Here is a 111544-nt window from a genome sequence, read left to right as displayed (position 1 = left end):
ACAGCAGGTTGGCGATGTACAGCAGCCAGGCCGCAGCCGGCAGGCTGCCGGTCTCGGCCGTAAAGGCCATCGGTATGCCCCACGAGAACGCTGCGCCCAGCACCACTTGCGGGTAGTAGGTGTAGCGCTTCATGAACGGGTAAGTGGCCGCCAGTGCCAGCGCGCCAAATGAAAGCCAGATGGTCGGAGCATTGGTGCACAGCACCAGCAGGAAGCTGACCCCCATCAACAGCGCAAAGAACACCAGGGCTTCTTTGCTGCTGATTTTGCCACTGGCCATAGGCCGTTGTTCTGTTCGTTTGACATGACCATCCACCTTGCGGTCGGCAAAGTCATTGATCACGCAGCCGGCAGCACGGGTCAACACCACGCCTAAGACAAAAATCAGCAGGTTACCCAGCGAGGGTACGCCTTTGGCGGCCACCCACAATGCCCACAAGGTCGGCCACAGCAGCAGGTAGATGCCGATGGGCTTGTCCATGCGGGTCAGCTGGATAAAGTCCCAGGCACGGGGGTTGAAACGGTTGAGTGATTTGAGCAGGCGCGTGTACATCAATTGTTCTCCGACCGGGCACCGAGGGCGGCCCACAGTTTGGGTAAAAACACTTCGGCCACCAGCACGCTCAGTTTGCCACGCACAAAGCGCGAGCGGCGTGCCCACAGGTGATCGACCTGATCAGCCTGCGGCAAGCAGTTACGCGGGTAGTGGCACACCTGCAGGGCTCCGCGCTCAAAGGCCTGGTCGCTGAACAGCAACTCCCCCAGCGACCGGTTGCCCAGTTCGTCCATGTTCAGGCCACCCTCTTGCAGTGAGCTTTTACCCGCGACACTGCGTGCAAACACCCAAGGCTCACCGTGCCCGCGCAAATACACTTCGCGCACCCAGCCCTGAACGCCTTCAGGCAGGTCCAGCGCAGCGCATTCATCCGGGCGCAGTACTTGCCAACCTTCATAAAGTGGAAGCACGCTGAAGGCATTATCTGAAATTGCAGTGAGACGCCGAGTCAGAGAGCCCTCGTCAAATAGCCAGTCCAGGGTCTGTGTGTCAGGCAGCGCAGGAAGTTGGCCTTGTTCAAGCCAGACAGGGGGGATAAGCGGAGAAGTTATGTGCGGCACGGTGGGTCATAATTGGCAGCCATTGAGGTCGGCGAGCTTATCACGCGGATCCTCGAATGAGCGTCCAAGGGACTTTTGCCCGTATTGGTGCTTGCATCTGCGGGTGGTCATCAGTACAAAACGCCCTGAATTTGACGAGTAACACGGCGCCTGTTGATAAGTCCGTGGCCTTGTCCAAGCCTGAACCTTTAGGAAATACCCAGATGAAGAAGTGGCAATGCATTGTATGTGGACTGATTTATAACGAAGCCGACGGCTGGCCGGATGATGGCATCGCCCCCGGTACCCTGTGGCAGGACGTACCTGAAGACTGGCTGTGCCCGGATTGTGGCGTCGGTAAAATGGATTTCGAGATGATTGAAATCAACTGATCAACCCTTTTAAAACCTGATTCAACTTCTGGAGATTGGCATGAACGCACCTGTCGTGATCGTTGGCACCGGGCTGGCCGGCTATAACCTGGCCCGTGAGTTTCGCAAGCTGGACAGCGAAACCCCGCTGCTGTTGATCACCTCCGATGACGGGCGCTCTTACTCCAAGCCAATGCTGTCTACCGGCTTTGGCAAAAACAAAGAGGCTGACGGCCTGAGCATGGCCACGCCCGAGGCGATGGCCGAGCAGCTCAAGGCCCAGGTGCGTATCCATACCCGCATCAGCGGTATCGACCCGGGCCACAAGCAATTGTGGATCGGTGAAGAGGCGGTGCCCTATCGTGACCTGGTGCTGGCCTGGGGTGCGCAAACGGTGCAGGTCCCGGTGGAGGGCGACGCCCAGGATGCGATCTTCCCGATCAATGACCTGGAAGACTACGCGCGTTTTCGCGCAGCTGCCGCAGGTAAACGCCGCGTCCTGATCCTGGGCGCGGGGCTGATCGGCTGCGAATTTGCCAACGATCTGATCGCAGGCGGTTATGAGGTCGATCTGGTCGCGCCCTGCGAGCAAGTGATGCCAACCCTTTTACACCCCGCTGCTGCAGCGGCGGTGCAGGCTGGCCTCGAAAGCCTGGGCGCACGCTTTCATCTGGGCCCGGTGTTGACCCGCCTGCAACGTACCGACAGCGGCCTCGAGGCGCATTTGTCGGATGGCAGTGTCGTTCCGTGCGATGTGGTGGTGTCCGCCATCGGTTTGCGCCCTCGCATTGATATGGCCGCCGCTGCGGGGATCAAGGTCAATCGCGGGGTTGAGGTGGATCGTCAGCTTAAAACCTCTCACTCCCATATCTACGCGCTGGGCGATTGTGCCGAGGTCGACGGCCTTAACCTGCTGTATGTGATGCCGTTGATGAGTTGCGCCCGGGCGCTGGCGCAAACCCTGGCAGGCAACCCGACCGCGGTCAGTTACGGAGCCATGCCCATTACGGTGAAAACCCCGGTTTGCCCGCTGGTGGTGTCACCTGTGCCGCGTGGCTACGAGGGTGTGTGGACCGTGGAAGGTCAGGGCGCCGATATCAAGGCGCTGTGCCGCGACGCAGACGGCAAGTTGCTCGGTTATGCGCTGACGGGTGAGGCTGTTCGAGAAAAACTCGCGCTAAACAAAGAGCTGCCTGCACTTTTGGCGTAAAAGCTGCTCATTCTGTCGCATATGCCATTGCCTTGACTCAACAAAGCCTGTGCAGAGGCTGGCGCCGACCTTGGTCGCGTGCCATTCTCACACGGGTCTGCCGCAGTTTAGAGCCTGCGGCGCCTTGGGCGCTGTTCCGTAGAGAGCAGCACGGACATAACAACAAAAAACCGTCAATGAGGCTTCATCATGCGTAAACCCGATCTCGCCGCAGCTATCGCTGAAAAGGCTGACCTAACCAAAGAACAAGCCAACCGCGTTCTCAATGCGGTGCTGGAAGAAATCACCCAGGCCCTGCATCGCAAGGACAGCGTCACGCTGGTCGGCTTTGGCACCTTTATCCAGCGCCACCGCGGTGCCCGTACGGGGCAAAACCCGCAAACCGGCCAGCCGGTCACCATCAAGGCCAGCAACACGGTGGCGTTCAAACCGGGCAAATTCCTCAAGGACAGCGTGAATCCTTAAGGCACGGGCTACATGAAGAATGGGCAAGCTGGCCTTGCCAGCGGCCCGTTCTTGAGAAAACACGGGCCGATTGTGCGGCCATAAGTGGCAAAACCTAGCCCATCTACGCCTAACTCTGCAGAAATATGGCGTTCTTCGCTCAAATCGTTACACTGCGCCGGCCATTTTTTATTTCCCCGAGGCCGCGTACATGAAATTTCGTTTTCTGCTCTGGATGCTGGGCTTTTTGATGGGCAAAGCCAGCCGCAACAATCCTGCTTTCCAGCAACAATTGGTGGACAAGGATCTGGTGTTCCAGCTGCAAACCCTCGACGGCAAAGTGGCCCGTCATTTCAAGGTCAAAGACCAGCGCATCACCAGCCACGGCGGCCTGTACCCCGAGCCGGCGTTTGCCATCGCCTTTAAAGATGCCGCCTACGGCTTCGCTACGCTGCAGGCGAAGAACAAGCAACTGGCGTTCATGACAGGGATTCAGGACAAGTCGATTCAGATCAAGGGCAACCCGGCGCTGGTGATCTGGTTCCAGGGCCTGACCAAGTACCTCAAGCCGCGTAAAAAGGCCAAGGCTTAAGATCAAGAGCCCCTCACCCTAGCCCTCTCCGAGAGGGAGAGGGATGGGGCTTGTGCTTTTAGCTATTCAAGCCTGACCGAACTGCGCTGCCATCTCGCGCAGCAACACTTCAGCCTCCAATACTTTGCCCACCACCGCCTCAGCCTTTTCTCGTGGCACGCCAAGACGCTCGAACAACGCATCCGGCAACGGCGCACACGCACCGTGACCGACTCCGCGGCTGCGCAGCAAGCCCAGCGCCACACACACCAGGTTGGGATACTGCGCATCCACCCCCACATAAGCCGGGTCGTGTTGATAGCGTACGGCAATCGCCAACTCATCCGGCATCCCCCAAAAGCGCATCAGCCAGGCGCCCATCTGTTCACGGCTGATACCCAACAGGTGCTGCTCGATCAGGCTGTGGCTGACATGGGGGTTTACCTCAAGATGCCGGCAGATCAGCGAAAAATGCGGCGGAAACACATGGGCCAGCAGCAGGTAACCAAAATTGTGCAGCAACCCGCCCAGGTAAGTCATGCCGACTTCGGGGCGCTGCTCCCGGGGCATGGCCCGGGTCAGCCCTTCAATCACCGCCGCGGTGTAGATCGACTGCTGCCAGTAAGGAGTGCTCGATTGCGGATGGTCCTTGGGCAGGCTCAGGGTTTTGCCCAGCGACAGGCTGAGTGCCAGGTTGATCACCAGATCAACCCCCAGCACGCGCACAATGGCGTCTTCGACCGAGCGAATCTTGCTCTGCGAGGCGTAAAACGATGACGAGGCCCAGCTCATGACCTGCGCCGCCAGCGCCGGGTCAGTTTCCACCACGCTGGTGATTTCATCGATGGTTACGTCAGGGTCGGAGCGCAGCCGCATGATTCTGCGCACGCTCTCGGACAGCGGTGGCAGTTCGATGGTGGCCTCCAGCCGCTGCTGGATGCGCCGCGCCGTGAAGGCCTGCACTGCCCGGGTGATGGCCTCGCCATCGTCCCCGCCGAGATCAGGTGTGATGGCGCCCAAAGGCTCGCCAAAACGGCCGGCGCTGGCGTTTTTGAGCAGGGGTTTGAAGTCTTGCTGGGCAATCTCCAGCCACAGGCCCGGTTCACCCGTGCTGATTAGCAGCGAGGGTTGTTGCAGCAAGTGTTCTTCGTACAGGCAGGGCGAGTTGACCAGCGCCGGCAAGCCCGGCAGCTGGCTCAGGCCATGCTTGTCCAGCAAGACCTGCAGGCGCTCCGGCGCAACGGCGGTCATGCGCCGCCCGGTCAAGTCGGCCAGACGGTTCAGATCAAGTAAATGATTCTGGGTGAACAGCACCAGCAGGGGACCGATCGAATCGTCGAGCAGTACGGCGTGCACCTTGCGCGCAGGGTCGAGCTCCGGGTGATCCGGGACTTTGCGATAGGCAACAGCCAGGTCACCGAGCAAGCGCCCGATAACGGACGGCGTGCTCGCAGCAACAAGGGCACTGGCAACTTCAGTCATGGTCTGCATCCGTTCTGTACAACTTGATTTTGATTAGCTCTTGATCGGCCGCCGGGCCATTTACTGAATGGTCTTTTACACCTGACCATATTGCTGACCGTGGCGCAGCCAGCGATCAAGCAGGGGGCTGACATGGCTCGGCCAGCGTTCGATCAACGCCTGGGCGGCCTCGCGCACGGCGGGCAGCAGGTCGGCATCGCGCATCAGGTCGGCGACCTTGAATTGCAGAAGACCGGTCTGGCGAGTGCCGAGCATTTCGCCGGGGCCGCGCAGTTCGAGGTCTTTTTCGGCGATCACAAAGCCATCGTTGGTCTCGCGCATGATGCCCAGGCGCTGACGGCCGATTTGTGACAGCGGCGGGTGATACAGCAGCACGCAATGGCTGACGGCACTGCCCCGGCCCACGCGACCGCGCAACTGGTGCAGCTGGGACAGGCCGAGGCGCTCGGGGTTTTCGATGATCATCAAGCTTGAGTTGGGCACGTCGACGCCCACCTCAATCACCGTGGTGGCCACGAGCAATTGCAGCTCGCCAGCCTTGAAGCGCGCCATGACTTCGGCTTTTTCAGCGGGCTTCATTCGCCCGTGAATCAACCCGACGCGCAGCTCACCCAAGGCGCTGGAGAGGTCTTCAAAGGTGGTTTCGGCAGCCTGGCAGGTCATTTCTTCAGACTCTTCGATCAGGGTGCACACCCAATACGCCTGGCGCCCTTCAGCGCAGGCGGCGCGCACCCGCTCGATCACTTCAAGACGCCGCGTATCGACCACCAGCACCGTATTGACCGGAGTACGGCCCGGCGGCAGCTCGTCGAGGATCGAGGTGTCGAGGTCGGCATAGGCGCTCATGGCCAGGGTGCGCGGGATCGGCGTGGCAGTCATGATCAGCTGGTGCGGGCACATCACCCCGCCCACGCCCTTGTTGCGCAGGGCCAGACGTTGCTGCACGCCAAAGCGGTGCTGTTCGTCGATGATCACCAGCGCCAGGTTTTTGAACTGCACGTTGTCCTGGAACAGAGCATGGGTACCGACCACCATCGGTACGCCGCTGGCGATTTGCTCCAGCGCGCTGACCCGGGCCTTGCCCTTGAGCTTGCCGGCCAGCCACGCCACTTCAAGGCCCAAAGGCTCGAGCCAGCGCTTGAAGTTGATGAAGTGCTGCTCGGCGAGGATTTCCGTGGGGGCCATCAGGGCAACCTGATAACCCGCCTCAAGTGCTTGTAACGCTGCCATGGCCGCAACCACGGTCTTGCCTGAGCCCACGTCGCCCTGAATCAGGCGCAACATGGGTTCGGGCTGACTGAGGTCGTAGGCAATCTCGTTGCCAACCCGGGTCTGCGCGCCCGTCGGCGCGAAACCCAGATTGGCGAGGAACTGCACTGGCAGTTTTTTCGCCTTGGGCAACGCCGGGGCTTGTTGTGAACGCAGGCTCTCGCGCAGTCGCTGTTGCGACAGCTGGTGAGTCAGCAGCTCCTCAAAGGCCAGGCGGTGCTGGGCCCAGTGATGGCCCAGGGCGAGTTCTTCAACATCAGCATTGGCAGGCGGCTGATGCAGATAGCGAATGGCTTCATCCAGCGGGGCCAGTTGATAGTCCTTGGCCAGCTCCGGCGGCAACCAGTCGGGCAGGCTGCGCGGGCCGAGCATGGCCAGGCTTTGCTGGCTGAGCTGACGCAGGCGCTGTTGGGTCAGGCCTTCGGTGGTGGGGTAGATGGGCGTCAGCGTGGTGTCGACAGGTGGCGGTTCGTCGCCGGTAATGGCGCGGTATTCGGGATGGTAGATCTCCAGTCCCGAAGCGCCGGGGCGGGCTTCGCCATAGCAGCGCACTTCGGTGCCACGTTTGAGGCTTTCCTTCTGCGCATTGCTGAAGTGGTAGAAGCGCAGACTCAGGCCGCCGGTGCCATCGTTGATGCGCACCAGCAAGCTGCGGCGCTTGCCCATGACCACGTCGGCGCCAATGACCCGGCCCTCGACAACGGCATCCTGACCGGGGCGCAAAGCGCCAATCGGGACAACGCGGGTGCGGTCCTGATAGCGCAACGGCAAATGGAACAGCACGTCCTGGACGTTTTCCAGTCCGACCTTGGCCAATTTTTCGGCCATGGCCTCACCGACGCCCTTGAGCGCGGTGACCGACACTTTCGACAACTCGGTCATTGCAGTGGCACTTAGGTCGCGGCAGGCGGCTTGGCCACCGAGCACAGGCGGATCGAGTCTGCGAGGATTTCAATCGCCTTTGGCCGCGGGAAGCTGGCGCGCCAGGCGATGGCAACGGTGCGGAACGGTACCGGCGGGGTCAGCGGACGCACAGCCAGGATGCCCGGGGCATAGTGATGACTGTCGACAGCCGACAACGGCAGGATCGAGATACCCAGGCCGGAAGCGACCATGTGGCGGATGGTTTCCAGCGAGCTGGATTCGACCGTGGTGTGCATGGCGCCATCATTGCCTTTGGCCACAGTCGGGCAGGCTTCCAGCACCTGATCGCGGAAGCAGTGACCTTCGCCCAGCAACAGCAGGCTCTTGTCGTTGAGCAGGCTGGCGTCGATGGTGTCTTTTTTGGTCCACGGGTGCTCGCTGGGCATGAGCACGTAAAACGGCTCGTCATACAGCGGCATGGTCAGCACGTCGGCTTCCTGGAACGGCAGGGCGATGATGATTGCATCCAGCTCGCCGTTGCGCAGTTTGTCGCGCAGCACATGGGTGAAGTTTTCTTCGATATACAACGGCATCTGCGGGGCAACCCGGTGCAGTTGCGGGATCAGATGCGGGAACAGATACGGACCCACGGTATAGATCGCGCCTACTTTAAGCGGAGCGGTCAGCTGGTTCTTGCCGGCCTGAGCCAGTTCGCGAATGCCCTGGGCCTGCTCCAGCACCTTTTGCGCCTGGGCCACGATGGCTTCGCCCACGGGGGTTACACGCACGGCACTTTTGCTGCGCTCGAAAATCAGCACACCGAGTTCGTCTTCCAGTTTTTTCACACCCACCGACAGGGTCGGCTGGCTGACATGGCAGCGCTCGGCGGCGTGGCCGAAGTGCTGCTCTTGGGCGAGGGTAACGATGTAGCGTAATTCTGTAAGCGTCATAGCGTGCGTCCCTGTGGTTGCGGGCCAAGCATAGCGGCTGCAATCGATAGACGCACGTTATCAGACATTACCCTCAGAGCTACAGTAGCCAATCAAGGTATGACTGGTTTTTTATCCAGACCGCAGATGCACAAAGGGCACCCTGAGGTGCCCTTTGTGGTGTTAGCGCCGACGTTTATCGATGGAATAAACGAAGGGTGCCACGATCTCGATGCTGCCATTGGTCAGCATTTCAGGCGGCGGCTTGGGCAAGGGTTGTGCCCGGCGAATCATTTCCAGGGTGGCCCGGTCCAGATCGGCGTTGCCAGAGCGCCCTACCAGTTCGTAGGACAGTACCTTGCCTTCGGCGTCTACCACGAAGCGCAGACGGTTCAAGCCTTCCTTGCCACGGGATTGCGCAGCAGGCGGGTACTTTTTGTACTTGCCCAGGTGACTGAGCAAAGTGCCTTCCCAACTGGCCTTGGCCGCCAGTTGTTGCGCCGACGGCCCCGGTGCCGGTGCAGCGGATTTCTCGCTGGTATTTTTGGTCGGCGTTGCGTCGCTCGGTTTCTCTTCTGAAGGTTTCTCTTTGACCGGGTCCGGTTTTTCCACAGGCTTGGGCGGTTGAGGCTTTTGCTTGGGCTTGACCGGTTTGGGTACAGAAATCTTCGGCTTGGGCGCTTCGGCCAGCTTGGGTATCGGCAACTCTTCCACTGGCGCCGGGGGTTGTGGCGGTGTCACCACTTTGGGCGGCGCAGGCGGCGGTGGTGCTGGCAACGGCGCCAGGTCAACCATCATCGCTTGCGGCGGAAGTTCGATAGCGCGCGGGTTGGACCATTGCAGGGCCAGAATCACGGCCACTGCATGGATGGCCAACACCGCGGCCAGGCTGATTGCGTAACGCGTCATCTTTTGGCGCGCTATGGTCATTTCTTGGCTGCCGTCTCAAGTCCGACCAGACCCACCTTCAAATAACCCGCTGCGCGCAAAGCATCCATCACGCTCATCAGGTCACCGTAGTCCACGCCCTTGTCGGCCTGGAAGAAGATCGTCGTGTCTTTGTTGTTGTGGGTCCTGGCATCCAGGGTCGGGCCCAGGGCTTCAACCGTGACCGGCTCTTCGCCCAGGTACAGGCGCTGATCAGCCTTGACGCTGAGGAACACCGGTTTCTCAGGGCGAGGCGCCGGTTTGGCGCTGGAAGCAGGCAAGTCAACCTTGATATCCACAGTGGCCAGCGGTGCTGCCACCATAAAGATGATCAGCAGTACCAGCATCACGTCAATAAAGGGGGTGACGTTGATTTCATGGTTTTCGGCGAGATCGTCATCGCCTTCTTTTAAATGCAGGCCCATGGCCGATTACCCCACTTTCACCATGTGCGGTTGCGAGCTGCGCTCGGGCGGCAGGTGATCGAGGTCACGGCTAACCAACAGCAACACTTCAGCAGACGCATCCGCCACCTGGGCCTTGTAGCCGGTGATGGAGCGGGCGAAGACGTTGTAAATCACTACCGCAGGGATCGCTGCGACCAGACCCAGTGCCGTGGCCAGCAGGGCTTCGGCAATACCCGGCGCAACAACTGCCAGGTTGGTGGTCTGGGTTTTGGCGATGCCGATAAAGCTGTTCATGATGCCCCATACGGTACCGAACAGACCGACGAACGGTGCTGTGGAACCGATGGTGGCGAGTACGCCAGTGCCGCTGCTCATGTTGCGACCGCACGCTGCAACCAGACGCTCAAGACGGAAGCTTACACGCTCCTTGATGCCTTCTTTTTCACGGCTGTTGGCCGACAGGCGCATTTCTTCAAGGGCGTCCTGCACCAGCAAGTGGGCCAGGGTGCCTTCTTTGCCAGCCGTCTCGCTGGCTTCTTTCAAGGTGCGAGCTTTTTTCAGTTGGGCAATTTCACTGCGCAGACGACGCTTGGCACCCAGGACTTCAAAGCCTTTGGCAATCCAGATCGTCCAGGTGATGATCGAAGCAATAGCCAGGCCGATCATTACGATTTTGACGATGATGTCTGCGTTTTTGTACATGCCCCAAGGCGACAGGTCATGGGCCATGCCCAGGCTGTTGTCTTCTTCTGCGACTATTTGCGGCGCGTTATCGGCTGGCGCAGCAGCGCCTTCAACCAGTGTAGGATCAGTCGTACCCGGTGCAGCAACAGGTGCCGGGGCAGCTGCTTCAGTGGCCGCGTGCACGGCCGGGGCAGCAGGCTCGTCGGCAAATGCCGCAACAGGTGCCAACATCAAGCTGAACATCAGCGCCGCAACCCCACGCCAGACGCGTGCAGGGCTCGAAGGCTGGGTTGGCGAAGCGGTGGGATGATTGCGTGTCATGCTAGCCGGACCTGAGAAAAGTAATGAGGTAATGCCCTACAACGCGTTGTAAGACCAAGGGCAAAATGATGGGTTATTATTGCAAGTAATTCTTGTTAACAAAAGCAATAGCATCTGTTTTTTTCGGAAGTCACGACTTTGGTCGTGCCAAATTACGTCTTTTTGTAACTTTTCATTAGGATTTTTGCGATGCCCAAAGCCTCTGTATTGATCGTCGGATGCGGTGATGTCGGCAGCCGTCTGGCGACTCAACTGCTCGACCAGGATTGGCAGGTCTACGGCCTGCGCCGCTCCATTGACCGTTTACCCACGGGCGTTATCGGTGTGGAGGGCGATTTGTTCAGCGAGCAATGCCCGACGCAATGGCCAACCGGGCAAATTGACTACGTGGTGTACAGCGCGGCGGCGACCGAGCATGACGAAGCGGGCTATCAGGCGGCATATGTAGACGGCCTGAAAAACACCCTGAGTTGGCTGGAGCAGCATGGTCAGCGACCCAAGCGTCTGCTGTTTGTATCCAGCAGTGGCGTTTACGCCCAGAAAGACGGGGAATGGATCGACGAAACATCGCCCGCCCTGAGCACCAACTACTCTGGCCGGATCATCCTGGATGCCGAGCGAGTGGCGCTGGAGAGTGGCATCGCTGCCAGCGCGGTACGCCTGACCGGGATCTACGGGCCGGGTCGTGAATGGCTGCTGGGGCAAGTGCGCAAAGGTTATCGCGTGGCGGTTGAGCCGCCGCTGTATGGCAACCGTATCCATGCCGATGATGCTGCGGGGCTGCTGGCCTTTCTGCTGGAGGCTGATCGTCAGGGCAAGGCGCTGGATGACTGCTATATAGGTGTGGATAACGCACCGGCGCCACTGGCAGAAGTGGTGGACTGGTTGCGCGAGCGGTTGGGCATTACCGAATGGGCCGCCGAAGCGAGCGTGCGCCGAGCAGGCAGCAAGCGCTGCAGCAATGCCCGCGCCAAGGCGCTGGGCTGGGAGCCGCGCTATTCGAATTATCGCGAGGGCTATGCTGCGATTTTGGGGGAGCAGGCCTGAGAGTTATCTTGTGGGAGCGGGCGTTTGGTTGGCTTACAGCTTCTCCAGCGCCCACTCACGCTTGCCCGGGTAGAACTGGGGCATTTCGTCGGGCGCTGAGACGTCCACCGCCTCGAAGATTTCAAGTGTGCGGCCTTTGCGCACAAAAATATGCGCTGCGCCCATTTCCCCCTGCTGAAGCCAGAGGCTGTCCAAACCGCCGCTCATAGTGGCGCAGTCACCTCCCAGGCACAGCTCATAGCCATTGATGCCAGGCAATCCACTGACTTGCCCCTTGGGCGAGAATGTCACCTTGGCACCCTGACCTGCACCACTCAGTACGCGCCATTCGCCCCCAAGATAGGCTGACTTGAGTGCCTGCTCAAAATGCACCGATTTGAACAAATCTGCATTTGTGCCCCGGGAAACTTCACCGACATCACTTTGAGCTGGACGTACGAACGCCTGCCGCGGAAAGGATTCAGTCGCTGCCTGTATTAATTCAGAGCCTTCGAGCTTCAGGTCAGTATTTTCACCGCCATAGAAATTGACCTTCCACGACGCGCTGCCATCAGGCACCAGCGTACCCTCGTCCCGCTCAAAGCTGCTTCGCCAGGTGGCCTTGGCGTTTTTGGCGTCGATGCTCCATTCCAGGGTTGGCCCTGACGACGACAAGGCGTCAAGCAGGCCGCCACCCTTGGCCGCTTCATCTATTGCTGCCTGATTGATCCAGATGCCACTGATATCACGGGGGGCGGGTTCGCTGGCACAACCACCCAAAACAATGGAGAGCAGTGACAACACTAGCGCTTTGCGCATGGTGGAATCCTTTTGAAGCCGGGAAGAGCGGGGGGTGGCGCAGCATGAAGACGCTGCGCCGAGGGCGTTACTCAATAACCAGAATAGCGTCCATTTCTACCTGCGAGCCCTTTGGCAGTGCAGCAACGCCAATGGCGGCGCGAGCCGGATAGGGTTGTTCGAAGTAGGTGCCCATGATCTCGTTGACCTTGGCGAAGTGGCTCAGGTCAGTCAGGAAGATGTTCAGCTTGACGATGTCCTTGAACGAACCGCCTGCGGCTTCAGCGACCGACTTCAGGTTTTCGAAAACCTGGATGGTCTGGGCTTCAAAGCCTTCAACCAGTTCCATGGTTTTTGGGTCCAGCGGGATTTGACCGGACATGTAGACAGTATTGCCAGCTTTGATCGCCTGAGAATAAGTACCGATTGCAGCAGGTGCCTTGTCGCTGGTGATAACAGTCTTGGACATGGGTGACTCCTTGTAATTAGATGGCTACGCACGCATGCGAGTGATGCGGATAACCCCGGTAAGGGCGCGCAGTTTTTTGATCACGCGGGCCAGGTGTACACGGTCGTGTACGCTGACCACCAGTTGGACCACGCTGATGCGACCATCGCGTTCGTCCATGCTGATCTTTTCGATATTGCCGTCGGCAGCGTTGACGCTGCTGGCCAGCAGCGCAATCAGGCCGCGCTGGTGTTCCAGTTCGACGCGCAATTCAACGTTGAACTCGCCGGTAACGTCCTTGGCCCACGACAGCTGAATGCACTTTTCGGGGTTGTGGCGGATTTCACTGATATTGCGGCAGTTGTCCAGGTGCACGACCATGCCTTTGCCTGCGGACAAATGGCCAACGATCGGATCCCCCGGGATCGGCGTACAGCATTTGGCGTAGCTGAGCACCAGGCCTTCGGTGCCGCGAATCGCCAGTGGGCCTTCCGGGCTCGGCAATGCTTCGCCTTCGCCCAACAGGCGTCGGGCCACCACGTAGGCCATGCGATTGCCGAGGCCGATATCTTCGAGCAGGTCTTCGATCTGCTCCAGGCGGTACTCCTGGAGCATGGCCTGAACGCGTTCGGCCGGGATCTTGTCCAGCGCGCTGTTGAAGCCGTTAAGCACCTTGTTGAGCAGGCGTTCGCCCAGGTTGACCGACTCGGAACGGCGTTGCAGCTTGAGGGCATGGCGAATATGGGTACGCGCCTTGCCGGTGACCACAAAGTTAAGCCAGGCCGGGTTGGGTCGGGCGCCGGGAGCGCTGACGATCTCGACCGTGGAGCCGCTTTGCAGCGGCTCGGACAGCGGTGCGAGACGCCGGTTGATGCGACAGGCGATGCAGCTGTTGCCCACATCGGTGTGCACCGCGTAGGCAAAGTCGACGGCCGTGGAGCCTTTGGGCAGCTCCATGATCCGTCCTTTGGGCGTAAACACGTAGACCTCGTCCGGGAACAGGTCGATCTTCACGCTTTCGATGAATTCGAGGGAGTTGCCGGCGCGTTGCTGCATTTCCAGCACGCCCTTGACCCATTGCCGCGCCCGGGCGTGGGTGCCCGTGTGCTGCTCGTCGCCACTGGACTTGTAAAGCCAGTGGGCGGCGATGCCGTTGTTGGCCATTTCTTCCATTTCACGGGTACGGATCTGGATCTCGATCGGTACGCCATGCATGCCAAACAGCGTGGTATGCAACGACTGGTAGCCGTTGGCCTTGGGAATGGCGATGTAGTCCTTGAACCGGCCCGGCAGGGGCTTGTACAAATTATGTACAGCGCCCAGCACGCGGTAGCAGGTGTCGACCTTGTCGACGATGATCCGGAATGCGTAAACATCCATGATCTCGTTAAAAGCCCGGCGTTTGCCGCGCATCTTCTTGTAGATGCCGTAGATATGCTTTTGACGACCGCTGACTTCGCCCTGAATGCCATCGATGGCCAGGCAGTGGCTGAGCGATTCTTCAATTTTGTTGACGATTTCCTTGCGATTGCCCCGGGCGCGTTTGACCGCCTGATAAATGCGCGCGGAGCGCATCGGGTACATCGCCTTGAAACCGAGGTCTTCGAATTCGATACGAATGCTGTGCATGCCCAGCCGATTGGCGATGGGTGCGTAGATTTCCAGGGTTTCCTTGGCAATCCGTCGGCGTTTTTCGCCGGACAGCACTTCGAGGGTGCGCATGTTGTGCAGACGGTCAGCCAGCTTCACCAGGATCACGCGGATATCGCGTGCCATGGCCATGGCCATCTTCTGGAAGTTTTCAGCCTGGGCTTCGGCCTTGGTTTCGAAGTTCATCTGAGTCAGCTTGCTGACTCCATCGACCAGGTCGGCCACGGTTTCGCCGAACTGCGCTACCAGCGCTTCCTTGGCAATACCGGTGTCTTCAATCACGTCATGCAGCATGGCCGCCATCAGGCTCTGATGGTCCATATGCATGTCGGCAAGGATATTTGCCACTGCCAGCGGGTGCGTGACATAAGGCTCGCCGCTGCGTCGGCGTTGGCCGTCGTGGGCTTGTTCTGCGTAGAAGTACGCCCGGCGGACCAGATTGACCTGGTCCGGGCCGAGGTACGCCGACAAGCGATCGGCGAGGGCGTCTATGCTCGGCATGAGGAAACCTCCTGCCAAAACTTTTTACCCTTCGCCGTGCTACGTCGACCGGGCATAGGCTTAGTTCGCCTCGTTGGACTCGTCCTCGAACGCTGCGAACAGCGGTTCGTCTTCGACGATTTCAGCGTTGGCGATAAACTCGTAGCTCATCAGGCCTTCTGCGATTTCGCGCAGGGCAACAACGGTAGGCTTGTCGTTTTCCCACTGCACCAGAGGCTCTTTACCGCCGGTGGCCAGTTGACGGGCACGCTTGGTAGAGAGCATGACCAGCTCAAAGCGGTTATCCACGTGTTCTAGACAGTCTTCAACGGTTACGCGGGCCATGGTCTTCCTCGTAGCAAATGCAATATGCGCGCTGCCCGGATGGGCGAGCGGACTGAACAGTTTAAAAAATCACCAGCCATTAGGGAAGCGCTGATTTTTCCGTCACTGCTCTTAAAACCTCTGTAAGCGCCAATGTAAAGCCCTTACAGGGGTTTTGGGAAGTGTTCATTAACCGAGCAGTTCGGCCAGTAATTTGCCAAAACGCTGTTGCTGGCGTTTTTGCTGAAGGCGATTGGCACGGAAAATGGCCTTCAAGTCTTCAAGTGCCAGGGCAAAATCGTCGTTGATGATCAGGTAGTCATAGTCCACATAGTGGCTCATTTCACTCACGGCTTCGCGCATGCGTGCGTCAATGATTTCGTCGCTGTCCTGGCCGCGGTTGTCCAGACGCTGACGCAAGGCTTCCTGGCTTGGCGGCAGGATAAAGATCGAGCGCGCCTGCGGCATCAGCTTGCGCACTTGCTCTGCACCTTGCCAGTCGATTTCCAGAATCAGGTCGTGGCCTTCATCCAGGGTCTGCTGCAGGTGGCTTTGCGAAGTGCCGTAAAGGTTGCCGAACACTTCGGCACGTTCCAGGAAGTCACCGTGCTCGATCATTTTCACGAACTCTTCGCGCTCGACAAAATGATAGTTCACGCCATTCACTTCACCTGGGCGCATGGCACGGGTGGTGTGCGAGACCGATACCCGGATCTGCGGCTCAACGTCGATCAATGCCTTGACCAGGCTGGTCTTGCCTGCGCCCGAAGGAGCAGAAACGATATAAAGGGTGCCAGTGCTGTGGGTCATGTCAGGGTGTGCCTTACTCAATATTCTGTACTTGTTCACGCATCTGCTCGATCAACACCTTGAGGTTGACCGCCGCTTGGGTGCTGCGTGGATCGAATGCCTTGGAGCCCAAGGTATTGGCCTCGCGATTCAGTTCTTGCATCAGGAAGTCCAGGCGTCGCCCGGCAGCACCCCCCGACTTGAGTACGCGGCGTACTTCAAGAATATGGGTGCTCAGGCGGTCCAGCTCTTCGGCCACGTCGCTTTTTTGCGCGAGCAGAACCATTTCCTGTTCAAGGCGCTGGGGGTCAAGCTCGGCCTTCATGTCGGCAAAGCGATCGAGGACCTTTTGACGCTGGGTGGCGAGCATTTGCGGTACCAGCTCGCGCAGCGTTTCGACATCGCTTTCGATGGCGGTCAAGCGATCGCTGATCAGTCGGGCCAGTTCCGCGCCTTCGCGCTCACGGCCGTTTTTCAGTTCTTGCAGGCCTTGCTTGAACAGCGCCAGGGCCTGGGTGTTCAAGGCTTGCGGGTCGCTGGCATCGGCTACCAGAACACCGGGCCAGGCCAGGACTTCCAGCGGGTTGAGCGCGGCAGGCTGCTTGATCAGGCTGGCGATGGTCTCGGCGGCGGCCACCAGCTGGGCGGCACGCTCGCGGTCAACCTGCAGCGGCTTGCCGGTGGTTTCTTCAGTGAAACGCAAAGTGCATTCCAGCTTGCCCCGGGAGATGCCCTGGCGCAGCGCTTCACGCACCGCGCCCTCGAGGTCACGGAAAGATTCAGGCAGACGCAGGTGCGGCTCCAGGTAGCGGCTGTTGACCGAACGCAGCTCCCAACTCAGGGTGCCCTGAGTGCCGGCGCTTTCGACGCGGGCAAAGGCGGTCATGCTGTGCACCATGGACGGTACCTCGCGATTGGATGAGTTAAGCCTGGCGGCAGGTTAGACGACAGATTGTAACGCAGTGCGGGCAACTGCCCCAAATGGCGTCGGTCGTAAATACATCCAATCTTCGTTCCCCGCCAGGGTTCACAGACGCGCCCTGCGCAGCCATGGCCTTTCCTTTATAATGCTCGGCAGTTTTCCGTCCCGTACAGGTATCCCACATGAAACGTCCAAGTGGTCGCGTTGCCGATCAGCTCCGCCCGATCCGCATCACCCGCAACTACACCAAACACGCAGAGGGTTCTGTACTGGTCGAGTTCGGTGACACCAAAGTCATCTGCACCGTCAGCGTCGAGAATGGCGTACCGCGGTTCCTCAAAGGCCAGGGCCAGGGCTGGCTGACTGCCGAATACGGCATGCTGCCACGCGCCACCGGCGACCGTAACCAGCGCGAAGCCAGCCGCGGCAAGCAAGGCGGGCGCACCCTGGAAATCCAGCGCCTGATCGGCCGCTCCCTGCGTGCTGCACTGGATATGTCCAAACTGGGCGATATCACTTTGTACGTCGACTGCGACGTAATCCAGGCTGACGGCGGCACCCGCACTGCCTCGATCACCGGCGCCATGGTTGCTCTGGTCGACGCCCTGAAGATCATCAAGAAGCGTGGCGGCCTCAAAGGCGGTGACCCGATCAAGCAGATGATCGCGGCGGTATCGGTGGGCATGTACCAGGGCGTACCGGTACTTGACCTGGACTATCCTGAAGATTCGGCAGCCGAAACCGACCTCAACGTGGTGATGACCAGCAGCGGCGGTTTCATCGAAGTTCAGGGCACCGCCGAAGGCGCACCGTTCCAGCCTGAAGAGCTGAACGCCATGCTGGCACTGGCACAAAAAGGCATGAACGAAATTTTTGCCCTGCAACAAGCGGCATTGGCCGACTAAATTGCCGGATTGACTGTCAAAGCCTTCAAACGACCAACCGGAGAACGTGATGAGTGAGCTGGAACTTTCAACACCCAAACCGGGCCGCGACGCCCGGAAATGGGCGATGTTCTGTCATTTTTCGGCGTTCCTCGGGATGTGGTTTCCGTTTGGCAGCCTGATCGGCCCGCTGATCCTGTGGCAGGTAAAGCGCGAGAGCGACCCGTTTATTGACGACCAGGGCAAGGAAGCACTGAACTTCCAGATCACCGTGGCGATTGCTTCGGCCATTTGCTATGTGCTGATGTTCGTGCTGATCGGCTTTGCGCTGCTGGGCCTGGTACTGATTGGCGCGGTAGTGCTGGTGGTGATTGCAGGGGTCAAGGCCAATGACGGGGTGGTGTACCGTTATCCCTTCACCTGGCGGCCGATCAAGTAACGTTTCAGTCAGCAACTCAGGCGCCTTGTAGAAAAGCCCACCTCGGTGGGCTTTTCTACGCTTGCTGATTGCGGGAGCCAAAACAACAGGTGAGTGGACGTCAGTACGATGCTTTGTTTATCCAGGCATTCGTTTAACGACAACTACTTACTTATGCGCGCTAAATAAACCATGCCTTTAAGAGAGCCTCATTTTAAAGCGCACCGTTATTTATCGCGCCATGTTAGTGCAATGGCCATCTGTGAATACCGAATTTAAAAAAAGACCAAGTGGCACTTGAAAATATTCTATTGACTATTTGTTTTTGCTCGTCTAGTTTTTATGTCGACTGCTTGATCAGTCTTCGCCACTATCTTTAAGGATAAAGATATTATGAAAACTGCCGTGATGAACTCTCAAAAAGGTGCTGCACCCCATTGCTCTGGCGGCAGTGGACACCGATAGAAGCAGAGATAGCGATCCAGTATTATAAAAACTTTTGTTTCTCAATAAAAATACCAAACAATGTATCCCGTCCTGCCACCCGCGCTGGAAGTGGATGAAATCTGGCATCATCTTATCTTGGATATGCGAACTTATAGGGATGCCTGTTAGCCTATATTTGGGCATTACATGATAACCCTATGGGAACGTCGAACGTGAAGTTGACCTATGAGCAAAATCTGAAGGAAAACTTATGGAATTTTATTGTCAGTCGACTCTTTCCATTTTTTGGCATTTCCATCGCTGCGGCGCTGCTCGCGCACAAGAATATTGCCGATCTTCCTGTGTTCGCCTATGTCCTGGCGATCTTTTCAGTTATATCTACCCTTTTCTACATGCCGCTGGCGGCCATTGGCAATATCGTTCATCATCAAAAAAATGCGCTCACTCCCCAGGCAATCTTTGAGAGCGGACTGTCGATAGCGGTTTTATTCGCTGCCATTGCGTTTGCCGCAGCCCTTGCCGTATTCGCTTACCTCCCCTCCATCCGTTTTCTGGACAGCCTTGACAGGGATAAACTTTTTTACCTGTCTCTTATTTATATTCCGGCCATCCCTTTGCTGGTAATCAATACCTTCACCCATCTTTTCCACGAAGCCTCTGGACACTCCTTGCCGTGTGCAACCGTAAAGAAGTGGTGCACGTGTGCAGGCTGCGCATTCCTGATGTTTTGTTTTGTTTTTTGCAGCAAGCACGACTTTGTTTTCTTGGCTGTTGGCTACTTCTTGATTGTCGAAACAGCCCTCTTCATTTCCCTGGCCTGCCTCTCTATGCGGCTCGGATACCGGCACATCCTCGTCAAGCCAAAAATACTGGCAGACGTCGTTTCAATGGGCTTTCCTATTGCCGCCGGGGTAGCGGGGCAAAAATTGTACTTTTACCTGCTTAACGGAAAACTGCTGTCGCTGAATGAAAGCCTGGTTGCCGATCTTTCGATCTGTATGTCTATTATCGGATTTCTCAGCATTCCGGTCATAGCGTTCGCTCAGCTTCATAGCGTCTATACCAGCCAGCATATCGTGGATGCGGACAAGATCTACCCGCGCGGACAACTAGCCGCCGCCGTGCTCATGGCCGTGATTGCAGGGGGTTTTTATGCGCTGGGAAGCGGTTTGTTTTTTATCTTTGGCGACCGCTCGCTGACGTTTACCAGTGAAGGATTTGTGGCGATATGCATGTCGGTATTGAGCTCGCTTTACTTCTCGCTCACGGCAAGCCACTTGCGGGCAATGCGAGACACCCTGATCCCTCAAGTACTGATCAATACCTTTATGCTTGCAGGGTTTATCCCGGTCATTTACCTGTATGACTTTAATAGCCCTTCAATCTATCTATTCATCGTACTGCAGGCTGTTGTCACTTTTATTGCCGCTATGCTTTTGCAGTACCGGATACGCACCTTGCATAAACGAACGCCCAGTTTCGCCTGAAAGTGCCTCGGATACAAAAAAGGCCCCCGCCCTTGATAACAGAGCGGGAGCCTTTTTCTGGATCTGCGATCAACACTTAGATAGTCAGTGTCCAGTCGTAGTCCACGATCAATGGCGCGTGCTGCGAGAAGCGTGGCTGACGCGGCATGCGAGCGCTTCGTACAAAGCGGCGCAAGCCCGGTGTCAGCAGCTGGTAGTCAAAACGCCAGCCCAGATTCAGCATCTCGGCCTGTTCGTTATCCGGCCACCAGCTGTACTGGTCACCTTCCCGACTGACTTCACGCAGGGCATCGACATATCCCATGTTGCCGACAATCTCATCCATCCAGGCCCGTTCAGGCGCCAGGAAGCCGGGCGATTGCTGGCTGTCGCGCCAGTTTTTAATGTCGAGTTTCTGCTGCGCCACATACAGCGAGCCGCAGTAGATGTACTCACGACGCTTGCGACGCTGCTTATCCAGGTAGCGGGCAAAGTCGTCCATTAGCTTGAATTTTTGATTCAAGTCTTCATCGCCGTTCTGCCCCGAAGGGAGCAGCAAGGTCGCGATGCTGACCTTATCGAAATCGGCTTGCAGGTAGCGCCCGTAGCGATCGGCCGTCTCGAAGCCAAGCCCGGTGATGACTGCTTTCGGCTGTAACCGCGAGTACAAAGCCACGCCACCTTGGGCGGGGACTTCGGCGTCACAGGCATAAAGAAAGTAGCCATCGAGCTGGTAGGCTGGATCGTCCAGTTCAAAGGCGGAGGCACGGGTGTCCTGCAGGCAGATAACGTCGGCATTCTGAGCTTGCAGCCAACTGAGCAAACCGCGCTCGACTGCCGTCTGAATACCATTGACGTTCACACTGATGATCCGCATAAATGGCCCCAAAAATCACGTGCGTGTATGATACACGCCGTCTTACTAATTAGCTAAATCCGTGGTATCTGGGGACTTTTTTCATGCAAGCGTATCAGCGCGATTTCATCCGCTTTGCCATCGATCGTGGCGTTTTGCGCTTCGGTGAGTTCACCCTGAAGTCGGGCCGTACCAGCCCTTACTTCTTCAATGCCGGGCTGTTCAACACCGGCTCTGCACTGGCCCAGCTGGGGCGCTTCTATGCTGCCGCCATCGTTGACAGCGGTATTTCCTTCGACGTGCTGTTTGGTCCGGCCTATAAGGGCATCCCCCTGGCGGCGACCACTGCCGTAGCGCTTGCCGAGCACCACGACCGTGATCTGCCGTGGTGCTTCAACCGCAAGGAAGCCAAGGCTCATGGCGAAGGCGGTAGCCTGGTTGGCTCGCCGCTTGAAGGCGATATCCTGATCATCGACGACGTGATCACGGCCGGTACCGCTATCCGTGAAGTGATGCAAATCATCCAGGCCCAGGGCGCCAAGGCGGCCGGCGTGATGATTGCCCTCAACCGTCAGGAGCGCGGCAATGGCGAGCTGTCGGCGATCCAGGAAGTCGAGCGCGACTTCGGTATTCCGGTGATCAGCATCGTTTCGTTGAACCAGGTTTTGCAGTTCCTGGCCGAAGACGAAACCCTCAAGCAATACCTGCCAGCCGTTGAAGCGTACCGGGCGCAGTACGGGATTTAATCCCCTCGCCCATCAAAAAGCCCCGCCCGGATCACTCCGGGCGGGGCTTTTTTTGGTTCTGCTTAAGCCGGTTTGCTGTTGGTAATCAGCGTACCCACACCGGTATCGGTGAAGATTTCCAGCAGTACGGCATTCGGAACGCGACCGTCGACGATATGCGCCGTGGTCACGCCACCTTGCACGGCTTCCAGCGCGCAGCGGATTTTTGGCAGCATGCCACCATAAATGGTGCCGTCGGCGATCAGGTCATCCACCTGAGCGGTAGTCAGGCCGGTCAGCACCTTGCCTTCCTTGTCCATCAAGCCGGCGATGTTGGTCAGCAGCATCAGTTTCTCGGCCTTGAGGGCTTCGGCAACCTTGCCCGCCACCAGGTCGGCGTTGATGTTGTAGGACTCGCCATTGGCGCCCACACCGATTGGCGCGATAACCGGGATGAAGTCACCCTTGGTCAGCATGTGCAGCAGGTCGGTATTGATGTCGATGACCTCGCCCACATGACCGAAGTCGATGATTTCCGGCTTGGTCATTTCCGGCGTCTGACGGGTCACGACCATCTTTTTGGCGCGAATCAGCGTCGCGTCCTTACCGGTCAGGCCGATGGCACTGCCGCCGTGGCGGTTGATCAGGTTGACGATTTCCTTGTTCACATGGCCGCCCAGCACCATTTCCACCACATCCATGGTTTGCGAGTCGGTCACGCGCATGCCGTCGATAAAATGGCTCTCGATGGATAAACGCTTGAGCAGATCACCGATTTGCGGGCCGCCACCGTGGACCACGACCGGGTTGATACCCACGGCCTTCATCAGCACGATGTCACGGGCAAAGCCGGTTTTCAGGTCATCGTTCTCCATAGCGTTGCCGCCGTACTTGATCACCAGCGTCTTGCCGACGTAACGGCGAATGTAGGGCAGCGCTTCGGACAAAACCTTGGCGACGTTGGAGGCGGCATCACGTTCGAGGGTCATTCAGGGCTCCGGTAGAACAAGTCGATCAAAACGGTAGTTGGAGATCAGGTGCCACACGCTTCAATTGAGCGTGAAAGACATCCTTGATGCGTTGCAGTTCGGCCTCTGTTTCGGCCTCGAATCGCAGCACCAGCACCGGCGTGGTGTTGGAGGCGCGAACCAGGCCCCAGCCATGAGGGTAGTCAACCCGCACACCATCAATGGACGTCAACTCGGCGGCCTCGCCCCATTGAGCATCGTGCAGAGCCTCAATGATGCTGAATTTGCTCTCGTCCGTCACATCGATATTGATTTCAGGCGTAGAAATATCGTTCGGGAAGGTCTCAAACAGCTCTTCAGCGGTTGCCTGACGCTTGCTGAGGATCTCCAGCAGGCGCGCAGCGCTGTAGATACCGTCGTCAAAACCGAACCAGCGCTCTTTGAAAAAGATATGCCCGCTCATTTCGCCAGCCAGCAGGGCGCCGGTTTCTTTCATTTTCTTTTTGATCAGGGAGTGACCGGTTTTCCACATCAGCGGGCGGCCGCCACAGGCTTCAATCCAGGGTGCCAGTCGACGTGTGCACTTCACGTCGAAAATGACCTCGGCTGCCGGGTTACGCTCCAGGACATCCTGGGCAAACAACATCAGCAAACGGTCCGGGAACACCATGGTGCCGGTGTTGGTCACCACGCCCACGCGATCGCCATCACCATCGAAGGCCAGGCCTACATCGGCATTGCTTTCCTTGACCTTGGCAATCAGGTCCACGAGGTTTTCCGGCTTGCCCGGGTCAGGGTGATGGTTGGGGAAGTTGCCATCCACCTCACAGAACAACGGGATTACTTCACAACCCAACGCTTCAATCAGTTGCGGTGCAATCACGCCAGCAGCGCCGTTGCCGCAATCGACCACTACCTTCAAGGGCTTGGCCAGCTTGATGTCACGGGTAATCACTTCGGCGTAGCGCGACAAGATGTCAACGCGTTCAATGCTGCCTTCGCCCCAGGTCAAATCGTTGGTTTTCAGGCGTGTATGCAATGCCTGAATTTGCTCGTTGGCCAGCGTATCGCCCGCGATCACGATTTTAAAACCGTTGTAGTTCGACGGGTTGTGGCTGCCTGTGAGCATGACCCCCGACTTGCCTGCCAATACGTTAGCCGCGTAATACAGGGCGGGTGTCGGCACCAGCCCCACATCACTGACCTGGCAGCCACTGTCCGCCACACCCTGGATCAGGCGTTCGACCAGCTCAGGGCCCGACAAGCGCCCATCCCGACCTACCGACACATGGGGCTCACCCTTGGCCAGGCTCTCGGCGCCAATGGCGCGGCCTATCCAGTACGCGGTTTCAGCCGTCAAGGTTTCCGGCACCACGCCACGAATATCGTAGGCGCGAAAAATGCTGTCAGGGAATTTCGGTGCGACCGAAGCTGAGCTACTCATTGTAGGGGGAGACTCCATGTTCAGAGGGGTTCGGGAATGCGTGAAAGGCCAGGCAGGACGCCTGGCCTTGAAATACAAATCAGAGCTTGCCGGAGTGGCCAAAACCGCCAGCGCCACGCTGGCTTTCGTCGAACTCTTCGACCAGCTCAAAGTGCGCCTGCACTACCGGCACCAGCACCAGTTGAGCGATACGCTCGCCGATGGTGATGTTGAAGGCGGTCTGGCCACGGTTCCAGCACGACACCATCAGTTCGCCTTGATAGTCAGAGTCGATAAGGCCGACCAGGTTCCCCAGTACGATACCGTGCTTATGGCCCAGGCCCGAGCGCGGCAGGATCAGGGCGGCAAGGCCCGGGTCGCCGATGTACACCGACAGGCCGGTGGGGATCAGCAGGGTCTGGCCCGGCTCCAGAACGGTGTCTTCTTTAAGCATGGCGCGCAGGTCCAGGCCGGCAGAGCCAGGAGTGGCGTACTGCGGCAGCGGGAATTCGTTACCAATGCGAGGGTCGAGGATTTTGGCTTGCAAAGCGTGCATACGAGTTAAACCTGGTTCAGACGTTCGGCGATAAAAGTGACCAGTTGGCGGGCAATCTTGCCCTTGCTGGTCTGGGCAAATACGGTGGCGTGCAGTTCGCGATCGATCACGCTGCAGGCGTTCTCTTCGCTGTTGAAACCGATGCTGGGGTTGGCCACATCATTGGCGACAATCAGGTCGAGGTTTTTGTCTTTGAGCTTGCGCGCAGCGTAATCGAGCAAGTTCTCGGTTTCTGCGGCAAAGCCGACACTGAAAGGGCGATCAGGGCGTGAAGCGATAGTGGCCAGAATGTCTGGATTGCGCACCATTTGCAGCAACAGGCCGTCACCCTTGGTAGGGTCTTTCTTTAGTTTTTGCGGGGCAATGACTTCTGGGCGGTAGTCTGCAACAGCAGCAGACGCTATAAACACGTCACAGGGGATCGCCGCCTCACAGGCTGCGAGCATGTCACGGGCACTGACCACGTCGATACGGGTCACGCGATCCGGGGTCGGCAGGTGTACCGGGCCGGTAATCAGGGTCACACGGGCGCCGGCTTCCACTGCTGCTTCAGCCAGGGCGAAGCCCATTTTTCCGGAGCTGTGGTTGGTGATGTAGCGCACCGGGTCGATGTTTTCCTGGGTAGGGCCTGCGGTGATCAGCACGTGCTTGCCGGTTAGCACCTGACGCTGAAAACACTCGGCGGCGCAGCTCACCAGATCATCCGCCTCGAGCATGCGGCCAAAGCCCACGTCGCCACAGGCCTGGCTTCCGGAGGCCGGGCCAAACACGCGCAGGCCGCGGCTTTCGAGCAACCGGGTATTGGCCTGGGTGGCTGGGTCGCGCCACATGGCCTGGTTCATCGCCGGAGCGATGGCAACCGTGGCATCCGTGGCGAGCACCAGGGTGGTCAGCAGGTCATTGGCCAGGCCTTGGGCAAGGCGGGCAATCAGGTCAGCGGTTGCAGGTGCAATAAGTACCAGGTCGGCCCACTTGGCCAGCTCGATATGCCCCATGGCCGCTTCAGCCGCAGGGTCGAGCAAATCCAGATGAACGGGGTGCCCGGACAGCGCCTGCATGGTCAGAGGCGTGATGAATTCGCTGCCGCCACGGGTCATGACAACCCTTACTTCCGCGCCTTGGTCCAGTAGACGGCGAACCAGCTCTGCACTCTTGTAAGCCGCGATGCCGCCGCCGACGCCCAAAACAATGCGTTTTCGATACAGCCGCTGCATAGGCCTGCCTTTTAGTTCGATGATGACTGCGCAGAAAATGGCCAAATGCCGCGCAAAAATGATGGGCTAAGATAACACAGCGCCTGCCAGGGAACAGCGGCGCCCATTTACAAGGAGGTGTTATGAGCATTCGAGATTGGCCTGCGGCGGAGCGCCCGCGGGAGAAGCTTTTGCAACACGGATCAGGCAGTCTTTCAGACGCCGAACTGCTGGCAATCTTCTTGCGCACCGGGGTTTCGGGCAAAAGTGCAGTCGATCTGGCGCGCCATCTGCTCAGCGAGTTTGGCAGCCTGCGGGCCTTGCTCGAAGCCGATCTGCGCGCATTCTGTCTCCCGCTCGGGCTGGGCCCGGCCAAGTTCAGCCAGTTGCAGGCCGTACTCGAAATGAGCCGCCGCCACCTGGCCGAACGCTTGCGCCGCGACAGCGCGCTGGAGAGCCCGCAAGTCGTTCGGGATTATCTCAAGTCATTGCTGCGTCATGAGCCACACGAAGCCTTCGGCTGCCTGTTTCTGGACTCCAGGCACCGCATGCTGGCCTTCGAGGTGCTGTTCAGGGGCTCGATAGACAGCGCCAGTGTCTACCCGCGCCAGGTGGTCAAGCGTGCCCTGGCGCACAATGCGGCAGCGGTGATTTTCTGCCACAACCATCCCTCGGGCATCAGCGACCCCAGCCAGGCTGACCGCACGTTGACCAAGCGCCTGATCCAGGCACTTGATCTGATCGAAGTGCGGGTGCTGGATCATTTTATAGTCGGTGACGGCCAGCCGCTTTCAATGGTCGAGCGCGGCTGGATGTAAGGCTCAGGGCTTAACGCTGACTGTTGAAAAGTCTTGGCGCCCAAACGGACTCACCTGATATCCCTGTACGTCTTTACGGGTCAGTGCGTAGGCCGTTGGATGGGCCAGCGGTAGCCACAGCGCCTGTTGCTGGATCTGCGCTTGCGCCTTTTGATACAAAGCACTGCGTTTGTCCTGATCGGTCAGGGTTTTGCCCTGGCTGATCAAACCGTCCAGCGCCTTGTCGCAATAACGCGCAAAGTTGGTTCCGGATTTCACTGCCGCACAGGAAAACTGCGGCGTGAGGAAGTTGTCCGGGTCACCGTTATCGCCTGCCCAGCCCATAAACAGCAGGTCATGCTCGCCAGCCTTGGCGCGACGGATCAGCTCGCCCCATTCGATCACCCGGATATCGGCCTGGACACCCACCTTGGCCAGGTCGGCTTGCAGCAACTGCGCGCCAAGGCTCGGGTTGGGATTGAGCACGCTGCCTGTCGGGCGCGTCCAGATCGTGGTTTTGAAGCCGTCTTTCAGACCCGCCCTGGCCAGTAATTCACGGGCTTTTTGCGGATTGTGGGCATAGCCCGGCAAGTCTTTGGCATAACTCCAGGTGGTCGCCGGGTAAATACCGTTGGCCGCTTGGGCGCTGTTTTCAAACACGGCCTTGAGATAAGTGTCCTTGTCGAAAGCCAGATTGATGGCCTGACGTACCTCGGGTTTATCCAGCGGTGGATGCTGGCTATTGATGGCCACAAACGCGGTCATGAAGGCCGGGGTCTGCGCTACAGCCAGCGCTGGATCCTTGGCGGCAGCTGCGACGTCCAGCGGCTTGGGCGAGAGAGCAATCTGGCATTCATTGCGACGCAATTTTTGCAGCCGCACGTTGGCGTCCGGGGTGATGGCAAAAATCAGCCCGTCAACGGCTGGCTTGCCGGCAAAGTAGTCCGGGTTGGCCTTGTAGCGCACCACCGCGTCTTTCTGGAAACGGTTGAATACAAAAGGCCCGGTACCTATCGGCTGGCTGTTCATCAGCTCCGGTGTGCCTGCTTTCATCAGCTTGTCGGCATATTCAGCCGAGTAGATCGAGGCAAAGCCCATGCTCAGCGCTGGCAAGAAGGTCGAATCAGGGCGACTCAGGGTGAAGCGCACGGTCAGCGGATCCGGAGTTTCAATTTTTTTGATCAGCTCAGGCAACTGCAAGGATTGCGCGTGGGGAAAACCGCTTTGCGCCACCTTGTGCCATGGGTTGGCAGGGTCAAGCATGCGTTCGAAGCTGAAACGTACGTCATCGGCATTCAACTCACGGCTTGGGGAAAAATAAGGCGTGCTGTGGAACTTGATCCCGGGGCGCAGCTTGAAATCGTACACAAGACCATCAGGGGACACTGACCAGCTTTGCGCCAGTGAAGGCACCAGCTTCGCGGCTTTAGCGTCAAAGTCCAGCAGGCGGTTCATCAGCACGTCTGCCGAGGCATTGGTGGTACTGAGCGAGTTGTACTGCACAACGTCGAACCCTTCAGGGCTGGCCTCGGTGCAAACGCTCAAGGTGGCCGCGTGTACGAGCGGGCTCAGGCAAAAGGTGAGCAAAAAGGGGACGGCAGCGAGGCGCATGATCTGTTTCCTGTACAAGTCGATAAGGCCCATCTGCAAGTGCAGTCTGGAAAAGTCTTACCCTAGTGTTCTGGTACTCAAATGACCACTTTTTAATGGCATTCGACATCCTGTAGTCGCTGTCGCAGGCCGGGAAAGGGCTTCCAGGGCCTTGAGCAAGCGTGAAAAGGTGACCACTACGTGCTGGATCGCAGCCTTCGGCAGCGGCTACGAGCGGGCACCAGCCCCCGAAACCTTTCACCCAGCGACGAGCGGTAAAACGCCACAAGGCATAGACGCCGCGCGGATTGGCGTTAAAATGGCGGCTTCATTAATTACACCAAATCACACTGCTTGTTGTTGCTCTTTAGTCTTTCTGGTATAAAGCAGCGCTCTTTTCTAGGGGCCCGGTTCCTGCGTTTGTAGGTGTAGCCGGTAAGACCCTTAAAGAAACGCGGCGCCTGGCGCCATGACTGAGAGATTAAGCGGCCAACCCATGCCGGGTTGGGCATGTGGTTTTAGAGGGCTGAGGCATGTCGAGAGTCTGTCAAGTTACCGGTAAGGGTCCGGTGACTGGGAATAACATTTCCCACGCAAATAACAAAACCCGTCGTCGTTTCCTGCCGAACCTGCAGCATCACCGCTTCTGGGTTGAAGAAGAGAAACGTTTCGTACGTCTGCGCGTATCTGCTAAAGGCATGCGTATCATCGACAAGCGTGGCATCACTGTCGTGCTGGCCGAAATCCGCCGTGCTGGCAAGATCTAAGGGAGCTAATCATGCGTGAATTGATCCGTTTGGTGTCGAGCGCTGGTACAGGCCATTTCTACACCACTGATAAGAACAAGCGCACCACTCCGGACAAAATCGAAATCAAAAAATTCGATCCGCGGGTTCGCAAGCACGTGATCTACAAAGAAGCCAAAATCAAGTAATTGGTTTTTCTTCTTACGAAAAAGGCCCATATCTCACGATACGGGCCTTTTTTGTGCGCGTTTTTCAGCCCTAGCCGCACATATAGCTCTGCATAAGGTTGTTTTCGTCGACGACCACGCGAAGGCGGTCTGCGTTGTGCTCTCGGGTGTAGCCTATGCCCGGCCTCTCGACACGCAACTCGGTTGCCCCGGACTCCCGGCGCAGCATCTCCAGCAAAGCAGGCGTCGCCTCAGGCGCAACCAGAAAATTGATCGCAACCGTTTTGCACTTGCCGTCCTCCTCAGCCATCGCGGGCATGGAGCAAAACCCCAGCAGGACGCTGGTGGTCAACAACAGGCGTTTCAAAGTATTCAGACTGGACATGGGTCTTCCCTGTTTTCAGATAAATGAAATAACGCTGCGGGCCTGCTCATTCCTTAAGTGCCCGGCGTTCTCTCAAGACTGGCTCACATTGACGCGAAGGGCGCTGGCGACGTATTTCTGAATTTGTAGCCTGTAGCCCTGGAGGGCAGGCATAAAAAAGCCCCGCCATCAAAGCGTGGCAGGGCTTGTTGAAGGCTCTGGATCAGCTGTCTCAGGCCTTGCTCTCAAAGACTACGTAAATTTTCCGACAGGGCTCCAGCACTTCCCATGTCCCTTTGAATCCCGCGGGGATGACAAAGCGATCGCCGGCGCGCAGGGTCTTGGCGTTACCTTCATGGTCACGCAAAACGGAAACGCCCTGCACGATCTCGCAGTATTCGTGCTCGGTGTAATTGACGGTCCACTGGCCCACAGCTCCTTCCCACACCCCGGCGTTCATTTGCCCACAGGGGCTGTCGTAGTGGTTGTGGATAACTTGCTCAGGGTTGCCTTTAAGCACCTTTTCCGGGGCCGGGCTAAAACGTTCAGCCTGGGTATTGGCAGTGCTGAAGTCGACTACGCTTGCGATGCTCATCTTTGTTATCCCCCCGAAATTGCGGCATGTGTGGTCAGCAAAATTAAAGTCTATGTTTATTAAAACGAACAAGCCATGGTGTTTACGCCACCTGTGTCAAATATATTGAAAGTTCCAGGGCCACTGGTTTAGGGTGGCGCTTCCATTTCAACAAGAGGAGGACACTCGAATGACCACCCTGACGCGTGCTGACTGGGAACAACGGGCCCAACAGCTGAAAATCGAAGGTCGCGCCTTCATCAACGGTGAATACACCGATGCGGTCTCCAATGAAACGTTCGAGTGTCTGAGCCCGGTCGATGGCCGTTTGCTGGGTAAGGTTGCCAGCTGCGACAGCGCTGACGCCCAGCGCGCCGTGGAAGTGGCCCGCAAGACGTTCGAGTCCGGCGTCTGGTCCCGCCTGGCTCCGGCCAAGCGCAAAGCCGCAATGATCCGCTTTGCCGGCCTGCTCAAGCAAAACGCCGAAGAACTGGCCCTGCTTGAAACCCTGGACATGGGCAAGCCGATCAGTGACTCCCTGCACATCGATGTGCCCGGTGCTGCCGGCGCGCTGAGCTGGAGCGGCGAGGCCATCGACAAGATCTACGACGAAGTCGCCGCCACCCCGCACGACCAACTGGGCTTGGTAACCCGCGAGCCGGTGGGCGTTGTCGCTGCCATTGTGCCGTGGAACTTCCCCCTGATGATGGCCTGCTGGAAACTGGGCCCGGCCCTGTCGACTGGTAACTCGGTCATCCTCAAGCCGTCCGAAAAGTCCCCTCTGACGGCTATCCGTATCGCTGCGCTGGCCGTTGAAGCCGGCATTCCAGCGGGCGTCTTCAACGTGCTGCCAGGCTACGGCCACACGGTCGGCAAGGCGCTGGCCCTGCATATGGACGTCGATACGCTGGTGTTTACCGGTTCGACCAAAATCGCCAAGCAGCTGATGATCTACGCTGGCGAGTCCAACATGAAGCGCATCTGGCTTGAAGCCGGTGGCAAGAGCCCGAACATCGTTTTCGCTGATGCGCCGGATCTGCAAGCGGCTGCCGAAGCCGCTGCCAGCGCCATTGCCTTTAACCAGGGTGAAGTTTGCACCGCGGGTTCGCGCCTGCTGGTGGAGCGCTCGATCAAGGACAAGTTCCTGCCGCTGGTGATCGACGCCCTCAAGGGCTGGAAGCCCGGCAACCCGCTGGACCCGGAAACCACCGTGGGCGCGCTGGTGGATACCCAGCAAATGAACACCGTGCTGTCGTACATCAAGTCCGGCCATAGCGAAGGCGCAAAACTGGTAGCAGGCGGTAATCAAATTCTGCAAGAAACCGGCGGCACCTACGTTGAACCGACCATTTTCGACGGCGTCAGCAATGCGATGAAAATCGCTCAGGAAGAAATCTTCGGCCCGGTATTGTCGGTTATCACCTTCGACAGTGCCGAAGAGGCCATCAAGATTGCCAACGACACGCCATACGGCCTGGCGGCAGCCGTCTGGACGGCCGATATCTCCAAGGCTCACCTGACCGCCAAGGCCCTGCGCGCCGGTAGCGTATGGGTCAACCAATACGATGGCGGCGACATGACCGCGCCGTTTGGTGGCTTCAAACAGTCGGGCAACGGCCGTGACAAGTCTCTGCACGCGTTTGATAAATACACCGAGCTGAAGTCCACCTGGATCAAGCTGTAATCCTCTAAACGCAACACCCTGTGGGAGCGGGCTTGCCCGCGATGACAGCACCGGGTCTGATTGACAGACCGCGGTGCCTTCATCGCGAGCAAGCCCGCTCCCACAATGGTTTTTACACCACATAATTGGAGCACAGACATGCGTTGGGCGACTTGTTTCGCCGTGCTGGTCGCATACGTCTATAGAATCGCCGTCGATCAGCTCCCTCTCCCTCCGGGAGAGGGTTGGGGAGAGGGCAGCCGCCAATCAGAGCATTTTTTCCAGCCCCACACTTTTGCTGAACCAGGCATTGAGCCGGCGCCACCAGTTGCCCGGTTCATGATGCAAAGTGTGCAACTGGCCATTGTCTTCGGTCACCCAGACCATCTTGCCCTGCTCCAGTTTCGGCTCATAACTCAAGGCCGGGGCCATGCCCTGCAACGCCAGTTTGCGGGCCTCGGCGGCCAGCTCGGGGCTGTCCACCAGCACGCCGACTTCGGTGTTCCACAAGCCTGAGCGCGGATCGAAATTGAACGAACCGATAAAGGATTTTTGTTGGTCGAAAATCATCGCCTTGCTGTGCAGGCTTGAATCCGAACTCATCCCCGGCTTGAACCAGTGCGGGCCGCTGCCGCCGCTGGTGCCCGGCTGGCGCCGCAGTTCAAAGAGCTTGACCCCATGCTCCAGCAGTGCCTTGCGATACGGGGCATAACCGCCATGCACCACGGGTACGTCCGTGGCCTCCAGCGAGTTGGTCAATAAACGTACATCAACCCCGGCATCGGCGCGGCCCGTGAGGTACAGCAGCCCGGTTTCACCCGGTACAAAGTAGGCTGAAACCAGAATCAGCTCCTGATTCACTCCCGCCAGTTCCGGCGCCAGTTGTGTGGTCAGCAGTAGATGCGGGTCAGGCTCATCCCGGGCCAGCACCTTGCTCGGAGCATCCCACAGCGCCTGATTCCAGGCCCAGATCAGCTCCTTGCGCCACACGTCGAGCTGCGGGCGGGTTTCGTATGAGGCCAGCTCCTGATAGAGCGCCGGGTTGCGTTGCTGCGCACGCTTGAGCGAGGTCTCCAGTTGTTTGCGCGCCTTGCCCAGCTCCTGCTCAGAGAGTTGCGAGGAGACAAAATCACCAATCGGCTGGCTCAGAGCACTGTTCCAGTACTGATCGAAGCTGTGCCCCAACTGCTCGGCCACCGGGCCGACGCCAAGCAGGTCGATATCGGTAAAATTCAGCTCCGGCTTGGCATCGAAGTACTCATCGCCCAGATTGCGCCCGCCCACGATCGCCGCACTGTTATCGGCTAGCCAGAGTTTGTTGTGCATGCGCCGGTGCTGGCGCGAGAGGTTGAACAGCCGTCCCATCGCCCGGGTTACACCCGTTCCACGGCCCAGTTGCAGGGGGTTGAACAGGCGAATCTGGATATTGGGATGAGCGGCGAGGGTGGCCAGGATATCGTCCAGGCCATCACTGGCGGTGTCATCGAGCAGGATGCGCACACGCACGCCGCGATCTGCGGCCTTGAGCAATTCGTCAATCAGCATGCGCGTACTCAAGCCGTCGTGGACGATGTAGTACTGCAGGTCGAGGCTGGTTTGCGCGTTGCGAATCAACTCGGCCCGGGCCCTGAAGGCTTCGCCGCTGTTGGGCAGCAGCCTGAACCCCGAGCGACCTTGATACGGCGCGGCCTGGGCCTGGATCGAGCGGCCAAAGGCCGAGTCTGCGGCGGGTAACGCCTGGGTGGGTTCACGGGGTACGTCCAACGTGGCACAGCCTCCCAGCAAGACGACTAAAAACAATGCGCAAAGTGATTTCAACGGGTAAAGCCTCGGGCCAGACGTCACTGGAGTTAAACGGTATCTGCCAGCAGTTTACTGGCTGCCATACCCACTTTGCGCACCGCTTCTTCGATCTGCGGCGTAGGCTTTGCAGCGTAGTTCATGCGCAAGCAATTACGGTACTTGCCCGAAGCCGAAAAAATACTGCCCACCGCGATCTGCACGCCCTGGTCCAGCAACATGCGGTTGAGGCGCAGGCTGTCGAAGCCGTCAGGCAGCTCAAGCCACAGCATAAAGCTGCCCTGGGGCCTGCTGGCACGGGTGCCGGGCGGAAAGTAGCGGCTGATCCAGCCCAGCATCAGGTCGCGATTGCGCTGGTATTGGCTGCGCATTTTGCGCAGGTGCGGCTCGAAATGACCGTTTTTCAGGAAGTCGGCAACCGCCAGTTGCGGCTGCGGTGCGCAAGAGCCGGTGCTGATGTATTTCATGTGCAGCACCCGCTCCAGATAACGCCCCGGCGCCACCCAGCCAACGCGCAAGCCGGGGGCCAGGGTTTTGGAGAATGAACTGCACAGCAGGACACGACCGTCATCGTCGAAGGACTTGATGGTTCGCGGGCGAGGGTAGGTGTAGGCCAGTTCGCCGTACACATCGTCTTCAATGATCGCCACATCAAAACGTTGGGCCAGGGTCACCAGCGCCCGCTTGCGGGCTTCGGGCATGATGTAGCCCAGTGGGTTGTTGCAACTGGGGGTGAGCTGGATAGCCTTGATCGGCCACTGTTCCAGGGCCAGTTCCAGGGCTTCGAGGCTGATGCCGGTCAGCGGATCGGTAGGGATCTCCAGGGCCTTCATCCCCAGGCCCTTGAGGGTTTGCATGGCGCCATGAAAGCTTGGCGAGTCGACCGCGACGATATCACCCGGTTCGCACACGGCTCGAATACTGCACGACAAGGCCTCATGGCAGCCCGTGGTGATTACCAGATCTTCTGCGCCCAACTGGCAGCCCGAATCGAGCAACAACCGCGCCACCTGCTCGCGCAGGCCGAGTACCCCGTAGACGTTGTCGTAATACAGACCGGGCAAGTCCAGGCGCCGGCTGATTTGCGCCAGGCTGCGCAACAGCGGCTTGATGGTTGGCGTGGTGACGTCCGGCATGCCGCGCCCCAACTGGATCACGTCCTTTTGCGGCACTGAGCGAACCAGTTCCAGCACTTGCTCCCACTGTGAAATTTCCACGGGTCGCTGGGCAGGTTTACCCATGCCCGGCAGGGCGGGCAGCTCACGCTCCATCGGCACGAAGTACCCGGACTTGGGCCGCGGCGACGCCAGGCCATTGTCCTCCAGCAAGCGATACGCCTGCTGCACCGTACTCAGGCTCACACCATGCTCGGCGCTTAGCGCCCGCACCGACGGCAAACGGTCGCCAGGGCGATAAAAGCCCTGCTCGATGCGCGTACCGAGCAGGTCGGCGAGGTTGACATAAAGGGTCATGGCAGAACTCCCGAAGGGTGGACCAGTACAGATGGGGCGTAAACCAAGGATTCAGCGCCTGAAATGGCAGATCTGTATGTATTTAAAAAGACTTTGCTGAATCTGTCATGGTTTCCAGCGCACGGCCATCATGCTGACTCATGGCAATCGAGTCAAAAGGAGCTGTCTGATGAATGGTTTGAGCGATGTGCGCCTGACGCTGCACAGCCAACAATTACTGGCTGAGCATGAAGCCCGTCAAGTCACCAGCACCCCGGCCGGTCTTGGGGTGTGGGGGCTGTTCTGCCACCGTGCTCGCAGTCGCCGGATGCTGCTGAACCTGGACGAACAGCAGCTGCGCGATGTGGGGTTGACCCGCGAAATGGCCCGGCAGGAAGGCTGCAAGCCATTTTGGCGTTCGTAACCAAACCTGCGGCAGCGGCTACAGGTTTGAATCAGCGCAGCTCTTTTAACCGGTGCCACAGCATCCCCAGCGCCAGCAATGGCGAACGCAGGTATTTGCCACCCGGGAAGGTGATATGCGGGACCTTGGCAAACAGATCAAAACCGTCACTGTGCTGGCCACTGATAGCTTCGGCCAGCAACTTGCCCGCCAGGTGGGTGGCGTTAACCCCGTGCCCTGAATACGCCTGGGCGTAATACACATTGGGATGCTCTTGCAGGCGGCCGATCTGCGGCAGGCGGTTGGCACCAATGCCGATCATGCCGCCCCACTGGTAGTCGATTTTCACGTCTTTAAGATGCGGGAACACCTCGAGCATTTTAGGACGCATGTACGCGGCAATATCCTGCGGATCCCGCCCAGAATAATGACAGGCCCCACCGAATAACAGACGCCGATCTGCCGAAAGACGGTAGTAGTCCAGCGCCACGCGCTGGTCGCACACGGCCATGTTCTGTGGCAGCAAGGCGTGAGCCCGGGCTTCGCTCAACGGCTCGGTGGCAATGATGTAGCTGCCCGCAGGCAGCACTTTGCCGCTTAGTTGCGGGTTGAGGTCCTTGAGATAGGCGTTGCAGCCCAGTACCAGACTTTTGGCCCGCACTGAGCCCTGGGCCGTGTGCACCCGTACTTCAGGGCCATAATCGATGCGGGTTACTGCGGAGTTTTCAAACAGCTTTACACCCAGTTGCGCAGCGGCCGCCGCTTCGCCCAGCGCCAGATTCAGCGGGTGCAAATGACCCGAGCCCATATCGACAAAGCCGCCGACATACCGGTCCGAACCCACCACGCTGTGCACTTCGTTGGCCTGCAACAGACGGGTTTCATGGCGATAACCCAGATCGCGCAGCTCCTGGGCCTCTTCAGCAAAACCTTCAAGGTCACGGGGTTTGTTGGCCAGGTCGCAATAGCCCCAGGTCAGGTCACAGGCAATATTGAAACGCTCGACGCGCTGGCGCACGATTTCCACCGCCTCCAGCCCCATCAGCTTCATTTGCCGCACACCGTCCTTGCCGATGACGCCTTCAAACTGCTCAACACCATGGCCGACCCCGCGAATCAGTTGCCCGCCATTGCGCCCGCTGGCGCCCCAACCGATCTTGTGCGCTTCCAGCAAGACCACGCTCATGCCGCGCTCGGCCAGCTCCAGCGCCGTATTCAGGCCGGAAAAGCCACCGCCCACCACACACACATCCGCCACCAGCTCGCCCTGCAACACCGGATGATCGGGTTGTGGCAGGCTGCTGGCGGCGTAATAAGAAGCGGTGTGCTGGCTGCGCTGAACAGGGGCGTTCATGTGCGTAATCCTGATTATTGATGTTTGGAAAATTTGACGGAGCATAAGCCGTGCCATTCCCGTGGGGCAAGAACAGCCGAATGGCCCTGTCTAGGGCAGGGGTTTTCAGGCAGACTCTGCGGCCTTTTCTCAATCGGTACGTTCTGGATGAGCTGTAACAGTCACAAGATCCGCTTTCTCAGGCAGCAAATCCCCTCGTTCGAATGCGTGCCGGGTTGCCATGACTGCTGCGGGCCTGTGACCACTTCATCCGAAGAAATGGCCCGCTTGCCGCGCAAGACGGCTGCCGAACAAGAAGCAGCAATGGATGAGCTGAACTGTGTGCATCTGGGGCCCAATGGCTGCACGGTGTATGAAGAGCGGCCATTGATCTGTCGGTTGTTTGGCACTACCCCCACCTTGCCGTGCCCCAACGGTCGACGCCCGGTAGAGATGATTCACCCCAGCGCAGAGAAGCTGGTGCATGAGTACATCGCCAGTACGCGGCAGGTGCTGGTCTAGATCAAGAGCCCCCTCACCCTGACCCTCTCCCGGAGGGAGAGGGGACTAAAGGCAAAAGCCGGTCTGCGCAGCCCCTCTAAGGGAAAGCCGTCAATCCGCAATCGGCAGATTCAGGCTCTCTTTGACTTCTTCCATCACGATATAGCTTTTGGACTCACGCACGTGGGGCAGCTTGAGCAAGATGTCACCCAGCAGCTTGCGGTAAGAAGCCATCTCGCTGATCCGCGCCTTCACCAGATAGTCGAAGTCCCCCGACACCAGATGACACTCCAGCACATGGGGCAACTTCAACACGGCGCGTCGGAATTCATCAAAGGTATCGCCTGATTTGTAGTCCAGGCTGATTTCCACAAATACCAGCAGGCTGCCCTGTAAATGTTGCGGGTTCAGCCGGGCGTTGTAGCCCATGATGATCCCTTCACGTTCCAGCCTGCGCACTCGTTCTGTGCAGGGAGTGGTCGACAACCCAACCTTCTCTCCCAGCTCGGTAAACGAGATGCGGCCATCGACCTGGAGGATGCGCAAAATGTTGCGATCTATCTTGTCCAATTCACGCTTTGTTTGATGATTTGTACGCATAGGAGATTCTCCTCCGTGAAAAGGGTTATGCCCGAGAATTGTCGCCAAATATAGCTTCTTATACAGTGAATACCACTGCTCAATGCTTCATATACTGCGCTCATCTTTGCATCGAACAATAAACGTCTGCGGCTGGCCGCGATGAGGGAATGAATATGCGAGTTATGGTATTGGGTGGCGGCGTTATTGGTACTGCCAGCGCCTATTATCTGGCCCGAGCCGGTTTTGATGTGGTTGTCGTGGACCGTCAGCCAGCCGTTGCAATGGAAACCAGCTTTGCCAACGCGGGCCAGGTGTCCCCGGGCTACGCTTCGCCGTGGGCCGCACCGGGCGTGCCGCTCAAGGCGATCAAGTGGTTGCTCGAACGCCACGCACCTCTGGCCATCAAGGCCACGACCAGCATTGATCAGTACCTGTGGATGGCACAGATGCTGCGCAACTGCACCGCCAGCCGCTATGCCGTGAACAAGGAGCGCATGGTTCGCCTGTCCGAGTACAGCCGTGACTGCCTCGACGAACTGCGTGCCGAAACGGGTATTGCCTACGAAGCCCGTAACCTCGGCACCACACAACTGTTCCGCACTCAGGCCCAGCTCGATGGCGCCGCCAAGGACATCGCTGTCCTGAAAGAATCCGGTGTACCGTTCGAACTGCTCGACCGTGCCGGTATTGCCCGGGTTGAGCCCGCACTGGCCAGCGTGACCGACATTTTGGCCGGCGCCCTGCGCCTGCCCAATGACCAGACTGGCGACTGTCAGATGTTTACCACCCGCCTGGCTGAAATGGCCAAAAACCTGGGTGTTGAGTTCCGCTTCGGCCAGGATATCCAGCGTCTGGACTACGCAGGTGATCGCATCAATGGCGTGATGATCGACGGCAAACTCGAAACTGCCGATCGTTACGTACTGGCACTGGGCAGCTACTCGCCGCAAATGCTCAAGCCACTGGGCATCAAGGCGCCGGTTTACCCGCTCAAGGGCTACTCGCTGACCATTCCGATTACCAATTCGGACATGGCACCGACCTCGACCATTCTCGATGAGACCTACAAGGTCGCGATCACCCGTTTCGACAACCGCATTCGCGTTGGCGGCATGGCTGAAATCGCCGGTTTTGACCTGTCGCTGAACCCGCGCCGACGCGAAACCCTGGAGATGATCGTCAACGACCTTTATCCTCAGGGCGGTGATCTGAGCCAGGCCAGTTTCTGGACCGGCCTGCGCCCGACCACCCCGGACGGCACGCCGATTGTAGGCGCAACCCCGTTCAAAAACCTGTTCCTGAACACCGGGCATGGCACACTGGGTTGGACCATGGCCTGCGGTTCCGGTCGTTTCCTCGCGGACGTAATGGCCAAAAAGACCCCGCAAATCAGCGCCGAAGGCCTTGATATTTCCCGCTACGGCAACCACCAGGAGACTGCAAAACATGGCAATCCAGCGCCAGCTCACCAATGAACGCATGAGCCAGATCGTTACCCATAACGGCACTGTCTACCTGTCCGGGCAAGTCGGCGACGACATGAACGCCGGGGTCGAGCAACAGACCCGTGAAACACTGGCCAATATCGAGCATTTGCTGGACCTGGCGGGCTCCGATAAAAGCCGTATCCTGTCGGTCACTATCTACCTCAAAGACATCGATGCCGACTTTACCGGCATGAACAGCGTCTGGGACCAATGGCTGCCCAAGGGTGTAGCGCCGGCCCGCGCAACTGTCGAGGCCAAGCTGTGCGAGCCCGAAATCCTGGTTGAACTGTCTGTTGTGGCAGCATTGCCGTAAGTTTTTTGATCACGTAACAGTCCCTCTTGCGGTGCAGCACGCAGTTCACGCTGCGGGTGTGCACCGTTTTTTATTCTTTTGCCGTTAGAAGCCCGCCGCCATGCGCCCAGCCCGTGCCCTGATCGACCTCCAAGCCCTGCGTCACAATTACCAACTGGCCCGTGAAGTCACGGGGGCCAAGGCCCTTGCTGTGATCAAGGCCGATGCCTACGGCCACGGTGCCGTGCGCTGCGCCCAGGCTCTTGAGGCCGAGGCTGACGGTTTTGCCGTGGCCTGTATTGAAGAAGCACTGGAACTGCGCGCCGCCGGTATTCGCGCGCCAATCCTGCTGCTGGAAGGTTTTTTTGAAGCGGATGAACTGCCACTGATCGTCGAACATGACTTTTGGTGTGTGGTGCATTCGCTGTGGCAGCTTGATGCCATCGAGCAGGCCCGACTCGCCAAACCCATCCATGTGTGGCTGAAACTGGACAGTGGCATGCACCGCGTTGGCTTGCACCCCAACGATTACAAGGCCGCTTACCAGCGTCTGCAGGCCAGTGCCAATGTGGCGAAAATCGTGCTGATGAGCCATTTTGCCCGTGCCGATGAGCTCGATTGCACTCGAAGCGTAGAGCAGGTTGCTGTGTTCCTCGGCGCTCGCGCCGATTTGACGGCAGAAATCAGCTTGCGCAACTCGCCGGCCGTACTCGGCTGGCCACGCGTGCCAAGTGACTGGGTACGCCCGGGCTTGATGTTGTATGGCAGCTCGCCATTTGACGAGCCACAGGCCACTGCCTCTCGCTTGCAACCGGTGATGACCCTGGAGTCCAAAGTGATCTGCGTGCGCGAACTGCCCGCCGGTGAGCCAGTGGGCTACGGTGCCAGGTTCATCACCCCAAAACCCATGCGAATCGGCGTGGTGGCCATGGGTTATGCCGACGGCTACCCGCGCCAGGCACCCACCGGTACCCCGGTATTTGTGGATGGTGTGCGCAGCCAGTTGCTGGGTCGTGTGTCGATGGACATGCTGTGCATCGACCTCACCGATGTGCCGCAAGCGGGCCTGGGTTCGACGGTCGAGTTGTGGGGTAAAAACATTCTCGCCAGCGAAGTGGCCACTGCAGCAGATACCATTCCTTACCAGATTTTCTGCAACCTCAAACGCGTTCCACGGCTCTATTCCGGTAACTGATGGGTTGTATCCAATATGCGGGGGCGAATGGGCGTCCGGGTTTGAAGTCGAAGTGTTGTAAATACTGAACGCTATCGCCATGATGGCGGCTTCTCGACCCGAATCTGACCCCCAGGAGGCTCCCGCATTGGACGTCGGTGAACGACTGCAATCCATCCGCAAACTCAAAGGCCTGTCGCAGCGTGAACTCGCCAAGCGCGCGGGCGTCACCAACAGCACCATTTCGATGATCGAAAAGAACAGCGTGAGCCCGTCCATAAGCTCCCTGCGAAAAGTGCTGAGTGGCATCCCCATGTCCATGGTCGAGTTTTTTTCCGAAGAAATCCTTCAAGAAAACCCAACTCAAATTGTCTACAAAGCCAATGAGCTGATCGACATTTCCGACGGTGCGGTGACCATGAAACTGGTGGGCAAGGCACATCCGAGCCGGGCCATTGCCTTTCTCAACGAGATTTATCCACCGGGTGCCGATACCGGGGACGAAATGCTGACCCATGAAGGCGAAGAAACCGGGATTTTGGTGGAAGGTCGCCTAGAGTTAACCGTGGGTCTTGAGACCTTCGTGCTGGAAGCCGGTGACAGCTATTATTTCGAAAGCTCCAAACCACACCGCTTTCGTAATCCGTTCGACGTCGCGGCGCGACTAATCAGCGCAGCCACCCCGGCGAATTTCTAAGAACAGAGGCGCCCTGTCTGCTTGCAGAGGCACCCGTAGATGCATTTCGCCAGCTCTATTCCCCCTTTGTCTTTAGGGTTGTTTCAGAGAGGCGGGCTAACCGTTATACTTTCGCCGCCCGCGAAACCGTGGTTGTGGGCGTGAATAGCCACCATTGAGGGTGAACGCGTGAACCTAATTATGAAAATGCTGGCCGTACCAGCAGCAGTAGTGGCCCTATGGGCAGTCAACGCTCAGGCAGCAACGAACGATGACATCGCAAAACGTCTTGAGCCAGTGGGTAAGGTCTGTGTACAAGGGCAAGAATGCAAAGGGATGGACGTAGCAGCCTCGGTGGGCGGCGGCGGTGGCATGACCCCCGACGACATTATTGCCAAGCATTGCAGTGCATGCCACGGCACCGGCCTGTTGGGCGCACCGAAAATCGGTGACACCGCGGCCTGGAAAGAGCGCGCCGATCATCAGGGCGGCCTTGATGGCATCCTGGCCAAAGCCATCACCGGTATCAACGCCATGCCGCCAAAAGGCACTTGCATGACCTGTACCGATGAAGAGCTAAAAGGCGCCATCGAGAAAATGTCCGGTTTGAAATAACCCGACCTTCTCTGAAAAAGCCGCTGATGGGCGGCTTTTTTGTGCCCGAAATTTGAGCTCGTCCGCGTCCTCTGCGCTATCACGTCTATATTCAAGACTGGATAAGGAGGATCAGATGGTGCAGTCCTGTTCGATCGAACGCGCAGTCGATGATGTGCTGGCGCGATTACCGATGCATATTCACCTTGGCCTGCCGCTGGGCTTGGGCAAGGCCAACCGCTTCGTCAATGCGCTGTATCAGCGGATCAGGCAGCTGCCCGAACGCCAACTGACGATCTATACCGCTTTGAGTCTGGGCCGCCCCCCACTTGGGGACGGACTGCAACGGTTGTTTCTGGAGCCTTTTGTCGAGCGGGTATTTGGCGATTACATTGAGCTGGATTACCTGGCCGACCTGCTTCACAACAGCATGCCCACCAACATCCACGTCGAGCAGTTCTTTTTGCAGCCGGGCAGTTTGCTCAACAGCCCGCCTGCTCAGCAGGATTACGTCAGCAGCAATTACAGTCACGCGGCCCGCGACATCAATGCCAGCGGCCTGAACCTGGTGGCCCAACTGGTTGCTCGACACCCCGAGGATGCCGCGCGTCTGAGCTTGAGCTGCAACCCGGATATTACCCTCGATTTGTTGCCCATGATTGCCAAGCGGCGTGCGGCGGGCGAGACCATTCTGATACTGGGCCAGGTACATGGTGACCTGCCTTATATGCCCGGCGACTCGGAGCTGAGTATCGACGATTTTGATCTGTTGATTGACGAAGATGAGCACACTACGTTGTTTTCAACGCCCAGCATGCCGGTCAATCTGCAAGACCATATGATCGGCCTGCATGCCAGCACCCTGATACGCGACGGCGGCACCCTGCAGATCGGCATTGGCTCGATGGGTGATGCCCTGAGTGCAGCCCTGCTCGCACGCCAGGGTGACAACGAGGGCTACCGCGACCTGCTCGACGCTATCGATATCACCCCGTGGCGCAAGCTGATCGAGCAACAAGGTGGCGTCGAGCCATTTGCCCGGGGCCTGTATGGTTGCAGCGAGATGTTTGTCCACGGCCTGATGGTGCTGGCCGATGCCGGGATTGTGCGACGCAAGGTCTACCCCGATGCCGACAGGCAAGCCCAGGCCAATGCGGGCACCCTGGATGAAAGCTTGCAGGGTGACGGGGTCAGCATCCACGGCGGTTTTATCCTCGGCCCCCGCGATTTTTACCAGCGGCTAAGGGAGTTGCCCCACAGCAAGCGCCTTGAATTCAATATGACCGCCATCAGCTATATCAACGAACTATACGGCCAGGAAGAGTTGAAACGCCTGCAACGGCGTGATGCGCGCTTCGTCAACAGCGCATTCACCGTGACCTTGCTCGGTGCCGCCGTGGCTGATCAGCTCGAAGACGGCCGGGTGCTGAGCGGGGTCGGCGGGCAATACAACTTTGTTGCCCAGGGCCATGCCCTGCATGACGCACGCTCGGTGATCATGTTGCGCAGCTGGCGAGAGTCGGGCGGTGACGTAAGTTCCAATATTGTCTGGGAATACGGTCACTGCACCATCCCGCGGCATTTGCGCGACATTGTGGTCACCGAATACGGGATTGCTGATTTGCGCGGCAAAACCGACAGCAAAGTCATCGAGGCGCTGCTCAACATCACCGACTCGCGCTTCCAGACCGAACTGACCACCCAGGCACAACTGATGGGCAAGCTGCCCAAGGACTTTCGCCTTGATCCACGTTTTGCCGACAACAGTCCGCAGCGTTTGCAGGAGATCGCCGACCGGCACCCGCATTTGTTCCCGGAATACCCGCTGGGCAGTGATTTCAGCGCGCAGGAGCAAGACCTGCTGCGAGCGTTGAACTGGCTTAAAAGCAAATTCAAGCTCACGCAGATGTACCAACTGGGCAAGGCTACGCTGGACGCGCCTTCGCCCCAGGCATTCCCCGAACACCTGGAGCGCATGCAGCTCGCACAACCCGACGGGTTGCGCGATGAGCTGTACCAGCGTTTGCTGCTGGCAGGGCTGCAGGCAACCGCGAAAAGCAATTGACGCGCCTTTCGTAGCAGCTGCCGCCAGGCTGCGTTCGGCGGCGCAGCCTTCGTGCCTCGGCAGCTGCTACGGACTGAAAGGGTTACTCGATAAAGGTCACTTTACCGCCCGCCAGGGATTTGACCCGGGCCAGGGATTCAACGCGGTAGCCCTGTGCATCCAGCTCGGCACGGCCGCCCTGGAACGACTTCTCGATCACGATGCCCAGACCGGCCACGGTGGCGCCAGCTTGCTTGATGATCGAAATCAGCGCTTGCGAGGCCTTGCCATTGGCCAGGAAGTCGTCGATCACCAGCACGCGGTCGCTGCTTTGCAGGTGGCGCGGGGAAATCGCAACGGTGCTTTCAGTCTGCTTGGTGAACGAATACACCGTGGCCGACAGCAGGTTTTCAGTCAGGGTCAGGGACTGGTGCTTACGCGCAAAAATCACAGGTACACCCAAGTTCAAGCCAGTCATCACAGCAGGGGCGATACCCGATGCTTCGATAGTGACGATCTTGGTGATGCCCGAATCCTTGAACAAACGCGCGAACTCGTCGCCGATTTCCTTCATCAGCTGAGGATCGATCTGATGGTTCAAAAAGGCGTCGACTTTCAAAACCTGATCGGAAAGCACGATGCCTTCTTCGCGAATTTTCTTGTGCAGTGCTTCCAACGTAACGTCCTCAAATAGCGCTTTTGCGCTGAAGGTAGAGTAAAAAATAGTCGATTTTAGCGTTTTAGCATCGCGCGTATATCAGCCAGTGCTGTATTGCCGCGAACCGCTTTAACTTCGGTGGGGGTGTCATCGTTGCCTTCCCAGGCCAGATCGTCCGGGGGTAACTCATCGAGGAAACGGCTCGGCGCACAGTCAATGATCTCGCCGTACTGTTTACGCTTGGCGGCAAAGGTGAATGCCAGCGTCTCACGGGCACGGGTAATGCCCACATAGGCCAGGCGCCGTTCTTCTTCAATGGTGTCTGCTTCAATGCTGGAGCGGTGCGGGAGGATTTCTTCTTCCATGCCCATGATGAACACGTAAGGAAATTCCAGACCCTTGGAGGCGTGCAAGGTCATCATCTGCACGCCTTCGGCACCGTCTTCCTCTTCCTGCTGGCGCTCGAGCATGTCGCGCAGCACCAGTTTGCCGATGGCTTCCTCGATGGTCATGGCGCCGTCTTCGTCTTTTTCGAGGGTGTTTTTCAACGCCTCGACCAAAAACCAGACATTGGACATGCGGTAGTCCGCCGCCTTGTCGCTGGAGCTGTTGGTGCGCAGCCAGTTTTCGTAGTCGATGTCCATGATCATGCTGCGCAGCGCTGCAATCGGGTCTTCGCCCGAGCAATGCTCACGTACACGGTCCATAAAGCGCTTGAAACGTACCAGGCGGTCAGTGAAGCGTGCGTCCAGATGTTCGCCCAGGCCGATTTCATCGGTGGCGGCATACATCGAGATTTTTCGCTCGGTCGCGTAGTTACCCAGCTTTTCCAGGGTAGTCGAACCGATCTCGCGACGCGGGACGTTGATCACGCGCAGGAAGGCGTTATCGTCATCCGGGTTTACGATCAGGCGGAAGTAAGCCATCAGGTCTTTAACTTCCTGACGTCCGAAGAAGCTGTTGCCGCCCGACAAACGGTACGGGATCTGATGGTGCTGCAGCTTCAATTCGATCAGTTTGGCTTGATAGTTCCCGCGGTACAGGATCGCGAAGTCGCTGTACGGTCGATCGGTGCGCAGGTGCAGGGTGAGGATTTCGACGGCCACTCGCTCGGCTTCGGCGTCTTCGTTGCGGCAGCGGATCACCCGCACTTCGTCGCCGTGGCCCATCTCGCTCCACAACTGCTTTTCAAACTCGTGCGGGTTGTTGGCAATCAAGATATTGGCGCAGCGCAGAATACGGCTGGTGGAGCGGTAGTTTTGCTCCAGCATCACCACTTTCAAGGACGGGTAATCATCCTTGAGCAGCATCAGGTTTTCCGGGCGAGCGCCGCGCCAGGCGTAGATCGACTGGTCGTCGTCACCTACCACGGTGAACTGGTTGCGCTTGCCGATCAGGTATTTAACCAGCAGATACTGACTGGCGTTGGTGTCCTGATATTCGTCCACCAGCAGGTAACGCACCTTGTTCTGCCACTTTTCCAGAATGTCGGCATGTTCTTCGAACAGCTTGACCGGCAGCAGGATCAGGTCGTCAAAGTCCACCGCGTTGTAGGCCTTGAGCGTGCGCTGGTAGTGGGTGTAGACGATGGCTGCCGTCTGCTCCTTGGGGTTGCGCGCGTTTTCCAGAGCCTGGGGCGGCAGGATCAGGTCGTTTTTCCACGAGCCGATCATGTTCTTGATTTCGTCGACCCCGTCGTCGCCCGAATATTCCTTTTGCATGATGTCGGCCATCAGCGCCTTGACGTCAGCCTCGTCAAAGATCGAGAAGCCGGGCTTATAGCCCAGCCGCGCGTGCTCCTTGCGGATGATGTTGAGGCCCAGGTTGTGGAACGTGCACACCGTCAAGCCGCGGCCTTCACCCTTTTTAAGCAGGGTGCCGACACGCTCTTTCATCTCGCGGGCGGCTTTGTTGGTAAAGGTCATGGCGACGATGTATTGGGCACGGATGCCACAGTTCTGGATCAGGTGCGCGATTTTGCGGGTAATCACGCTGGTTTTGCCGGAGCCTGCGCCGGCGAGCACCAATAGAGGGCCGCCGACGTAGCTCACGGCTTCTTGCTGCCGGGGATTGAGTCGGGACATGACGAGATCAGGGGTCGTTTGTAAAAAGGGCGGGCATTTTAACAGGCTGAGCAAATATTGCTGCCTCTGTGCGACGGTGTGACATGCCACATCCTTTAAATTTACTGCTTTTGTTACTTTCGCACAGGATGTAAAGAGTATTTCCAGCTACCGTAGGGTTAATGCAGCAAATAAGTATTTGATAACCAGTGTCATTGCCATTGGTTGCCGGCACGTCATAATGCCCACTGCCCGAATTTTTGCAGAGTCTAGGGAGCTAGCTTGTCTACGCCTGTCGAACCCTTGCGTTTGCTGCTATTGGCCGAAGAGCCATCTTGGGCAGCGTTGTTGCGCGAGTGTCTGGCGCCAATGGGAAGTGCGGCCGTCCTGATATGCGCGCCGAGCTGGGAGTCTGTCAGCCATCTGTTCGAAAACGATCGCAATGCGCTGCTCCTGACGACCCCGGCCCTGCAACCCCCAGCGGGCCGCTGCCGCCTGCCCACGGTTTTGCTGCTCGACAGCGAGCCTGATAGCGCTCCAGCGGGCGTCAGCGACTGGCTGGTCGGCGCCAGCCTGACGGGCGATGTACTGCGCCGCTGTCTGCGCCATGTGCGTGAACGCGGCCTGCTGGAACACACCTTGCAGCGCCTCGCCGAAGAGGATCCACTGACCGGCATTGCCAACAGGCAAGGCTTCCAGACCCTGCTGGCCGTGCGTCTGGCCGAAAGTGACGGCCGTGGCATTGCCCTGGGCCATCTGGACCTGGACAACTTTCGTCACGCCAACGATGCATTGGGCCATCAGGCTGGCGACCGCCTGATCCTGCAAGTAGTGGCGCGCCTCAAAAGCCAGCTTGAAGCGGGTGACCAACTGGCCCGTCTTGGCAGTGATGAATTCGCCCTGTTGATCAATACCCATCGCGCGCCCGAGCGTGCCGAATGGATGGCCGAGCGCATTACCGAGGTGATGGCCGAGCCCTACTGGGTCGACGGCGAAAGCCTGTTGATCGGCTGCAGCCTGGGTATTGCCCATGCCCGCGCCAACGCCGGGGCCGACCCGTTGATGTGGCACGCGCACATTGCCATGCAACAGGCCAAAAGCACCCAGGGCTGTACCTTCCACGTATTCAACGAGCGTATCAATCGCAATGCCCGCAGCCTGGCCGACCTCGAAAGCGAGTTGCGCCGGGCGTTGCGCCGTGACGAACTGGAACTGCATTACCAGCCGCGCCTGGATCTTGGCACGGGGCAGATCGTCGGGCTGGAAGCGCTGGTGCGCTGGCGCCATGCCGAGCGTGGCCTGTTGGCTCCGAGTGAGTTCGTGCCTTTGGCCGAGCAAAGCGGGCTGATTGTGCCGCTGGGGTACTGGGTTATCTCCCGTGCCCTGCGGGATATGCAGGCGTTGCGCGAACGCGGGCTTGAGCCGCTGCACATGGCGGTCAACCTGTCGTTTCGCCAGTTTCAGGACAGCCAGTTGCTTTCGACCCTCAGCCGCCTGATCAGCGAACGCGGCGTAGAAGCACAGTGGCTGGAGTTCGAGCTGACCGAAACGGCCGTGATGCGGCGCAGTGATCTGGTCAAACAGACCATGGATGCCCTGGGCCGACTGGGTGTGCGTTTTTCGCTGGATGATTTCGGTACGGGTTTTTCATCGTTTGTGCACCTCAATAGCCTGCCGATTACGCTGCTCAAGATCGACAAAAGCTTTGTGGGCGGCATGGAAAGCCGCGAAGAGAACCGCAAACTGGTCCACGCCATGATCAACCTGGCCCACAACCTGAAACTGGAAGTGGTTGCCGAAGGCGTCGAAACTCCCGAACAGCTTGCTCTTTTGCGTGATTTTGGCTGCGATCAGGTGCAGGGCTACTTCATCAGCAAGCCGCTGCCGCTGGCCGAACTGGTGGAGTATTTGACGTTTGGGGCCGGGCAGCAGGTGCCAATTGCGCTCTAGGGCTTAAGAAAAACTTCCGTAGCAGCCTCGTTCCTTCGGCAGCTGCTACACAGCTACGCCCGCCATTTTCGCCGCCTTGCGCTCCAGCTTGATCATGCGCCGTACCTTCCACTCGAACGCCAGGGTCAAGCTGATCGCTGCACAGGCCAGGCCCGTCGCCAGCCCCCACCAGACACCTGCCGGGCCCCAACCGAAGGTAAAGGCCAGCATCCAGGCCATTGGCGCGCCAATCACCCAATAGCAGAACAGCCCCACCAGAAAGGTGGTCTTGGCATCCTTGAGCCCGCGAATCGCGCCCATGGCGATGGTTTGTGCGCCATCAAACAGCTCAAACCATGCCGCTACCGCCAGCAGGCTGACGGCCAGCTCAAATACCGGACGGAATGCAGGGTCGTTGTAATCGAGGAACAACCCCACCAGATCCCTTGGCCAAAACCAGAACACCACGGAAAACCCGAGCATCACACATGCACCAAAACCGATACCGACCCGTCCTGCCAGCCGCGCCCGCTGCAAGTCACCACCACCATAGTGCTGGCCAATACGCATGGTGATCGCGTACGACATGCCTGCAGGTACCATAAATGCCACCGATACGATTTGCAGTGCGATCTGGTGCGCTGCCAGCTGTGTGCTGCCCATGGTGCCCATGCACAGTGCTGCGAAGGCAAACAAACCCACTTCCACGGCATAGGTCCCGCCAATCGGCAGGCCGAGCCGCCACAGTTCCCGCAGATAAGTCAGATTGATCCGCGACAGGCCCTTGCTGATCGGGTACGCGTTGTAGGCCGGATGCCGATGGATATGCCAGGCCAACCCCAGCGCCATGCAGGTCGCCACAATCGCCGTGACCAGGCCGATACCCATCAAGCCCAGTTTTGGCAGGCCGAACATGCCGGTAATCAGCGCGTAATTGAGCACAAAGTTGGCCACGGTACCGATCAGGCTGATCACCATCACCGGTGTGGCCCGGCCCATTGCACTGGTAAAGCCGCGCAGGGCCATAAAAGTCATATAGCCGGGCAGGGCAAACGGTAGCAGCAGCAGAAACTGGCCAGCCGCTTCAACGTTGGTGGGCGTCTGACCAAACAGCAACAACAGCGGTTTGATATTCCACAGCATTACCGCGCCGCCCAGCGCCAGTGCCCAGGCGAGCCACAACCCGGCCTGGGTTAGACGGGTCGCCCCTTCGATATCCCCTGCGCCCTGGCGAATCGACACCAGCGTGCCCACGGCAGCGATGACGCCAATGCAGAAAATCGACACGAACGAGTAGCTGGCCGCTCCCAGGCTCCCGCCAGCCAGAGCCTCCGGGCTCAAGCGCGCCATCATCAGGGTATCGGTGAGTACCATCAGCATGTGAGCCAGCTGCGAAGCGATCAGCGGCCCGGCCAACCTCATAATGGCCGAGAGTTCGATACGTGCAGGATGCTGTTTGGTCATTGTAGAAATTTCTATAGGTGCGTTGAAAGGCTTGATTCTCGGCGCGTTGAGTGTTTTAAGCAAAGGGATAAAAACGATCATTGGCATGATTTAAACTCATGGTTGATCTTGCCTTCTGTGCCATCACCTTTTGAGCTATAGGAATATGAGTAATGGCTCGTAGCCTTCCTCCGCTTTACGCCTTGCGCGCCTTTGAGGCTGCAGCTCGCCATAGTTCATTCACCCGGGCGGGAGAAGAGCTGTCCATTACCCAGAGCGCTGTCAGTCGCCATATCAAAACCCTGGAAGCGCATTTCGCCTGCCGGTTATTTCAGCGCAGCGGGCGCAGCCTGCAACTCACCGAAGCCGCGCGCTTGCTGCTGCCGGGAGTGCGCGAAGGCTTTGCCGCCCTGGAACGCGCCTGTACTACCTTGCGCGCCGAAGATGACATCTTGCGCATGAAAGCCCCCTCGACCCTGACCATGCGCTGGTTATTGGCCCGCCTGAGCCGCTTTCGCCACTTGCAGAGCGGCAATGAGGTGCAACTGACCAGTGCCTGGATGGACATTGACCATGTGGATTTCAATCACGAGCCATTCGACTGTGCAGTGCTGTTGAGCAACGGCCACTTTCCGCCTGACTGGGAGGCCACGCTGCTGTTCCCGGAGATGCTGATCCCGGTCGGTGCGCCCGCCATTCAGGGCGACGCGCCATGGGACGTCACACGCCTGGCGAGCACTGAGCTGCTGCACCCTACGCCTGACCGCCGCGACTGGCGGCGTTGGCTCGACTGCATGGGCCTGGGCGGGCAAGTGTCACTCAAGGGCGGGCAAGTTTTCGACACCCTGGAGCTGGGCATGATTGCCGCCGCCCGGGGCTACGGCATTTCCATGGGGGATTTGTTGATGGTGGCCGAAGACGTTGCCCAGGGGCGCCTGAGCCTGCCGTTCCCTGCTGCCGTGGCCAGCGGCGATAATTACTATCTGGTTTGGCCCAAGACCCGTCCCGGGGGCGAGCGTTTGCGTCGGCTCAGCGACTTTTTGCAGCAGGAAGTCGCCGCCATGGTGTTGCCAACCGTTGAGCAGTTGCACTGACCGCCATAATCAGCCACTGAATGGCCGATATTGCAACGCCTCTGCGAGATGCTTGCGCTCTATATTGTGTGCCTGCTCCAGGTCCGCCAGGGTCCTTGCCACTTTCAGCAGTCGGTGTGCCGCTCGCAGTGACAAGGTCATGCGCTCGCAAGCCGCCTCCAGCCAGCTGTTATCCATATCGCTCAAGCGGCATTGGGTTCGCACGCCCGGCAGATCGAGAAAGGCATTGGCGCAGCCCTGACGTTGCAGTTGGCGCTCACGCGCTGCAGCCACAAGCCCGGCGGCGTTGGCCGTGGTGTCACCTGAGGCAAGCGGCGGGTTGAGAGAGGTGGTCTCGCGGGCTACGGTCAGGTGCAGGTCGATGCGATCGAGCAACGGGCCGGAAAGTTTGTTGCGATAGCGCTGGATTTGCTCCGGTGTACAGCGGCAGCGGCCAGTGGGTTCGCCAAGATATCCACAGGGGCAGGGATTCATCGCCGCAACCAGTTGGAAGCGCGCCGGAAAACGCATGCGATCTTTCGCCCGTGCAATCACGATAAAGCCGCTTTCCATGGGCTCTCGCAAGACTTCCAGAACCTTGCGATCAAACTCGGGAAGCTCATCCAGAAACAATACGCCGTGATGGGCCAGGGTTATTTCCCCGGGCCGCGGTTTGGAGCCGCCGCCCACCAGCGCCGGCCCCGAGGCCGAATGATGAGGTTGGCGAAACGGTCGCTGTGGCCAGCAGTTCAATGGCACCTGGCTGGCCACTGACTGAATGGCGGCCACTTCCAGCGCCTCTTGCTCATTGAGCGGTGGCAACAAGCCGGGCAGGCGGCTGGCCAGCAAGGTTTTACCCGTGCCCGGCGGCCCGGTAAACAGCAGGTTGTGACTGCCAGCAGCAGCGACCAGCAATGCCCGTTTGGCCGAAAGCTGCCCTTGGACATCGCTCAGGTCGGGATAGGGTTTGCTGATATGCAGCAAGCCGCTGGGGATATAGGGCTCTATCACCTCCCGACCTGCGAAATGGGCCACCAACTGCAACAAGTGCTCGGCCGCAATTACTGTCAGCCCGCAGGCCAGGCAGGCTTCTTCGGCATTGGCCTGCGGTACCACCAGCGCCCGGCCTGCGGCCCTTGCTGCCAGGGCGGCAGGCAATATGCCCTGCACTGGCCTGATTGCGCCCGATAGCGCCAGTTCGCCCAAACACTCCACCTGCTCCAGCGCCACAGCCGGCAGTTGCCCGCTGGCCGCCAAAATGCCCAGGGCAATGGCCACATCAAAACGCCCGCCGTCCTTGGGCAGGTCGGCGGGCGCGAGGTTGAGGGTGATACGCCGGGCCGGGAAATCCAGGGTGGAGTTGATGATTGCGCTGCGTACCCGGTCTTTACTTTCCTTGACCGCTGTTTCGGGCAAACCAACCAGCGTCAACGCAGGCAACCCATTGGCCAGATGCGCCTCGACCGTAACGGCAGGCGCCTCGACACCCACCTGGGCGCGGCTGTAAACAATCGCCAGAGCCATGACTCATTCCTTGAGTTCGCAAAAAAACCATGGTGCGCGAATCTCAAGCCAGGGGCAGGCATGGAATGGATACGGGATGTTAACGGGTATGGGAGCACGGCCAATGAACTGCCAAAGTGCGGTGGCGAAAAAATTATAAGACCCTACTATTAATCAATAACGTTATTCATTAATCATGATTGTAAGTTTTAAATGCAACAGAACTGAAAGTCTGTATCGAAATGGCAAGACGCGCTTATGGTCAGACATTCTCAATGTCATTGAATGAAAATTAACCATGCTGGACGCTGCAAGCGTGCTGACAGATCTAGCGTCACCACCTGGCAACCGGCTCGAGGCTCTCAGCGGTACACGCAAGGGCCAGCACAGCATCCGCATCAACGCACAATGGCGAATCTGCTTCGTCTGGGGCGCCAATGGCCCTGAAGCAGTAGAAATAGCTGATTACCAATGAGGTCATCATGATCAAAAATGGCATGCGCCCGGTTCACCCGGGTGAAGTTCTCAAGGAAGAATACCTTGAGCCCCTGAGCCTCTCGTCTGCTGCTTTGGCCAGGGCGCTGGGGGTGTCCGCGCCGACGGTCAACGATATCGTGCTGCAGCGCCGTGGCGTCAGTGCCGATATGGCACTGCGCCTGTCAATTTGCCTGGCAACCACCCCGGAGTTCTGGCTTAACCTGCAAACCACTTACGACCTGCGCACAGCAGAAATCGACCGCGGTGCAGCGATTCGCGAACAGGTGCAACCCATTCACCACTGCGCCTGACTCACTGCTCCAGCGCTCGGGTCCCCAGATCCTCGGCAAAGCGCAACAAATAGCCATCGGGGTCGAGCACCAAAAAGTTGCACTCGCCAAACAGCACTTTATTGCTGCGGTACCAGCGTTCTTCCAGGGGTTTGCGCAGGGTGTGGCCAGCGGCTTGCAGGCGCTCGATCAGGCAATCGGCATCCGGGCATTTGATCGACAGGTTCATGCCCCGGCCGAACGGCTGCTCCAGCGGGCCGACCCGCCAGGAAGACTCTTCGAGGTCGTCCTGTTCCAGCATCAACTGGCTGCCATGGAATGACAGAAACGCAAAAAGATGCTCGGGCCGTTGGTACTCGATCTTGAAACCGAGCACTTCACAGTAAAAATGCAGACTGCGCGAAAGGTCCGAGACGATCATCTCGGGCACTAGCGGGTTCATCACCAGCATATAAAAACATCCTTGTTAATACAGGCGAATGCACCGCCTTTGAGCGTTATTCGCTCGGCGGCAACAGCCTTGCTTCCATTTCGGCCACTTTGGCCTCCAGGCTTTCGAGGCGAGCACGGGTGCGCGCCAAAACCACCATCTGGCTGTCGAACTCTTCGCGGCTCACCAGATCAAGCTTGCTGAAACCGCTTTGCAGCAAGGCTTTGAACTGGCTTTCGATTTCATTGCGCGGCAGCGCGGTTTCGCCACTGAACAAGCGGGAGGCGTGGCCGCCAAGGGCGTCGAGAAAATCTTTGGGCGCGAGCATGGATAAGGTCCTTAAAACTGATGGTGACGAGTGTATCACGGGGTGTAGGCCCCCATTGGCGGGGGCTTTCTGCACATTTTTCGCGCACCACCCCCGCAAGCTTCGCACCATCTTCGAGCACAAATACCCCGAGAAATCAGGCAAAAAGCCATCAACTTCCTCTAAATCGCTGTAATTATTGATTTTTCCAGACATGGCAAGGTTTCTGCTAAGACCAACATGACTCATGCACTGATGCAGTAGCTGTGACGAAGGCAGTGCGGCAGGTGGTTCAAGGAGTGTTTTCGTCACCAGCGATTTACACACGTTGTACAGCCTGAAGAAGGCTGACGATGCGTTACAAAGCCAGACACTGCGCTTAGACTTGAGCCGGGTTTGTTTTCCTGGGGCAAGTCCACCAATTCGGGAGAAGTTTCATGAAGCTAGTCACCGCCATTATCAAGCCGTTCAAGTTGGATGACGTGCGCGAGTCGCTGTCTGAGATCGGCGTACAAGGCATTACCGTTACTGAGGTCAAAGGCTTCGGCCGTCAGAAGGGCCATACCGAGCTGTATCGCGGTGCGGAATATGTGGTCGATTTTCTGCCAAAGGTGAAGATTGATGTCGCCATTGACGACAAGGATCTTGATCGGGTTATCGAGGCGATCACCAAGGCTGCCAACACCGGCAAGATTGGTGACGGCAAGATTTTCGTAGTCAATCTGGAACAGGCTATTCGCATCCGTACCGGCGAAACCGATACCGACGCAATCTAAGCCGCCAAACCCAACGCCCCAGGAGAAAACACTATGACTCTGCGTAAAATCGCAGGGCTCGGAGCCCTGTTGTCCGTCGTAATGCCTGGCCTGGCCATGGCGGCAGACGGAGTGGCTGCTCCAGTCCTCAACTCCGGCGACACCGCCTGGATGCTGACTGCTACAGCCTTGGTGCTGTTTATGACCATTCCCGGCCTGGCGCTGTTCTACGGCGGCATGGTGCGCTCCAAAAACATTCTTTCCGTGATGATGCAGTGCTTCGCCATTACCGGTCTGATCAGCATTCTGTGGGTCATTTACGGCTACAGCATCACGTTCGACACCACGGGCATGGAGCAGGGCGTCACCAACTTCAATTCCTTTATCGGCGGGTTTGGCAAAGCATTCCTGGCGGGTGTAACGCCTGAAAGCCTGACCTCATCCACCGCGCTGTTCCCGGAAGCCGTGTTCATCACCTTCCAGATGACCTTCGCCATCATCACCCCGGCGCTGATCGTCGGTGCCTTTGCAGAGCGCATGAAATTCTCCGCCATGCTGATCTTCATGGGCGTGTGGTTCACCCTGGTGTACGCACCGATTGCGCACATGGTGTGGAGCGGCAACGGCGGCCTGCTGTGGGACTGGGGCGTACTCGACTTTGCGGGCGGCACTGTGGTGCATATCAACGCCGGTATCGCCGGCCTGGTAGCGTGCATCGTGCTCGGCAAGCGCAAAGGCTACCCAAGCACCCCGATGGCGCCACACAACCTGGGTTACACCCTGGTGGGCGCTGCCATGCTGTGGATCGGCTGGTTCGGCTTCAACGCAGGCTCTGCAGCGGCCGCCAACGGTACTGCCGGCATGGCCATGCTGGTGACCCAGATCGCCACCGCAGCCGCAGCCCTGGGCTGGATGTTTGCCGAGTGGATTACCCATGGCAAACCTAGCGCACTGGGCATCGCCTCGGGCGTGGTAGCAGGCCTGGTGGCAATCACCCCGGCTGCCGGCACCGTAGGCCCGATGGGCTCGGTGGTGATCGGCTTGTCGGCTGGCGTGATCTGCTTCTTCTGCGCCACCAGCCTCAAGCGCAAGCTGGGCTACGATGACTCGCTGGATGCGTTCGGTGTGCACGGTATCGGCGGTATCGTCGGTGCAATCCTCACCGGCGTGTTTGCAGCCCCGGCACTGGGCGGCTTCGGCACCGTGACCGACATCGCAGCGCAAGTCTGGATCCAGTTCAAGGGCGTAGCCTTCACTGTGGTCTACACCGCGATCGTCACCTTCATCATCCTCAAGGTACTGGATGCCGTGATGGGGCTGCGCGTGACAGAAGAGGAAGAGGCTGTGGGCCTCGACCTGGCTCAGCACAACGAGCGTGGTTACAACCTGTAAGGTTCCCTCTATAAAAAAACCCGGCGTGCCGGGTTTTTTTTTGCCGGTAATAAGGCGATATTCGGTGCTATGAAATGATTTCCCCTACAGGTTATTGGGGTTGCGAAGTTCTACGCTTGTTTATGCGACCCGTGCTTGCGACACAACTCGACTATTAGCCGCTTTGCTTTTTTCTTCAGCACGCTAGAATGCGCGCCGAGGGCAGAAAACAATGCTCGAGTACGACGAAGGCGAGGATGATCTCCCGACGCTTTCAAGGCCCGTGATCCGTGTGCTGGAGCATTCGGCACAGGGCGCCTGGCGAGGTGTTAATTCAGGCGGATGCCGTGATGATGGTGGTATTCGCCAAACCCTCTTCACCTTACAACGATGAAGAGGCGTAAGCCGCGGTTTGCCCAAGGCTACTTTTTCACCAGCGGTGGTCGACAGTCGCCACAGCTGGTCTATAACTAATCTGCTATACGTATGTCATGGGGTAGAACATGAGCGACGACGATCTGGAAAACGATGACCTCGAAGTAGGCGAAGACGACGATACCGAAGAGGGCCTGGAAACGGCCGCCGAGGATGTTGCAGACGACGATGGTGGCGATGATGCGCCGGCCCCTGCGGCCAAAGGCAAGTCAAAGGCCGCTGTGTCGGTTGATGACCTGCCGAGCGTAGAAGCTAAAAACAAGGAGCGTGATGCTCTGGCCCGCGCCATGGAAGAGTTTTTGTCCAAGGGCGGCAAGGTGCAGGAAGTTGAGGCCAATGTGGTGGCTGACCCGCCCAAAAAGCCTGACAACAAGTACGGCAGCCGTCCTATCTAAGGATAAGGACCGCTTGCATGCTTGAAGAAAAAACCCGCCGTCGCTGCGGGTTTTTTTGTGGGCGTTGGAAAACTTCACATCCCTGTGGCGCGGGCTTATCGTGATTGCAACATTCCGGTTTGTCTGGCGACCGCGGTGCCTGCAACGCGAGCAAGCCCGCTCCCACAGTTACAAGTGCTTCAACACCAGCGGCAACTCGCTCAAACAGCCAATTTCCGCATCGGGAGCCTTGTCCCCGTCCCAGTGCTTGCCGCCGGGGTTGAACCACACTGCACGCAGGCCTGCCAATTGCGCTCCGGCAATATCGTCACCGGGGTGATCGCCCACATGCACCGCCGCCCCTGCTGCCACGCCACCGCGCGCCAGCGCTTCGTGAAACAGGCGCGCGTCCGGTTTGGCAATGCCAATGTCTTCAGCACACAACACAAACTTGAAGTGATGGCCCAAACCTATTCTTCGCACATCGGCGTTACCGTTGGTCACCACACCCAGGGCGTAATCCCGTGCCAGCACCATCAGGGTCGGCTCGGCCTGGGGGAATACGTCCAGGGCGTGACGCGCCTCAATAAACACCTCAAAGGCATCATCGGCCAAAGACGCAGCGTTGGCGTAACCCGCACCGTGCAGCGCATGAAACAGAATGCGCCGACGCAGGGCACTGATCCGGTGCTTGAGCTGCGGCTCCTCGCTCAATACCCGCTCGCGAATCGCCTGGAAATGCCCGGCCTCAACAGCGCCCAATTTTGGTGCGTTATCCGTCAGCCAGTTACGCAACACGGCTTCAGCGCTGACGATCACCGGGGCGGTGTCCCACAGAGTGTCGTCGAGGTCGAAGGTAATCAGCTCAATCGTCATTCACTGTCCTTACTGCGTTTGGCCCTTGGATGGGCGCTGTCGTAGACCGATGCCAGATGCTGGAAATCCAGATGAGTATAAATTTGCGTGGTTTTGATGTCCGCATGCCCGAGCAACTCTTGCACGGCACGCAAGTCCTGGGAGGACTCCAGCAGATGGCTGGCAAATGAATGGCGCAGCATGTGCGGGTGCAGATTCTGTCCCAGCTCACGCTCACCGGCAGCCTTGACCCGCATTTGAATTGCCCTTGGCCCAAGGCGCGTACCACGCTGGCTGACGAATACGGCGTCGTCCTTGGGGTTGGCCAGCAACCGCACTGCCAGCCAGGCCTGAAGCGCCTCCCGGGCCTTCTTGCCGACGGGCAGCACGCGGGTCTTGCTGCCTTTGCCGAGCACTTCGACCAGCCCGTCAGCCAGATCCAGCTGTTCCAGATTTAGCCCGGTCAGCTCCGACAAGCGCAGGCCCGACGAGTAAAACAGCTCCAGAATGGCCTGATCGCGTTGGGCCAGAAAATCGTCCTCGACACCACCCTCCAGCAATTGCAGGGCGCGATCGGTATCCAGGGTCTTGGGCAGGCGACGTTCGCCTTTTGGCGGGGCCAGGCCGTTTGCCGGATCGTGGTCGCACAGGCCTTCTCGATTGAGGTAGTGATAAAGCCCGCGTACCGCCGACAGCAGACGGGCAATACTGCGCGAGGACTGCCCTTGCTGATGCAGACGCGACACCAGTTGGCGCATGCGCTGGATATCCAGTGCCGCCCAGCTGGGGATTGATTCCTTGGCGCAAAACGCCAGCACCTTGTTCAGGTCGCGGCGGTAGGCCTCAAGCGTATGCGGGGACACCTGGCGCTCACTGCGCAGGTGAATGCAGTAAGCGTCCAGTTGCCGTTCCATCTAGCGCACCGAGCGCAGCGCGTTGGTAAAGCGCGGCAGCACCCGGCCCAGCACTTCGGCGATATAGCCGAGGAACAGCGTGCCCACCGAGCTTTTGTAGTGCTGCGGATCGCGACTGGCAATCGCCAGTACACCGTGCAACCCCAGATGATTAAGGGCTACCACGGCCGTGGAACCGATTTGCTTGCGCTGCTCTTCGCCAAACAGGAAGTCCAGCTCGTGCTCGCGCAAGCTGCCGCTGACGGTCTTGCCTTCAGTCAACAAGCCACCCAGCGCCCGTTGCGCATCGGCGCTGCTGACCCAACGGCCGACCGGCATCGGGTTGTCACCAAACAGCACCAGGCTGACAAAGGGCACCTGGAAGTCCTGGCGCAGGCTGTCTTCGACGGCAATCACCAGCTCTTCGAGGCTGGTGGCGTCCATCAGGGCCAGGTTCAGGCGACGGGTTTTTTCGAACAGACGGTCGTTGTCACGGGCCACGTCCATCAGTTGCGACAAGCGATGACGCATCTCGATATTGCGACTGCGCAGCAGCTCCAGTTGACGTTCCACCAGCGAAATGGTGTCGCCACGCTGATGCGGAATGCGCAGCGACAGCAACAGCTCTTCGCGCTGGCTGAAGAAATCCGGATGCTCCTGCAGATACGCTGCAACCGTTGCGGCTTGCGAGTTATCCACAGGGACGTCGAGTGCTGCTGGCTGCGTCTTGTCGGTCATCGGTTGCGCTCGCTCATAAACGGACTTGTCCTTCGTAAACACGCATGGCCGGGCCGGTCATGATCACAGAGTGGCCAGGGCCTGCCCATTCGATGGACAACCGGCCGCCAGGCAGATCGAGGATCAGCGGTGAGTCCATCCAGCCCTGGCTGATGGCTGCCACGGCCGCTGCACAGGCACCGGTGCCGCAGGCCTGGGTTTCCCCGGCGCCGCGTTCCCAGACCCGCAGTTGCCCGCGCTGACGATCTATCACGTGCAGAAAACCGACATTGACCCGTGCGGGAAAGCGCGGATGGTGTTCAATTTTGGGGCCCAGTTCATGCACCGGTGCAGCGTTGATATCGTCTACGCGCAGCACCGCATGGGGGTTGCCCATCGAAACGGCAGCCAACTCGACGGTCTGGCCATCGACATCCAGCTCATAGCTCAACGCCTGGGCGTCGGCCACAAACGGGATATCTGCCGGAACCAGGCGCGGCGGCCCCATGTCGACGCTGATTTGCCCATCGCTGCGCACGTTCAGTTCGATAATGCCGCTCTTGGTTTCGACCTTGATCTGGCGCTTGGTGGTCAGGCGCTTGTCGAGCACGAAGCGCGCAAAGCAGCGCGCCCCGTTGCCGCATTGCTCCACTTCGGAACCGTCGGAGTTGAAGATCCGGTAACGGAAGTCCACCTCCGGGTTACTCGGTGCTTCAACGATCAATAGCTGATCAAAGCCGACACCCGTGTGCCTGTCACCCCATTGCTTGGCATGCTTGGGCAGGATGTGCGCGTGCTGGCTGACCAGGTCGAGAACCATGAAATCATTGCCCAGGCCGTGCATTTTGGTAAAACGCAGCAACATGGGTTTACTCCGGCAGCAGGCTTTCGCCAGCAAACAACTCGGCAACGGTCTCGCGACGACGCACTTCAAACGCCTGATCGCCATCCACCAGTACTTCGGCGGCGCGGCCACGGGTGTTGTAGTTCGAGCTCATGACAAAACCATAGGCACCGGCCGAATGCACGGCCAGCAAATCACCTTCGGCCAGCGCCAGCTGGCGGTCCTTGGCCAGGAAGTCACCGGTTTCGCAGATCGGGCCGACGATGTCGTAGGCGCGGGCTTCGCTGTCACGCGGGCGAACTGCAGTCACGTCCATCCAGGCCTGGTACAGGGCCGGGCGGATCAGATCGTTCATCGCCGCATCGACGATGGCGAAATCCTTGTGCTCGGTGTGCTTGAGGTACTCGACCTGAGTCAGCAGCACGCCAGCATTGGCCACGATGTAACGACCCGGCTCGAACACCAGCGCCAGGTCACGCCCGTCGAGGCGCTCACGCACGGCCTTGATGTAATCACCGGCCAGTGGCGGCTCTTCATCGCGGTAACGCACGCCCAGGCCGCCACCGAGGTCGATATGGCGCAGGTAGATGCCGCAATCGCCCAGTCGGTCGATCAGTGCCAGCAGGCGGTCGAGAGCGTCGATGAACGGTTCGAGGGTGGTCAGTTGGGAGCCGATATGGCAATCGACACCGACCACTTCCAGGTTCGGCAATTGAGCGGCACGGATGTAGACATCTTCGGCGTCAGCGATGGCGATGCCGAACTTGTTTTCTTTCAGACCGGTGGAGATGTACGGGTGGGTTCCCGCATCGACGTCCGGGTTGACCCGCAGCGAAATCGGGGCGCGAACGCCCATTTCGGCGGCCACCACCTGCAAGCGCTCAAGCTCTTCGGTGGACTCGACGTTGAAACAGTGCACGCCCACTTCCAGAGCGCGACGCATGTCATCGCGGGTTTTGCCGACACCGGAAAACACGATCTTGTCAGCCGTGCCGCCAGCGGCCAGAACACGCTCCAGCTCGCCACGGGACACGATGTCAAAACCGGCGCCCAGACGCGCCAGGACATTGAGCACGCCCAGGTTGGAGTTGGCCTTGACCGCGAAGCACACCAGGTGCGGCATGCCGTTCAGGGCATCGGCGAAAGCGTTGTACTGCGCCTCGATGTGTGCCCGGGAATAAACATACGTCGGCGTGCCAAAACGCTCGGCAATGGCCGTCAGCGCAACACCTTCGGCGAACAGCTCGCCGTCCCGGTAATTAAAAGCGTCCATGGTGTTCCCTTATTGGTGCTTGTGCGATTGCGATTGCGACGACTTCGCTTGGTCTTCAGGGGATTTGCTGTCATCGGGAAGATACAGCGGTCCTTTTTGACCACAGGCAGAAACAAGGCAGGCGACCGCGACGAGCGCAGCAATAGAAGAGATCAGGCGCTTCATGGCGAAATCCTTTGAAAAGCATTAATTGCGCCCGAGTATACCGAGCACCCACCAGCTTGCCTATGCAGCAGAGCGGCCGAGCGTTACGTCCTGTGTGGATGATCAGTGGTCGCGGGCAGATGGCTGTTATGGGGTTTGCAATCGGCCTGGAGCGCCCGTATCTTGCGAGCTCCGAGCATGACTAGATATTACGAGGTTCCACCATGAGTTTGACTGAAGCCCGTTTTCACGATCTGGTCGATGCCACCCAGGAAAATCTGGAAGACATCTTTGATGACTCTGATCTGGATGTAGATGTAGAGAATTCCGCCGGCATCCTGACAATCAAGTTCGAGAATGGCAAAGCCCTGATCTTCAGCCGTCAGGCGCCGCTGCTGCAGCTCTGGCTGGCGGCCCCCAGCGGCGGTTTTCACTTCGACTACGATGAAAAACGCAGTTCGTGGAAGTGCGATAAAAGCGACGAGCTGCTCAGCGAAATGGTTCAGCGCCTGACACTGGAACACGCAGGCGCCGAGCTGGAATTTGAAGAGATCTGACAGTGACCGCTTCTGCTAAACCTGCAAAACCGCTCTACAGTAACGTCAGTCCGGCAGTGCCGTCCCCCTGCATCAGCACCTGCCGGCTGGATGAGCACAAAGTCTGCCTGGGCTGTTTTCGCCACGTTGAAGATATTCGCGAGTGGCGCTCGGCAGACGACCAGCGGCGCCGGGTGATTTGTGAACAGGCCCAATTGCGGCAGCGGCTCCCGTAGCAGCTGCCGCAGGCTGCGTTCGATTGCGTAGCAATCGCAAAACCTGAGCCCTTTGTTCAACTGACACACCGCAGAGCCTGACTTTACGACGACTGCGTCGCCGAACGCAGCCTTCGGCAGCTGCTACGGATAATCGTCGTACGCAATCAGGGGGCAGTGTCCCCCCTGCTTGTGTATTTATTTTGCTGTGGTAGTGTCCGGGTTCGCCTCGCACTAACGAGGTTCGTCAAAACCCCGCCATATTCCGGCGGGGTTTTGCTTTTTCGTGCAGAAAAAAGGAGTCTGCCAGGTCATGAGCACACCAACCCCACTCATCCTCACCCGCCTGGACGTACAGCGTCTGGAGCAATTGATCGACAGCTTGCCAGAAACGACTCCTGGCATTGAGGCACTGCAAGCCGAGCTCGATCGCGCCGAAACCATCGTTGGCCACGAAGAAGTGCCTGCCGGCGTCGTGACCATGAATTCCCGTGTGCATTGTCGCGAAGAAAGCAGTGGCAAGGACTACCGCCTGACGCTGGTATACCCAAAAGACGCCAACGCCGACGAAGGCAAGATTTCGATTCTGGCCCCTGTGGGCAGCGCGTTGCTGGGGCTGCAAGTTGGCCAGCACATCAACTGGCCTGCTCCCGGTGGCAAGACCCTCAAGCTGGAACTGCTTGAAGTGGAATACCAGCCAAAAGCAGCAAGCGATTTCAGCGCTTAAGACCTTCCGGATCAGTCATGTCACAGCGCAGGCGTTTGCTCGTCACGGGCAAACTGACGCAAAGACCGGTAGCTGACGCTCAGCTCCCGGGCCAGGGCCCGACGCTCATGACTGACCTGCTGCGCCTGCCATTGCGAGCGATTGTCGAGCATTGCCAGGTGCTGCTCATCCCAGCCCCATTCGCGGGTCAGGCGCTTGAGTAACCGCCGCTGCCACAACATGCCTGCCTCGCCATTGCTCAACTCGTGGCCGACCTTCAGGTAGAGGCTGCGGCGAACCAGTTCCAGTCGCTGCAACTCACCCCGGCCCTCCAGGTAACGCTCAATACGTCGGTAAACCACCACGTAGGGGTCCATCTCATCCAGGTCCAGTTGATTGGCGTACACCCTCTGTTTGAACCCCAGGCTCAGGCAGCTCACCTGCGGGTGCTCGCTGGCGTACACCTCAATCAGCAGCAGCTTGAGCAGCGACTTGTAGGGCGCCTCAATGCCCTTGAGCAATTGCCACAGCCCGGCGCCCAGAAACTCGCCGGGGGCAATATGGGCCAGGTGGCCAAGATCAATGGTTTCGTCACGGTCGATTACCCCTGTTTCCAGTAGCCCACAGGCGAATTCAGCGTAGCGCGCTTCCTCATGCACCGGCACCCACCACCACATCGGTGTGCGCCCGGCGAGCCAGATGGCGGTGCGATAAAACTCATCGAGCAGCAACCTCTGTCGTGGCTCGTCGCCCTCGTCGTTGCGCAATTGTGCATCGATCAAAAAGAAGTGTGCTTCACAGCCCTGGCTCGTCGCCCAGGCTTCCAGGCGTCGGCATTTTTTGCGCAAGGCCGACACGGCGGCATCATTCAAGTCCGGAGCGAGGCAAACCCACACGTCCATATCGCTTTGCGCGGTCTGGGCCAATGTGCCGAGGCTGCCCATCAAAAAAAGTCCATGGATCGGTTGTGACTGGCAAGCGTTGCCCATGCTGCAAGAAAAGTCGTGAACCAGATGTCGGGCAGAGGCGAGGGCGAGTGCGTCAGGTTTATAACCCGACACCCCGGCGGGAGTGCAGTCAGACACATAACCGGGCAAGAGCGGGTGATTGATATGAAAGAGCAGCGCCAACAGGTTCAGTAGCGCTTGTTGGCGAGGGGCCAACCCCTCTACCGCTCGGGCCAGGCGACCCTGATTGACGCGCAAAAAGCGCCCACGCAACTGCTGGAGAACCTGTCGCTCAGTTCTCTGGTTCAGTGCGGGCGGAGATAAGTGTGCCCGCGGAATCATTAATCGTTCAGATCCCGAGGGCGGGGCGTGGCGTCAGGCAACTTCTTTGGATTCAACAAGAATCGACAGCAGTACTTGGACACTTTCGGCAGCATCACGTCCCAGGCTTGTCAGATAGCCACCATCGGGTTGATCGATCAGTTTTTTCTCGAACAGGCGCTGCGCCGCGGCGACTTTTTCTGGCGCGGCATGTTGATGAATCTTCAGGCCCTCAAGGGTACTTTCCAAGTCAAACAGTGCAAGGACTTCCAGTTCGGCAACCAACTCAGGGGTAAACGACATAAAGACTCCAGACTATGCAGGAAAAGACGACAGCCGCTCTAAGGTGATCCCACTTGTGCTGACTGTCCAGCAACAGTTCCCACCTTTGCAAAACATCCTGTCGTTATAAGGCAGTTGGAGTGTAGTCGCGTCCCAGTTTGCCGCTGGGAAATTCGTAGCAGCTGCCGAAGGAACGAGGCTGCGTCCGGCCGCGCCGCGGTCGTAAAACCGAACCCTGGGCTGTGTCAGAAAAACATCGCGCGCAGTATTTACGGTCGCTTCGCAACCGGACGCAGCCCTCGGCAGCTGCTACACATGGTGCTCAAGCGCCTATTTTGAGCTTTCAGTTATATAAACATTCTTAAATAGTATTTTTAAGAATATCTACACCTCACTACTATTGCCCCTACGCCAGCAACCCTGTCGGCACCCCATTTTTCAGGAGCAGCACCATGAGCGCATCTCTGCGTAGCGTTGACGGCCAGGACGAAGCAACCATCCTGCGGGAAATCCAGAGCGCGCTGCGAGACCTGCGCTTTGGTGCTGTGGAAATCACTGTGCATAACGCGCAAGTGGTGCAGATCGAACGCAAAGAGAAATTCCGCCTGCAAAACCCGAGTCAGAAAAACGCCTGAATCGTTCAAGCGCATTCACCTGAGTGCGCTCAATAAAAATTAAAAAATGCTTTGGAGCCTCACCTATGTCCCTACGCCGTTACGCTTTGGCCGCGCTGGCCAGTGCCATTTTTGCTGGCTCCGCTGTAGCCAAAGATTACGAGTTGTTGAACGTTTCCTACGATCCAACCCGCGAGCTGTACCAGGATTACAACACTGAGTTCACCCAGTTCTGGAAAGCCAGCCACCCGGGTGACAACGTCAAAATCCAGCAATCCCACGGCGGCTCGGGCAAACAGGCCCGCGGCGTGGTCGACGGCCTGCGCGCTGACGTGGTAACCCTGGCCCTGGCCGGTGACATCGACGAAATCGCCAGGCTGAACAAGGGCTCGCTGCCGGAAAACTGGCAAACCCGCCTGCCGGACGCCAGCACCCCGTACACCTCGACCATCGTGTTCCTGGTGCGCAAGGGCAACCCTAAAGGCATCAAGGACTGGGGCGACCTGACCAAGGACGGCGTATCGGTCATTACCCCGAACCCTAAAACCAGCGGCGGCGCGCGCTGGAACTTCCTTGCAGCCTACGCTTACGGCCTGAAAGCCAACGGCGGCAACGAAGAAAAAGCCAAAGAATATGTAAAAACCCTGTTCAAACACGTGCCAGTGCTGGACACCGGTGCACGCGGTTCGACCATCACCTTCGTCAACAACGGTCAGGGTGATGTGTTGCTGGCCTGGGAAAACGAAGCATTCCTGGCACTCAAGGAAGATGGCGGTACCGATAAATTCGACATCGTCGTACCTTCCCTGTCGATCCTGGCTGAGCCGCCAGTGGCTGTAGTCGACAAAAACGCCGATAAAAAGGGCAATGCCGAAATCGCCAAAGCCTACCTCGAACACCTGTACAGCCCGGCCGGCCAGGAAATTGCTGCAAAAAATTTCTACCGCCCGCGTGACGCAGCAATCGCTGCCAAGTACGCACAGCAGTTTCCGAAACTGGAACTTGTGACTATCGACAAAGACTTCGGTGGCTGGAAAACTGCGCAGCCGAAATTTTTCAATGACGGTGGTGTGTTCGACCAGATCTACCAGGCGCAGTAACCTGTGGGGTGGGGCCTTTGGCCTCGCTGAAAGCTAGAACATAGAGCCCGCGACCGAGTTGCGGGCTTCGTGCGTTAACCAAGGACTCTTATGTCTCGTCGTATCTCCCCCGTCATACCCGGCTTCGGGCTGACACTGGGCTACACCTTGGTGTACCTCAGTCTGATTGTGCTGATCCCGCTGGCTGCGATGTTCGTGCATGCCGCCCAACTGACCTGGGACCAGTTTTGGGCCATTATCACTGCCCCCCGGGTGCTGGCCGCCCTGCAACTGAGCTTTGGCACCGCCTTTGTCGCCGCCATTATCAACGGCGTGATCGGCACCGTGCTGGCCTGGGTGCTGGTGCGCTATACCTTCCCCGGACGCAAGGTCATCGATGCCATGATCGACCTGCCGTTTGCCCTGCCGACTGCCGTGGCCGGTATCGCCCTGACAGCCCTGTACGCCCCCAACGGCTGGATCGGCCAGTTCGCCAACGACCTAGGTTTCAAGATTGCCTACACCCCGATGGGCATCACCCTGGCACTGACGTTCGTCACGCTGCCGTTTGTGGTGCGTACCGTGCAGCCAGTGCTGGCCGATATCCCCCGTGAAATCGAAGAAGCCGCTGCCTGCCTGGGCGCCAAGCCCCTGCAAGTGTTCCGCTACATCCTGGTGCCAGCCTTGCTGCCCGCCTGGTTGACCGGTTTTGCCCTGGCCTTTGCCCGCGGTGTGGGCGAGTACGGCTCGGTGATTTTTATCGCGGGTAACATGCCGTTCAAAACCGAAATCCTGCCGCTGCTGATCATGGTCAAGCTGGACCAGTACGACTACACCGGCGCCACGGCCATTGGCGTGATGATGCTGGTGGTTTCCTTCATTTTGCTGCTGATCATCAATTTGATTCAGCGTCGCATCGAAAAACCGTGAAGGAGGCCTGACCATGTCCAGCTCAACACAGAGCGCTTCATCCGTGGCCAATGCCGCCCGCCGTGGCAGCCCGCTGTCGCGGCGCCTGCTGATCGGCTTCGGCTGGTTGTTTTTCACCCTGTTCCTGCTGCTGCCGCTGCTGATCGTGGTGTCCCAGGGTTTGAAAATGGGGGTCGGTACTTTTTTCGACGCCATCCTCGAACCCGACGCCCTGTCGGCCCTCAAGCTGACCATTATCGCCGTGGTGATTTCGGTGCCACTGAACGTGGTCTTCGGCGTCAGCGCGGCCTGGTGCGTGAGCAAGTACAGCTTTCGCGGCAAGAGCATCCTGGTCACCCTGATCGACCTGCCGTTTTCGGTCTCACCGGTGATCGCCGGTCTGGTCTACGTGCTGATGTTTGGCGCGCAGGGCTTTCTCGGTCCGTGGTTGCAGGACCACGACATCCAGATCGTATTCGCCTTGCCGGGTATCGTGCTGGCCACCATCTTCGTGACCGTGCCCTTTGTGGCCCGGGAACTGATCCCGCTGATGCAGGAGCAGGGCACTCAGGAAGAGGAGGCCGCACGCCTGCTGGGCGCCAATGGCTGGCAAATGTTCTGGCACGTGACCGTACCCAATATCAAATGGGGCCTGATCTACGGCGTGGTGCTGTGTACTGCGCGGGCGATGGGTGAGTTCGGTGCGGTGTCGGTGGTTTCCGGGCACATTCGCGGGGTGACCAACACCCTGCCGCTGCACGTCGAGATTCTCTACAACGAATACAACCACGTTGCCGCCTTCGCCGTGGCCACCCTGTTGCTGATCCTGGCTCTCTTCATCCTGCTGCTCAAGCAGTGGAGCGAATCCCGTATTAACCGCCTGCGCGCCAGCGCCGCGGAGGAATAAACCATGTCGATCGAAGTCCGTAACGTCAGCAAGAACTTCAATGCCTTCAAGGCCCTGAACAGCATCAATCTGGACATTCATAGCGGTGAGCTGGTGGCCCTGCTCGGCCCGTCGGGCTGCGGCAAGACCACTTTGCTGCGCATTATCGCCGGCCTCGAAACCCCGGACGAAGGCAACATCGTGTTCCACGGTGAAGACGTCTCTGGGCACGATGTGCGTGATCGCAACGTCGGTTTTGTGTTCCAGCATTACGCCCTGTTCCGCCATATGACGGTGTTCGATAACGTGGCTTTCGGCCTGCGCATGAAGCCGAAAAAGGAACGCCCGAGCGAAACCCGCATCGCTGAAAAAGTCCACGAGTTGCTGAACATGGTGCAGCTGGACTGGCTGTCGGATCGCTACCCTGAGCAGCTGTCAGGCGGTCAGCGTCAGCGTATCGCCCTGGCCCGTGCCCTGGCGGTAGAACCCAAGGTACTGCTGCTGGACGAACCGTTTGGTGCGTTGGACGCCAAGGTGCGCAAAGAACTGCGCCGCTGGCTGGCGCGCCTGCACGAAGATATCAACCTGACCTCCGTGTTCGTGACCCATGACCAGGAAGAAGCGATGGAAGTCGCCGACCGTATCGTGGTGATGAACAAGGGTGTAATCGAGCAGATCGGCTCACCGGGCGAAGTCTATGAAAACCCGGCCAGCGACTTTGTGTATCACTTCCTGGGTGACTCCAACCGCCTGCATATCGGTGAGGACCAGCATGTGCTGTTCCGTCCGCATGAAGTGTCACTGTCGCGTCACGAGATCGAAGACCATCATGCTGCAGAGGTGCGTGACATTCGCCCATTGGGTGCAACCACGCGGGTGACATTGAAGGTTGAAGGGCAGAGCGAGTTGATCGAAGTGGAAGTGGTCAAGGACCATGACAGCCTGACCGATCTGGCGCGCGGCGAGACGTTGTTCTTCAAGCCCAAGGTGTGGCAGAAGGCTTAAAAGCACGAGCGCCCTCACCCCAACCCTCTCCCGGAGGGAGAGGGGGCTTGATCTATGGCGTTGCGTGAATCTGCTTTTGACTTCAGTCCCCTCTCCCTCCGGGAGAGGGTGAGGGGCTGTTGATCTTCAGGGCTTTTTCAGTTTCGGATTAGGAAAAAACTGCACCGCCTGCACCTTGGGATCCGGTGCTTTTTTCAGCGCTGACGTATTGACCCGCGTACCCAACTCCTTGGGCACCGACAAACCCTGTTCATTCAACGTATCCGAATAACCGCAGGCCACGCATTCGCGGTGCGGCACTTCGTCTTCGTTCCACATCATCAACTTGTCAGGTTCGCTGCACGCCGGGCAGACAGCCCCGGCGATAAAGCGTTTTTTGCTCACGTTCACCGGTGCATCACTCATGCTGCCGAGTCCTCGGTCAGGCCGCTGTGACGCAACAGGGCGTCAATCGACGGCTCACGGCCACGGAAGTCCTTGAACAGCTCCATCGGTGCCTTCGAGCCGCCACGGGCCAGGATCGCCTGGCGGAACGCTTTGCCGGTGTGCGGGTTGAACACGCCTTCTTCTTCAAAACGCGAGAACGCATCGGCCGACAGCACTTCTGCCCACTTGTAGCTGTAGTAACCCGCCGCGTAACCGCCGGCGAAAATATGCGCAAAGCTGTTCGGGAAGCGATTGTAGGCAGGCGGACGCATCACCGAGACTTCGTCGCGGATGCCGTCAAGCACCTGCGCAACGCTGCGACCGTCACCGTGGGTGGCGTGCAGTTCGAAGTCAAACAACGAGAACTCCAGCTGACGAATCATCATCAGCCCAGATTGGAAGTTCTTGGCTGCGAGCATTTTATCCAGCAGGTCTTTTGGCAGTGCTTCGCCGGTTTCGTAGTGGCTGGAAATCAGCGCCAGGCCTTCAGGTTCCCAGCACCAGTTCTCCATGAACTGGCTCGGCAGCTCGACCGCATCCCAGGCTACGCCGTTGATGCCCGACACACCCGCGTGTTCGATCTCGGTCAGCATATGGTGCAAGCCGTGGCCGAATTCGTGGAACAGGGTAGTCACTTCGTCGTGGGTCAGCAGTGCAGGCTTGCCCGCAACGGCTGGAGTGAAGTTGCACACCAGGTTGGCCACCGGGCTTTGCAGCTTGCCGGCTGCGGTGCGGCGACGGTCGCGAGCACCGTCCATCCAGGCACCGCCACGCTTGTTGGCGCGGGCATAGAGGTCGAAGAAGAAGCGCCCGACGTGCTGGCCGTTTTCCTTGATTTCGAACAGGCGAACATCCGGGTGCCAGGTATCGAAACCTTTGATTTCGGCAATTTCGATGCCGTACAGGCGCTGGACAATGGCGAACAGCCCGCCCAGTACCTTGTCGATCGGGAAGTAGGCGCGCAGGGCTTCTTGCGACACGCTGTAGCGCTGCTCACGCAGCTTTTCGCCAAAGAAGCCGGTGTCCCAGCTTTTCAGCTCAGGGGTACCTTGCTCGCTGGCGTAGGCTTGCAGTTGCTCAAGGTCGCGGGCAGCGAACGGCTTGCTGCGCTTGGCCAGGTCACGCAGGAAGGTCAGCACCTGATCCGGTGTCTCGGCCATTTTGGTGGCCAGGCTCAGCTCGGCGAAGCTGGCAAAACCCAGCAGCTTGGCCAGCTCCTGACGCAGGTCGAGAATTTCTTCCATTACCGGGCCGTTGTCGAACTTGCCGGCATTCGGGCCCTGGTCCGAGGCGCGGGTGCAGTAAGCCGCGTAGACTTCTTCGCGCAGGGCGCGGTCTTCGGCGTAGGTCATCACCGGGAAGTAGCTGGGGAACTCGAGGCTGATCAGCCAGCCGTCCAGGCCCTTGGCCTGTGCGGCAGCCGCCATTTGCGCCTTGGCCGAGTCGGTCAGGCCCGCCAGTGCTGTTTCGTCGGTGATGTGCTTGGTCCAGGCCTGGGTGGCGTCCAGCAACTGGTTGGAGAACTTGCTGCCCAACTCGGAAAGCTTGCTTTGTACCTCGGCGTAACGCTTTTGCTCGGCCTCCGGCAGGTCGATACCCGACAGGCGGAAGTCGCGCAGCGAATGCTCAAGAATGGTTTTCTGGGCCTGGTCGAAGTCGCCGACTTGCGGGCTGTGGGCCAGGGCTTCAAAGGCCTGGAACAGTTCGCGGTTCTGGCCCATCTCGGTGGAGTAAGCGCTCAATGCCGGCAGGCAGGCCTCATAGGCTTCACGCAGCTCTGCGCTGTTGCACACCGCGTTAAGGTGGCTGACCGGGCTCCAGGCCGCGCCCAGCCGGTCGTTCAACTCATCCATCGCCATTACCAGGCCTGCCCATGTCGGGTTCTGGCCCTGATCCTTGAGGATGGCTTGAATGCCGGCACGGTTGTCGGCGAGGATCTGCTCGATGGCCGGCTGTACGTGCTCAGGACGGATCGCCGAGAACGGCGGCAGGTCATAGGGCTGCAATAGAGGGTTGTTCTCGCTCACGTTTGGCACCTTGGCTGGAAGAAACATTGGCTCATCTTAATTACAATCGACGCTGACCGCAGCATTGCAACGCCCTATTACGGCTAAAGAAGGAAGCTATTTGTGTCCATTCGTCCATTCCAGCAGCACACACCGACCTTGGGCGAGCGTGCCTTTGTCGATCGCTCGGCGGTGGTGATCGGTGACGTCGAAATCGGCGCCGACAGTTCCATCTGGCCACTTACCGTGATTCGCGGCGATATGCACCGCATCCGCATCGGTGCGCGCACCAGCGTGCAGGACGGTTGCGTACTCCACATCACCCACGCCGGGCCCTTCAACCCTGAAGGCTTCCCGCTGCTGATCGGTGATGACGTGACCATCGCCCACAAAGTCATGTTGCACGGCTGTAACGTGGGCAGCCGCATCCTGATCGGCATGGGTAGCATCGTGATGGACGGCGCCGTGATTGAAGACGACGTGATCGTCGGCGCGGGCAGTCTGGTGCCACCGGGCAAACGCCTGGCCAGCGGCTTTCTGTATGTGGGCAGCCCGGTGAAGCAAGTGCGCGAATTGACCGAAAAAGAAAAGGCCTTCTTTACCTACAGTGCCGGCAATTACGTCAAGCTCAAGGACCAGCACTTGGCCGAAGGCTACGCCCAGCCCGTTTAAGCCCCCCTTTTTGGAGCCCTGCATGCATTACCAGAACGTATTGTTCGACCTCGATGGCACCCTGACCGACCCACGGGAAGGGATCACCCGCTCGATCCAGTTCGGTTTGAGCAAACTGGGCATTGATGAGCCAGACCTGAGCAAACTCGAGCACTTTATCGGCCCGCCGCTGCTGCAACAGTTCATGGCCAGTTATGGCTTCGACGAGGCGAAGGCGTGGGAGGCGATGGGCTTTTACCGCGAGCGTTTTGCCGTGACCGGGCTGTACGAAAATGAAGTGTTCGAGGGTGTCACTCCCTTGCTGGAAGAGCTGGTTGCACAGGGCCGCCAACTGTTTATCGCTACCTCAAAGCCGCATATCTATGCCCGCGAAATTGCCCGCCACTTTGATTTCGCCAGGCACTTCAAGGTGATCTACGGTAGCGAGCTGGACGGTACCCGCACCAACAAGGTTGAGCTGATTGCCCATCTGGTCAACGAACAAGGACTGGACCCGGCGCAAACCCTGATGATCGGTGATCGCAAGCACGACCTGATCGGTGCCCGCGACAACGGCATGGACGCAGCGGCGGTGGGCTATGGCTTTGGCAGCTTTGAAGAGCTGAACTCGTTTGCACCCAAGTACCACTTCGAAACCCTGGCGCAGTTGCATCAGGCGTTCAAGCGCTGACCTGCCCTTGTGGGAGTGGGCTTGCCCGCGATGGCCACGACGCGGTGACTCTTTCACCCTGCGGTGGCCCAATCGCGAGCAAGCCCGCTCCCACAATGCGCTAACCGGCGCGCAGCGCCATCTCCCGACGCAAATCCTCGCGCCAGCCCAGCAAAAACCCCAGTTCCACCACCACGAACAGCGGTCCCACGATCAGCCCGGTGACGTCATCGATAAACGCCGGCTTGCGCCCCTCGTAGTAATGCCCGACAAACTGAAACACCCAGCCCACCACAAACAGTCCAATGCCCCAGCCCAGCCAGGCAGCGGTGCCCAACCCCGCCAGTGCGTGCCCCAGCCACACCGTCAAAGCCAGCAGCAGCGTCATCAACAACCCCAGGCGCAACTCAAGGCGCAGGTAAAACACGGCACTGGCCAGCATCACCAGCACTGCCGGTGAAATACCCATCCATTGCGGGCGCGACAGCAGCGTTGCAACGGCAATCACGATCAGCGGGATGCCCACGAAATGCGTGGCGATATTGTGCGGGTCGCGGTGATAGGCAGCATATTGGCTCAAATGGTCGACCAGGATTTTCATGGTGCAGAACCCTCAAGTTTTTATTTTTAGTTATAAACAAATAGCTTCTTATTCCTTAGCGAATCTAAAAACCGTCCCTATACTGACTCGGTAACACACATACCGCTGGAGGCGCACACCCATGGGCAATGATTCGATTCGCTATTTGATAGTGCCGGGCTGGCAAGGTTCGTCCGACGATCATTGGCAAACCCACTGGCAAAACAGCTTGCCGAACAGTGCTCGGGTGGAGCAGGCCGACTGGCTGACGCCCCGCCGCGAAGACTGGATCGCCGCCCTGGCCGAAGCCATTGCTGCCGACAGCACCCCCGTGATCCTGATCGCCCACAGCCTGGGTTGCATTACCGTAGCCCATTGGGCCGAGCGTGCGCCAGAAAGCCTGTTAAACCAAGTGCGCGGCGCGTTGCTGGTGGCCCCGGCAGACGTCGAGCGCCCGGCCTGTGCGCCGGCCTTGCGCAACTTTGCCCCGATCCCGACCCGGTCGTTGCCTTTTCCAAGCCACATCGTCAGCTCGGATAACGATGGTGCTGTCAGCGCGCCACGGGCTATGGAATTTGCCCGTCAATGGGGCGCCGAGATCGGCATCATCAGCGGCGCCGGGCATATCAACGTTAAATCCGGACACCAGCGCTGGGAGCAAGGCTTCGCCTTTTTATACCGCCTGCAAACCCGTATCGAGCACGGCGCCCTGCGTCGCGCGTGAATTCCTGTAACGCCCGCGCCCACCCTCCGGCGGCGGGCGGGAGCCTGCCATGAGCCTGCATGAAACCTTCGGTCAGCCGCTGCTGACCTTTCCTGACGCGGAAAAAAGCCCGCTGAGCATTCGCGCCAAAGCGCTGGTGTTTGTCGACCCCCGCTCGCGCCAATTACGCAACGATCTGGAGCTGCTCGCGCCGCGCGCCTTGCCCGTGCTGATTCGTGGTGAAACCGGCAGCGGCAAAGAGCTGCTCGCTCGACATATCCACCGCGCCAGTGACCGCACCGGCCTGTTTGTGTCAGTCAATTGCGGTGCCATCAGCCCCACTTACGCTGACGCCGAGCTGTTTGGCTATGCCGCCGGAACACACAGCAGTTCGGCCAGCAGCCGCGCCGGGTGGTTTGGTTCGGCCAATGGCGGGACTCTTTATCTGGACGAAATCGGCGACTTGCCATGGGCAATCCAGACCAAGCTGCTGGCGGCCCTGGAAACCCACGAAGTTACCCGTGTGGGCGCCCATCAACCGAGCCCGGTGGACGTGCGCCTGGTGGCGGCCACCAGTATCGATCTGGCGCAGGCGGTGGCTGCCGGAAAATTCCACGAGCGGCTGTATCACTACCTCAGCGAAGGGCGGCTGGACTTGCCCGCGTTGCGCGAGCGGCCGGGAGACATCCTTTCGCTGGCCGAATATTTCCTGGGCATTTACAGCCAGCGCCTGAACCTGCCCGTGCCGTTTATCAGCGACAGAGCCCAGCGGGTACTTGAGCGCCACAGCTGGCCGGGCAATACCCGTGAGCTGGAAAACGTGATTCATTTTGCTTTGCTGGTGAGCACGGGCGAGGAGATCCAGCCCGAGCACTTGAACCTGCCTGACGCCCTGAGCCAGATCGAGCTGTTTGTAAAAGGCGCCACGGCACAGGAGTTGGCGGCGGTCAGGCAGTTGTTGCCTTGACCCTGTGGGAGCGGGCTTGCCCGCGATGGCAGCGACGCGGTGTATCTGTCACACCACGGCGTTCCTGTCGCGGGCAAGCCCGCTCCCCAAAAAAAACTCAAGTGAACAAAATGGCATAAGAAGCTGAATAAATATTATTGTTCTGGAATAAAGAAACTCGGTATTGTCCGCTTCGTCTTCCAGGAAAACCCTCATACGAACGGTCACACACATAAGGGTATCGCATGAAAAAGGTTCTGTTGTTTACCGCATTGGCGGCTGCTTTGACTGCAGGCCTGGCACAGGCTGGCGAAAAACTGGTGGTTGCCGCTACGCCGGTGCCTCACGCCGAAATCCTTGAGCTGATCAAACCAACCCTCGCCAAAGAAGGCGTGGATCTGGAAATCAAAGTGTTCACCGACTACGTGCAACCTAACGTGCAAGTGGCCGAAAAACACCTGGACGCCAACTACTTCCAGACCCTTCCATACCTGGAAAGCTTCAATAAAGGCAAAGGCACCAACCTGACCACCGTGATCGGTGTTCACGTTGAACCCTTCGGTGGCTACTCGAAGAAAGTCAAAAACCTGTCCGAGCTTAAAGACGGCGCAACCATCGCTATCCCTAACGAAGGCAGCAACAGCGGCCGTGCCCTGATTCTGCTGCAAAAGGCCGGTCTGATCGAACTCAAAGACCCGACCAACGCTGTGTCGACCCCGAAGGACATCGCCAAGAACCCGCACAACTTCAAGTTCAAGGAACTTGAGTCCGCACTGCTGCCACGGGTGCTGGACCAGGTTGACCTGGACATGATCAACACCAACTACGCGCTGGAAGCAGGCCTGAACCCGGCCACTGACGCGCTGATCATCGAAGGTGCTGATTCGCCATACGTGAACTTCCTGGTTGCCCGCCCTGACAACAAGGACAGCGTCGCAATCCAGAAGCTGGCCAAGGCCCTGACCAGCCCTGAAGTAAAAGCCTTTATTGCTGAAAAATACAAAGGTGCGGTACTGCCAGCGTTCTGATTACACGCCAGGCTACTGAAAACGCCGACGGCTTTTATAGCGTCGGCGTTTTTATTTGTCGGGCCAATACCAGGCGGGCTGGTCCAGCATGCGTTGGCCGACCACTTCTGTCTGGCCAAGGTTTTTTTCCAGCACGATGCAGTTGCACTCAGGGTCTTGTTGCAGGGCGGCGATCAGACGCCGGGCATGGGATACCACCCACACCTGCGAGTGCTGCGAAGCACTGATGATCAGCCGCGCCAGCGCGGGCAACAAATCGGGGTGCAAGCTGGTTTCCGGTTCGTTGAGCACCATCATGCTCGGCGGACGCGGGGTCAGCAAAGCCGCAACCAGCAGCAGATAGCGCAAGGTACCGTCCGAGAGCTCGGCGGCAGACAACGGGCGCAGCAGCCCCTCTTGATAAAACTCGATATAAAAATGCCCGCCGGGCACACATTCGATTTCCAGCCGTGCGCCAGGGAATGCATCGCTGATCGCGGCATGCAAGGCTTCAGGGTTGCCGACCTCAAGGATTGTTTGCAACGCAGCGGCCAGATCACGGCCATCATGATGCAGCACCGGCGTGCGCGTGCCCAGTTGTGGTTGGCGCACAGGCGCGTCGGGGTCAGTGCGAAAGTGATCGTAAAAACGCCAGCCACGGATGGACTCGCGCAACTGCAACACTTCAGGGGATGCCTGCAAGCTGCCGACCTGATCGAACAGGCTGTCGAAAAGCGGCGTGTGCTGTGCCAACACCTGCCAGTTGCGGCCGTCACGGGCGCGGATCATGGGGCCTTTACGTTCAACCAGCTCGCTGGCCGGGCGGTAAAAAGGCCCTGCCCAGAGGCTCTCATGCTTGATCTGCGGGTCGAGGTTGAACTGCGTGCGTCCGGGTATCGGCAAGCCCAGGGCGATGGCGTAGCTGAAGTCTTCTCCGGCAAAACCAAGGCGCAGGCGCTTGGCTTCCTGGCGCACGCTGGCGTTGACATCAACCTCGCCCAGCTTCATGCGGCGGGAGATCACCTCAGGCCCGGCCCAGAACGTCGAGCTCAGGCCGCCTTCACGGGCCAGGGCATTGACCACACCCCCCTGGGCGGTTTCGGCCAACAAGCGCAGGGCGCGATAAAGGTTGGATTTGCCACTGCCATTGGGGCCGGTGATCAGATTCAGCCGGGCCAGGGGCACCACCAACTGATTGATGGAACGGTAGTTGGCCACGGCCAGGGTGGTGAGCATGGGGTGACCTCATTTCGTGAAACTGATAGGCGGTAATAGAGTCCCACAGACGCTGAACACTGTTCTACGCTATCAACCGTATCCGCATGTTAAACGGCATCACGCAAAGGAGCTTGCATGGCTGGTCCACTGAACACGGGCATTTTGGGCTTGAGCCTGTTGGCGCTTCTCACCGCGTGCGGCAAGGAGGGCCCCAAAGAGCCTCTGTCCCCCCGGGTGTATGTGCAACAGGTGAGTACCCGTGAGTTCGCCCCACCGATCCAGCTCAGCGGTGATATTCAGGCCCGGGTCGAAACCCAGCTGTCATTCCGGGTGGGTGGCAAGATTATCGAGCGCAAGGTGGATGTAGGTGACCATATCCAGGCCCATCAGGTGCTGGCCCGTCTCGACCCCAAAGACCTGAAGATCCAGGTCGAGACCGCCCAGGCCAGCGTTAACGCGCAACAGGCGCAAGTGGTGCAAACCCGCGCGGCGTTTGTGCGTCAGCAAAAGCTGCTGCCAAAGGGCTACACCAGCCAAAGCGAATACGATGCTGCCAATGCCGCCCAACTGAGCGCCAAAAGTGCCCTCGCAGCGGCCCAGGCGCAATTGGCCAACGCCCGCGAACAACTGAGTTACAGCAACCTGGAGGCCGAGGCACCGGGCATCATCACCGCGCGCCAGGCCGAAGTCGGGCAGGTGGTACAGGCCACCATGCCGATTTTTACCCTGGCCCGCGATGGCGCACGGGATGCCGTATTCAACGTGTATGAATCGCTGTTTATCGAACCCCCCAAAGACCCCACGGTACAGGTCACGCTGCTGAGCGATCCGACAATCAAGGTCAACGGCCAGATCCGTGAAATCACTCCCACGGTTGCGGCACAAAGCGGCACGCTGCAGATCAAGGTGCAGCTCGACGCCTTGCCCAAGGGTATGGACCTGGGCTCGATTGTCAGTGTCAACCTGACCCCGCCGCCCAGCGCCAGCATTGAACTGCCATGGTCGGCCCTGACCAAGGACATCAGCGAGCCCGCCGTATGGATCGCCGACGAGCAAAGCAATGTACGCCTGCAACGGGTCAAGGTCGGGCGCTACCTGACCGGCAGCGTGATCGTCAGCGAAGGCCTCAAGGATGGAGAAAAAGTCGTGGTTGCAGGGGGGCAGTTGTTACACCCGGGCATGAAAGTTGAAATCGTTCCCGCACCGGCCGAAGGGGTGCAGTTATGAGGCGTTTATGGATGATGCCGCTGGCTGCTGCGATGCTGATGGGCTGCTCGGAGAAACAGCCGCCGGAACCCGTTCGCCCGGCGCTGTATGTGATTGCCCGGCCCGAGCTGGTCCAGGATCTGGGCCGCTTTGCTGGCAGTATCGAAGCTCGTTATGAAAGCACCCTGGGCTTTCGTGTTCCGGGGCGCATCGTGCGCCGTTATTACGATGTGGGTGCGGTGGTGAAACAGGGTGACATTCTGGCCAACCTCGACCCCACCGATCAGCAAAATCAGCTGCGTGCGGCCCAGGGTGATCTGGCCAAGGTACAGGCACAATTGATCAACGCCAGGGCCAATGCCCGTCGTCAGCAAGAGCTGTTCGACCGTGGTGTGGGCGCCCAGGCCCAACTGGACACCGCGCAAGCCGACCTCAAGACCACACAGGCTTCGATGCAGCAGGCGCAGGCTGCGGTCAATCAGGCTCAGGACCAGCTCAGCTACTGCAACCTGCGCGCCGACCATGATGCCGTGATTACCCAATGGCATGCCGAGGCCGGGCAAGTGGTGAGCATTGGCCAGGAAGTGGTCACACTGGCCCGCCCTGAAATCAAGGAGGCGGTCATCGACCTCCCGGGTCCGTTGGCCGAAGCACTGCCCAAAGGTATCGAATTCCTCGTCGCCGGCCAGCTCGACCCGACTATCAACACCCGCGCCCATGTCCGCGAAATCGCCCCGCAAGCCGACAGCGCCACCCGCACCCGGCGCACCCGCCTGACACTGGACCAGACGCCGGCGGCATTCCGTCTTGGCAGCTCGGTGAGCGTGACCGTCAGCAGCCCGACAGCCGAGCACTTCCAGCTGCCGCTCACTGCCCTGCAGGAAGTCGACGGCCACAGCCGCGTATGGATCATTGACAGCGCCACTCAAACCGTCAGCCCGCGTGACGTCAGCGTACTGCGCCGCGACGCCCGCAATGTGCTGTTGTCGGGTGGTATCAAAACCGGCGACAGGGTGGTCAGTGCAGGTGTGTACAGCCTCACCCCCGGGCAGAAAGTCAGACTCGATAAGGAAAGCTCGCAATGAATGGGAAGTTCAACCTGTCCGAGTGGGCTCTGAAGCATCAGTCATTTGTCTGGTATTTGATGTTTGTCGCGGTGGTCGCCGGGATTTTTTCATACATCAATCTGGGGCGCGCTGAAGACCCGTCCTTCGCCATCAAAACCATGGTCATCCAGTCCAAATGGCCCGGTGCTACGGTCGACGAAACCCGCCTGCAAATCACCGATCGCATCGAGAAAAAGCTTGAGGAGCTGGATTCTCTCGACTACGTGCAAAGTTACACCCGGCCCGGTGAGTCGACGGTGTTTGTGTTCCTCAAGGACACCACCAAAGCCGATGCCATCCCGCATATCTGGTATGAGGTGCGCAAAAAGATCGGCGACATTCGCGGCGACTTCCCCCAGGGCATTCAAGGCCCGGGGTTCGACGATGAGTTCGGTGATGTCTATGGCACCATTTTCGCCTTCACCGGCGACGGCTTCACCATGCGTCAGCTGCGCGACTATGTAGAGCAAGTGCGCACCGGCATTCGCGATGTACCCAATCGCGGCAAGGTGATGACCATCGGTGAACAGGACGAAACCTTCTACCTGGATTTCTCTACCCGCAAACTGGCAGCTTTGGGCCTCGACCAACAGCACATTCTGGAAAGCCTGCAAGAGCAGAACGCCGTCACTCCCGCCGGGGTAATCGAGGCCGGGCCGGAGCGCATGTCGGTACGCACCTCGGGGCAGTTCCACAGCGTTGAGGATCTGGCCGCCGTGAATCTGCGGGTCAACGACCGTTTTTACCGCCTGGCCGACATTGCCGAAATCACCCGTGGCTACGTCGACCCCGCGGCCCCCATGTTCCATTACAACGGCAAGCCGGCCATTGGTCTGGCAATCGCCATGATTGATGGTGGCAACATTCAGGAGTTCGGTAAGCAACTACAGCAGCGCATCGACGACCTGACCGCGCAGTTACCGGTAGGTGTTGGCGTGCATATGGTGTCCGATCAGGCGCAAGTGGTCGAGGAGGCTGTCAGCGGCTTCACCAGCGCCCTGTTTGAGGCGGTGGTGATTGTACTGGCGGTGAGTTTCATCAGCCTGGGCCTGCGCGCCGGTCTGGTGGTGGCGATCTCGATCCCGTTGGTGCTGGCGCTGGTGTTCGTGTTTATGGAATTTACCGGCATCGCCATGCAGCGCGTGTCGCTGGGTGCGCTGATCATCGCCCTGGGCCTGCTGGTGGACGATGCGATGATCACGGTGGAGATGATGATCACCCGGCTGGAACTTGGGGAAACCAAGGAGCAGGCGGCGACCTTTGCCTATCATTCCACGGCGTTCCCGATGCTCACCGGGACACTGGTGACCGTGGCAGGCTTTGTGCCCATCGGCCTTAACAACAGCTCGGCGGGGGAGTACACCTTCACCCTGTTCGCGGTGATTGCCGTGGCAATGCTGGTGTCGTGGGTGGTGGCCGTGCTGTTCGCGCCGGTGCTGGGCGTGCATATCCTCAGCGCCAAGGTCAAACCCAAGCCCGAGAAACCCGGGCGCCTGGCCCAGGCCTTCGACACCGCGCTGCTGTGGTGCATGCGTTATCGCTGGACGACCATTGGCGCGACAGTGCTGATGTTTGTACTGGCGGTGTTCGGCATGGGCCTGGTGCAGAACCAGTTTTTCCCGGCCTCTGACCGCCCCGAGATTCTGGTGGACCTGAACCTGCCGCAAAACGCCTCGATCCAGGAGACGCTCAAGGTCACCCAGCGTTTTGAAGAGTCGCTCAAGGGTGATGACGATATCGTGCGCTGGAGTTCTTATATCGGTGAGGGCGCGATCCGCTTCTACCTGCCGCTCGATCAGCAACTGCAAAACCCTTTCTATGCCCAGTTGGTGATTGTCAGCAAAGGCCTGGAAAGCCGTGATGCCCTGATCGAACGGCTCAACAAACGCTTGCGCGAGGACTTTGTGGGGGTGGGCAGCTTCGTGCACACCCTGGAACTGGGGCCGCCGGTGGGCCAGCCGCTGCAATATCGGGTCAGCGGGCCGAATATCGACCTGGTGCGCAAGTACTCGATCGACCTGGCCTCGGTGCTCGACGCCAACCCCAATGTCGGTGAAACCATCTTCAACTGGAACGAGCCCGGCAAGGTGCTGCGTATCGACATTGCCCAGGACAAGGCCCGCCAGTTCGGGCTGTCATCCGAAGACGTGGCCCATGTGATGAACAGCATCGTCAGCGGTGCCGCCGTCAGCCAGGTCAAGGACAACATTTACCTGATCAATATCGTCGGGCGGGCCAACAGCAACGAGCGCGGTACCCCGGAAACCCTGCTCAACCTGCAGATCACCACCCCCAGCGGCACCTCGATCCCGCTATTGGCCTTTGCCACGGTGCGCTACGAGCTGGAGCAGCCCCTGATCTGGAGCCGTGACCGGATCCCCACCCTGACCCTCAAGGCCTCGGTGCGCGGCTCGATGCAACCGACCGATCTGGTCAAGGTGCTCAAGCCCGAGGTCGACAAGTTCGCCACCAACCTGCCAGAAGGCTACAACGTGCAAACCGGCGGTACGGTAGAGCAGAGCGCCAAGGCCCAGGGCCCGATCGCCAAAGTCGTGCCGTTGATGCTGTTCTTGATGGCAACCTTCCTGATGATCCAGCTGCAAAGCGTGCACAAGATGTTCCTGGTGGTCAGTGTCGCGCCGCTGGGGCTGATCGGTGTGGTGCTGGCACTGGTGCCCACCGGCACGCCGATGGGCTTTGTGGCGATCCTGGGGATTCTGGCGCTGGTGGGCATCATCGTGCGTAACTCGGTGATCCTGGTGACCCAGATCGACCAGTACGAACGCGACGGCTTCGATCCGTGGCACGCGGTGATGCAAGCCACCCAGCATCGTCGTCGGCCGATTCTGCTGACCGCGGCAGCGGCCAGCCTGGGCATGATTCCGATTGCCCGGGACGTGTTCTGGGGGCCGATGGCCTACGCCATGATCGGCGGCATTCTATCGGCCACCTTGCTCACGCTGTTGTTTTTGCCAGCGCTGTATGTGGCTTCGTACAAGATCAAGGAGAACAAGAACCCGCCGCCAGAACATGCGTAACCCAGTGGGAGCGGGCTTGCTCGTGATTCGGACGACGTGGTCTGACAGACACACCGCGTCGATCCCATCGCGAGCAAGCCCGCTCCTACAGCAGGGTGATTAGTGTGAATTTACGAATGCCGGTATCAAGACAGCGGTCTTTAATTGAAGGGAGGTGTGAACTTAGTTTCAACCCTCTCCGCAGGGAGAGGGTTGGGGGGAGGGGCTTTGGGCTCTTGCTTCGGGCGTTTTTAACGCTGCGCCTGCCCCTGCTGCATCACCCACTGCACCACTTGTGGCATCAGCACATCACTGGCCTGGCCAAAACCTGCGACCACGCCTGGTACCATCGGGTTGCTCAGCGGCTGGCGCGTCTCAAAGCGTTTGGAAGCAATCACCCGCTGATCGCTGCTGCGTACCAGGCGGGCGTTGTACTGGATCAGCACTTCCGGGCTTTTGCCGTTGTAGTGGGTCTGAAACGCCAACAATTCGCCCCCCAGTTCGTAATCGGACTGCAAGTTGCTGTCATCGGTGCTCAAGCCCTGGATCCTGCCATCCTGCAAGAAGGCCTCAAGCAGACGGTTGCGCAACAGCACCGGGGCCGTATCGCTCCAGCGGGCACCTTTGTAGTTACTGATCAGGTTGCCCTCAGGCACCACCACGATGTTCTGGCTGTTCAACGCGCCAGTGGTCATCGGCTTTTCCAGACGCAATGACCACTTCACTGGCGTACTCTGGCTGACGGCCATGGGTGCTTGCGCCGCCGGCAGCCGATACACGTCGACTATCTCGGGTTTGGGCAAAATCGAGCAGGCGCTGAGCAGGCTCAGGCCAGTAGCAAGGGCGATGGAACCTGCCAGGCGATAGGTGCGCTTCATGGGGTGAATTCCTTGTTCTGCTCGCGGCCCAGCAAGTAACCGCTTGGATTGGATTCCAGGCGCCGTGAGATCGAGCGCAATGTGCCAAGGGTTTCGCGCAGTTCATTGACTGCAGGGCCGAGCTGATTCAGCCCCTGCAGGCCGCTGTTGAGCGAGTCCTCATTGTTGTTGATCAGTTTGTTGATCGTCGCCGTGCTCTGCTGCAGCGAGTTCATGGCCTGCTCGGCGCTGTTGAACATCTGTTTGCCTTCGGTGCTCAACAGGCCGTTGGCGTTGCGCATCAGCACGTTGGTTTGCTCAAGCGTGACGCTGGCCTGTTTACCGACCTGGGCCAGCTGTTTCAATGTTTGGCTGATATCGCCGCGCTGACCGGCAATGGCCGTAGTGGTTTGCTCAAGGTTGTCCAGGGTCTTGCTGACACGGTTGACGTTGTCTTCGGAGAACAACGCATTGGCGTTATGCAGCAGCATATTGACGTTGGCCATCACGTCAGAGCCGTCGGTGAGCAGGCGGGCAATGGGCGAGGGCGAAGCCACGATTTCCGGCAGCTTGCCGTCCTTGCCCTTGAGGGGCGGGCTGTTGGGGTCACCGCCACTGAGCTGGATGATCGAAGTCCCGGTCACGCCGGTCAGCGCCAGCTTGGCCTTGGTGTCGACCTTGACCGGGGTGTTGGCCGCCAGACGAATGCGCGCCAGTACCCGGCGCGGGTCCTTGTCGTCCAGGCGCAATTCGATCACGTCGCCGACCTTGATCCCGTTGTATTGCACCGAGCTGCCTTTGGACAGGCCGCTGACGGCTTCGTTGAACACCACTTCGTAATCCTTGAACGTGCTGTCCATGCTCGCCTTGGCCAGCCACAGGCCAAACAGCATGGCCCCGACGACAATCAGGACGCTGAACAGGCCGATCAATACATGATGGGCACGGGTTTCCATGTCATTGCTCCTTGAGGTGGGTTGCCGCTTCGTACGCGGCGCGGCCACGGGGGCCATGGAAATAGTCATGAATCCACGGGTCGTCGTAGTCTTCGACCTCAGTGATGGGTGCCGCCACCAGCACCCGTTTTTGCGACAGCACCGCCACCCGGTCAGTGATGGTGTACAGCGTGTCGAGATCGTGGGTGACCAGGAACACGCTTAACCCCAGCGCATCGCGCAGTGTCAGGATAAGTTGGTCAAAGGCCGCCGCGCCGATCGGATCCAGCCCAGCGGTGGGTTCGTCCAGAAACAGGATGTCCGGGTCCAGCGCCAGCGCCCGGGCCAGCGCTGCGCGCTTGACCATGCCACCGGACAGTGAAGACGGGTACTTGTCTGCTGCCGACAGGGGCAATCCCGACAGCGCCAGCTTGACGCACGCCAGGTGCTCGGCATCAGGCCGGCTCAGGCCGGCGTGCTCGATCAGGGGCAGGGCGATGTTCTCTTTTACCGTCAGTGAAGAAAACAGCGCGCCCATCTGAAACAGCACACCAAAGCGCCGCTCGATCATCGAGCGCGCCTGTTCATCAAGGCTCATCAAGTCCTGGCCAAACACCCGGACCTGCCCTTCAGTGGGCCGACGCAAACCGACAATACTGCGCAGCAGCACGGATTTGCCGGTGCCGGAGCCGCCGACCACGCCGAGAATCTCACCTTTGTACACATCTAGGTCGAGGTGTTCATGCACGGTCTGGCTACCAAAGCGGTTGCACAGGTCACGCACCTCGATCACGGTCTCGCCGGGTTTGCGCAGGGACGTACTCACCAGCCCATCTCCATAAAGAACAACGCGGCCACGGCGTCGAGGACGATCACGATAAAGATCGACTGGACCACGCTGGACGTGGTGTGGGCGCCCACCGACTCGGCGCTGCCGCTGACTTTAAAGCCTTCAAGGCAGCCCACCGCGGCAATCAGGAAGGCAAAGAACGGCGCTTTGACCATGCCCACCAAAAAGTGCTGCACGCCGATATCCGAGTGCAGCAGCGAAATAAACATGTCCGGCGAGATACCCAGGGACACCACGCAGACCACGGCACCGCCGAGGATGCCCGCCATCATGGCCATGAATGTCAGCAGCGGCAGGGAAATCAACAGCGCCAGCACCCGTGGCAACACCAGCAAGTCCATCGGATCGAGGCCCAGGGTGCGGATCGCGTCAATTTCTTCGTTGGCCTTCATCGAGCCGATTTGCGCGGTAAAGGCACTGGCCGTGCGCCCGGCCAGAAGGATGGCGGTGAGCAACACGCCAAATTCACGCAGGAAGGAAAACGCCACCAGGTCAACGGTAAAAATCCCCGCACCAAAGTTGGCCAGTACCGTGGCACCGAGAAACGCCACTACGGCGCCCACCATAAAGGTCAGCAACACCACGATCGGCGCGGCGTTAAGACCGATCTGCTCGATATGCGCCACCACCGGGGTAATGCGCCATTGTTTGGGTCGAAACAGGTTGCGCGCCAGGGTCTGCAGGATCAGGCCGATAAACCCCAGCAGTTGCAGGGAGTCTTGCCACAGCTTGTAGACCGCGCTGCCGATGCGGCTGAGCAAGAGGATGCCGACGTTCTGTTCCTGGGCTGCGACCGGCACGCAAAAATCGCGCATCGAGGAATAGACCGTTTGCAGCAAGGCGCGGTCGGCGGCGGGGAGTTTTTGGGCGGTGTCGGTCAACTGGCTGACGCGCTCTGCCCCCAGCAGCTCCACCAGCAGCGAAGCCCCGGCCGTATCGATGCTGGACACGTCGTCCAGGTTGATGGCGGTCTGGGCATCGTACTTGCCGACCAGCTGTTCGGTCTGCTGCTTGAGGCGTGTGTAATGGGCAAGCGTCCAGTCGCCGCTGATCAGCAGTCGCGCCGGATTACCGGAAGTGTCTAGTTGGGCATTGCCCGCCATGGCCGTAATAGTCTTAAGCTCCCAGCTCGGTACGTTTGAACGCAGACCTTATGTAATAGCACAATCCGGCAAAAGTGCTTCAGTTTGCCTTAACAACCGCAGGCGCAGATTGATCCAGGTTAACCCTGAAGCGCAAAACGCCGATCAGTTGCCCATCCTCGGTCAACACCCGGACTTGCCAGCGACCCACCGGGTCCGGCGGGAAATTCTGCTTGTGGGTCCAGGCGCGATAACCCTCTTTGCGCCCGCCATGAATATCCAGGGCGATGCGGTCGACCTCCTGGCCGTTGAGTTGCCACACATGGTAAATCCGCTCATTCAAACCCCGGGGCGCATTGATCGAGGTATAGGCGTACAGGCCACGACTGCGCAGCTCGCTGACGCTGATGTGCTTGATGCTCTCGCCCGGCGTGCGGTCCTGCAACTGGGTGGTGACGGCCACTTCGGTCATCCACAGCGTAGCTGGTGGCACCCAGGATCGCAGCAGCCAGCCGGTGCCGCCCAGGGCCAGGACTATCAAGGGCAATACCAGCCAGCCACGCCAGGTTTTCAGCGGCAGGCTCACGGCCAAGCTGGGAATTGACAGCAGCACGGCGGTGCCCAGCGCCAGTTTGTAGCTCTCGGAGGTGGTGAGGTTGAGGATGATCGGCAACGCCGTCAGCATGGCCGCGAACAGGGCCAGGGTGTGCAGGGCCAGAAACAGCCAGCGCCGGGGGGCCAGCCATTTGTAATACAACGGGTCAGTGATGGCGATCAGTGCGCACACGCCCAGAAGTCCGGTAAAGACCAGTTGGCCACTGTTCCAGGTGGTGGTGATAAAGAAAAATGGCAGGACGAAAAAAAAACTTTCCTGGTGGATCATCTGGGTGGCATAGCGCAGCAGCGGTTCAGGTATTTCGCGCTTGAACACCCGGCTGAACAGCCGGGTGAAGGTGTTTTCCAGCATCAACCAGACCCAGCTCACCAGCAGGATCACCGCAATCCAGCGGGCCATGCCTTGCTGGCGGTCCACCAGAATGAAACTGCCCACCCCCGAGCAAAAGCCAAACGCCGCGATCAGCCCTGGATAGCGCTTCATCAACTCAAGGATGCGCTGTAGGTAGTGGTTCCAGTCTGGCATTTGGCAGTTCACATTCTGTAAGGGGAAAACCTGGACAGAATAGCGTTTTAGGCGCTCCGCGTCCGGCACGATTGAAGGGCCAAGGCCTGCATCGGCGCCCTGCAATCAATGCCCGTGGCTTCTGCCCACATGGCTGGGCTCGCCTTCCGGCGGGCTGACCGAGCCGCTGACTTCCAGCTGCTGCAAAATCCCGCAATGCTCCCCGTCAGGCCCCTCGCCACACTTTTGCCGCAGGTCGAGCAATTGCGCCTGCAGGGCCAGCAAACTGTCGACCCGCGCCTTGACGTGATGAATATGTTCGTCGATCAGCGCATTCACGCTTTCGCACTGGTCCTGGGGGCTGTCACGCAGGTTGAGCAGGCTGCGGATTTCTTCCAGGGTCATGTCCAGGCTGCGGCAATTGCGGATAAACGTCAGCCGCTCAACATGGACCTGGGTGTACAAACGGTAGTTGCCTTCACTGCGCGCAGGCTCTGGCAGCAGCCCTTCGCGTTCGTAATAACGGATGGTTTCGACCTGACAGTCGGTCAATTTCGCCAGTTCGCCAATTTTCATCAAGCAGATCTCCAAAAGGATGCTTGACCCTATAGTGGCTACAGGGTCTTTACTTGGCAACAGGCACCTTTCCCGGACGCAATCTGATGAGCGATTCCATTCACGCACCGAACAAGCATGATCACGATCACGATCACGATCACGATCACGATCACGATCACGATCACGATCACGATCACGATCACGATCACGAACATGGGCATGGCGACACGCACGCTCACGCCCATAGCTGCTGCCCTGGCGCAGCGGGGCCGAGCGTCGTCAAGCTGGCCGCCGCGGCCACTGCGGGCGCGCGCCTGAGCAGCTTTCGCATTGAAGCGATGGACTGCCCCACCGAGCAGACCCTGATCCAGAACAAGCTGGGCAAGCTGGCGGGTGTGCAGCAACTGGAATTCAACCTCATCAACCGGGTATTGGGCGTGACCCACGACCTGCCGTCCGTCGGGCCGATTGTCGACGCAATCAAATCCCTCGGCATGCACGCAGAGCCCATCGATTCCGGTGCGGATGCGGCCCCGCCTGCACTGCCTGCGAAAAAACACTGGTGGCCTCTGGCCGTGGCCGGTGCGGGCGCGTTGGCGGCTGAAGTGCTGCACTTTACCGATGCTGCACCCACCTGGGTGATTGCGCTGGTGGCGCTGGTGTCGATCCTCAGCGGCGGCCTGACCACCTATAAAAAGGGCTGGATCGCCCTGAAAAACCTCAACCTGAACATCAATGCACTGATGAGCATCGCCGTGACGGGGGCCGTGTTGATCGGCCAATGGCCGGAAGCGGCGATGGTGATGTTCCTGTTTACCGTGGCCGAACTGATCGAAGCCAAATCCCTCGATCGTGCGCGCAATGCCATCAGTGGCTTGATGCAAATGGCGCCGGACAAGGCCACCGTGCAGCAGGCGGATGGCAGCTGGATTGAGCTTGAGGTCAAAGACATCGCCCTGGGCAGCCTGGTCAGGGTACGGCCGGGCGAGCGTATCGGCCTGGACGGTGAAGTGGTAGCGGGCAACTCCACAGTCGATCAGGCGCCGATCACCGGTGAAAGCCTGCCCATCGAGAAAGCGCTGGGCGACAAAGTCTTCGCGGGCACCATCAACCAGTCCGGCGCCCTGGAATACCGGGTGACGGCAGCGGCCAACAACTCGACCCTGGCGCGGATCATTCACGCTGTAGAGCAGGCCCAGGGCGCCCGGGCACCGACCCAGCGTTTCGTCGACAGCTTCGCGAAAATCTATACCCCGCTGGTGTTTGCCTTTGCCCTGGCAGTGGCGGTGATCCCGCCGTTGTTTATGGGCGGCGTATGGTTTGACTGGATCTACCGTGCGCTGGTGTTACTGGTGGTGGCGTGCCCTTGTGCGCTGGTGATTTCGACGCCGGTAACCATCGTCAGCGGCCTGGCGGCTGCGGCCCGCAAGGGGATTTTGGTCAAGGGCGGGGTGTACCTGGAAGGCGGCCACAAGCTCGACTTCCTGGCCCTGGACAAGACCGGCACCATCACCCACGGCAAACCGGTGCAAACCGATTACCTGCCCCTTGATCCGCTGGTCACTGACAGCGCGGTGCTGTTGGCCGCCAGCCTTGCAAGCCGTTCCGATCATCCGGTGTCGCTGGCTGTGGCTAATGCTGCTGTGGATAAGAATCTGCCTTTGAGTGCTGTGGATAACTTCACCGCGCTGGCGGGACGCGGAGTGCGTGGCGAAATCGACGGCAAGCTCTACCACCTGGGCAATCACCGCCTGGTTGAAGAATTGGGCCTGTGCTCTCCTGAACTCGAGACAGAGCTGTTTGCGCTGGAAGAACAGGGCAAAACCGTGATCTTGCTGTGCGACAGCGCAGGCCCGCTGGCGCTGTTCGCCGTGGCAGACACAGTCAAGCAAACCAGCCGTGAAGCGATCCGCGAGTTGCATGAGTTGGGCATCAAGACCCTGATGCTGACCGGCGATAATCCTCACACGGCCAACGCCATTGCCGCCCAGGTCGGTATCGACGAAGCCCAGGGCAACCTGCTCCCGGAAGACAAGCTCAAGGCGATCGAAGCGCTGTATGCCAAGGGCCATCATGTAGGCATGGTGGGCGACGGCATTAATGACGCTCCGGCCCTGGCCCGTGCCGAGATCGGTTTTGCCATGGCCGCGGCAGGTACGGATACCGCGATCGAGACCGCCGATGTTGCCCTGATGGACGACGATCTGCGCAAGATACCGGCTTTTATTCGCCTGTCACGGCAGACCTCCAGCATCCTGAAACAGAACATTGCCTTGGCATTGGTCATCAAGGCGATCTTTCTTGCGGTAACCTTCCTCGGTTTGGCCACCATGTGGATGGCCGTGTTTGCCGACATGGGCGTCAGCCTGTTGGTGGTGTTCAACGGTTTGCGCCTGTTGCGCAAATAGATCAAGAGGGGCTGTTGTGCTGAGTGCCGAGCTGAAAGCGTTTTACCGGGTGGCCCAACTGGGCAGCATTACTCAGGCCGCCAAAAAGCTCGGGCTGAGCCAGCCGACTGTGACCACGCAAATCCGCAATCTCGAAAGCCAGTACGGTGTAGAGCTGTTTTACCGTGGCGGCCGGCGCCTGACCCTCAGCGATGACGGCGTACGCCTGCTGCCGATGGTCAAGGCGTTGCTGCAGCAAGAAGCCGATATCGAATTCTTTTTGCGCAACAGCGGCCAGGGCACCGGCATGCTGCGCATTGCCGCGACCGCGCCGTATTACATCCTGGATCTGGTTAAAGCCTTTCGCGAACGCTTGCCGCAGATCGAGGTGGCGGTGGATATCGGCAACTCCCAGCAGGTGCTGGAGGCACTGGACGAATACCGGGTCGATATCGCGGCTTCCTCACAACTGGTGGAAGACCCGCGCCTGATCCGCCGCGTCCTGGGTGCCGATCCGCTGGTGCTGGCGGTGCATCGCAATCACCCATTGGCCAAGCTAGAGCATGTACCGCTCAGTGCGCTGGCCGGGCATTGCTTGTTGATGCGTGAGCAAGGTTCGACTACGCGCCAGTTGACCGAAGACCTGCTGGCCAATGCCGGGGTGAGTTTTGGTCCGCTGCTGGAAATTGGCAGCCGGGAGTCGATCCGCGAAGCGGTGCTGCGCAATATCGGCATCAGCATCATCGCTCGCCAGGAAGTACCTCATGACCCGCAGTTACGGGTACTGACCCTTGAGAATGCGCCAGTGATCCATGAGTACCTGTACTGCCTCAAAGAGCGAAAAGCCGCGCGCTTGCCGGCGGCGTTTCTGGGGCTGGCGCAGGAAATGGCCCCGGCCTGACCACAACCACTGTGGGAGCGGGCTTGCTCGCGATGCAGACGATGCGGTGTGTCAGGCAAAACGCGGTAAGGCCATCGCGAGCAAGCCCGCTCCCACAATGACCCTGCACCCATACCCAAATCCACCAATACCACTATCGGCTGCTTTGGCCTTGCTGCCACATCTTGTACGCATTGCATCTCTAGGATGGCCCTTATCTGCTTGATGAGGTGCATCCATGAACAGCTCGAACACAACCGCTTTTACCCAGCCCGGCGTGCCGATGAAGGTGCGCAATGTGAGCAAGCGCTTTGGCGCCTTTACCGCGCTGGATAACGTCTCGCTGGAGGTGGCTGCAGGCGAGCTGGTGTGTCTGCTCGGCCCGTCCGGTTGCGGCAAGACCACGCTGTTGCGTTGTATCGCAGGCCTGGAGCATCAGGACAAGGGCGCACTGTACCTGGGTGATCGCGATGTCTCCGAGCTGGCGCCGCAGGCCCGTGATTACGGGATTCTGTTTCAGTCCTATGCTTTGTTCCCAAATCTGACTGTTGAGGCCAACATTGCCTACGGCCTGGCTGGCAGCAATCGTGAGGTGGTGCGCAAGCGCGTCGGCGACATGCTGGAGTTGGTGGGCCTGACCGGCAGCGAAAAGAAATTCCCGGGTCAGCTTTCCGGTGGCCAGCAGCAGCGGGTCGCCCTGGCCCGTGCCCTGGCGCCATCGCCGTCTCTGCTATTGCTCGACGAGCCAATGTCGGCCCTGGATGCCCGCGTCCGTGAGCATTTATGTACCGAACTGCGCCAATTGCAGCGCAGCCTGGGCATCACCACGCTGATGGTCACCCACAATCAGGACGAAGCCATGCTGATGGCCGACCGTATTGCTGTGATGAACAACGGCAAGGTCGAGCAGTACGCCACCCCGCAAGAAATCTACGACAAGCCGGCCACGCCGTTTGTCGCCGAATTTGTGGGGCAGGGCAACTGGCTACCGTTTTTGCGCAACAGTGCCACCCACGCTCAGGTCGGCGGCATGAACATGCGCCTGGCAGATGACGCTGGCCGCGCCGCCTCGGGGCGTTTGTTCTGCCGTCCCGAAGCCATCAGCGTCAATCCGGTACTGCATCAGGAAAACCTGTTCCCGGCCCGGGTTCGGGAAATTACCTTTCTTGGCAATCGCTGCCGCATGAGCTTCGAACTCAACCACCTGCCGGGTCATGCCCTGACGGCCGAAGTCGGCAGTCAGGACCTGCCGCGCCTCGGCACACCGGATATTTTTGTCGCCCTGCCACCCGGCAGCCTGCAGGTGTTTGCCTGACATGGCCGCTGAAATGGCCCTGCCATTGCCCGGCAAAATGTCCCGCCAAGCCAGCAGAGCGGAACTCGGTGACCGTATCTTCGTGGTCGGCGGCAAGCTGCTGTTACTGCTGTTGTTGAGCGTGGCGGTGCTGATGCCGTTGCTGGCTATCTTCTGGCGCGGCTTCAGTGCCGAAGACGGCCAGGGCGGCGGCTGGGTCGCGGCGCGAGAACTGGTCACCAGCGCCAACTTTCACTGGCTGCTGGGTAATAGCCTTAAGGTTTCCCTCAGCGTGGCGGCCATCGTCGTACCGCTGGCGTATCTGTTTGCCTACGCCCTGCAAAGGACCATGATCCCCGGCAAACGCATCTGGCGCGGGTTGTCGTTGCTGCCACTGATGGCACCTTCAATGCTGCCGGGCATCGCGCTGGTGTATCTGTTTGGTAACCAGGGCATGTTACGTGGGCTGGTTAGCGACAATATCTACGGCTTCTGGGGCATCGTTCTCGGTGAGGCCATCTACACCTTCCCGCACGCCTTGATGATTTTGCTGTCGGCTTTGTCTCTGGCCGATGCACGTTTGTTTGACGCTGCATCGAGTATGGGGGCCGGGCCTTTCAAGGCCTTTCGCAGCATTACCTGGCCGGGCACCAAACAGGCCGTGTTTGCCGCGTTCTGCCTGGTCTTCACCCTGACCATCACCGACTTCGGTGTGCCCGTGGTGGTGGGTGGCGACTATCAGGTGCTGGCGCTTGAAGCCTACAAGGCCGTGGTCGGCCAGCAGCAATTCGGTCGCGGCGCCTTGATCGGCATGGTCCTGCTGTTGCCTGCACTGTTCAGTTTCGGCGTTGATGCCTGGCTGCGCCGCCAGCATGGCGATTCGATGAGTGGCCGCGCCCAGGTGTTCAAACCCGTGCCGTCGAAGGGCCGTGACCGCTGTTATCTGGCCATTGTGCTGCTGATTTGCGCCACCCTGTTGCTGGTCTTCGGGATGGCGGTGTACTCGTCGCTGGTCAAGTTCTGGCCATATAACCTGTCGCTATCGCTCAACCACTACCAGTTCAACGACACCGCAGGCGGCGGCTGGCTGGCCTATCGCAACAGTGTAACGATGGCGCTGTGTACGGCGGTGATTGGCAGTCTGGTGATCTTCACCGGCGCCTATCTGATGGAGAAAACCAGAAGCCAGAAAGGCCTCAACCTGGCCCTGCGCATGCTCAGCTTTGTGCCGATGGCCGTGCCGGGGCTGGTGCTGGGACTGGGCTACGTGTTCTTTTTCAACCTGCCGGGCAACCCGCTGCATGTGCTCTACGGCACCATGACCCTGCTGGTGGCCTGCACCATTGCGCATTATTTGACCACTGCACAAATGACTGCGACCACGGCCCTGCGCCAGCTCGACGGCGAATTCGAAGCCGCCGCACTGTCGCTCAAGGCGCCGCTCTATCGCCATTACTGGCGCGTCACCGTGCCGATCTGTCTACCCGCACTGCTGGACATCATGCGCTACCTGTTTGTCTCGGCGATGACCACCGTGTCGGCGGCGATCTTCCTTTACAGCCCCGACACCATCCTCGCGGCGGTGGCGGTGCTGAACATGGACGACGCCGGCAACGTTGGCGGCGCGGCGGCGATGTCGACCCTGATCCTGTTCACTTCGGCGGGTATGTCCTTGCTGCTGGCATGGGCTTCGCGCGGTTTGCTGCGCCGCTCCCAGGCCTGGCGCCAGGGTGCGCCCGCGCAATAACAACAACCCTGCCCCTACACCCCAAAAGGAACCGCACCATGTTCAAGCCTCTTGCTCTTGCCGCTGCTGTCCTCACTGCTTTTAGCTTCAATGCGTTCGCTGCCAAAACTGAACTGACCGTGTACACGGCCCTGGAAGCCGAACAGCTCAAGACCTACAAGCAGGCCTTTGAAAAGGCCAACCCGGACATCGAGATCAAGTGGGTGCGCGATTCCACGGGCATCATCACCGCCAAGCTGCTTGCGGAAAAAGCCCGTCCGCAAGCAGATGCGGTGTGGGGCCTGGCGGCATCCAGCCTGGCGATCCTCGACCAGCAGGGCATGCTGCAAAGCTACGCCCCCAGGGACCTGGCCAAGATCGGCGGCAACTACCGCGATGCAGCCAACCCGCCGGCCTGGGTGGGCATGGACGTGTGGGCCGCGACCATTTGCTTCAACACCATCGAGGCGGAAAAACAGGGCCTGAGCAAGCCGGTGAGCTGGCAGGACCTGACCAAGCCTGAATACAAGGGCAAAATCGTGATGCCCAACCCGGCCTCGTCCGGCACCGGCTTTCTGGATGTGAGCGCCTGGCTGCAGACCTTCGGCGAGAAACAGGGCTGGCAATTTATGGACGACCTGCACCAGAACATCGGCCAGTACGTTCATTCAGGTTCCAAGCCTTGCAAGCTGGCAGCTGCGGGGGAATTCCCGATCGGTATCTCCTTTGAATACCCGGCCGTACAGCTCAAGCGTCAGGGGGCACCGCTGGATATCGTGTTGCCTAAAGAAGGCCTGGGTTGGGAAATCGAAGCGACGGCTGTAATCAAGGGGACGCCGCACGAAGAGGCAGCAAAAAAGCTGGCTGACTTCTCCGCAAGCCCCGCGGCGATGGAGCTTTATAAAGAGAACTTCGCGGTACTCGCCCAGCCCGGCATCGCCAAGCCACAGACCGAGCTGCCAGCCGACTACGAGCAGCGCCTGATCAAGAACGACTTCGCCTGGGCCTCGCAGAATCGCGACAGCATCCTGGCCGAGTGGCGCAAACGCTATGACGGCAAGTCCGAGAAAGCGGCGCAGTAGTTTTGTAGCCACAAAAGACCTGTGTGAGCGGGCTTGCCCGCGATTGGATCGCTGCGGTTGGACAGCCGCACCGCGGCGCTTGTATCGCGAGCAAGCCCGCTCCCACAAGGGAAGTGAAGTTGCCCTTCAGGACATCGTGATGACTCAACCAATCCTTATCGTCGGCGCCGGCATTCTGGGCTTGTCCCACGCCTACGCCGCTGCAAGACGCGGTCTCAAGGTACGCGTCTTCGAACGCACCGCCACGCCACTGGGCGCCTCGGTGCGCAATTTCGGCCAGGCGCTGGTCACCGGCCAACCACCGGGCGTGATGCTCGATCTGGCCCGTGCCAGCCGCGACATTTGGGCAGTCTGGGCGCAGCGCGCAGGCTTTGATCTCAAGCGCAACGGCTCGTACCTGTTCGCCCGCACCGAAGCCGAAGTGCACTTGCTTGAGGCGTTCTGCCAAGGTCGTGCACGCGAGTTCGGCTACCGCGCCGAATTATTGCGCGGTGCAGAAATGGATGCGCTGTACGGTGGCCAGTTCAGCCATCATCGCGCCGCTTTGAATGGCCTTGACGACCAGCAGGTGTATTCACGCGAAGCCATTCCGGCCCTTATCAACTATTTGCAGTGTGAGCTGGGCGTCGAATTTCATTTTTCGACCCTGGTGCGCGAGGTCGAACCCGGTCAGGTCCATACCACGGCGGGGAGTTTCAAGGGTTCGCAGGTGATTGTGTGCTCGGGGCACGATTACCTGACCCTGCTGGCCGAGCCACTGGCCCGGCTCAACCCGAGGATCTGTCGCCTGCAAATGCTGCGCGTGCGGCCCAAGGTCAACTTGAGGCTGCAACACGCCCTGCTGACCGGCCTGAGCTGTGTGCATTACGGCGCTTTTGCCGACTTGCCCGAAGCGGCGCCAGTGCAGGCCGAAATCCAGCGTGACAGCCCGCATCTGGAGCAGCACGGCATTCACCTGCTGATCAGCCCGACGCCTTATGGTGATTTGATCGTCGGCGATTCTCATGATTACAGTGAGGATCCCTCACCCTTCAACGGCGAACAGGTGGATAACTGGATGCTGCAACTGTGCGAAGACACACTGGGCTGTGAAGTGCAGGTGGTCGAGCGCTGGCAGGGCGTCTATGGTGCCAAAGGGGCCAGGCCTTTTACCTGGCTGCAGGTGGCGCCCGGTCTGAATGCGGCGCTGATGCACACGGGCGTGGGCATGAGCGTGGGCCCGGCAATGGCCGAGGGCAATATCGCCCGGATGCTGGAGGAGATGTGATGACACACGCACAGCAAGTGGTTGAAGAGGTATTTGGCTTGTACCGGCAATACGGTACCGATGATTACATCGGCGAGCCGGTGTCACAGATCGAGCATATGTCCCAGGCCGCGCAGCTTGCGCTGGATGAAGGTTATGACGATGAAGTGGTGTTGGCCGCGTTCTTTCACGATATCGGGCACTTTTGCGTCAATGATGCGAAGAACATGGATGGATACGGTGTAGTCAGCCATGAGCGGGTGGGCGCCGATTATCTGCGCCGTGCCGGGTTTAGCGAGCGGCTGGCCAAACTGGTGGAATACCACGTACAGGCCAAGCGTTACCTGACCTTGCGTCAGCCGGGGTATTTCGATTTGTTGAGTGAGGCGAGCATTCGCACCCTGGGTTATCAGGGCGGGGTGATGAGCGAGGCCGAGGCGGATGCCTTCGAGCAGGACCCGTTGTGCGGGTTGAGCCTGCGCATGCGGGTATGGGATGAACAGGCCAAGCAGATGCATGTGCCAGTTATCGACCTGCAAATCCTCAAGGCCAAAGCCGTCCGCCTGTTAGAGGGTTAAGTACCCATTCTTGTGGGAGCGAGCCTGCTCGCGAAACAAACGACGCGGTGTATCAGTGATGATCCAATCGCGAGCAGGCTCGCTCCCACGGGGGGTAAGCCGGTACTTAGATCTGCCCGGCCAACAACTCAATCTGCTCCTGACGCTCAGCCTGGCTCAACTTCGGATGCGGGTTGAGCGACGACCATTGCGGGTGCGCCCGCGCCTTGTTCAGGGCTTCGGGCAGTTTGCCTTCGCGCCAGGTCTTGTCCTGCGGGGTGGCGACCTTGATGCTGTCCACCGCCGCATGCCCGCGAGCATTGAGAGCGTGCAGCAATTGCCGTTGGCGCAACGCCAGCAGGCGTAACACGCTGTCGTCCACGGTCAACTCGCGCTGGCCCTTGAACTTGCCCAGCAAGCGGCTGCCGTAGCTGCGCGCGGTTTGCAGCGCACCGCCGGCAATGGCCCCGGCCAGCGCCGCCGCGCCCAGCGTCAGGCCGCCCACCATCAAGTCCACGCCTGCCCCGGCCGCAGCCCCTGCGGCAATCCCGCTACCGACCCGCACGCCCAGATGCTTGAGCGTCTCGGGGTTGAACAAGTCATCGCCCCAGCGCCCGTCGAGCAGCGGCAAGTCGCTGGCCGCCGCATCGCTGGTGCGAAAACCGTACAGCTTGAGCATGGCTTCTACGCAGCGTTGCTCGCGTTGGCGAATCGTTTCGCGCAACTGCTGGGTAGCTTGTTGTTCGGCGGTTTTTTCGCTGGCCACGCTGCGTCGGCAAGCGGCGCAGTCGATCAGCAGTTCGGCAATCAGGCGCAGGGCGCTGTGCTTGCGGGCTTCACGCTGGGCCTCCTGGTCGGTAATCAGTCGTTGCAGCGCGCCCCGCGAATGCTCCAGCAGCAGCGCCAGGCTTTCATATAAACGGCGTTCGCCATCTTCGGGCGGGGCCACGCTGTCGAAGCGTACCAGTGCATGCAGGCCCAGACGGGCCAGGGCTTCGCGCCACTCGGGTTCGCGGTGCTGCGGGCTGCTGACAAAGTTGAGCACCGGCAGCAGCGGTTTGCCACAACTGGCCAGTACGCTGAGTTCGTCGCGGTACTTGGCCAGCACCGGCTCGCGGGCGTCGATCACATACAGCCCGGCGTCCGAGGCCAGCAGTTGGCGCAACACCTTGGCTTCCTGCTCAAAGCGCTGGCGCGCCTCGCTGCCTTCGAGAAAGCGCGCCACCCGCGCCGGCCCATCCAGGCGTTCGCCGGGGTGGTCGAGGCGCTCAAGGTAGTCGAGCAGGGCGATGGCATCTTCCAGCCCCGGCGTGTCGTACAGCTCCAGCAACGGCTCGCCGTCGACCGACAGCCGTGCGCCTTCGACATGGCGCGTGGTGCTGGGACGATGGGACACTTCACCAAAACCGACATCTCGGGTCAGGGTCCGCAGCAACGAGGTTTTGCCGACATTGGTATGGCCCACCACGGCCAGCGTCAGTGGCTTAGTCATGGCCTGTCTCCAGCCAGTTCAGGGGGGCGCTGGCGGCGAACGGTAAACCCAGTTTCTCCAGCGCCGTGTGCCAGTCGCCCAGGCGATCAGCGTCCAGTGCCTGGCCGGGGGGGGCTTGCAGTAGCCATATGCGGGTTTCGCGGGCACTGCGGGCCAGTTCGCCGATCAGCGCCAGGCTGCCACGGTCCGGCGAGCGTCGCGGGTCGCAGGCAATGGCCAGGCGCGCCGGGGGGAAACGGGTCATTTGTTCGAGCAGTTTTTGCCTGGATTCGCGGCTGTCGAGAATGCCCGCATCCTTGACCGTAGCCGGCAACGTGGGTGGCCAAGGGTGTTGATCGTCCAGCTCGATGGCCACGATCAAGGCGCCATCGGTGTGCAGGTCGCTGTGCCCGGCCTGCACGTTATGCAACTGCTCGGGGGCTATGTCATTTACGCCCAGGCGCTCGCTGCTGGGCATCAGACGCTCGCGCAGCTGGCTGTAACCGGGCAGATTAAGGTCAAGTTGCAGTGCGTTGCGCCCGGCATTCCAGCGCCACAGGCAGAATGCCGCCAGTAGCAGACGCGGAATCACCCCGTAAATAAGGACCACGCCCACCAGCCAGACTGCCCATGCCTGACGCACCAGTTCATTGTCATAGAGGTTGGTGTCGTTGCTGATGCGGATCATCTCCACGGTGGGTACGCTCATGCCCAGCCAGTTGGGCAGGGCGCCAAGGGCGCGGGTGGCGGCGACAAACACATCGGCACCAAGAATCGTGGTTTCCCAGATAAACCCGTAACGGCGGGTGGCCATTAGCAGCAGCATCATCACCAACGCGCTGAGCATCGCCAGCAACCACAGGCCGTTGACCAGCGTGCCGAGTGCCCAGCGATTGAGCTTGCGCCGTTGCAGCAACAGCAATAAGGCGGGGGCCAGTTGTGCGGCCTTGGCGTCGCGGGCGAGTTTTTCGCTGAGCCACAGCCACAGGCGGCCGAGGCTGGCGCCGTGTTCACCGGCAAACAGCAGGCCCAGCGCCCAGCTCAACAGCAGGATCAGATTGAGGCCAAGCAGGCTGCCCAGCGCCCAGAACACATTGACCGGGGTTTGCCCGTTGCCCAGGGCGGCAAAGGCCAGCCCGGCGCCGCTGAGTACCGCCAGTACGGCCAATACCAGCAGCGCCAGCCGCGCACCTTGCAGCCAGTGCTGCATGGCGGCGAGCAAGCCATCCCGTTCCGCCAGCCACAGGGCACGGTTTTGCAGGCGTGTGGGCAGGTCGCCGGCGCTGGTGCGGGCGCGCCGATTGGCTTCAAGATCGTCCAGCGGGCCGGCGTGTTCTTCGCGCAGGCGCACGGTCTCGGTCAGCCAGAGGCGTTGTAATGGGGAAAGTTGATTCACAGGCCAGTCCATTCAAGTGAGCCATGAGCATAACCGCTGTTAGTCAGGCAGGGTACTGTCGGCGCGGGTGGCTCTGGTATCCTCGGCGCCATGAAAAAAACACTCCCCCTTAGCCTGATCGCGGCACTCGCTGAAAACCGCGTGATTGGCGTCGACAACAGCATGCCGTGGCATTTGCCAGCGGATTTCAAATATTTCAAGGCCACCACCCTGGGCAAGCCGATCATCATGGGTCGCAAGACCTGGGATTCGCTCGGTCGCCCGTTGCCGGGCCGGCTTAATCTGGTGGTCAGTCGTCAGACCGGCTTGCAGCTTGAAGGTGCCGAGGTATTTGCATCCCTTGAGGCGGCTGTGGAGCGTGCCGAGGCGTGGGCAATCGAGCAAGGCGTCAGTGAAGTGATGCTGATTGGCGGCGCGCAGTTGTACACCCAGGGATTGGTGGATGCCGACCGGTTGTACCTGACGCGAGTGGGCCTGAGCCCGGAAGGCGATGCGTGGTTCCCTGAGTTCGATCAGGCGCAGTGGAAACGGGTATCAGAGGAATTGCACGAGGCTGCAGAGGGCAAGCCGGCGTTCAGTTTTGAGGTGTGGGAAAGGGCTTAGTTACAAAAAGCCCCTCACCCCAACCCTCTCCCGGAGGGAGAGGGGGCTGATCTGTGGTGTTACGCAAATCTGCTTTTGTCTTTAGTCCCCTCTCCCTCCGGGAGAGGGTTAGGGCAAGCTTTTAGGCGTGCGCCAGATCACCATGATCGTCTTCAGCCAGGATGGCCTTGTCGGTCTGGTGCAGGATCTGGCTGGTGACGGTGCCTGCCACCATCGAACCGCTGACGTTCAGTGCCGTACGGCCCATGTCGATCAGGGGCTCGACCGAAATCAGCAATGCCACCAGCGACACCGGCAATCCCATGGCCGGCAACACGATCAGTGCAGCGAAGGTTGCACCACCGCCCACACCGGCCACGCCTACCGAACTCAAGGTCACGATGGCCACCAGCGATGCGATCCACACAGGGTCCAGCGGGTTGATGCCCACGGTCGGGGCAACCATCACCGCCAGCATGGCCGGGTACAGACCGGCACAGCCGTTCTGGCCAATGGTCGCGCCAAACGAAGCGGCAAAGCTGGCGATCGAAGACGGAATGCCCAGGCGTCGGGTTTGCGCTTCGATGCTCAACGGGATGCTGGCCGCGCTCGAACGGCTGGTGAAAGCAAAGGTCAGAACCGGCCATACCTTGCGGAAGAAGCGCAGCGGGTTAACCCCGGAAAACGACACGATCACGCCGTGAATCACAAACATCAGCGCCAGGGCGATGTAGGACACCACCACAAAGCTGCCGAGTTTGATGATGTCCTGCACGTTGGACATGGCGACCACTTTGGTCATCAAGGCCAATACGCCGTAGGGGGTCAGTTTCATCACCAGGCGCACCAGGCGCATCACCCAGGCTTGCAGGGTATCGATGGCGCTGAGGATCTTGCCGCCTTTTTCCGGCTCGTCCTTGAACAGCTGCAACGCGGCGATGCCCAGGAATGCCGCGAAAATCACCACGCTGATGATCGAGGTCGGCTTGGCACGGGCCAGGTCGGCAAACGGGTTTTGCGGGATAAACGACAGCAGCAGTTGTGGCACGTTCAGGTCCGACACCTTGCCCGCGTAGTCGCTCTGGATCACTTGCAGGCGGCTCATTTCTGCAGCACCGGCCACCAGGCCATCGGCGGTGAGGCCGAACAGGTTGGTCAGGCCGATACCGATCAGTGCCGCGATCATGGTGGTAAACAGCAATGTGCCGATGGTCAGGAAGCTGATCTTGCCGAGGGACGAAGCGTTATGCAGACGGGCTACGGCGCTGAGGATCGAGGCGAATACCAGCGGTATCACGATCATTTGCAGCAATTGTACGTAGCCACTGCCGACCAGGTCGAACCAGCCAATGGAGGCTTTCAGTGTCGGGCTGTCTGTACCGTAGGTCAGGTGCAGGCACAGGCCGAAGACCACGCCTATAACCAGTGCCAGCAAGACTTTTTTCGCCAGGCTCCACGCAGTGTGGCGGGTCAGCGACAAGCCGAACAGCAACGCGAGGAACACCAGCAGATTGAGGATCAGCGGGAAATTCATGAAAGCTCCGAGGGGACGACTTGTACCAGTCTTGGATGTAACTATTGCGAACCGGAAATCGTAACAGGTTGATATATCTACAAATATACCGATGTGGAATGACAACCAAGGTTTTTGGAATAAGCAGGTGACGCAGACAGGACGATGATAGTCGTGCCCAAGCCAAAAACTGTCATACAGGTTTGTTAGCGTCTGTGCTTTTGACTAGGAGCATAGCTGATGAACCTGACCGCCAAGCTGACAGCGTTAACTCTGTGTATGGGGCTTGCGGGCCAGGTGTTGGCCACAGAACTCAAACACTGGCCCGCCGATCAGGCCAGGCAACTGGACGCCATGATTGCGGCCAACGCGAACAAGGGTAATTTCGCGGTCTTTGACATGGATAACACCAGCTACCGCAACGATCTGGAAGAAGCGCTGCTGCCGTTTATGGAAAACAAGGGCCTGATCACCCGTGACAGTCTCGACCCGTCGCTCAAACTGATCCCGTTCAAAGACACTGCCGAACATAAAGAAAGCCTGTTCAGTTACTACTATCGCTTGTGCGAAGTGGACGACATGGTGTGTTACCCGTGGGTGGCCCAGGTGTTTTCCGGCTTTACCCTGCAACAGCTCAAGGGTTACGTGGATGAGCTGATGGCCTCGGGCAAACCGGTGCCAGTGACTTACTTCGAGGGGGATGTGGTCAAGACCTCCGAGGTTCAGCCGCCCAAGGTGTTTACCGGACAGGTCGAACTGTTCAACAAACTGATGGAAAACGGCATTGAGGTCTATGTCATGACCGCGGCTTCGGAAGAGCTGGTGCGCATGGTCGCGGCCGATCCCAAGTACGGTTACAACGTCAAACCGCAAAACGTGATTGGCGTGAGTACGCTGCTCAAGGACCGCAAAACTGGTGAGCTGACCACTGCCCGCAAACAGATCAGCGCCGGTACATACAACGAGAAAGCCAACCTGGGGCTGGAGTTGACCCCTTATCTGTGGACTCCGGCGACATGGATGGCGGGCAAGCAGGCGGCGATCCTGACCTATATCGACCAGTGGAAAAAGCCGGTGCTGGTGGGCGGCGATACGCCGTCCAGTGATGGCTATATGCTATTTCACGGCGTGGACGTGGCCAAGGGCGGGGTGCACTTGTGGATCAACCGCAAAGACAAATACATGGCGCAACTGGAAGGCATGATGGCCAAGAATGCGGCGGCGCAAGCCAAAGAGGGGTTGCCGGTAACGGCGGATAAAAACTGGGTAATCGTCAAGCCGGATCAGATCCAGTAGTGACGTAGCAGCTGCCGAGGGACGAAGGCTGCGTTCGGCGACGTAGTCGTCGTAAACCTGAGTCTTCAATATTTCTGATGTACCGAAGTGTCTGATTTCACGACGGCTTTGCCGCCGAACGCAGCCTCGTTCCTACGGCAACTGCTACAGAGTTGGTGTATGAACCAAAAATCCCGGCACATGGCCGGGATTTTTGTTCAACGTATTGGCTTATGGCACCAATTTGTCCAACAGCGCTTTATCACGCACCGCGCCCTTGTCGGCGCTGGTGGCCAGCAACGCATAGGCCTTGAGGGCCGTGGTGACTTTGCGCGGACGCACTTCCACCGGCTTCCAGCCTTTCTTGTCTTGCTCGGCACGACGGGCTGCCATCTCTTCGTCGCTGATCAACAGGTTGATCGAACGGTTCGGGATGTCGATCAGCACTTTGTCGCCGTCCTGCACCAGGCCAATCGCGCCACCAGCGGCTGCTTCCGGTGAAGCATGACCGATGGACAGGCCCGAAGTACCGCCCGAGAAACGACCGTCGGTGAGCAGCGCACAGGCTTTGCCCAGGCCTTTGGATTTCAGGTACGACGTCGGGTAGAGCATCTCTTGCATGCCCGGGCCGCCTTTAGGGCCTTCGTAACGGATGATCACGATGTCGCCGGCCTGTACTTCGTCCGCCAGAATGCCGCGCACGGCGCTGTCCTGGCTTTCGAAGATCTTGGCGTTGCCTTCGAACACGTGGATCGACTCGTCGACGCCCGCGGTTTTAACCACGCAACCATCCAGAGCGATGTTGCCGTACAGCACGGCCAGGCCGCCTTCTTGCGAGTAGGCATGCTCGACACTGCGGATGCAGCCGTTTTCACGGTCGTCGTCGAGGGTGTCCCAGCGGGTCGACTGGCTGAATGCAGTCTGCGTCGGAATACCGGCCGGGCCTGCACGGAAGAACGTGTGCACGGCTTCATCTTCAGTCTGGGTGATGTCCCATTTGGCGATGCCTTCGGCCATGGTCTTGCTGTGTACGGTCGGCAAATCGGTGTGCAGCAGGCCGCCGCGGGCCAACGAGCCAAGGATGGAAAAAATACCACCGGCGCGGTGAACGTCTTCCATATGGTACTTCTGAATGTTCGGCGCCACTTTGCACAGCTGCGGCACATGACGTGAAAGGCGGTCGATGTCTTTAAGGTCGAAGTCGATTTCGGCTTCTTGGGCCGCAGCCAGCAAGTGCAGGATGGTGTTGGTCGAACCGCCCATGGCGATGTCCAGCGTCATGGCGTTTTCGAACGCCTTGAAGTTGGCGATATTGCGCGGCAACACCGACTCGTCGTTCTCGACGTAGTACTGGCGGCACAGATCAACGATGGTGCGTCCGGCTTGCAGGAACAATTGTTCGCGGTCGCTGTGGGTAGCCAGTGCCGAGCCGTTGCCCGGCAAGGCCAGACCCAGGGCTTCGGTCAGGCAGTTCATAGAGTTGGCAGTGAACATGCCGGAGCACGAACCGCACGTCGGGCAAGCGCTGCGCTCGTACTCGGCAACTTTCTCGTCAGAAGCGCTGGAGTCGGCGGCGATCACCATGGCGTCTACCAGATCCAGACCGTGGCTGGCGAGCTTGGTCTTGCCTGCTTCCATCGGCCCGCCGGAAACGAAAATCACCGGGATGTTGAGGCGCAAGGAGGCCATCAGCATGCCAGGGGTGATCTTGTCGCAGTTGGAGATGCACACAATGGCGTCGGCGCAGTGGGCGTTGACCATGTATTCCACGGAGTCGGCGATGATCTCGCGGCTAGGCAGCGAGTACAGCATGCCGTCATGGCCCATGGCGATGCCGTCGTCGACGGCAATGGTGTTGAATTCTTTGGCAACGCCGCCTGCGCGCTCGATCTCGCGGGCTACCAGCTGGCCCATGTCCTTGAGGTGGACGTGGCCGGGTACGAACTGGGTGAAGGAGTTGGCAATGGCGATGATCGGCTTTTTAAAGTCGGCATCTTTCATCCCCGTGGCGCGCCACAAAGCGCGGGCACCGGCCATGTTGCGGCCATGGGTGGAGGTTTTCGAACGATAGTCAGGCATGGAGCAACTCCGGGCGGCTAATCAGGTAACAAACAGGGAAGTGAGCTTCTAATGACAGGCGGATCACACAGAAAATGACCACGTATCCGCGAGTTGCCGTAAACGCTGCGGGATCGCCGCGCGTCTGGGCTTGAGCTCATAAACCCGCCGGGGATGATTGGCGATGAATGCGTCGATTCTACACGGCTGGCGGCGGGAGGGAATGGGCCCGAGGGTTGCGCCAGGGTACAAATGAGCGACTTGGGATACTGCATGAGGCAATCAGCTCTAGTAAGGCCGGGCCTGCTTTTGTGTGGGAAAGAACTATTTTTAATAAGTGGCACGACCATTTAACGGCAATCAAGTAATAGTGTGCGATTGGTTTTGTAGTGAGGGTTCCAAATGCTGACGCTTGAGCGATCTGTCAAAACGTATCTGGTCATCGGCCTGGTGCAAGGGCTGTTGCTGTGGCTGAGCACCGCCATAGGCGAGCCGGGAGTCCGTTATGGCCTGATGACGGCAGTGCTGGTGGGTGGCATCAACCTGTTGCTGCTGGATGAGAATATCCGCCAGCGTGGCACGGTATGGCGGGTGCTCGGACTCACGGCAGTCATGACGTCAATCAGTGCCTGGGTATTTTGGGACGGCGATGAGTATTGGCGCTCAGGCAGCTGGCTGGTGGGCAGCTGGACCTTCTTTGCCGTAGTCGTTACCTATGTGTGTACGGTTTTTATTCTGAGCTGGCCGATCCGTGAAGAGCGCTACCCACGCTACCAGGACCTGTTTCGCCATGCTTGGGACACGGTGTTTATCGTGCTTCTGGGGTTGCTGTTGAATGGCGTGTTCTGGGCATTGCTGCTGTTGTGGGGCGGGCTGTTCAAGATGCTCGGCATCGTGGCGCTCAACAAGCTGTTCTCAACTGACGGGTTTATGTATGTCAGTTCGGCGATGGTGTTTGCCCTGGGCGTTCATATGGGGCGTGAAAAGGACCGGGTGATCGGGCTGCTGCGCGGGATTCTGCTGGCGCTATGCCGCTTTTTGCTGCCGTTGAGTGCGTTGATTGTCATTGTGTTCACCTTCGCTTTGCCCTTTACCGGGCTGGAGCCGATCTGGGATACCGGTTATTCGACGCCGATCATGCTGTGGCTGGTGGCGGTCAGTTTGTTTTTGCTCAATGGCGTGTTTCAGGATGGCACCCAGGGCAGCGGGTACCCGGTCTGGCTGGTGCGGGTGATCGACCTGTGCCTGCTGTGTTTACCGGTGCTGGTGGTGTTGGCAGGGTATTCGACCTGGCTGCGTATCGAGCAGTACGGCCTGACCCCGTCACGGATCCTCGCCATCGTGCTGGTGCTGGTTATTTTTGTTCACAGCCTGGCGGCGGTTTGGGCCGTGTTTGCTTCAAGGGCCGTCTGGCTGGGCAGCTTGCGCGCCAGCAATCCGCTAATTGCGCTGCTGTGCGTGGTGGTGCTGCTGGGGTTGCATACGCCGTGGTTCAGCCCGCTCAAGTTGAGTGCGAACAATCAGGTGCAGCGCTTGCTCAGCGGCAAGACTGCGGTGGATACCTTTGATGCAGATACCTTGCGCAATCGTCTGGGGCCTCAGGGCAAGCAGGCGTATGACGCGTTGTTGGTGCAAGTCGAGCAAGGGCTGGTACTGACCGGGCCGCAGCGGCAAGTCTTGCTGAAACGCCTCAAGGAAGCAGGTTCGGGCAATGGCCCCAGAGGGTCGGAGCGGTTGCTGGAATGGATCGGGCCCAAGGTCGAGGGCAGTGAGCAGTTTGAAGACAAGGGGTTTGACGGGCAGTTGTGCCTGGCGCCAGGTTGCGCCCTGTGGGCCGTGGATCTGGATCAGGACGGGCAGCCGGAGGTCCTGCAATTACCCAAGAACAAGTGGTCCGAACCGTTGCACTTCTTCAAGCGTGATGCTCAGGGCAAATGGCGGCGAGCCGGGACTTACCTAGGGGATGAGAGTGCGCTGGAGCTGATCGAGAAGATCCGCCAGGGCAATGTGAAGGTGGTGAAGCCGACTTATCAATCGTTGCAGATTGGCGAGGTTGAGCTGACGCCGAAGCTGGAGAAGCTTCGCAAGCCTTGAGCCCCCCGTAGCAGCTGCCGAGGAACGAAGGCTGCGTTCGGCGGCGCAGCCGTCGTAAAACCTGAGCCCGCGGTTTAACTAACAGACCGGGAGTTCAGGTTTTACGATTGCTTCGCAATCGAACGCAGCCTCGTTCCTTCGGCAGCTGCTACGAGGTGATGTGCGTCTTAGCTGTTAGGCAGCAAACGGCAGGTGATGCTCTTGATGTAGCGTGTTTCCGGGATGGCCGGGTGCACCGGGTGGTCCGGGCCCTGGCCGCCGCGCTCCAGCAGCTGCATGTTGCGGTCCAGATGGCGGGCGCTGGTCAGCAGGATGTTTTGCAGGTCGTCTTCGGGCAGGTGCATCGAGCACGATGCGCTGACCAGAATGCCGTCCTTGTTGAGCAGGCGCATGGCTTGCTCGTTCAGGCGGCGGTAAGCGCCTTCGCCATTTTTCAGGTCTTTTTTGCGTTTGATGAACGCCGGCGGGTCGGCCACGATCACGTCGAAACGCTCTTCGTTGGCTTTAAGCTCCTTGAGAGCTTCAAACACGTCGCCTTCCATGCAGGTGACTTTCTCGGCAAAGCCGTTCAGCGCAGCGTTGCGCTCAACACCGTCAAGGGCGAAGGACGAGGCGTCAACGCAGAACACTTCGCTGGCGCCAAACGCACCGGCTTGAATACCCCAGCCGCCGATGTAGCTGTACAGATCCAGTACGCGTTTACCTTTGACGTACGGGGCCAGACGCGCACGGTTCATGCGGTGGTCATAGAACCAGCCGGTTTTTTGCCCGGCGATCACCGGTGCTTCGAACTTCACGCCGTTTTCTTCCAGGGCAACCCACTCCGGTACCAGGCCGAAGACGGTTTCAACGTAGCGTTCAAGGCCTTCGGCATCACGGGCAGCCGAGTCGTTCTTGAACAGGATGCCGCTTGGTTTGATGACTTGCACCAGGGCTGCGATCACGTCTTCTTTGTGGTGTTCCATTGTGGCCGAGGCCAGTTGAACCACCAGAATGTCGCCGAAACGGTCAACCACCAGGCCCGGCAACAAATCGGAGTCGCCGTAGACCAGGCGGTAGTAAGGCTTGTCGAACAGACGCTCACGCAGGGACAGGGCCACGTTCAGGCGGTGTACCAGCAGCGACTTGTCCAGTGGCAGCTTGATGTCGCGCGACAGCAGGCGTGCACAGATCAGGTTGTTGGGGCTCATGGCAACGATGCCCAGCGGCTTGCCGCCGGCGGTTTCGAGTACCGCTTGGTCGCCGGCCTTAAAACCGTTCAGTGGTGTGGCAGCTACATCGATTTCGTTGCTGTAGACCCACAGGTGGCCGGCGCGCAGGCGTCGATCGGCATTGGCTTTAAGGCGCAGGCTTGGCAGGGACATGACGTCGCTCCGGGTATTGAAAAGGGCGCGATTATAGCCTTAGACGCAACCCTGAGGCTTGGCTGATTCACCGCATTGCGTCGGATCACGGGGTCAGTGGCGCTGAAATTTCCGCTAGAATCGCCAGCTATTCCAGAGTGCGGAGCCCCCATGCCTGAATTACCTGAAGTCGAAACCACCCGCCGCGGCATCGCCCCGCACCTTGAAGGGCAGCGGGTCAGTCGGGTGATTGTGCGCGAGCGTCGTTTGCGCTGGCCGATCCCTGAGGATCTCGATGTGCGGTTGTCGGGGCAGCGTATTGTGCTGGTCGAGCGCCGGGCCAAGTATTTGCTGATCAATGCCGAGGTTGGGACACTGATCAGCCACTTGGGCATGTCGGGCAACCTGCGGCTGGTGGAGGCCGGGTTACCTGCGGCCAAGCATGAGCATGTGGATATCGAGCTGGAATCCGGGCTGGCCCTGCGTTATACCGACCCGCGCCGGTTCGGGGCGATGCTCTGGAGCCTTGACCCTCTGAACCATGAGCTGCTGGTGCGCCTGGGGCCGGAGCCGCTGACCGACCTGTTTGATGGTGAGCGGCTGTTTCAGCTGTCGCGCAAGCGTTCGATGGCGGTCAAACCCTTCATCATGGACAACGCGGTGGTGGTGGGGGTCGGCAATATTTATGCGACCGAAGCGCTGTTTGCCGCAGGTATTGACCCGCGTCGCGCTGCCGGGAGTATTTCCCGGGCACGCTATTTGAAGCTGGCGATTGAGATCAAGCGGATTCTGGCGGCCGCTATCGAGCGGGGCGGCACCACATTGCGCGACTTTATTGGTGGCGATGGCCAGCCCGGTTATTTTCAGCAGGAGCTGTTTGTATACGGGCGTGGTTATGAACCGTGCAAGATTTGCGGCACGGAACTGCGTGACGTCAAACTGGGCCAGCGTGCGAGCGTGTTTTGCCCGCGTTGCCAGACGTAGCCACCAGTCCTGCGCTGAACTCTTGTGGGAGCGGGCTTGCTCGCGATGCAACCACCTCGGTCGAACGGGTCGATCGCAGTGAATCTATCGCGAGCAGCCCGCTCCCACATACATCGCATAGACGATGAATCAGGCCTTCCCGGTAATTGCCCGGTACTTTTCCATCAGCTGTTCTTCGGTTTCCGGGTGGGCTTCATCCAGCGGGATGCAGTCAACCGGGCACACCTGCTGGCATTGCGGCTCATCGTAATGGCCAACGCACTGGGTGCACAGGTTGGGGTCGATCACGTAGATCTCTTCACCCTGGGAAATGGCGGCGTTCGGACACTCGGGTTCGCAGACGTCGCAGTTAATGCAATCGTCGGTGATGATCAGGGACATGGGTACTCCGGCCGGGGCGCTCGGCCCGGGCAACTGAAATCGAATGCGGCAATTGTGCCGCATTGGCGCCCGCAGTGCACGCGGACGCCGCTTCAGTGGTTATTTCTTGCGAAAACGCTCGGTCAGGGCATCAGCCACGGCCGGGTGTACGAATTTGTTGATATCACCGCCTAATGCTGCGATTTCGCGCACCAACGTCGAGGATATAAACGAATAACGTTCTGACGGCGTGAGGAACAGGCTCTCGACATCGGGGGCCAGTTGGCGATTCATGTTCGCCAGCTGGAACTCGTATTCGAAGTCCGACACGGCACGCAGGCCACGCAGGAACACATTGGCATTCTGTTCTTTGGCAAAGTGCGCGAGCAGCGTCGAGAAACCGACCACCTCAACATTGGGCAGGTGTTTGGTGACTTCACGAGCCAGCTCCACCCGCTGTTCCAGAGGGAATAGCGGGTTTTTCTTGGTGCTGGCAGCGACAGCAATGATCACGTGGTCAAACAAGCGCGAAGCGCGTTCGACCAGATCGCCATGGCCCTTGGTAATAGGGTCGAATGTACCTGGGTACAACACTCGGTTCATCGCGTCGTCCTGGCGGGAATCCGTTGGGGAGTCGGATGGTATCGCAGCATTCCCGGTCGGCCAAGTCGCCATTCGCAGAAGAAAGCACTATAGACGCGACGAATTTACTGCTTTTTCATGATTTTTTCAGGCGTTGGCCCAGTAGGCTCGCCAGTTTTTCGATAAAGCCCGTTAGCGGATAAACAGCTTCTGGATCATGCGTACCAGTTGCCGGTCATAAGGCGGATAGATCATCG

General features: G+C 59.2%; 110 protein-coding genes and 3 pseudogenes (2 of these 113 only partly in view). 55 read left to right on the top strand and 58 right to left on the bottom strand.

Going from position 1 to position 111544, the window contains the following annotated elements; translation table 11 throughout:
• Nucleotides 1-553: the 5' portion of a 4-hydroxybenzoate octaprenyltransferase gene (gene ubiA, locus EQV96_RS15815; RefSeq protein ID WP_095017874.1), read on the bottom strand. Its footprint begins 338 nt before the window's first position; 553 of the gene's 891 nt are visible here — the first part of the coding sequence; the start codon lies at nt 551-553; its stop codon lies off the left edge, out of view.
• Nucleotides 553-1116, bottom strand: coding sequence for a chorismate lyase (locus EQV96_RS15810; protein ID WP_240882179.1), 564 nt, complete (start codon nt 1114-1116; stop codon nt 553-555). Before EQV96_RS15810 ends, ubiA begins: the two co-directional genes overlap by 1 nt.
• A gap of 203 nt (nt 1117-1319) precedes the next feature.
• On the opposite strand from EQV96_RS15810, the gene EQV96_RS15805 reads away from it, so the two are divergent.
• From EQV96_RS15805 to EQV96_RS15790, 4 genes are all read left to right on the top strand, one after another.
• Nucleotides 1320-1487, top strand: a complete 168-nt coding sequence (locus EQV96_RS15805; protein ID WP_003437744.1) for a rubredoxin — start codon at nt 1320-1322, stop codon at nt 1485-1487.
• 40 nt (nt 1488-1527) lie between these two features.
• Nucleotides 1528-2676: an FAD-dependent oxidoreductase gene (locus tag EQV96_RS15800; RefSeq protein WP_094999707.1), complete on the top strand. Its 1149-nt coding sequence runs from the start codon at nt 1528-1530 to the stop codon at nt 2674-2676.
• A 189-nt stretch (nt 2677-2865) separates the two neighbouring features.
• Nucleotides 2866-3141, top strand: coding sequence for an HU family DNA-binding protein (locus EQV96_RS15795; protein WP_016782719.1), 276 nt, complete (start codon nt 2866-2868; stop codon nt 3139-3141).
• A gap of 190 nt (nt 3142-3331) precedes the next feature.
• Complete coding sequence (locus tag EQV96_RS15790; protein ID WP_094999708.1) at nt 3332-3712, top strand: helicase; 381 nt, start codon at nt 3332-3334, stop codon at nt 3710-3712.
• A 66-nt stretch (nt 3713-3778) separates the two neighbouring features.
• Here the strand turns inward: EQV96_RS15790 and EQV96_RS15785 are convergent, their stop codons facing one another.
• The 6 genes from EQV96_RS15785 to exbB form a co-directional block, all read right to left on the bottom strand.
• Nucleotides 3779-5173, bottom strand: coding sequence for an aminoacyl-tRNA deacylase and HDOD domain-containing protein (locus EQV96_RS15785; protein ID WP_198417411.1), 1395 nt, complete (start codon nt 5171-5173; stop codon nt 3779-3781).
• 75 nt (nt 5174-5248) lie between these two features.
• Entirely contained in the window at nt 5249-7324 is a 2076-nt protein-coding gene (gene recG, locus EQV96_RS15780) for an ATP-dependent DNA helicase RecG (protein WP_240882178.1), read from the bottom strand.
• 11 nt (nt 7325-7335) lie between these two features.
• Nucleotides 7336-8256: a hydrogen peroxide-inducible genes activator gene (locus tag EQV96_RS15775; RefSeq protein WP_094999711.1), complete on the bottom strand. Its 921-nt coding sequence runs from the start codon at nt 8254-8256 to the stop codon at nt 7336-7338.
• A 162-nt stretch (nt 8257-8418) separates the two neighbouring features.
• Nucleotides 8419-9165: an energy transducer TonB gene (locus EQV96_RS15770; RefSeq protein ID WP_094999712.1), complete on the bottom strand. Its 747-nt coding sequence runs from the start codon at nt 9163-9165 to the stop codon at nt 8419-8421.
• Nucleotides 9162-9587 (bottom strand): TonB system transport protein ExbD, encoded by a 426-nt coding sequence (gene exbD / locus EQV96_RS15765; protein WP_016782713.1) that lies wholly within the window; start codon nt 9585-9587, stop codon nt 9162-9164. Before exbD ends, EQV96_RS15770 begins: the two co-directional genes overlap by 4 nt.
• 6 nt (nt 9588-9593) lie before the next feature.
• The gene (exbB, locus tag EQV96_RS15760) at nt 9594-10574 is read right to left on the bottom strand and encodes a tonB-system energizer ExbB (protein ID WP_094999713.1); all 981 of its coding nucleotides are present in this window, start codon (nt 10572-10574) and stop codon (nt 9594-9596) included.
• A 189-nt stretch (nt 10575-10763) separates the two neighbouring features.
• Here exbB and EQV96_RS15755 point away from each other — a divergent pair, with 189 nt between their 5' ends.
• Nucleotides 10764-11621 carry an NAD-dependent epimerase/dehydratase family protein gene (locus tag EQV96_RS15755; RefSeq protein WP_094999714.1) on the top strand — a complete coding sequence of 286 codons (858 nt, stop codon included), beginning with the start codon at nt 10764-10766 and terminating at the stop codon, nt 11619-11621.
• Nucleotides 11622-11654: 33 nt separating this feature from the next.
• On the opposite strand, the gene EQV96_RS15750 is transcribed toward EQV96_RS15755, so the two are convergent.
• The 6 genes from EQV96_RS15750 to EQV96_RS15725 all read right to left on the bottom strand — a co-directional run bounded on the left by EQV96_RS15750 (nt 11655) and on the right by EQV96_RS15725 (nt 16987).
• Nucleotides 11655-12419 carry a hypothetical protein gene (locus EQV96_RS15750; protein ID WP_094999715.1) on the bottom strand — a complete coding sequence of 255 codons (765 nt, stop codon included), beginning with the start codon at nt 12417-12419 and terminating at the stop codon, nt 11655-11657.
• A 67-nt stretch (nt 12420-12486) separates the two neighbouring features.
• Complete coding sequence (locus EQV96_RS15745) at nt 12487-12867, bottom strand: RidA family protein (RefSeq protein WP_016782709.1); 381 nt, start codon at nt 12865-12867, stop codon at nt 12487-12489.
• 24 nt (nt 12868-12891) lie between these two features.
• Complete coding sequence (gene spoT / locus EQV96_RS15740) at nt 12892-14997, bottom strand: bifunctional GTP diphosphokinase/guanosine-3',5'-bis pyrophosphate 3'-pyrophosphohydrolase (RefSeq protein ID WP_016782708.1); 2106 nt, start codon at nt 14995-14997, stop codon at nt 12892-12894.
• Nucleotides 14998-15057: 60 nt separating this feature from the next.
• Complete coding sequence (rpoZ, locus tag EQV96_RS15735; protein ID WP_016782707.1) at nt 15058-15321, bottom strand: DNA-directed RNA polymerase subunit omega; 264 nt, start codon at nt 15319-15321, stop codon at nt 15058-15060.
• A gap of 168 nt (nt 15322-15489) precedes the next feature.
• Nucleotides 15490-16110, bottom strand: coding sequence for a guanylate kinase (gmk, locus tag EQV96_RS15730; protein ID WP_016782706.1), 621 nt, complete (start codon nt 16108-16110; stop codon nt 15490-15492).
• Nucleotides 16111-16123: 13 nt separating this feature from the next.
• The gene (locus EQV96_RS15725) at nt 16124-16987 is read right to left on the bottom strand and encodes a YicC/YloC family endoribonuclease (protein WP_095017870.1); all 864 of its coding nucleotides are present in this window, start codon (nt 16985-16987) and stop codon (nt 16124-16126) included.
• A gap of 206 nt (nt 16988-17193) precedes the next feature.
• Here EQV96_RS15725 and rph point away from each other — a divergent pair, with 206 nt between their 5' ends.
• From rph to EQV96_RS15710, 3 genes are all read left to right on the top strand, one after another.
• Nucleotides 17194-17916 (top strand): ribonuclease PH, encoded by a 723-nt coding sequence (gene rph, locus EQV96_RS15720; RefSeq protein ID WP_016782701.1) that lies wholly within the window; start codon nt 17194-17196, stop codon nt 17914-17916.
• A 49-nt stretch (nt 17917-17965) separates the two neighbouring features.
• A complete protein-coding gene (locus EQV96_RS15715; protein WP_240882177.1) occupies nt 17966-18334 on the top strand; it encodes a DUF4870 domain-containing protein in 369 nt (122 codons plus the stop codon).
• A 638-nt stretch (nt 18335-18972) separates the two neighbouring features.
• Nucleotides 18973-20247, top strand: a complete 1275-nt coding sequence (locus EQV96_RS15710; protein WP_240882176.1) for a hypothetical protein — start codon at nt 18973-18975, stop codon at nt 20245-20247.
• Nucleotides 20248-20323: 76 nt separating this feature from the next.
• Here the strand turns inward: EQV96_RS15710 and EQV96_RS15705 are convergent, their stop codons facing one another.
• Nucleotides 20324-21103 (bottom strand): exodeoxyribonuclease III, encoded by a 780-nt coding sequence (locus tag EQV96_RS15705; protein ID WP_016782698.1) that lies wholly within the window; start codon nt 21101-21103, stop codon nt 20324-20326.
• A gap of 83 nt (nt 21104-21186) precedes the next feature.
• Between EQV96_RS15705 and pyrE the strand changes: the two genes are divergently transcribed.
• Nucleotides 21187-21828, top strand: a complete 642-nt coding sequence (pyrE, locus tag EQV96_RS15700) for an orotate phosphoribosyltransferase (protein WP_094999720.1) — start codon at nt 21187-21189, stop codon at nt 21826-21828.
• Nucleotides 21829-21890: 62 nt separating this feature from the next.
• Here the strand turns inward: pyrE and argB are convergent, their stop codons facing one another.
• The 4 genes and pseudogenes from argB to coaBC form a co-directional block, all read right to left on the bottom strand.
• Nucleotides 21891-22796, bottom strand: a complete 906-nt coding sequence (gene argB, locus EQV96_RS15695; protein ID WP_016782696.1) for an acetylglutamate kinase — start codon at nt 22794-22796, stop codon at nt 21891-21893.
• 25 nt (nt 22797-22821) lie between these two features.
• Nucleotides 22822-24243: pseudogene (locus tag EQV96_RS15690) on the bottom strand (phosphomannomutase/phosphoglucomutase); the annotation flags it as partial.
• Nucleotides 24244-24298: 55 nt separating this feature from the next.
• On the bottom strand, nt 24299-24754 hold the full coding sequence (dut, locus tag EQV96_RS15685) for a dUTP diphosphatase (RefSeq protein WP_016782694.1): 456 nt from the start codon (nt 24752-24754) through the stop codon (nt 24299-24301).
• A gap of 5 nt (nt 24755-24759) precedes the next feature.
• Nucleotides 24760-25968 carry a bifunctional phosphopantothenoylcysteine decarboxylase/phosphopantothenate--cysteine ligase CoaBC gene (gene coaBC / locus EQV96_RS15680; RefSeq protein ID WP_094999723.1) on the bottom strand — a complete coding sequence of 403 codons (1209 nt, stop codon included), beginning with the start codon at nt 25966-25968 and terminating at the stop codon, nt 24760-24762.
• A gap of 122 nt (nt 25969-26090) precedes the next feature.
• Between coaBC and radC the strand changes: the two genes are divergently transcribed.
• The gene (gene radC / locus EQV96_RS15675) at nt 26091-26765 is read left to right on the top strand and encodes a DNA repair protein RadC (protein WP_095017867.1); all 675 of its coding nucleotides are present in this window, start codon (nt 26091-26093) and stop codon (nt 26763-26765) included.
• Nucleotides 26766-26768: 3 nt separating this feature from the next.
• Here the strand turns inward: radC and EQV96_RS15670 are convergent, their stop codons facing one another.
• Nucleotides 26769-28355 carry an ABC transporter substrate-binding protein gene (locus tag EQV96_RS15670; protein ID WP_094999725.1) on the bottom strand — a complete coding sequence of 529 codons (1587 nt, stop codon included), beginning with the start codon at nt 28353-28355 and terminating at the stop codon, nt 26769-26771.
• Nucleotides 28356-28867: 512 nt separating this feature from the next.
• Here EQV96_RS15670 and rpmB point away from each other — a divergent pair.
• Nucleotides 28868-29101, top strand: a complete 234-nt coding sequence (gene rpmB / locus EQV96_RS15665; protein ID WP_019410280.1) for a 50S ribosomal protein L28 — start codon at nt 28868-28870, stop codon at nt 29099-29101.
• 11 nt (nt 29102-29112) lie between these two features.
• A complete protein-coding gene (rpmG, locus tag EQV96_RS15660; RefSeq protein WP_003437824.1) occupies nt 29113-29268 on the top strand; it encodes a 50S ribosomal protein L33 in 156 nt (51 codons plus the stop codon).
• A 70-nt stretch (nt 29269-29338) separates the two neighbouring features.
• On the opposite strand, the gene EQV96_RS15655 is transcribed toward rpmG, so the two are convergent.
• Complete coding sequence (locus EQV96_RS15655; protein WP_094999726.1) at nt 29339-29632, bottom strand: I78 family peptidase inhibitor; 294 nt, start codon at nt 29630-29632, stop codon at nt 29339-29341.
• A gap of 211 nt (nt 29633-29843) precedes the next feature.
• Nucleotides 29844-30206, bottom strand: coding sequence for a cupin domain-containing protein (locus EQV96_RS15650; RefSeq protein ID WP_094999727.1), 363 nt, complete (start codon nt 30204-30206; stop codon nt 29844-29846).
• A gap of 169 nt (nt 30207-30375) precedes the next feature.
• Between EQV96_RS15650 and EQV96_RS15645 the strand changes: the two genes are divergently transcribed.
• Nucleotides 30376-31869, top strand: a complete 1494-nt coding sequence (locus EQV96_RS15645; protein ID WP_094999728.1) for an aldehyde dehydrogenase — start codon at nt 30376-30378, stop codon at nt 31867-31869.
• A 246-nt stretch (nt 31870-32115) separates the two neighbouring features.
• On the opposite strand, the gene EQV96_RS15640 is transcribed toward EQV96_RS15645, so the two are convergent.
• Nucleotides 32116-33666 carry a phospholipase D family protein gene (locus tag EQV96_RS15640; protein WP_240882175.1) on the bottom strand — a complete coding sequence of 517 codons (1551 nt, stop codon included), beginning with the start codon at nt 33664-33666 and terminating at the stop codon, nt 32116-32118.
• A 32-nt stretch (nt 33667-33698) separates the two neighbouring features.
• Nucleotides 33699-35120: a PLP-dependent aminotransferase family protein gene (locus tag EQV96_RS15635; RefSeq protein ID WP_094999730.1), complete on the bottom strand. Its 1422-nt coding sequence runs from the start codon at nt 35118-35120 to the stop codon at nt 33699-33701.
• A 169-nt stretch (nt 35121-35289) separates the two neighbouring features.
• On the opposite strand from EQV96_RS15635, the gene EQV96_RS15630 reads away from it, so the two are divergent.
• Complete coding sequence (locus tag EQV96_RS15630) at nt 35290-35523, top strand: DUF1127 domain-containing protein (RefSeq protein WP_094999731.1); 234 nt, start codon at nt 35290-35292, stop codon at nt 35521-35523.
• A 31-nt stretch (nt 35524-35554) separates the two neighbouring features.
• Here EQV96_RS15630 and EQV96_RS15625 read toward each other — a convergent pair whose 3' ends face one another.
• Nucleotides 35555-36856, bottom strand: coding sequence for an FAD-binding oxidoreductase (locus EQV96_RS15625; RefSeq protein ID WP_095020510.1), 1302 nt, complete (start codon nt 36854-36856; stop codon nt 35555-35557).
• Nucleotides 36857-37003: 147 nt separating this feature from the next.
• Here EQV96_RS15625 and EQV96_RS15620 point away from each other — a divergent pair, with 147 nt between their 5' ends.
• Nucleotides 37004-37357, top strand: coding sequence for a YkgJ family cysteine cluster protein (locus EQV96_RS15620; protein WP_003437837.1), 354 nt, complete (start codon nt 37004-37006; stop codon nt 37355-37357).
• A gap of 90 nt (nt 37358-37447) precedes the next feature.
• On the opposite strand, the gene EQV96_RS15615 is transcribed toward EQV96_RS15620, so the two are convergent.
• Nucleotides 37448-37936: an Lrp/AsnC ligand binding domain-containing protein gene (locus EQV96_RS15615; RefSeq protein ID WP_016782681.1), complete on the bottom strand. Its 489-nt coding sequence runs from the start codon at nt 37934-37936 to the stop codon at nt 37448-37450.
• 155 nt (nt 37937-38091) lie between these two features.
• Here EQV96_RS15615 and dadA point away from each other — a divergent pair, with 155 nt between their 5' ends.
• The 6 genes from dadA (at nt 38092) to EQV96_RS15585 (ending at nt 44206) form a co-directional block, all read left to right on the top strand.
• On the top strand, nt 38092-39393 hold the full coding sequence (gene dadA, locus EQV96_RS15610; RefSeq protein WP_029611630.1) for a D-amino acid dehydrogenase: 1302 nt from the start codon (nt 38092-38094) through the stop codon (nt 39391-39393).
• The gene (locus tag EQV96_RS15605; protein WP_095038491.1) at nt 39365-39718 is read left to right on the top strand and encodes a RidA family protein; all 354 of its coding nucleotides are present in this window, start codon (nt 39365-39367) and stop codon (nt 39716-39718) included. The genes dadA and EQV96_RS15605 overlap by 29 nt, the downstream gene beginning before the upstream one ends.
• Nucleotides 39719-39818: 100 nt before the next feature.
• Nucleotides 39819-40892 (top strand): alanine racemase, encoded by a 1074-nt coding sequence (gene alr, locus EQV96_RS15600; protein ID WP_094999734.1) that lies wholly within the window; start codon nt 39819-39821, stop codon nt 40890-40892.
• 127 nt (nt 40893-41019) lie between these two features.
• Nucleotides 41020-41568 carry a cupin domain-containing protein gene (locus EQV96_RS15595; protein WP_016782677.1) on the top strand — a complete coding sequence of 183 codons (549 nt, stop codon included), beginning with the start codon at nt 41020-41022 and terminating at the stop codon, nt 41566-41568.
• A 180-nt stretch (nt 41569-41748) separates the two neighbouring features.
• Nucleotides 41749-42162, top strand: coding sequence for a c-type cytochrome (locus tag EQV96_RS15590; RefSeq protein ID WP_094999735.1), 414 nt, complete (start codon nt 41749-41751; stop codon nt 42160-42162).
• Between the two features lie 115 nt (nt 42163-42277).
• Nucleotides 42278-44206 carry an acetyl-CoA hydrolase/transferase C-terminal domain-containing protein gene (locus EQV96_RS15585; RefSeq protein ID WP_240882174.1) on the top strand — a complete coding sequence of 643 codons (1929 nt, stop codon included), beginning with the start codon at nt 42278-42280 and terminating at the stop codon, nt 44204-44206.
• A gap of 82 nt (nt 44207-44288) precedes the next feature.
• Here EQV96_RS15585 and EQV96_RS15580 read toward each other — a convergent pair whose 3' ends face one another.
• Complete coding sequence (locus EQV96_RS15580) at nt 44289-44861, bottom strand: xanthine phosphoribosyltransferase (protein ID WP_016782674.1); 573 nt, start codon at nt 44859-44861, stop codon at nt 44289-44291.
• A 56-nt stretch (nt 44862-44917) separates the two neighbouring features.
• The gene (gene rep / locus EQV96_RS15575; protein WP_016782673.1) at nt 44918-46927 is read right to left on the bottom strand and encodes a DNA helicase Rep; all 2010 of its coding nucleotides are present in this window, start codon (nt 46925-46927) and stop codon (nt 44918-44920) included.
• Nucleotides 46928-47188: 261 nt separating this feature from the next.
• On the opposite strand from rep, the gene EQV96_RS15570 reads away from it, so the two are divergent.
• Nucleotides 47189-48856: a bifunctional diguanylate cyclase/phosphodiesterase gene (locus EQV96_RS15570; RefSeq protein WP_094999737.1), complete on the top strand. Its 1668-nt coding sequence runs from the start codon at nt 47189-47191 to the stop codon at nt 48854-48856.
• A 45-nt stretch (nt 48857-48901) separates the two neighbouring features.
• On the opposite strand, the gene EQV96_RS15565 is transcribed toward EQV96_RS15570, so the two are convergent.
• Nucleotides 48902-50299, bottom strand: coding sequence for a NorM family multidrug efflux MATE transporter (locus EQV96_RS15565; protein ID WP_138738390.1), 1398 nt, complete (start codon nt 50297-50299; stop codon nt 48902-48904).
• A 152-nt stretch (nt 50300-50451) separates the two neighbouring features.
• On the opposite strand from EQV96_RS15565, the gene EQV96_RS15560 reads away from it, so the two are divergent.
• Nucleotides 50452-51372, top strand: coding sequence for a LysR substrate-binding domain-containing protein (locus EQV96_RS15560; protein WP_094999739.1), 921 nt, complete (start codon nt 50452-50454; stop codon nt 51370-51372).
• 9 nt (nt 51373-51381) lie between these two features.
• On the opposite strand, the gene EQV96_RS15555 is transcribed toward EQV96_RS15560, so the two are convergent.
• Nucleotides 51382-52875 carry a YifB family Mg chelatase-like AAA ATPase gene (locus EQV96_RS15555; RefSeq protein ID WP_095020503.1) on the bottom strand — a complete coding sequence of 498 codons (1494 nt, stop codon included), beginning with the start codon at nt 52873-52875 and terminating at the stop codon, nt 51382-51384.
• A gap of 175 nt (nt 52876-53050) precedes the next feature.
• On the opposite strand from EQV96_RS15555, the pseudogene EQV96_RS15550 reads away from it, so the two are divergent.
• Both EQV96_RS15550 and EQV96_RS15545 read left to right on the top strand, forming a co-directional pair.
• A pseudogene (locus EQV96_RS15550) lies at nt 53051-53329 on the top strand (type II toxin-antitoxin system RelE/ParE family toxin).
• Between the two features lie 7 nt (nt 53330-53336).
• Complete coding sequence (locus tag EQV96_RS15545) at nt 53337-53642, top strand: HigA family addiction module antitoxin (protein ID WP_094999741.1); 306 nt, start codon at nt 53337-53339, stop codon at nt 53640-53642.
• A 1-nt stretch (nt 53643) separates the two neighbouring features.
• Here the strand turns inward: EQV96_RS15545 and EQV96_RS15540 are convergent, their stop codons facing one another.
• Nucleotides 53644-54072: a VOC family protein gene (locus tag EQV96_RS15540; RefSeq protein ID WP_240882173.1), complete on the bottom strand. Its 429-nt coding sequence runs from the start codon at nt 54070-54072 to the stop codon at nt 53644-53646.
• A 46-nt stretch (nt 54073-54118) separates the two neighbouring features.
• Entirely contained in the window at nt 54119-54379 is a 261-nt protein-coding gene (locus EQV96_RS15535; protein ID WP_094999743.1) for an accessory factor UbiK family protein, read from the bottom strand.
• 416 nt (nt 54380-54795) lie between these two features.
• On the opposite strand from EQV96_RS15535, the gene glnK reads away from it, so the two are divergent.
• The 3 genes from glnK to sutA all read left to right on the top strand — a co-directional run bounded on the left by glnK (nt 54796) and on the right by sutA (nt 57314).
• Entirely contained in the window at nt 54796-55134 is a 339-nt protein-coding gene (gene glnK, locus EQV96_RS15530) for a P-II family nitrogen regulator (RefSeq protein ID WP_002555808.1), read from the top strand.
• A gap of 33 nt (nt 55135-55167) precedes the next feature.
• Nucleotides 55168-56505, top strand: coding sequence for an ammonium transporter (locus EQV96_RS15525; protein ID WP_094999744.1), 1338 nt, complete (start codon nt 55168-55170; stop codon nt 56503-56505).
• 482 nt (nt 56506-56987) lie between these two features.
• Nucleotides 56988-57314, top strand: coding sequence for a transcriptional regulator SutA (sutA, locus tag EQV96_RS15520; protein WP_094999745.1), 327 nt, complete (start codon nt 56988-56990; stop codon nt 57312-57314).
• 168 nt (nt 57315-57482) lie between these two features.
• On the opposite strand, the gene EQV96_RS15515 is transcribed toward sutA, so the two are convergent.
• Genes EQV96_RS15515 through EQV96_RS15490 form a run of 6 tightly spaced genes read right to left on the bottom strand, consistent with a single transcriptional unit; the run spans nt 57483 to nt 62040 of the window.
• Complete coding sequence (locus tag EQV96_RS15515) at nt 57483-58169, bottom strand: HAD-IA family hydrolase (RefSeq protein ID WP_094999746.1); 687 nt, start codon at nt 58167-58169, stop codon at nt 57483-57485.
• On the bottom strand, nt 58166-59062 hold the full coding sequence (gene xerC, locus EQV96_RS15510) for a tyrosine recombinase XerC (RefSeq protein WP_094999747.1): 897 nt from the start codon (nt 59060-59062) through the stop codon (nt 58166-58168). The genes EQV96_RS15515 and xerC overlap by 4 nt, the downstream gene beginning before the upstream one ends.
• A complete protein-coding gene (locus EQV96_RS15505; protein WP_094999748.1) occupies nt 59063-59779 on the bottom strand; it encodes a DUF484 family protein in 717 nt (238 codons plus the stop codon).
• A gap of 13 nt (nt 59780-59792) precedes the next feature.
• On the bottom strand, nt 59793-60623 hold the full coding sequence (gene dapF / locus EQV96_RS15500; protein ID WP_094999749.1) for a diaminopimelate epimerase: 831 nt from the start codon (nt 60621-60623) through the stop codon (nt 59793-59795).
• A gap of 4 nt (nt 60624-60627) precedes the next feature.
• Nucleotides 60628-61875, bottom strand: coding sequence for a diaminopimelate decarboxylase (lysA, locus tag EQV96_RS15495; protein WP_094999750.1), 1248 nt, complete (start codon nt 61873-61875; stop codon nt 60628-60630).
• Nucleotides 61876-61884: 9 nt separating this feature from the next.
• Nucleotides 61885-62040, bottom strand: coding sequence for a lipoprotein (locus EQV96_RS15490; protein ID WP_019828266.1), 156 nt, complete (start codon nt 62038-62040; stop codon nt 61885-61887).
• Between the two features lie 203 nt (nt 62041-62243).
• Between EQV96_RS15490 and cyaY the strand changes: the two genes are divergently transcribed.
• From cyaY to rnk, 3 genes are all read left to right on the top strand, one after another.
• The gene (gene cyaY, locus EQV96_RS15485; protein WP_094999751.1) at nt 62244-62576 is read left to right on the top strand and encodes an iron donor protein CyaY; all 333 of its coding nucleotides are present in this window, start codon (nt 62244-62246) and stop codon (nt 62574-62576) included.
• Nucleotides 62573-62791, top strand: coding sequence for a DUF1289 domain-containing protein (locus EQV96_RS15480; protein WP_153326713.1), 219 nt, complete (start codon nt 62573-62575; stop codon nt 62789-62791). The genes cyaY and EQV96_RS15480 overlap by 4 nt, the downstream gene beginning before the upstream one ends.
• A 292-nt stretch (nt 62792-63083) precedes the next feature.
• Nucleotides 63084-63497 carry a nucleoside diphosphate kinase regulator gene (gene rnk / locus EQV96_RS15475; protein ID WP_019828269.1) on the top strand — a complete coding sequence of 138 codons (414 nt, stop codon included), beginning with the start codon at nt 63084-63086 and terminating at the stop codon, nt 63495-63497.
• A 23-nt stretch (nt 63498-63520) separates the two neighbouring features.
• Here the strand turns inward: rnk and EQV96_RS15470 are convergent.
• Together EQV96_RS15470 and EQV96_RS15465 are read right to left on the bottom strand one after the other, a co-directional pair.
• Nucleotides 63521-64765, bottom strand: a pseudogene (locus EQV96_RS15470) (class I adenylate cyclase); the annotation flags it as partial.
• Nucleotides 64766-64798: 33 nt separating this feature from the next.
• On the bottom strand, nt 64799-65047 hold the full coding sequence (locus EQV96_RS15465) for a TIGR02647 family protein (RefSeq protein WP_094999754.1): 249 nt from the start codon (nt 65045-65047) through the stop codon (nt 64799-64801).
• Between the two features lie 431 nt (nt 65048-65478).
• Here EQV96_RS15465 and oscA point away from each other — a divergent pair, with 431 nt between their 5' ends.
• The 5 genes from oscA to EQV96_RS15440 all read left to right on the top strand — a co-directional run bounded on the left by oscA (nt 65479) and on the right by EQV96_RS15440 (nt 69519).
• The gene (oscA, locus tag EQV96_RS15460; RefSeq protein ID WP_016782652.1) at nt 65479-65661 is read left to right on the top strand and encodes a sulfur starvation response protein OscA; all 183 of its coding nucleotides are present in this window, start codon (nt 65479-65481) and stop codon (nt 65659-65661) included.
• Nucleotides 65662-65726: 65 nt separating this feature from the next.
• On the top strand, nt 65727-66740 hold the full coding sequence (locus tag EQV96_RS15455) for a sulfate ABC transporter substrate-binding protein (RefSeq protein WP_095017852.1): 1014 nt from the start codon (nt 65727-65729) through the stop codon (nt 66738-66740).
• A gap of 90 nt (nt 66741-66830) precedes the next feature.
• A complete protein-coding gene (cysT, locus tag EQV96_RS15450; protein ID WP_095017851.1) occupies nt 66831-67649 on the top strand; it encodes a sulfate ABC transporter permease subunit CysT in 819 nt (272 codons plus the stop codon).
• 13 nt (nt 67650-67662) lie between these two features.
• Entirely contained in the window at nt 67663-68535 is an 873-nt protein-coding gene (gene cysW, locus EQV96_RS15445) for a sulfate ABC transporter permease subunit CysW (protein WP_094999757.1), read from the top strand.
• A 3-nt stretch (nt 68536-68538) separates the two neighbouring features.
• Nucleotides 68539-69519 carry a sulfate ABC transporter ATP-binding protein gene (locus EQV96_RS15440; RefSeq protein WP_094999758.1) on the top strand — a complete coding sequence of 327 codons (981 nt, stop codon included), beginning with the start codon at nt 68539-68541 and terminating at the stop codon, nt 69517-69519.
• Between the two features lie 126 nt (nt 69520-69645).
• Here EQV96_RS15440 and EQV96_RS15435 read toward each other — a convergent pair whose 3' ends face one another.
• Complete coding sequence (locus EQV96_RS15435) at nt 69646-69924, bottom strand: YheV family putative zinc ribbon protein (protein ID WP_094999759.1); 279 nt, start codon at nt 69922-69924, stop codon at nt 69646-69648.
• A complete protein-coding gene (prlC, locus tag EQV96_RS15430; RefSeq protein ID WP_218723731.1) occupies nt 69921-71999 on the bottom strand; it encodes an oligopeptidase A in 2079 nt (692 codons plus the stop codon). The genes EQV96_RS15435 and prlC overlap by 4 nt, the downstream gene beginning before the upstream one ends.
• A gap of 75 nt (nt 72000-72074) precedes the next feature.
• On the opposite strand from prlC, the gene EQV96_RS15425 reads away from it, so the two are divergent.
• Nucleotides 72075-72623, top strand: coding sequence for a gamma carbonic anhydrase family protein (locus tag EQV96_RS15425; protein WP_095017850.1), 549 nt, complete (start codon nt 72075-72077; stop codon nt 72621-72623).
• A 22-nt stretch (nt 72624-72645) separates the two neighbouring features.
• A complete protein-coding gene (locus EQV96_RS15420; protein ID WP_094999761.1) occupies nt 72646-73293 on the top strand; it encodes an HAD family hydrolase in 648 nt (215 codons plus the stop codon).
• A gap of 100 nt (nt 73294-73393) precedes the next feature.
• Here EQV96_RS15420 and EQV96_RS15415 read toward each other — a convergent pair whose 3' ends face one another.
• Nucleotides 73394-73873, bottom strand: coding sequence for an Mpo1-like protein (locus EQV96_RS15415; RefSeq protein ID WP_240882172.1), 480 nt, complete (start codon nt 73871-73873; stop codon nt 73394-73396).
• Nucleotides 73874-73994: 121 nt separating this feature from the next.
• Here EQV96_RS15415 and EQV96_RS15410 point away from each other — a divergent pair, with 121 nt between their 5' ends.
• From EQV96_RS15410 to EQV96_RS15400, 3 genes are all read left to right on the top strand, one after another.
• On the top strand, nt 73995-74576 hold the full coding sequence (locus tag EQV96_RS15410) for an alpha/beta hydrolase (RefSeq protein ID WP_094999763.1): 582 nt from the start codon (nt 73995-73997) through the stop codon (nt 74574-74576).
• Nucleotides 74577-74625: 49 nt separating this feature from the next.
• Nucleotides 74626-75522, top strand: coding sequence for a sigma 54-interacting transcriptional regulator (locus EQV96_RS15405; protein ID WP_240882171.1), 897 nt, complete (start codon nt 74626-74628; stop codon nt 75520-75522).
• 224 nt (nt 75523-75746) lie between these two features.
• A complete protein-coding gene (locus EQV96_RS15400; protein ID WP_095017848.1) occupies nt 75747-76529 on the top strand; it encodes a MetQ/NlpA family ABC transporter substrate-binding protein in 783 nt (260 codons plus the stop codon).
• Between the two features lie 51 nt (nt 76530-76580).
• On the opposite strand, the gene EQV96_RS15395 is transcribed toward EQV96_RS15400, so the two are convergent.
• Nucleotides 76581-77744 (bottom strand): AAA family ATPase, encoded by a 1164-nt coding sequence (locus EQV96_RS15395; protein ID WP_095020495.1) that lies wholly within the window; start codon nt 77742-77744, stop codon nt 76581-76583.
• 117 nt (nt 77745-77861) lie between these two features.
• Between EQV96_RS15395 and EQV96_RS15390 the strand changes: the two genes are divergently transcribed.
• The 3 genes from EQV96_RS15390 to EQV96_RS15380 are packed head-to-tail and all read left to right on the top strand — an operon-like array spanning nt 77862 to nt 83076.
• On the top strand, nt 77862-78953 hold the full coding sequence (locus tag EQV96_RS15390) for an efflux RND transporter periplasmic adaptor subunit (RefSeq protein WP_095020494.1): 1092 nt from the start codon (nt 77862-77864) through the stop codon (nt 78951-78953).
• Nucleotides 78950-80017, top strand: coding sequence for an efflux RND transporter periplasmic adaptor subunit (locus EQV96_RS15385; protein ID WP_094999768.1), 1068 nt, complete (start codon nt 78950-78952; stop codon nt 80015-80017). Before EQV96_RS15390 ends, EQV96_RS15385 begins: the two co-directional genes overlap by 4 nt.
• Nucleotides 80014-83076, top strand: coding sequence for an efflux RND transporter permease subunit (locus EQV96_RS15380; RefSeq protein ID WP_095017844.1), 3063 nt, complete (start codon nt 80014-80016; stop codon nt 83074-83076). Before EQV96_RS15385 ends, EQV96_RS15380 begins: the two co-directional genes overlap by 4 nt.
• Nucleotides 83077-83306: 230 nt before the next feature.
• Here the strand turns inward: EQV96_RS15380 and EQV96_RS15375 are convergent, their stop codons facing one another.
• The 6 genes from EQV96_RS15375 to cadR all read right to left on the bottom strand — a co-directional run bounded on the left by EQV96_RS15375 (nt 83307) and on the right by cadR (nt 88475).
• Nucleotides 83307-83933 (bottom strand): ABC-type transport auxiliary lipoprotein family protein, encoded by a 627-nt coding sequence (locus tag EQV96_RS15375; protein ID WP_094999770.1) that lies wholly within the window; start codon nt 83931-83933, stop codon nt 83307-83309.
• On the bottom strand, nt 83930-84868 hold the full coding sequence (locus tag EQV96_RS15370; RefSeq protein WP_094999771.1) for an MlaD family protein: 939 nt from the start codon (nt 84866-84868) through the stop codon (nt 83930-83932). The genes EQV96_RS15375 and EQV96_RS15370 overlap by 4 nt, the downstream gene beginning before the upstream one ends.
• 1 nt (nt 84869) lies before the next feature.
• Nucleotides 84870-85661 (bottom strand): ATP-binding cassette domain-containing protein, encoded by a 792-nt coding sequence (locus tag EQV96_RS15365; protein WP_153326752.1) that lies wholly within the window; start codon nt 85659-85661, stop codon nt 84870-84872.
• A gap of 8 nt (nt 85662-85669) precedes the next feature.
• A complete protein-coding gene (locus EQV96_RS15360) occupies nt 85670-86800 on the bottom strand; it encodes an MlaE family lipid ABC transporter permease subunit (protein WP_094999773.1) in 1131 nt (376 codons plus the stop codon).
• Between the two features lie 79 nt (nt 86801-86879).
• Complete coding sequence (locus tag EQV96_RS15355) at nt 86880-87920, bottom strand: DUF5924 family protein (protein WP_094999774.1); 1041 nt, start codon at nt 87918-87920, stop codon at nt 86880-86882.
• A 105-nt stretch (nt 87921-88025) separates the two neighbouring features.
• Complete coding sequence (cadR, locus tag EQV96_RS15350) at nt 88026-88475, bottom strand: Cd(II)/Pb(II)-responsive transcriptional regulator (protein WP_240882170.1); 450 nt, start codon at nt 88473-88475, stop codon at nt 88026-88028.
• Between the two features lie 86 nt (nt 88476-88561).
• Here cadR and EQV96_RS15345 point away from each other — a divergent pair, with 86 nt between their 5' ends.
• From EQV96_RS15345 to EQV96_RS15315, 7 genes are all read left to right on the top strand, one after another.
• Nucleotides 88562-90865: a heavy metal translocating P-type ATPase gene (locus tag EQV96_RS15345; protein ID WP_240882169.1), complete on the top strand. Its 2304-nt coding sequence runs from the start codon at nt 88562-88564 to the stop codon at nt 90863-90865.
• Between the two features lie 16 nt (nt 90866-90881).
• Nucleotides 90882-91745, top strand: a complete 864-nt coding sequence (locus tag EQV96_RS15340; RefSeq protein WP_095017842.1) for a LysR family transcriptional regulator — start codon at nt 90882-90884, stop codon at nt 91743-91745.
• 217 nt (nt 91746-91962) lie between these two features.
• On the top strand, nt 91963-93039 hold the full coding sequence (locus EQV96_RS15335) for a putative 2-aminoethylphosphonate ABC transporter ATP-binding protein (protein WP_095017841.1): 1077 nt from the start codon (nt 91963-91965) through the stop codon (nt 93037-93039).
• Between the two features lies 1 nt (nt 93040).
• A complete protein-coding gene (locus EQV96_RS15330; protein WP_095017840.1) occupies nt 93041-94765 on the top strand; it encodes a putative 2-aminoethylphosphonate ABC transporter permease subunit in 1725 nt (574 codons plus the stop codon).
• Nucleotides 94766-94803: 38 nt separating this feature from the next.
• Nucleotides 94804-95826: a putative 2-aminoethylphosphonate ABC transporter substrate-binding protein gene (locus EQV96_RS15325; protein WP_094999977.1), complete on the top strand. Its 1023-nt coding sequence runs from the start codon at nt 94804-94806 to the stop codon at nt 95824-95826.
• Between the two features lie 139 nt (nt 95827-95965).
• On the top strand, nt 95966-97093 hold the full coding sequence (locus EQV96_RS15320; RefSeq protein ID WP_240882168.1) for a TIGR03364 family FAD-dependent oxidoreductase: 1128 nt from the start codon (nt 95966-95968) through the stop codon (nt 97091-97093).
• Nucleotides 97093-97650 (top strand): phosphonate degradation HD-domain oxygenase, encoded by a 558-nt coding sequence (locus tag EQV96_RS15315; RefSeq protein WP_095017838.1) that lies wholly within the window; start codon nt 97093-97095, stop codon nt 97648-97650. Before EQV96_RS15320 ends, EQV96_RS15315 begins: the two co-directional genes overlap by 1 nt.
• A 106-nt stretch (nt 97651-97756) precedes the next feature.
• Here the strand turns inward: EQV96_RS15315 and EQV96_RS15310 are convergent, their stop codons facing one another.
• Both EQV96_RS15310 and EQV96_RS15305 read right to left on the bottom strand, forming a co-directional pair.
• Nucleotides 97757-99121 carry a GTPase/DUF3482 domain-containing protein gene (locus EQV96_RS15310; RefSeq protein ID WP_094999781.1) on the bottom strand — a complete coding sequence of 455 codons (1365 nt, stop codon included), beginning with the start codon at nt 99119-99121 and terminating at the stop codon, nt 97757-97759.
• Nucleotides 99114-100496, bottom strand: a complete 1383-nt coding sequence (locus tag EQV96_RS15305; RefSeq protein WP_133144082.1) for a DUF2868 domain-containing protein — start codon at nt 100494-100496, stop codon at nt 99114-99116. The genes EQV96_RS15310 and EQV96_RS15305 overlap by 8 nt, the downstream gene beginning before the upstream one ends.
• A gap of 90 nt (nt 100497-100586) precedes the next feature.
• On the opposite strand from EQV96_RS15305, the gene EQV96_RS15300 reads away from it, so the two are divergent.
• On the top strand, nt 100587-101099 hold the full coding sequence (locus tag EQV96_RS15300) for a dihydrofolate reductase (protein ID WP_094999782.1): 513 nt from the start codon (nt 100587-100589) through the stop codon (nt 101097-101099).
• 121 nt (nt 101100-101220) lie between these two features.
• Here EQV96_RS15300 and EQV96_RS15295 read toward each other — a convergent pair whose 3' ends face one another.
• A complete protein-coding gene (locus EQV96_RS15295; protein WP_083369724.1) occupies nt 101221-102612 on the bottom strand; it encodes an L-cystine transporter in 1392 nt (463 codons plus the stop codon).
• A gap of 258 nt (nt 102613-102870) precedes the next feature.
• On the opposite strand from EQV96_RS15295, the gene EQV96_RS15290 reads away from it, so the two are divergent.
• Nucleotides 102871-103887, top strand: a complete 1017-nt coding sequence (locus EQV96_RS15290) for a haloacid dehalogenase-like hydrolase (RefSeq protein ID WP_232527654.1) — start codon at nt 102871-102873, stop codon at nt 103885-103887.
• A gap of 210 nt (nt 103888-104097) precedes the next feature.
• Here the strand turns inward: EQV96_RS15290 and ilvD are convergent, their stop codons facing one another.
• Entirely contained in the window at nt 104098-105945 is a 1848-nt protein-coding gene (gene ilvD, locus EQV96_RS15285) for a dihydroxy-acid dehydratase (RefSeq protein WP_240882167.1), read from the bottom strand.
• A 381-nt stretch (nt 105946-106326) separates the two neighbouring features.
• On the opposite strand from ilvD, the gene EQV96_RS15280 reads away from it, so the two are divergent.
• A complete protein-coding gene (locus EQV96_RS15280; RefSeq protein WP_240882166.1) occupies nt 106327-108018 on the top strand; it encodes a DUF4153 domain-containing protein in 1692 nt (563 codons plus the stop codon).
• Nucleotides 108019-108185: 167 nt separating this feature from the next.
• On the opposite strand, the gene EQV96_RS15275 is transcribed toward EQV96_RS15280, so the two are convergent.
• The gene (locus EQV96_RS15275) at nt 108186-109382 is read right to left on the bottom strand and encodes a class I SAM-dependent rRNA methyltransferase (protein ID WP_094999786.1); all 1197 of its coding nucleotides are present in this window, start codon (nt 109380-109382) and stop codon (nt 108186-108188) included.
• A gap of 150 nt (nt 109383-109532) precedes the next feature.
• On the opposite strand from EQV96_RS15275, the gene mutM reads away from it, so the two are divergent.
• Nucleotides 109533-110345, top strand: a complete 813-nt coding sequence (mutM, locus tag EQV96_RS15270; RefSeq protein WP_095017834.1) for a bifunctional DNA-formamidopyrimidine glycosylase/DNA-(apurinic or apyrimidinic site) lyase — start codon at nt 109533-109535, stop codon at nt 110343-110345.
• Between the two features lie 129 nt (nt 110346-110474).
• Here the strand turns inward: mutM and EQV96_RS15265 are convergent, their stop codons facing one another.
• The 3 genes from EQV96_RS15265 to EQV96_RS15255 form a co-directional block, all read right to left on the bottom strand.
• On the bottom strand, nt 110475-110726 hold the full coding sequence (locus EQV96_RS15265; protein ID WP_016782613.1) for a YfhL family 4Fe-4S dicluster ferredoxin: 252 nt from the start codon (nt 110724-110726) through the stop codon (nt 110475-110477).
• Between the two features lie 99 nt (nt 110727-110825).
• The gene (gene coaD, locus EQV96_RS15260) at nt 110826-111308 is read right to left on the bottom strand and encodes a pantetheine-phosphate adenylyltransferase (RefSeq protein WP_004419754.1); all 483 of its coding nucleotides are present in this window, start codon (nt 111306-111308) and stop codon (nt 110826-110828) included.
• A 171-nt stretch (nt 111309-111479) separates the two neighbouring features.
• Nucleotides 111480-111544, bottom strand: partial view of a coniferyl aldehyde dehydrogenase gene (locus EQV96_RS15255; protein WP_094999787.1) — the final stretch only. 1366 nt of this gene lie beyond the right edge of the window; 65 of the gene's 1431 nt are visible here — the last part of the coding sequence; its start codon lies beyond the right edge, outside the window — the gene reads right to left on this strand; its stop codon occupies nt 111480-111482.

Source organism: Pseudomonas sp. TMW22080 (assembly GCF_022496745.1).
Lineage (GTDB): Bacteria > Pseudomonadota > Gammaproteobacteria > Pseudomonadales > Pseudomonadaceae > Aquipseudomonas > Aquipseudomonas bubulae.
This window is presented reverse-complemented; position numbering and strand designations above follow the sequence as displayed.

Bases quoted from the DNA above. Each gene is read 5' to 3' on its own strand.
- EQV96_RS15275 (WP_094999786.1), bottom strand. From the start codon at position 109,382: ATGTCCCTGCCAAGCCTGCGCCTTAAAGCCAATGCCGATCGACGCCTG.
- mutM (WP_095017834.1), top strand. From the start codon at position 109,533: ATGCCTGAATTACCTGAAGTCGAAACCACCCGCCGCGGCATCGCCCCG.
- EQV96_RS15515 (WP_094999746.1), bottom strand. From the start codon at position 58,169: ATGACGATTGAGCTGATTACCTTCGACCTCGACGACACTCTGTGGGAC.
- xerC (WP_094999747.1), bottom strand. From the start codon at position 59,062: ATGGAACGGCAACTGGACGCTTACTGCATTCACCTGCGCAGTGAGCGC.
- coaBC (WP_094999723.1), bottom strand. From the start codon at position 25,968: ATGCAGCGGCTGTATCGAAAACGCATTGTTTTGGGCGTCGGCGGCGGC.
- EQV96_RS15300 (WP_094999782.1), top strand. From the start codon at position 100,587: ATGAAAAAAACACTCCCCCTTAGCCTGATCGCGGCACTCGCTGAAAAC.
- EQV96_RS15785 (WP_198417411.1), bottom strand. From the start codon at position 5,173: ATGACTGAAGTTGCCAGTGCCCTTGTTGCTGCGAGCACGCCGTCCGTT.
- prlC (WP_218723731.1), bottom strand. From the start codon at position 71,999: ATGTTTCTTCCAGCCAAGGTGCCAAACGTGAGCGAGAACAACCCTCTA.
- EQV96_RS15620 (WP_003437837.1), top strand. From the start codon at position 37,004: ATGAGCTGTAACAGTCACAAGATCCGCTTTCTCAGGCAGCAAATCCCC.
- recG (WP_240882178.1), bottom strand. From the start codon at position 7,324: ATGACCGAGTTGTCGAAAGTGTCGGTCACCGCGCTCAAGGGCGTCGGT.
- EQV96_RS15395 (WP_095020495.1), bottom strand. From the start codon at position 77,744: ATGCTCACCACCCTGGCCGTGGCCAACTACCGTTCCATCAATCAGTTG.
- rpoZ (WP_016782707.1), bottom strand. From the start codon at position 15,321: ATGGCCCGCGTAACCGTTGAAGACTGTCTAGAACACGTGGATAACCGC.
- exbD (WP_016782713.1), bottom strand. From the start codon at position 9,587: ATGGGCCTGCATTTAAAAGAAGGCGATGACGATCTCGCCGAAAACCAT.
- EQV96_RS15390 (WP_095020494.1), top strand. From the start codon at position 77,862: ATGGCTGGTCCACTGAACACGGGCATTTTGGGCTTGAGCCTGTTGGCG.
- EQV96_RS15345 (WP_240882169.1), top strand. From the start codon at position 88,562: ATGAGCGATTCCATTCACGCACCGAACAAGCATGATCACGATCACGAT.
- EQV96_RS15555 (WP_095020503.1), bottom strand. From the start codon at position 52,875: ATGGCTCTGGCGATTGTTTACAGCCGCGCCCAGGTGGGTGTCGAGGCG.
- EQV96_RS15405 (WP_240882171.1), top strand. From the start codon at position 74,626: ATGAGCCTGCATGAAACCTTCGGTCAGCCGCTGCTGACCTTTCCTGAC.
- EQV96_RS15360 (WP_094999773.1), bottom strand. From the start codon at position 86,800: ATGGCGGGCAATGCCCAACTAGACACTTCCGGTAATCCGGCGCGACTG.
- EQV96_RS15315 (WP_095017838.1), top strand. From the start codon at position 97,093: ATGACACACGCACAGCAAGTGGTTGAAGAGGTATTTGGCTTGTACCGG.
- ilvD (WP_240882167.1), bottom strand. From the start codon at position 105,945: ATGCCTGACTATCGTTCGAAAACCTCCACCCATGGCCGCAACATGGCC.
- rnk (WP_019828269.1), top strand. From the start codon at position 63,084: ATGAGCACACCAACCCCACTCATCCTCACCCGCCTGGACGTACAGCGT.
- rph (WP_016782701.1), top strand. From the start codon at position 17,194: ATGAAACGTCCAAGTGGTCGCGTTGCCGATCAGCTCCGCCCGATCCGC.
- pyrE (WP_094999720.1), top strand. From the start codon at position 21,187: ATGCAAGCGTATCAGCGCGATTTCATCCGCTTTGCCATCGATCGTGGC.
- glnK (WP_002555808.1), top strand. From the start codon at position 54,796: ATGAAGCTAGTCACCGCCATTATCAAGCCGTTCAAGTTGGATGACGTG.
- EQV96_RS15440 (WP_094999758.1), top strand. From the start codon at position 68,539: ATGTCGATCGAAGTCCGTAACGTCAGCAAGAACTTCAATGCCTTCAAG.
- EQV96_RS15790 (WP_094999708.1), top strand. From the start codon at position 3,332: ATGAAATTTCGTTTTCTGCTCTGGATGCTGGGCTTTTTGATGGGCAAA.
- alr (WP_094999734.1), top strand. From the start codon at position 39,819: ATGCGCCCAGCCCGTGCCCTGATCGACCTCCAAGCCCTGCGTCACAAT.
- EQV96_RS15265 (WP_016782613.1), bottom strand. From the start codon at position 110,726: ATGTCCCTGATCATCACCGACGATTGCATTAACTGCGACGTCTGCGAA.
- EQV96_RS15420 (WP_094999761.1), top strand. From the start codon at position 72,646: ATGCATTACCAGAACGTATTGTTCGACCTCGATGGCACCCTGACCGAC.
- EQV96_RS15525 (WP_094999744.1), top strand. From the start codon at position 55,168: ATGACTCTGCGTAAAATCGCAGGGCTCGGAGCCCTGTTGTCCGTCGTA.
- coaD (WP_004419754.1), bottom strand. From the start codon at position 111,308: ATGAACCGAGTGTTGTACCCAGGTACATTCGACCCTATTACCAAGGGC.
- EQV96_RS15325 (WP_094999977.1), top strand. From the start codon at position 94,804: ATGTTCAAGCCTCTTGCTCTTGCCGCTGCTGTCCTCACTGCTTTTAGC.
- exbB (WP_094999713.1), bottom strand. From the start codon at position 10,574: ATGACACGCAATCATCCCACCGCTTCGCCAACCCAGCCTTCGAGCCCT.
- sutA (WP_094999745.1), top strand. From the start codon at position 56,988: ATGAGCGACGACGATCTGGAAAACGATGACCTCGAAGTAGGCGAAGAC.
- EQV96_RS15715 (WP_240882177.1), top strand. From the start codon at position 17,966: ATGAGTGAGCTGGAACTTTCAACACCCAAACCGGGCCGCGACGCCCGG.
- EQV96_RS15410 (WP_094999763.1), top strand. From the start codon at position 73,995: ATGGGCAATGATTCGATTCGCTATTTGATAGTGCCGGGCTGGCAAGGT.
- EQV96_RS15745 (WP_016782709.1), bottom strand. From the start codon at position 12,867: ATGTCCAAGACTGTTATCACCAGCGACAAGGCACCTGCTGCAATCGGT.
- EQV96_RS15490 (WP_019828266.1), bottom strand. From the start codon at position 62,040: ATGAAGCGCCTGATCTCTTCTATTGCTGCGCTCGTCGCGGTCGCCTGC.
- EQV96_RS15635 (WP_094999730.1), bottom strand. From the start codon at position 35,120: ATGACCCTTTATGTCAACCTCGCCGACCTGCTCGGTACGCGCATCGAG.
- spoT (WP_016782708.1), bottom strand. From the start codon at position 14,997: ATGCCGAGCATAGACGCCCTCGCCGATCGCTTGTCGGCGTACCTCGGC.
- EQV96_RS15310 (WP_094999781.1), bottom strand. From the start codon at position 99,121: ATGACTAAGCCACTGACGCTGGCCGTGGTGGGCCATACCAATGTCGGC.
- EQV96_RS15505 (WP_094999748.1), bottom strand. From the start codon at position 59,779: ATGACCGACAAGACGCAGCCAGCAGCACTCGACGTCCCTGTGGATAAC.
- EQV96_RS15320 (WP_240882168.1), top strand. From the start codon at position 95,966: ATGACTCAACCAATCCTTATCGTCGGCGCCGGCATTCTGGGCTTGTCC.
- rpmB (WP_019410280.1), top strand. From the start codon at position 28,868: ATGTCGAGAGTCTGTCAAGTTACCGGTAAGGGTCCGGTGACTGGGAAT.
- cyaY (WP_094999751.1), top strand. From the start codon at position 62,244: ATGAGTTTGACTGAAGCCCGTTTTCACGATCTGGTCGATGCCACCCAG.
- EQV96_RS15615 (WP_016782681.1), bottom strand. From the start codon at position 37,936: ATGCGTACAAATCATCAAACAAAGCGTGAATTGGACAAGATAGATCGC.
- dadA (WP_029611630.1), top strand. From the start codon at position 38,092: ATGCGAGTTATGGTATTGGGTGGCGGCGTTATTGGTACTGCCAGCGCC.
- EQV96_RS15540 (WP_240882173.1), bottom strand. From the start codon at position 54,072: ATGCTGGTGATGAACCCGCTAGTGCCCGAGATGATCGTCTCGGACCTT.
- EQV96_RS15290 (WP_232527654.1), top strand. From the start codon at position 102,871: ATGGGGCTTGCGGGCCAGGTGTTGGCCACAGAACTCAAACACTGGCCC.
- radC (WP_095017867.1), top strand. From the start codon at position 26,091: ATGAGCATTCGAGATTGGCCTGCGGCGGAGCGCCCGCGGGAGAAGCTT.
- EQV96_RS15725 (WP_095017870.1), bottom strand. From the start codon at position 16,987: ATGGTGCACAGCATGACCGCCTTTGCCCGCGTCGAAAGCGCCGGCACT.
- EQV96_RS15560 (WP_094999739.1), top strand. From the start codon at position 50,452: ATGGCTCGTAGCCTTCCTCCGCTTTACGCCTTGCGCGCCTTTGAGGCT.
- cysT (WP_095017851.1), top strand. From the start codon at position 66,831: ATGTCTCGTCGTATCTCCCCCGTCATACCCGGCTTCGGGCTGACACTG.
- EQV96_RS15795 (WP_016782719.1), top strand. From the start codon at position 2,866: ATGCGTAAACCCGATCTCGCCGCAGCTATCGCTGAAAAGGCTGACCTA.
- EQV96_RS15650 (WP_094999727.1), bottom strand. From the start codon at position 30,206: ATGAGCATCGCAAGCGTAGTCGACTTCAGCACTGCCAATACCCAGGCT.
- EQV96_RS15565 (WP_138738390.1), bottom strand. From the start codon at position 50,299: ATGACCAAACAGCATCCTGCACGTATCGAACTCTCGGCCATTATGAGG.
- EQV96_RS15400 (WP_095017848.1), top strand. From the start codon at position 75,747: ATGAAAAAGGTTCTGTTGTTTACCGCATTGGCGGCTGCTTTGACTGCA.
- EQV96_RS15295 (WP_083369724.1), bottom strand. From the start codon at position 102,612: ATGAATTTCCCGCTGATCCTCAATCTGCTGGTGTTCCTCGCGTTGCTG.
- argB (WP_016782696.1), bottom strand. From the start codon at position 22,796: ATGACCCTCGAACGTGATGCCGCCTCCAACGTCGCCAAGGTTTTGTCC.
- rpmG (WP_003437824.1), top strand. From the start codon at position 29,113: ATGCGTGAATTGATCCGTTTGGTGTCGAGCGCTGGTACAGGCCATTTC.
- EQV96_RS15385 (WP_094999768.1), top strand. From the start codon at position 78,950: ATGAGGCGTTTATGGATGATGCCGCTGGCTGCTGCGATGCTGATGGGC.
- EQV96_RS15380 (WP_095017844.1), top strand. From the start codon at position 80,014: ATGAATGGGAAGTTCAACCTGTCCGAGTGGGCTCTGAAGCATCAGTCA.
- EQV96_RS15670 (WP_094999725.1), bottom strand. From the start codon at position 28,355: ATGCGCCTCGCTGCCGTCCCCTTTTTGCTCACCTTTTGCCTGAGCCCG.
- EQV96_RS15545 (WP_094999741.1), top strand. From the start codon at position 53,337: ATGATCAAAAATGGCATGCGCCCGGTTCACCCGGGTGAAGTTCTCAAG.
- EQV96_RS15330 (WP_095017840.1), top strand. From the start codon at position 93,041: ATGGCCGCTGAAATGGCCCTGCCATTGCCCGGCAAAATGTCCCGCCAA.
- EQV96_RS15375 (WP_094999770.1), bottom strand. From the start codon at position 83,933: ATGAAGCGCACCTATCGCCTGGCAGGTTCCATCGCCCTTGCTACTGGC.
- EQV96_RS15535 (WP_094999743.1), bottom strand. From the start codon at position 54,379: ATGCTCGCGCCCAAAGATTTTCTCGACGCCCTTGGCGGCCACGCCTCC.
- EQV96_RS15370 (WP_094999771.1), bottom strand. From the start codon at position 84,868: ATGGAAACCCGTGCCCATCATGTATTGATCGGCCTGTTCAGCGTCCTG.
- lysA (WP_094999750.1), bottom strand. From the start codon at position 61,875: ATGGACGCTTTTAATTACCGGGACGGCGAGCTGTTCGCCGAAGGTGTT.
- EQV96_RS15625 (WP_095020510.1), bottom strand. From the start codon at position 36,856: ATGAACGCCCCTGTTCAGCGCAGCCAGCACACCGCTTCTTATTACGCC.
- oscA (WP_016782652.1), top strand. From the start codon at position 65,479: ATGAGCGCATCTCTGCGTAGCGTTGACGGCCAGGACGAAGCAACCATC.
- EQV96_RS15705 (WP_016782698.1), bottom strand. From the start codon at position 21,103: ATGCGGATCATCAGTGTGAACGTCAATGGTATTCAGACGGCAGTCGAG.
- dut (WP_016782694.1), bottom strand. From the start codon at position 24,754: ATGCACGCTTTGCAAGCCAAAATCCTCGACCCTCGCATTGGTAACGAA.
- EQV96_RS15655 (WP_094999726.1), bottom strand. From the start codon at position 29,632: ATGTCCAGTCTGAATACTTTGAAACGCCTGTTGTTGACCACCAGCGTC.
- EQV96_RS15335 (WP_095017841.1), top strand. From the start codon at position 91,963: ATGAACAGCTCGAACACAACCGCTTTTACCCAGCCCGGCGTGCCGATG.
- EQV96_RS15605 (WP_095038491.1), top strand. From the start codon at position 39,365: ATGGCAATCCAGCGCCAGCTCACCAATGAACGCATGAGCCAGATCGTT.
- EQV96_RS15750 (WP_094999715.1), bottom strand. From the start codon at position 12,419: ATGCGCAAAGCGCTAGTGTTGTCACTGCTCTCCATTGTTTTGGGTGGT.
- gmk (WP_016782706.1), bottom strand. From the start codon at position 16,110: ATGACCCACAGCACTGGCACCCTTTATATCGTTTCTGCTCCTTCGGGC.
- cadR (WP_240882170.1), bottom strand. From the start codon at position 88,475: ATGAAAATTGGCGAACTGGCGAAATTGACCGACTGTCAGGTCGAAACC.
- EQV96_RS15800 (WP_094999707.1), top strand. From the start codon at position 1,528: ATGAACGCACCTGTCGTGATCGTTGGCACCGGGCTGGCCGGCTATAAC.
- EQV96_RS15585 (WP_240882174.1), top strand. From the start codon at position 42,278: ATGGTGCAGTCCTGTTCGATCGAACGCGCAGTCGATGATGTGCTGGCG.
- EQV96_RS15455 (WP_095017852.1), top strand. From the start codon at position 65,727: ATGTCCCTACGCCGTTACGCTTTGGCCGCGCTGGCCAGTGCCATTTTT.
- EQV96_RS15415 (WP_240882172.1), bottom strand. From the start codon at position 73,873: ATGAAAATCCTGGTCGACCATTTGAGCCAATATGCTGCCTATCACCGC.
- EQV96_RS15770 (WP_094999712.1), bottom strand. From the start codon at position 9,165: ATGACCATAGCGCGCCAAAAGATGACGCGTTACGCAATCAGCCTGGCC.
- EQV96_RS15465 (WP_094999754.1), bottom strand. From the start codon at position 65,047: ATGTCGTTTACCCCTGAGTTGGTTGCCGAACTGGAAGTCCTTGCACTG.
- dapF (WP_094999749.1), bottom strand. From the start codon at position 60,623: ATGTTGCTGCGTTTTACCAAAATGCACGGCCTGGGCAATGATTTCATG.
- EQV96_RS15630 (WP_094999731.1), top strand. From the start codon at position 35,290: ATGAATGGTTTGAGCGATGTGCGCCTGACGCTGCACAGCCAACAATTA.
- rep (WP_016782673.1), bottom strand. From the start codon at position 46,927: ATGTCCCGACTCAATCCCCGGCAGCAAGAAGCCGTGAGCTACGTCGGC.
- EQV96_RS15280 (WP_240882166.1), top strand. From the start codon at position 106,327: ATGCTGACGCTTGAGCGATCTGTCAAAACGTATCTGGTCATCGGCCTG.
- EQV96_RS15645 (WP_094999728.1), top strand. From the start codon at position 30,376: ATGACCACCCTGACGCGTGCTGACTGGGAACAACGGGCCCAACAGCTG.
- EQV96_RS15590 (WP_094999735.1), top strand. From the start codon at position 41,749: ATGAAAATGCTGGCCGTACCAGCAGCAGTAGTGGCCCTATGGGCAGTC.
- EQV96_RS15775 (WP_094999711.1), bottom strand. From the start codon at position 8,256: ATGACGCTTACAGAATTACGCTACATCGTTACCCTCGCCCAAGAGCAG.
- cysW (WP_094999757.1), top strand. From the start codon at position 67,663: ATGTCCAGCTCAACACAGAGCGCTTCATCCGTGGCCAATGCCGCCCGC.
- EQV96_RS15755 (WP_094999714.1), top strand. From the start codon at position 10,764: ATGCCCAAAGCCTCTGTATTGATCGTCGGATGCGGTGATGTCGGCAGC.
- EQV96_RS15355 (WP_094999774.1), bottom strand. From the start codon at position 87,920: ATGCCAGACTGGAACCACTACCTACAGCGCATCCTTGAGTTGATGAAG.
- EQV96_RS15805 (WP_003437744.1), top strand. From the start codon at position 1,320: ATGAAGAAGTGGCAATGCATTGTATGTGGACTGATTTATAACGAAGCC.
- EQV96_RS15435 (WP_094999759.1), bottom strand. From the start codon at position 69,924: ATGAGTGATGCACCGGTGAACGTGAGCAAAAAACGCTTTATCGCCGGG.